Source organism: Pseudomonas sp. R84 (assembly GCF_009834515.1).
GTDB lineage: Bacteria > Pseudomonadota > Gammaproteobacteria > Pseudomonadales > Pseudomonadaceae > Aquipseudomonas.
Genome location: NZ_CP019426.1, coordinates 3,610,078 through 3,725,420, shown reverse-complemented (window position 1 = coordinate 3,725,420; position 115,343 = coordinate 3,610,078). Strand labels below are relative to the sequence as shown.

The window sequence follows — 115,343 nt, the reverse complement described above, 5'->3', positions numbered from 1 at the left end:
GACTGGCATCGGCCGGGAAGTCGGCTTTGATGATCTTGTACTGATCCAGCGCGACCCAGCGTGTGGTCTTGTCGACCAGCGTATGCGCGCTGAATTGCACGATCCCGTAGGTCGATTTGCCATCGGCAGCGGTGGCTTCGACGGCTGCGCGAGCATTGAGGGTGTAGCCGTCCCAGCTGTCGAGTTGCGGTTGGTACACCGTCAGTTTCGCCTTGCCGCTAGTGATGACTTGCGGCCAGGCCGGCTCGCTCGGAGCCTCGCTGGCTGGCGCCGCCCAGGCACTGCCGAATGTCAGCAGGCACAGCATCAACATCGCGAAGAACGAGCGCGGGTAAGACATTGTCAGCTCCATCGACAAAGCGGTTTCTGAAGAAATAACGGCGAAACCACGACCGTCGAAAAAGCATAGTCGCCCGCCATGGAAATACTCGGTGGATTCGCCGATTGGCGCAAAGTCGAATGTGGCAGGGTGTTGCGATGTGGTATTTCAAGGCACGACATTCTGAAAACAGTTCTGCGAGGCAGTCATGTTCAACGCCATTGTGATCGACAAAGACGACAGCGGTTACCGCGCCAACCTGCAGCAAGTCAACGAAGAGCAATTGCCCGAAGGCGATGTCACCGTGGCTGTTGCGTACAGCACGCTGAACTTCAAGGATGGTCTGGCGATTACCGGCAGTAGTCCGGTGGTGCGCAAGTTTCCGATGGTGCCGGGGATCGACCTGGCGGGCACCGTAGAAGCCAGTTCGCACCCCGACTATAAGGTGGGTGATCAGGTGGTGCTCAATGGCTGGGGTGTCGGTGAGAATCATTGGGGCGGTCTGGCGCAGAAGGCGCGGCTCAATGGCGACTGGCTGATTCCTTTGCCCAAAGCCTTTACCGCGGCGCAAGCCATGGCCATCGGTACGGCGGGCTATACGGCGATGCTGTGCATTCTGGCGCTTGAGCGTAATGGTGTGACGCCGGATCAGGGCGAAGTGCTGGTGACGGGCGCCAATGGCGGCGTCGGCAGTTTTGCCATCGCGCTGCTGAGCAAGCTTGGCTATCGCGTCGTCGCCTCCACTGGCCGGGTCTCCGAACATGAATATCTGAAGCAGTTGGGCGCTGCCGAAATCATCGACCGGGCAACGTTGTCAGCGCCCGGCAAACCGTTGGCGAAAGAGCGCTGGGCGGCGGTGATCGATTCGGTCGGTAGTCATACTTTGGCCAATGCCTGCGCCAGTACTCGCTCTGAAGGCACGGTCGCGGCATGTGGTCTGGCGCAAGGTATGGATTTCCCGGCTTCGGTCGCCCCGTTCATTCTGCGCGGCGTGACCCTGGCCGGTATCAACAGCGTCACCCAGCCCAAGGCGCGCCGTCTGAAGGCGTGGGATCGTCTGGCCAAGGATCTGGATTTCTCCTTGCTGGCCTTGATCAGCCATGAAATAGGCCTGACTGAAGCCATCGATGCAGCGCCAAAACTGCTCGCCGGGCAACTTCGCGGACGGGTTGTAGTTGACGTCAATCGCTGACTGCCGCCGACGGGGAGGGAGGTCCGCTCAAGACGTTGTCTCGCGCTCCAGCAACTGACGCTTGCGCTCGACGCCCCAGCGATAGCCCGAAAGATTGCCATCGCTGCGCACCACGCGGTGGCAAGGAATCGCCACCGCCAGACGGTTAGCCCCGCAAGCCTGGGCCACCGCGCGCATGGATGTCGGTGCGCCGATGCGCTGGGCAATCTCGGCGTAGCTGGCCGTCTGGCCCGCCGGGATCTCCCGCAGCGCCTGCCACACGCGTTCCTGAAACGCCGTGCCACGCACGTCCAGCGGCAGATCCAGGCCAATCTCCGGAGCTTCGATAAACCCCACCACCTTGGCGATCAGTTGCTCGAATCCGGTATCGGCGCCAATCAGGTTGGCTTTGCGGAACTGGTCCTGCAGATCGCACACCAATTGATGCGGATCGTCTCCCAACAGAATCGCGCACACACCACGCTCGCTTTGCGCCACCAGAATCGCTCCGAGCGAACATTGGCCGACGGCGAAGCGGATGTCGTTGTTCTTCCCGGCCGCGCGATAGTCGCCGGGTTTCATCCCCAACAAATGATCCGCTGATTCATAGAAACGGCTATTGGAATTGAAACCGGCTTCGTACAGCGCATCGGTTACCGAACCTCCGACCGCCAAGCGCTCACGGACTTTGCGCGAGCGATGGGCCGACGCGTAGCCCTTGGGCGTCAACCCCGTCGCGGCTTTGAATACGCGATGGAAATGAAACGGACTCAGGCCGGCGGTTTGCGCCAGTTCGTTGAGCGTCGGCAACGTCTCGGCGGATTCGATTTGGCGGCAGGCAATGGCGACGGTGGCGGCATGCTGCGCGGCCACATCACTCTGATCTTTGCTGGCACGCTTGCTCGGGCGATAGCCTGCGGCTTCGGCCTGTTCAGCCGTATCGAAAAACACCACGTTCTGTGGTTTCGGCAAACGTGAGAGGCTGCTCGGGCGGCAGTAAATGCCTGTGGTTTTCACCGCGTAGACAAATTGCCCGTCCGCCCGTGAATCTCGCGCAACCACTGCGGCCCAGCGTGGATCGTTTTCAATCTTGACGGGGGGCGAAAGCGTTTTCATGAGGGGTTATCCGTTGACCTGTTTGATTCAGGTTAACCAGCGTCGCAAGGCACAACACTCCGGGCCTTGCGGTCAAACTTTTGCAGGTTATCCGGCGACGCGAAAGGTCAGATTGATCCGCTGTTCACCCAGGCGTGGATGCCGACCCTGCTTGATCGGCAACACCCCGTGATAGCGCAAGCGATCAACGCCGCCCCAGATCACCATGTCGCCATGCAGCAAGGCAATGCGCTGGCTCTTGTCGCTGCGATTGAAGCCGCCGAACAGGAACATTGCCGGCAAGCCCAGTGACAGCGAAACGATCGGTGCGCTGTAGGCGTTTTCGTCTTTGTCCTGGTGTAATGACATCTTGGCACCGGGGACATAGCGGTTGATCAGGCAGGAATCGGCGTTGAAGTCAGCAAATCCGGCCTGTGCCGCTGCCGACTGCGCCAGCTCCGAGAATACGGCCGGCATCGCTGGCCATGGCAAATCACTGAGCGGGTCGACGCTGGAGTAACGATACCCGTGGCGATCGGTGATCCAGCCCAAGGCGCCGCAGCTGCGGGTGCCGACCGACATGCTGAAACCTCCCGGTGTGACCATGTGACGCAACGGCGCTGCGGCAAGAATCGCATCCAGCGCCGGGAGGAGCTGGTCGACCAGCGGCTGGGCAAAACCGTGCAGCACCCACGATTGCTCGCCAATCTGTTCGGTGCGGGGGCGTTGCTCGGGTTCATGATCGGCGAACAGATCGAAAGTGTTCGGGGGCATGGTGGTCAGGTGGCGTCGTGAAAGATGATGCCTAGGGTATGCCTTTTTCCACTGTGCAGGCGACTGACGCCGTGACGCATGGTCACCCGATAATCACCGCGTACACCTTTGACCGGGCGCTGGTTGACGGCAAAGATCACTGCGTCACCTTTCGTCAGGTCCAGCACGTGCGGGCGAGATTGCATGCGCGGGCGCTGCTCGGTGAGCACGAATTCTCCTCCAATAAAGTCTTGCCCGGGTTCTGACAGAAGAATCGCCACTTGCAGCGGAAAAACCGCTTCGCCGTACAGGTCCTGATGCAGGCAGTTGTAGTCCTGCGGACCGTACTGCAACAAGAGAGGGGTAGGGCGTAGTTGACCGGCGGCATGGCAGCGCTGAAGAAATTCGGCGTGGCTCGCCGGAAAGCGCTCGGCCAGGTTCATGCGTTCGTACCAGCGATTGGCCAGCGTAACCAGGCGCGGGTACAGCGCGCCGCGAAGGCGTTCTACCGCTGTCGGCAGGGGATAACGAAAGTACTTGTATTCGCCGCGACCGAAACCGTGGCGGGCCATGATGACCTGCGAGCGAAACGGTTCGGTCTGCGGATACAGCGCACTCAAGTGATCACAGGTTTCGGCCCGCAGCAGCGAACGGATGATCGCGTAGCCGTGCTGATCCAGTTGCTGCTCAAGACTTGCCCAGTCGAGCGAATCCAGCCGGGAAGGTGACATCGACATGCTGACTCCTTGACGCTTGGTCGAAGAAAGTCAGTCTAGGCAGGGCCTCGCGGCAGAACACTCCGCCGCTTGCGGTCGAATTCGCTGACGATGCTTACAGCGCTTTGCTGACGGCGATGTCGCTGATCACGTCGTCGCTCTGGCCGTGAAGGGCATCCAGAGCAGCCTTGGCTTCTTCTTCAGTGCCGTTTTCCAGTTGCGCAAAGTCGAAGCGGCGCTCGCCGTTGAGTTTGTACTTGATGACGTATTTGGTCGTTTGCGCCACGGTCATGCATTCCTTTCTGGTTGGACGGCGTGTCTCAGCTGAGTTTGGTGCTGGAACGACGGATGATCTTGATCGAGTGGGTCAGGGTCGGCTTGCGCGTGACGCTGATCGGCCGACGGTTGACGGTGTCGATGGTGATGTTCCAGAAACCGGTGCTCGGCGCGGTGATACGGGCCGGGAACGTGTCGAAGGCGCCGCCGTGATAGGTGTGACGGCCGCCGTTCTTGAAGCTGCGGAAGTTGGCGTCGTTCATCAGACGGATGTTGCACATTTGCGAGCATTGGATGACGACGATGTCGTCTTCATTAAGGTGTTCGCGCTGGTGAATGAATTTCATGGGCGCCTCCAGAAGGGCTTTTTCTACAAAATCAAAACGATAGCTTGTAATTGCGCGCAGTTTATCAGCCCGCACGGGTTATTATCTGGCCGTCGGGCGTTGGTTTGACAATTTTGAACAGATATTCGCAATCGGATGCGGGTTAAATGCAGAAGGCCCCGGAGAAAAACGGCATTTGTGCTGTCGGACGGTCTTTAACGGAGGTTTTGTATGAAGTGGGGTGTGGTGTGTCTGCCGTTGGTTCTGGCTGTGGGTGGTTGTGCGAGTGTTTCCGAAATCAATGAAACGCTGCCGACCGTGAGCGTAATCTCCGGTAAGAAACCCCATGAATATGCCCAATGCCTAGCCGAGAAGCTGGCGGACAGCCGCGGCGCGCTGCAAATGCAGCCACACAAGGACGGGGTTCGGGTCATCGTCCCGGGGAAATTTTCCACCGGCGCGGCAGCGGTATTTGATATCGAAGATCGCTCCGGCGGCAGCAGCATCAAGTTGCATGAGCGCATGTCGAATGTGCCAGTGCGTCCGCGTGACGTGCGAAACGCTGCCAATGCATGTATTTCCGGCTGATAGACTGATAGTCATCAGCACCGATGCCGTCGCAGTCATGCTGTGACGGCATTTTCATTTCTGGAGTCGCGATGAAGCGAGAGCAAGTACGGGAGCGCCACGTAGAGGGCCTGATCTCTGCCACCCATGTCATCCAGAACCCGGCGAATCCGGGGGAGTGGATCGTGTTTTTCAAGAAGAGCGCCGGACGCAGTTACTTCCTGGTCGACGAAAACGACGAAGTCGAGTCGTTCAACCGCCTCGACGATCTGATCGAAGTCGTACGCGGACTCGGGATCAAATTCGCCGAAATTCATATGTAAGGTCTATTTGCAGACCACGACAACGCTGCGGTTCTTGTAGTTGCCGACATCGACGCCCAGGGTTTTGTCGCTCTCTTTGGGCTGGGGCGTGCCGTCAGTGCCAACGATGCGGTAACCAGTGCCTGCGCAGGATGCATCGGCTTTTTCATAGCAGGTCGCCCAGGAGTTGGCTTCGCCGGAGCAATCGATCGACAGCCCCTGTTCGCCGTTGTTCAGGTACGTGGGTTGAGAGGTGGCACAGCCGGCCAGTGCCAATACCGCAATCAGTGGCAGGAATTTTTTCAAGGTCATGTGCATGGTCTTCAGCGAGGGGGACTAGACGCTCTGACAGCGCCGGTGTGAAAAGGTTATAGCGTTTGGCCACTTGTTTGTACGCTGGCACAAAAAAGCCCTGCACAAGGGCAGGGCTGGGGCGTGTCGGGGCTGATCAGTCCTGATCTTTGCCACGGCGCTTGGCCGATGCCGGAGTGTCGGTGAACACTGCCGCTACATCGGTCGCCATTTGCTCGCTGTCGAAAGGCCCGGCGATGTGCTCGCCATTGGTGGTGGTCAGGGTCCACTTGCCGTCTTTCTTGTCGATCACATACCCGTTGATGATTTTTACCGCGGCCATCTATCTGTCTCGTTCGCTGGTTCAAAGGCGCCATGATACCGGCAAATGCTCGCATTGGGGGGCGATGAGCGTATGGTGATTCAGTTTGCCGGCAGCTTTGAGCTACGCTCATCTGGCTGCGTCCGTATGCCGATGGAACTATCGGCAAGAATATTTCTCTATGTTGACATCGGTTAGCCAGTGCGGGGCATTGTAAGGTGCACGCCGCCTGATTAGACTGCGCCGAAACTCGTACACACAGCCCTTTCAAGGACTTATATGATCAAGAAATGCTTGTTCCCAGCAGCCGGTTACGGTACTCGCTTCCTGCCAGCGACTAAAGCCATGCCTAAAGAAATGCTGCCGGTGGTAAACAAGCCACTGATCCAGTACGGCGTTGAAGAAGCTCTGGATGCCGGCCTGACGGAAATCTCCATCGTCACCGGTCGTGGCAAGCGCGCTCTGGAAGACCACTTCGACATCAGCTACGAGCTGGAAAACCAGATCAAAGGCACCGACAAAGAGAAATACCTGGTCGGTATCCGCAAACTGCTCGACGAGTGCTCGTTCTCCTACACCCGTCAAACTGAAATGAAAGGTCTGGGTCACGCGATCCTGACCGGTCGCCCGCTGATCGGTGACGAACCCTTCGCCGTGGTACTGGCGGACGACCTGTGCGTTAACCTCGACGGCGACGGCGTACTGACCCAGATGGTCAAACTTTACAAGCAGTTCCGCTGCTCGATTATCGCCATCCAGGAAGTCGACCCGCAGGAAACCAGCAAGTACGGCGTGATCGCCGGCGAGATGATCCGCGACGACATCTACCGCGTTCACAGCATGGTCGAGAAACCAAAGCCGGAAGACGCGCCGTCGAACCTGGCCATCATCGGCCGTTACATCCTGACCCCGGACATCTTCGACCTGATCGAACAGACCGAGCCAGGCAAGGGCGGCGAAATCCAGATCACCGACGCCCTGATGAAACAAGCCCAGAACGGCTGCGTCATGGCCTACAAGTTCAAAGGCAAGCGTTTCGACTGCGGTGGTGCTGAAGGCTACATCGAAGCAACCAACTTCTGCTTCGAGAACTTCTACAAGACTGGCAAGGCTTACTAAGAGCGCTTGATTGGTTTGCAAGAAAAACCCGCTTCGGCGGGTTTTTTCATTTTACGCCCCCATATGACTGGCAGCGCTTGCCCAATGGGTGACTGCAGGTATGCTGATCCCCTGCCGAGGAGATAGAAATGGCCTACGATTTTGACCTTTATGTGATTGGTGCCGGTTCCGGCGGTGTGCGCGCTGCGCGTTTTGCGGCCGGGTTCGGCGCGAAAGTGGCGGTGGCGGAGAGCCGTTATCTGGGTGGAACCTGCGTCAACGTTGGCTGTGTGCCGAAAAAGTTGCTGGTGTACGGCGCGCATTTCGCCGAAGACTTCGAGCAGGCGTCCGGTTTTGGCTGGAGTCTGGGTGAAGCGAATTTCGATTGGGCGACGCTGATTGCCAACAAGGATCGCGAGATCAATCGCCTCAACGGCATTTATCGCAATCTGCTGGTCAACAGCGGCGTGACCTTGCATGAAGCGCACGCGAAGATTGTCGGCCCGCATGAGGTTGAGGTGAATGGCGAGCGCTTTACCGCGAAGAATATTCTGATTGCTACCGGTGGCTGGCCGCAGATTCCTGAGATTCCGGGGCGCGAGCACGCGATCGGTTCCAATGAGGCGTTCTTCCTGAAAGAGCTGCCAAAGCGTGTGCTGGTGGTTGGCGGCGGTTACATCGCGGTCGAATTCGCCGGAATTTTCCACGGCCTCGGTGCAAACACCACGCTGCTGTATCGCGGTGATCTGTTCCTGCGCGGCTTTGATGGTTCGGTGCGCAAGCATTTGCAGGAAGAGCTGACCAAGCGTGGTCTGGATCTGCAATTCAACGCCGATATTGCGCGCATCGATAAGCAGACGGACGGCAGCCTGAAAGCCACCCTCAAGGACGGTCGTGAGCTGGAAGCGGATTGCATTTTCTATGCAACCGGCCGGCGTCCGATGCTCGACAATCTGGGTCTGGAAAACACCGATGTGCAGCTCACCGACAAAGGCTTCATCAAGGTCGACGAGCAATATCAGACCAGCGAGCCGTCCATTCTCGCCCTGGGTGATGTCATCGGTCGCGTGCAGCTGACGCCTGTGGCTCTGGCAGAAGGTATGGCCGTAGCGCGGCGTCTGTTCAAGCCTGAGCAATACCGCCCAGTGGATTACAAGATGATCCCGACGGCGGTATTCAGCCTGCCGAACATCGGTACAGTCGGTTTGACCGAAGAAGAGGCACGCGAGGCTGGTCACGACGTGGTGATTTTCGAGAGCCGCTTCCGCCCGATGAAGCTGACATTGACCGAGTGTCAGGAAAAGACGCTGATGAAGCTGGTAGTCGACGGCAAGACCGACAAAGTCCTCGGCTGCCACATGGTCGGCCCGGACGCTGGCGAGATCGTTCAGGGTTTGGCGATTGCGTTGAAGGCTGGCGCAACCAAGCGCGACTTCGACGACACGATCGGGGTACACCCGACGGCCGCCGAAGAGTTTGTCACCATGCGTACGCCGGTCGGCGCTTAAGCGTCTTTCGGTTTGGCAGAGTCTGGCGCTGCCGCAACGGTAGCCGCCAGACGCTGGCTTTCTTCCAGGCTTGCCTGAGCCTTGTTCAATTCCTTTTCCAGTGATTGGTTGAGCAGCGTCTGCTCCTCAATGCTCTGTTTGAGTGTCTGGCTTTCCAGGGTGGCTACGCGCAAGCGTTCCTGGAGGAGGGTGCGCTCGCTGTCGACGCGGGTCGCTTGTTCGAGCAGTTGATCCTGACGCTGATTGCTCTGCTTGAGCTGATCCTGCATCAGGCTCAGTTCGCGCTGCGTGCCACGGTTTTCAGTGAGCAGGCGTTCGTTGTCGCGGTGCAGTTGCGTGATCTCGTCCTGACGAACCATCGCGCTTTGCTGCGCCTGACGCAACTCGGCCTGAATCTGCTGCACTTGCGCTTCGTGACGGCTCTGTTCCTGCTCGCGCTGCTCTTTGGTGGCGTTGCGGTAATGCTCCAGCGCATCACGGGCATGCAGGTGTTTTTCTTCCAGCGAGCGGATTTGCTCGTCCTTGTCCTGCAAACGCAATTCAAAATCGGCCAATGCCTGATTCAGTCCGGCATTACGAGTCTGTTCGGTTTGCAGCATCGAACGGGTGTTGCCAAGCGCTTCAGACTCACGCTCTAGCGCAGCCCCTTGAATGTCGTGATCGTGTTCGAGCTTTTCCAGGGCCTGGCGCGTTTGTTTCAGCTCCGACTCCAGTGCTTCGCGCTGTTCTTCAAACTGCTCGCGGGCTTGCTCGATAGGCTCTTGCGCCTGTTCTTTGAGGCGTTGGGCGAGGCGCGAGACGAGGGCGGTCAGCTCATCATCGATCGGCTCTGCCGAGGCTTCAACCGGCTGCGCGCCGTCATCCAGCTCTTTCAGATAGCGATGGATCGTGGTTTTTGAGCCGGTGTTGCCCATTTCAATGCGTACTGCATCGATGCTCGGGTGTTCGCCACGAGCGAGGATCGCGGTGCGCGCGATCTGCACCAGGGCTTTGGTAATGCCGCCACGGGCCATGTGAACTCCTACGGTTACGTACTGTGGTACATGCCACTAAAGTCCGCAGTGTACCATCCGAAAAATAAAGGTAAACCTTTGATAATAAAGACGCGGGATATACTGGTATTACCCAGTGTCAGACGGCAAAATGCGTTTCTGCATTCCTGTCTCAGTACGCCAGCGAGAAAACAGCCCATGAGCGATCTGGATCGCTATCTGCAAGCCGCCACCCGCGATAACACCCGCCGCAGCTATCGCGCGGCCATCGAGCATTTCGAAGTGAAGTGGGGTGGGTTTCTGCCAGCGACGGCTGATAGCGTCGCGCGTTATCTGGTGGCGCACGCCGAAGAGCTGTCGATTAATACGCTGAAGCTGCGTCTGTCGGCGCTGGCGCAGTGGCACAACAGTCAGGGTTTTGCCGATCCGACCAAGGCGCCGGTGGTGCGCAAGGTCTTCAAAGGGATTCGAGCGTTGCACCCGGCGCAGGAGAAACAGGCCGAGCCGCTGCAGTTACAGGATCTGCAGCGAGTGATCGATTGGCTCGAACATGAAGTGCAAACCGCGAGAGAACAGCAGGATCGGCCCTTACTCCTCAAGGCTTATCGTGATCGTGCACTGATTCTGCTGGGCTTCTGGCGCGGCTTTCGCAGTGATGAGTTGTGTCGCTTGCAAATCGAACACGTGCAGGCGCACGCAGGCAAAGGCATCACCTTGTATTTGCCGCGCAGCAAGGGCGATCGGGAAAACCTCGGCCAGACCTATCAAGCCCCGGCGCTGCTCAAGCTCTGCCCGGTGCAGGCCTACATCGACTGGATCACCGAAGCAGCCTTGGTGCGCGGCCCGGTTTTCCGCAGCATCGACCGCTGGGGCAATCTGAACGAGGAGGGGCTGCACGCCAACAGCATCATCCCGCTGCTGCGCCAGGCGTTGCAGCGCGCGGGCATTGCCGCCGAAAACTACACCAGCCACTCCCTGCGCCGAGGCTTCGCAACCTGGGCCCATCAAAGCGGCTGGGATCTGAAATCCCTGATGAGTTACGTTGGCTGGAAGGATATGAAGTCCGCAATGCGCTATGTTGAAGCCAGCCCATTCCAGGGGATGGCTCGGATTACGGATAAACCGGCTACGTCGTAGAGATCGTTTTCTTCTATTAATACAGTCAGCTAATAGCGAAAACAAATCAGCAGCATCAGGTTTGCCAATGAGCCATCCGTCGAGTGAGTGGGTAGGATTCACCCATCAACTTCATAACCCCTGACGGAGAGTCATCAATGCCTATCATCAACAGCCAAGTAAAACCGTTCAAAGCTACCGCGTTCAAAAACGGCGACTTCGTTCAAGTCTCGGACGCTGACCTGAAAGGCAAGTGGTCGGTCGTGTTCTTCTACCCAGCCGACTTCACCTTCGTTTGCCCAACCGAGCTGGAAGACCTGGCTGACAACTACGCTGCCTTCCAGAAACTGGGCGTAGAGATCTACAGCGTTTCCACCGACACCCACTTTGCTCACGCTGCCTGGCACAACACTTCGCCAGCCATCGGCAAAATCGAATACACCATGATCGGCGACCCGACCCACGCTATCTCCCGCAACTTCGACGTGCTGATCGAAGAAGTTGGTCTGGCTGACCGTGGCACCTTCGTGATCAACCCTGAAGGCCAGATCAAAATCGTTGAACTGAACGATGGCGGCGTTGGCCGTGACGCTTCCGAGCTGCTGCGCAAGATCAAGGCTGCTCAGTACGTGGCTGCTCACCCAGGCGAAGTTTGCCCAGCCAAGTGGAAAGAAGGCGAGGCCACTCTGGCGCCGTCCCTGGACCTGGTCGGCAAGATCTAAGTCTGTGACACGCAATTCAGGGCGGTACGCCGCACCTTCTTAAGTACGCTGCACCGCCCAATAAAAATGCCCGGGCGAGATTCGCTCGGGCTTTTTTTCGCCTCAAATAAAGGAAATCGCCCGTATGTTGGACGCCAATCTTAAAGCCCAGTTGAAATCGTACCTGGAACGGGTCACCCAGCCGATCGAGATCGTTGCCTCCCTCGACGACGGTGCGAAATCCCGTGAAATGCTGGAACTGCTGAAAGACGTTGCCAGTCTTTCGAGCCAAATTACGTTGATCGACAGCGGTAGCGATGCACGCAAGCCATCGTTCTCGATCAACCGCCCGGGCGCTGACATCAGTCTGCGTTTCGCCGGCATCCCGATGGGCCACGAGTTCACTTCGCTGGTGTTGGCCTTGCTGCAAGTCGGCGGCCACCCATCGAAAGCCAGTGTTGAAGTGATCGAGCAGATCCGTTCGCTCAAAGGCCAGTTCAGCTTCGAGACTTACTTCTCGCTGTCCTGCCAGAACTGCCCGGATGTGGTCCAGGCACTGAACCTGATGGCCGTGCTTAACCCGAACATCCGTCACGTCGCTATCGATGGTGCGTTGTTCCAGGACGAAGTCAACGATCGCAAGATCATGGCCGTGCCGAGCATCTACTTGAACGGTGAGAACTTCGGTCAGGGCCGCATGGGCCTGGAAGAGATTCTCGCCAAACTCGACACCGGCGCCATCGAGCGTCAGGCCGAGAAAATCAGCGCCAAGGACGCCTTTGATGTGCTCGTTGTCGGCGGTGGCCCGGCCGGTGCGTCAGCAGCGATTTACGCTGCACGTAAAGGCATTCGCACTGGCGTCGCCGCTGAACGCTTTGGCGGACAGGTGCTCGACACCATGGCCATCGAGAACTTCATTTCCGTACAGGAAACCGAAGGGCCGAAACTGGCCACGGCGCTGGAAGAACACGTCAAGCAGTACGACGTCGACATTATGAACCTGCAACGTGCCGATAAGCTGATCCCAGGTAAAAATGGCGAGCTGCATGAAGTCCGTTTCGCCAGCGGCGCGACCCTGAAAGCCAAAAGCGTGATTCTGGCGACCGGTGCGCGCTGGCGTGAAATGAACGTGCCGGGCGAGCAGGAATACCGCAACAAAGGCGTGGCGTACTGCCCGCACTGCGACGGTCCGCTGTTCAAAGGCAAGCGCGTGGCGGTGATCGGCGGCGGTAACTCCGGCGTTGAAGCAGCCATCGACCTGGCCGGGATCGTGTCGCACGTAACCCTGCTGGAGTTCGACGTACAACTGCGCGCTGACGCCGTCCTGCAGCGCAAACTGCACAGCCTGCCGAACGTTACCGTGATCACCAGTGCGCAAACCACTGAAGTCACCGGTAATGGTGAGAAGGTCAACGGCCTGCGTTACAAAGATCGCAACACTGATGAGTTGCGCACTGTGGAACTGGAAGGGATCTTCGTGCAGATCGGTTTGCTGCCGAACACTGATTGGCTGAAGGGCACCATCGAACTGTCGCCGCGTGGCGAGATCATTGTCGATAACCGTGGTGAAACGTCGATTCCGGGCATCTTCGCTGCCGGCGACGTGACGACTGTGCCGTACAAGCAGATCGTGATTGCGGTGGGCGAGGGTGCCAAGGCTTCGCTGAGTGCTTTTGATCACCTGATCCGCACTTCGGCCCCGGCATAACGGCCAGGCCAGAAATGAAAAAACCCGTGAGCGATCACGGGTTTTTTATTGCGCGTAAAAAGCGGCCCCTCACCCCAGCCCTCTCCCGAGGGAGAGGGAGCCGACCGAGGTGTCTGGCGTTGTCCGTCGACCTGAACGATCCAGTCGATTATGAATTCAGCGCCAATCGTTCAAGTCGACGTAATGCTCCAATATCCCCCAATCATTTCCCTCTCCCCCCGGGAGAGGGCTAGGTAGGGGCTTTTCAGCTTTTACAGTGGCGCTGGCTGGATGATCTCAACCCAGTAACCATCCGGATCCTTGATGAACGCAAGGCTCTTCATGCGCCCATCGGTCAAGCGCTTCTGGAAATCGCAGCCCAACTCTTCGAAGCGTGCACACGCCGCCACAATATCCGGCACCGAAATGCAGATATGGCCAAAACCACGCGGATCGGTATTGCCGTTGTGGTAAGCGAAATCCGCGTCGTTCTCGGTGCCATGGTTATGGGTCAGTTCGAGGATGCCCGGAATCGACTTCATCCACTCGGTGCGAGAAGCGGCGTCGGCCGGGATCTGTGCTTTGTCGACCAGTGCGAGGAAGTACAGGCTGAACTCGGCCTCGGCGAAGTCACGCTTCTCGACCAGCGAGAAACCCAGTACGCGGGTGTAGAAGTCCAGAGATTTGGTGATGTCTTTGACGCGCAACATGGTGTGGTTGAAGACGAAGTTGCGGGTTGCGCTGTCTGGGGTGGCGGTGACGCCTGGGAAAGTGTTGAGTTCGTGCAGGCTCATGGGCCCTCCAATAACTATGGGCGAGTGAATGGACGCAATGATACGCATGCCTGCCAGCATCGCCAAATGAAAGGGCAGACTTGCCCTGCGTGCAGACGGGCCTCAGACTTTACCGCTCAATCTGCGAGTGCGCCCGGCAATGATCCGACTGTTCAAATCCCTGTTTGTTTTTTCTGTGTTGTCGCTTGTGGCTGTCTGCGCATCGGCGGACGAACCGCGCATTACCTGGCCGGCCGGCTGGGAAGTCGAGGCACTGCCTGAGACAAGTGCACAGGTTTCCCGTCAGCGTGCGGTGAAGAATGACGCCGATGGCAATCAGGTCATGGTGATGGAATTGACCATGACTCAGGTTGAGAAGGACCATCAGGTCAATTTGCAGGGCGTGCTGCTGGAGATGCGCAAGTCGATACAGAAGGACTTCTTCCAGGGTGGCTATCAAAGTGTCTGCAACAAAGTGCATCCGGCCAAGCTGGGTACTTTGCCGGCACTGGAAACCACTTGCACGATCACCGAAAACGGTCGACATGTGTTGTCGCAAACCTTGGTGGCGGCGGTCGAGGCGGACAAGGCTTATGTTCTTTCCTACGCCGGACAAGCTGAGGTTTATAAGGCGAGCGCAGAAGAGATAGTGACGGTGAGAAACAGCTTGAAACTTTAATCCGCTGCACTCTTCACGGCGTAGGTTAGATACCCGAACGGATTAAGCACAAAGTTTAACGCTGACCCTGATCGTAACATCGCGCAGCAAAATGTTTAGCGGTCTGACTCAGCAACGTTACAGAAAACTCGTAACTTGTTCGATGAAATTCATTTCATTTGTTAGATATTGTCAATAAAAAAGCCCTGCATGATGCAGGGCTTTTTTGTTGGCAGGGATTAACCGCGCAACCAGGAATCAACGGTGGAAGCACCGTATTGTTCTTTCCAGGCTTTCAGGCCGCGGTGGTTGCCGCCTTTGGTTTCGATCAATTCACCGGTGTGCGGGTTCTGATAAACCTTGATCACGCGAGCGCGACGGGTTTTAGGTGCTGCAGAGGTCTGCAGACCGGATTTTGCCGGGTTCGGATCGAGGATGGCGATGATTTCTTTCAGGCCTTTGCCGTAGGTTTTCATCAGCCCCTGGAGCTTTTCTTCGAATTCGATTTCTTTCTTGAGCCCGGCATCGTTCTTCAGCGATTCCAGCTGCTTGAGCTGTTCCTGAAGGGCCTTTTCAGCTGCACGAAATTCAGCGAGTCTGGACAATATCTTTACTCCAATAGTGTGTTTGGCTGATACCAACCGCAAACAAAGCTAATAAGCCAAGAGCCTTGAAGCGACTCGGTGATAAATGGCTCACCTGCCAATCTTGCTCAGGGTGAAAAAATTGTAGTAGTTAATGCGCCAAGAGTAAATCCTGATGTTGTCTTCATGTAACAACAGCGGTCTTTTGTATCAATTTGGTGCGTCTGATCGGGACGCTCGTCTTAATCCGGCTTAGTTAATGGTGAGTTAATGCGCTGATGAAGTCCGCAGCAGGCATCGGTTTGCCGAACAGGTAGCCTTGCAGAAAGTTGACATGATGTGCCGTCAGATAATCGGCTTGCGCCTGAGTTTCGACACCTTCGGCAACAATACCCAAATCAAGCTTGGCCGACAGTTCGATAATCGTATCGAGAATGTGTCGGGACAGCGCATCGATGCCGATCATGGCGACGAAACTCTGATCTATCTTCAGGAAGTCGACGTTGAATTTGCGCAAGTAGCCGAGGCTTGAGTGACCGGTGCCGAAGTCGTCAATCGCGATTTTCACGCCCAGTGCATGCAGTTGCTCGAACAGTTGCCGGGTGATGTCAGTCGGCTCGATCAATTCACGCTCGGTCAACTCCAGCACCAGGCTGATGCTGTCGGGCACGAACGCGGCGAGAAACTCCCGGCAGTCCTCCACCAGTTCCAGGTCCTTGCAATGGCTAGCGGTGATATTGATGCCGATGTGAAATGGCGGGGCGAACGTTGATGATAGCGGTCCCAGCACTGCGGCGGTCTGTTGCATCAAGGCGCGAGTCATCGGCACGATCAACCCCGAATGTTCGGCGAATGGAATAAACAGATCTGGGCGCACCAGCCCTTCTTTGGGGTGAGTCCAGCGCATCAAGACTTCGGCTCCCGACCATTTCTTGCTGTCGCCGTGCACCACGGGCTGAAAGTAAGGAATGAACTCGCCGGCCTCAAGCGCGCGGAGCATTTCGTGGCTGGGTGACGTGGAGCGCTTCTGCAAAACATGGCCGATGGCACCCGATACCACGCCAAAAAAGATCAACAAACTAAACAATGGCGGATATTCATCGGCCATGTAGCGCCAGGTTTCGCCCTCGGGAAAACCGGCAGAAACGCTGAACGCATAGCGGGAAGATTCCAGGGTGTTTTGCGCTATCGGCAACGCGGGCAGGGCGCCAGTGTGGACTTTGCCGTCAGCCGACAGCCAGTTATCGCCCACTTGCAACACCAACAGCATGTGCCGTCCGATCAGACGCAAGATATTGCTTAGATGGTAACCATCCAGTGTCGTCAGAGCGCCGCCGCGACCTTCGCTGAGCCGATAGACCAACAGGGCGGTGTCGGGTGTCACCGGGTTGCCATTCATCAGCCACAATTTGCCCTGGTTGTAGTCACCCGCGTTGACGGCTTCCTTGAAGTCGCCAAACAGCGAGCTGCAATAGAGGTTGTCGTCCCACACCAGATTGGTCGAGCGTACAAATGGACGGCGGGTCACTTGCTCGCGCAGGGCGAGTTTGACGTTCTCACAAGTCTGGCCGGCCAGTGGCAGCAGTTCACGGGCTGCCTGGGCGGTGTTGTCGAGCATCAACTCGAACTGGCCCAACGCCTCTTCTGCAGTCTCTCGCGAACTTTGTTCCAGCGTGCGTTCAGCCTGCATGTAAAGGATCGCACTACCCAGCAGCACTGGAAGCAGACCGCTGAGCAGTGTCACAACGATGCGCGTGCGGCGCGTGCGGCGGGGTCTGACGGTTAACGGCATGGGCGCATCCTGTCGCGATGAATTGAGGCTCGCGAAGGCAGGCCGGATAACGGCGCGCAAATCACATCAGCCATGGGGGAGGATAGATGGCCGAAGGCGCTTGCGCCGCTCATCAGTGCTTCATTCGCGTTGCCAGCTCGATAAAGGCCAGCGTAGCGGGGGACGCCTGGCGCTGATCAAGGACAGCAAGGCCAAACTGACGCTGTACGGCCGGCAATAATGGCTTCTTCACATAGCGCGGCGTTGCCTCCTCCGGCAATGAGCCTTCGGCAACAATCGTAATGGCGTCACCACGGCTGACCGTGTCGAGGGTGCTGAGCAGTTGCGAGCAGCGATAGCGGATGTTTGGTTGTAAACGCGCGGCCATGAACAGCCGCGACACCAGTTCCGCAGAACCAGCCTCGGTCAGCACAAACGGCGCGTCGCACAACTCCTTGAGGCTCAACGCCGAGCGTGTTGCCAGCGGATGGCTGACTGGAAGCAGGGCAACCAGTTGGTCTTCGATCAAGGCAAAGGTGTCGAAGCGCTCCTCGGGCAGCACCACAAAACCGATGTCGATCCGTCGTTCTTCCAGCCATTGAATCACTTGTCGATCCGGCCCTTCATCGATGTGCACTTCGATGCCCGGATGCGCCCGTCGATATTGCCGCAGAATCCTGGGTAACAGTTTGATCGACGAGGTTGGCCCGAACGAGCCGATGCGCAGGGTGCCGGTTTTCATGCCGCGAGCATCGGCGGCTTCCTGGCGCAAGGTGTTGGCCAGCCCGAGCATGGCGCGGGCGCGCAGCAGTAATTGTTCTCCGATGTCACTGAGTTCCACTGAAGAAGAGTGCCGACGCAGCAACTCGACGCCGAGTTCCTGCTCCAACGACTTCATCGCGTGGGATACTGCCGACTGCGAAATCCCCAGCCGATGGGCCGCGAGAGTAAACCCGCGCAACTCGGCAACCAGCGAGAAGACTTCCAGTTGAGTGAGGGTCATGAGTGTTTGCTCATTTTACGATGACAAGAAATGAAGGGAATGATACGGCATTCCTAAAGTTCTTTGGTCTGGAGCCTCATGCGCAACGTCGAGCAACTGCACATAACATCGTCCGACATTGCGGTTTATCTGACACTGGCGGCGGTGACCATGATCTGGGGCGGGACCTTTGTCGCCGGGCGTTTTCTGGCCGGAGGTCTGAGCCCGATCCTCGCGGCCAGCCTGCGCTTCTTGCTCGCCAGTGCGGCGCTGCTCGGCTTCTTGTGGCTAGCGCGGATCCCCTTGGCGCGTCCGGCGCCAAGGCAATGGTTGCAACTGGCGTTGCTGGGGTTCTTCGGGATCTTCTTCTATAACCTGTGCTTTTTTTACGGCCTGCAATACATCAACGCGTCGCGGGCCTCGTTGATTGTCGCGTTGAACCCGGCGGTGATCGGTCTTGCCTCGTGGTGGCTGTTCAAAGAACGCTTGGGCCGGGTGAAAGTTGCTGGCATCGCGACCTGTATTGTTGGCGCCGGCCTGGTGATCGTCAGCCGTAATCCACAATTACTGGCTGCAACGCCTGACGCATGGATCGGTGATCTGTTGATCCTTGGCTGCGTGCTGGGTTGGGGTGTTTACTCGTTGTTTTCCCGTGAGCTGAATCAGACGCTGGGGCCGGTGCAGACCGTGACGTACTCGATCCTGATCGGCACGTTCATGTTGTGGGTTCTGGCGGCTGTGCGCGGCGAACTGAGCTGGGAGGCGCTGGATGATCTGGGGCTGCCGCAATGGCTGAGCCTGCTGTACCTCGGCATCCTCGGCTCGGCGCTCGCCTACATCGGTTACTACGACGGCATCCGTAAAATCGGCGCGACGCGCAGCGGGGTGTTTATCGCGCTGAACCCGTTGACGGCCGTAGTCTTCGGCGCTGTGTTGCTGGGCGAGCAACTGACATTGGCCATGTATGGGGGTGGCGTACTGATCCTGACGGGCATTTACCTCTGCAACAAACCCCTTGCACCGGGCGCCAGAAAGCGGATTTTATAGAGAGAGCAGACAAGCCTATTTACGCTGTGTAGAATCGGGTTACGCATACAATAATAATCGTCTTCTGGCAGCAGAAGCCTCGCCCGCAAGAGCCTTGGGTCGACAATGAAGATATTCGGGTTTCAACTGATCTACGGTGACTTCCTCGCCCGCAGTGTGCGTGGCATCTCCTGCGCGCCACCCACCGACCTCACATGACTGACAAATAACCCTGGTTAATTGATAAGAAATGATGAGGTGCCACCATGGCAGATTTATACGAAAACCCTATGGGCCTGATGGGCTTTGAATTCATCGAGCTCGCATCGCCGGTGCCGGGCACCCTGGAGCCGATCTTCGAGATCATGGGCTTCACCAAAGTCGCGACCCACCGCTCGAAGAACGTGCACCTGTACCGTCAGGGCGCGATCAACCTGATCCTCAACAACGAACCCAACAGCGTTGCTTCGTACTTCGCTGCCGAGCACGGCCCGTCCGTTTGCGGCATGGCGTTCCGCGTCAAGGATTCGCAGAAAGCCTACAACCGCGCACTCGAACTCGGCGCTCAGCCGATCCACATCGAAACCGGCCCGATGGAGCTGAACCTGCCGGCGATCAAAGGCATCGGCGGCGCGCCGCTGTACCTGATCGACCGTTTCGGCGAAGGCAGCTCGATCTATGACATCGACTTCGTGTTTATCGAAGGCGTTGACCGCAACCCGGTCGGTGCTGGCCTGAAGATCATCGACCACCTGACCCACAACGTGTATCGCGGTCGCATGGCTTACTGGGCGAACTTCTACGAGAAGCTGTTCAACTTCCGCGAGATCCGTTACTTCGACATCAAGGGCGAATACACCGGCCTGACTTCGAAAGCGATGACCGCACCGGACGGCATGATCCGCATCCCGCTGAACGAAGAATCGTCCAAAGGCGCGGGTCAGATCGAAGAGTTCCTGATGCAGTTCAACGGCGAGGGCATTCAGCACGTGGCGTTCCTCACCGACGACCTGATCAAGACCTGGGATCAGTTGAAGAAGATCGGCATGCGCTTCATGACCGCGCCGCCGGACACCTACTACGAAATGCTCGAAGGCCGTCTGCCTAACCACGGCGAACCGGTTGATCAGCTGCAATCGCGCGGCATCCTGCTCGACGGCGCCTCGGAACAGGGCGACAAGCGTCTGCTGCTGCAGATCTTCTCGGAAACCCTGATGGGCCCGGTGTTCTTCGAATTCATCCAGCGCAAGGGCGATGATGGTTTCGGTGAAGGTAACTTCAAGGCACTGTTCGAATCGATCGAGCGTGATCAGGTGCGTCGTGGTGTACTTGCCACTGAGTAATCGACCACTGAAATGAAAAATCCCGACCTGCAGCGATGCAGGGCCGGGATTTCTTTCAAGATCAAAAGATCGCAGCCTGCGGCAGCTCCTACAGGAAATACGCATTCCAAATGTAGGAGCTGCCGCAGGCTGCGATCTTTTGCTTTAAGGACGGCTTTGGCGCATCAAGTGTTTAAAGCCTTCAAACACCAGCACAATCACCGCCAGCCAGATCGGAATATACGTCAGCCATTCACCGGACTTGATGCTCTCACCGAGCAGCAACGCCACACCGAGCAGCAACACCGGCTCAACATAACTCAACAAGCCAAACAGGCTGAACGGCAGCAAGCGGCTGGCGATGATGTACACCACCAACGCCGACGCACTGATCAGGCCGAGCAAGGGGATCAGCCACATCAGCCCCGGGTACTGATCAAACACGCCAAAGCCTTGCTCGCCACCGTGCACAAACCACCAGGCGACGGGGAGCATCAGCGTCATGTCGACCCACAAGCCGCCAAGATTGTCAGTCTTCAGGTATTTGCGCAGCACGAAGTACAGCGGGTAGCCAACCACGACCACCAGTGTCGCCCAGGAAAATCCGCCGACCTGGTACAGCTCGTTCACAACACCCAGGGATGCGAAGAACACCGCGACTTTTTGCAGGTACGACAGGCTTTCGCCGTAGGCAATCCTTCCGGTCAGGACCATCGCCAGTGGCAGCAGGAAGTAACCCAGCGAAACATCGAGACTGTAGCCGTTGAGCGGCGCCCACATGAACAGCCACAGTTGCACACCGAGCAGGGCAGCCGAGACGATCAACCCGGCGACCAGTTTTGGCTTTGTCGCGACCACACGAACCAGTTCCAGCACCCGCCGCCATTCCCCGGACACCAGCATGAACACGGTCATGCATGGCACGGTCAGCAGCATCCGCCAGCCGAAAATCTCTACGCCACTCAACGGTGTGAGCAGCGAAGTGTAGTAATACATGACGGCAAACAGCACCGAAGCTGAAACCGATAGAGCGATACCTTTAGACAAACTGTCCTCGCGGGGGTTGATGGTCAAACGGGCGCGAAGGATACGTGGTTTTTGTGCTGAATATTGGCCGGATGCTCAATATTATTCACACGCATTCCTTGTGGGAGCTGCCGCAGGCTGCGATCTTTTGACCTTGACTTAAAAGTCGACGTCACTGCGCAACCTTCAACGGATTGCCGAAGCGCATCAGGTACATCTCGCCGAACTTGTAGGAGGCGTAATCGGTGATATGACCAATATCACGATAGACCGGCAAACCGTCGACGGTGGTCATACACGCGTCGTCTTTGCATTGCACGATTTTCGGGTCAATGACGATCAAACCGGGATATTCGGTCTTCAGGTCATTGAACAGTTGTTCCAGCACCGGCTCTTTTGCGCCAGACCATGGCGCCGTAGCGCAGAGGCTGCTTTGCTCGGCACTGCCCATCAAGCCGCGCAGCTTGACCTGTTGCAGCAGGCAGGTGTTGATCCCCGCAGGCATGGGCAACGTATTTTCCAGAAAAACCGGCGTCGCACCGGATTCGACAATGATATCGAGGGCCTTGCGGATCGCTGTGCCGAGGCGTTGTCTTGACAGTTCCGGGCTGCGCGGGTCATCGAGTTGGGTGACGATGTCATCGTCGAGATAGGCCTCCCAGAACTGACCCACGATCACATACCTGAAATGCCGCTTCGCGATCATGTCGTAATAGCGTTGAGCGGCGTTGTGGCATTTTTGATACAGCCCGTTCGTGTATTTATTCACGTCATAGAGGTAGATATCGGGCAAGGCCAGGCACGCCGGGTAGCCCTGTGTGAGCACGGCAAGATTGGCGTCTTTGGCCAGTGTTTCCACAAAGCCCCAGTAATGATTCGAAAACGAATCGCCCATCAGCAATATTTGCGGTGCAGCCTGTGTGGCGCCCGATATACAGCCAGGGTCGGCGCCATCGCTGACCCCCAGGCATCCCTCGCGACTGGCCGGAACAGACGCTTTCAAGCCGTTGAACACGTCGTTGTAGCCTTGGTTGAAGCGGTTCGGCCAGCCTTCTTGTCTGACGCTGGCAGCGTGGAGCAGAGACAGGCCGATCGCCGGCACGATCATCAGCACGACCAGGGTTTTGGTAAAGCCGAGCCGGGCCTTTCGAAAGCGGTTTTCGATCAGCACATAGCAGAGCCAGGCCGTGGCGAAAGTGCAGACGAAGTAAACAATCGTCATCGGCGGGGTGAGCGCGATGCCCATGTAACTCATCACTGCGAGGATCGGCCAGTGCCACAAGTACAAGGAGTACGAAAGCGTGCCAATAAACACCAAGGGTTTGAACGCCAGCAGTTTCGAGGTGACGCTCGCATCGCCAACACCCTTAAACAGTAAGGCCGCCGTAGCGAGGCACACGGCAATGGCGTGGTATCGCGGAAAGCCCGGCAGGATATCTTCCAGGGTGGCGCAGTAGATGATTGTCGCCAGCGAAAGCGCGCAGACCAGCGTGGCGCTCAGGCGATTGAGCCTGAACGTGTGCGTGCTGAAGATGACCGCACAGGAGCCAATCATCAATTCGAAGATTCGCGCAGTGAAGAAGTAGTAGTTCTTTTCAGGAGCCGAGTAAGACAGATACAGCGCGAGCGCCATGGCCGCCAGGGTCAAACCGAGCACCGCCGCTTTGAACAGGCTTTTCGCCAGATAACGGTTGAGCAACCAGAGGCCCAGTGGCAGCGCCAGATACCACTGCCATTCAATGGCCAGCGACCAGGTGTGCAAGAGCGGCAGACTGGCCGCATCGGGCGTGGCGTAACCCGTGGTTACTTTGGAAAAGTACTGGTTGGAGATGATTAACGAGGTGTATTTCTCGCTTTTGAGAAAGTCGACATAGTCATCGGGCAAGTAAAGCAACGTTGTGACTATCAGCGTTGCGCCCAGCAACGCAATAACGGCCGGTTGCAGACGCCAGATGCGCCGCGTGTAGAACCCCGAGAAAGTGAACGTGCCGTTGTTCAGCGACTTCATGATGATTGCGGTGGTCAAATAACCGGAGATCACGAAGAAGATATCGACGCCGATAAACCCGGACGGGAAGAACGTCAGGCCGCCGTGGAAAATCAGCACCAGCAACACCGCGATTGCGCGCAGGCCGTCGATATCCGCACGGTAATCAATCGAGGGTTTGCGATCCCCGACAGTTGCGGTTGCTGCCGGCTCAGGAAACTTATCGGCAAACAGTTTGAACAGCAGCCCGCGCAAAGGCTTCCTGGATACCTCAACGGGGCGATTGAGCATGTATTAAATCCTTGGTTATTTCTGAACGCTCAATCAAATCATCCGTTTGATCGCGCTTGCTTCAACGAAAAACAGCCGATTGTATCGGCTGTTGCTGAACAAGGGAAAATGCTTAAACCAATTGCGGTTTACGCCCCGACACAAAATGACTGACATCGTTGAATCCCGGCGTCGATGCATGGCCCGGCGTCACCAGAGAATCGATAAACGCCTCATCTGCTGCGGTGATCTTCACGGTCTGCGCCTTGGTGTATGCATCCCATTGCGCTTCAGTTCGCGGCCCGACAATCGCCGACGTCACCGCACTGTTGTTCAACACCCAGGCAATCGCAAACTCGACCATGCCGACGCCGCGCTGCTCGGTGTACTGCTGAATCTGCTGGGCGATGCGCAGCGATTCCACGCGCCACTCGGTTTCCAGAATGCGCTTGTCCTGACGCCCGGCACGGCTGTTGGCATCCGGTGTAGCGTCCGGCGCGTATTTGCCGCTGAGCACGCCACGGGCCAGCGGACTGTAAGGCACCACGCCCAGGCCATAGGTTTGCGCCGCGGTGATCTGCTCGGTCTCGGCCTGACGGTTGACGATGTTGTACAACGGCTGGCTGATCACCGGGCGATCAACGCCGAGTTTGTCGGCGATACGAATCACCTCGGCAATCCGCCAGCCGCGATAGTTCGACAGGCCCCAGTAGCGAATTTTTCCCTGGCGAATCAGATCACCAATCGCCGAAACGCTGACCTCCAGAGGCGTGTTGTGGTCTTCACGGTGCAGGTAATAGATGTCGAGATAGTCCGTGCCGAGCCGGGTCAGGCTGGCATCGATGCCATTGAAAATGTGTTTGCGGCTCAAACCGCTACGATTCGGCACACCGTCCACCGGGCCGAAACCGACCTTGGTTGCCAGCACCCACTCATGCCGATGTCGGGCAATCGCTTCACCGACGATCTCTTCGGAGCGACCGTTGGTGTAGACGTCAGCGGTGTCGATGAAATTGATCCCCTGATCCCAGGCCTTGTCGATGATACGCAGTGAATCCTCAGCGCTGGTCTGCTCGCCAAACATCATCGTACCGAGGGTGAGGGTGGACACCTGCAACCCCGAGTGCCCGAGTATGCGAAAGCTCATGCCGAAATCCTTTTGTCGGTGGGAAAGGGTTAATCAAATACCAGAAGCGTGCGATGCGGCAAAGTGAATATTGGCTCATCCGACGTTTCGGGAGGGCTGGGGTGAGGGGGAAAAGATCTACAGACCACCACAAAAACCAAGCCAGATACCCAACGAAAAACGACCCTGAAAAGGGCCGTTCTTTCTTTCATCAAAACCTTAAGCCCGCAACGTCCGCGTCATGCGCAACGCCAGCAGACTCCCGCCGACAATCACCGCCGCCAGCAGATACAACGCAGCATCGGTCGACCCCGTACTGTCCTTGACCCAACCCACCAGGTACGGGCTAAGGAACCCAGCCATCTGCCCCATCGAGTTGATCAACGCCAGACCACCGGCCGCGGCACCGGCGCTCAACATCGCCGTCGGCACCGGCCAGAACATCGGCAGGCCGGTCAGTGCGCCCATGGTGGCAATGGTCAGGCCGAGAATCGCAATCGCCGGATTGGCCGCGAAATTCACCGCGATCACCAGACCGATCGCGCCCATCAGCATCGGCACCACCAAATGCCAGCGGCGTTCCTTGCGCAAATCCGCCGACCGCCCGACCACCAGCATGAACACCGCCGCCAGCAGATACGGAATCGCACTCAGCCAACCGATCACCAGGTTATCGCTGAAACCGAGGTTCTTGATGATCGACGGCAACCAGAAGTTGATCGCGTACACGCCGCTCTGGATGCAGAAGTAAATCAGGCCGAACGCCCAGATCGCCGGGTTCTTGAACACCGCCAACAGCGAGTCGGAGGTGGTTTTTGGTTTGTTCGCCAAGTCTTCAGCTTGATCCGCCTCAAGCACCGCACGCTCATGCGGGCTCAGCCATTTGGCGTTGGCGAAGCTGTCGCTCAGGAGGAAATAGGCGAGGGCGCCGAGGATGACGGTAGGAATGCCTTGCAGCAGAAACATCCACTGCCAGCCGGCCAAACCACCTTGCCCTGCGGCGAAGTGATTGAGAATCCAGCCAGAGAACGGGCTGCCGAGCAGACCGGAAACCGGGATCGCCGACATGAACAGCGCCATGATCCGGCCACGGCGGAAGGTCGGGAACCATTGCGAGAGGTACAACACGACGCCCGGGAAGAACCCGGCTTCGGCCGCACCGGTGAACAGGCGCAGCGTGTAGAACTCGGTCGGGGTGGTGACGAACAGCAGGCAGGTCGACAGCGTGCCCCAAGTGATCATCATCACGGCAATCCAGCGCCGTGGGCCGAATCTGGTCAGGGCCAGGTTGCTCGGCACGCCGCAGAGCACGTAGCCGATGAAGAAGATACCGGCACCGAGGCCGTACACGGTTTCGCTGAATTTCAGTGCGTCGAGCATCTGCAGTTTGGCAAATCCAACGTTGACCCGGTCGAGGTAGTTGAACAGGTAGCAGATGAAAATGAAGGGGATCAAACGCAGGGTGATGCGTTTGTAGACGGCGTTTTTATCGTCATCGATGGTCTGGGTAGCTGCGGCGCTCTGCGACATAGCGGCTCTCTCTTTATTATGATTTTTTGCGATGCAAAGGGTAACGTTGATCGCCCCGAGAGTCTCGGTCACCTTTGGCCGGATTGTCTTTGTGCCTGAGCACAGGGTTTGCCGCCAGACCCTGTGCGGGTGAACAACCGACTGCCGCGTTTTTCAAGGATCTTGCCCATCATGTTTGAACTCGATCACGACCTCGCCCAGGACATCGTCGACCGGGCCATGGCCATTTTGCCCTACAACGTCAACGTCATGGACAGCCAGGGGCTGATCCTCGGCAGCGGCGAACCGGAGCGCATCAATACCCGTCACGAAGGCGCGCAACTGGTGCTGGCCAATGGTCGCGTGGTGGAGATCGATGCGCAGACCGCTGTGCATCTCAAAGGCGTGCAACCGGGTATCAATCTGCCGCTGTTGCTCGACCAACGCTTGATCGGCGTGCTCGGGATTACCGGCGAACCAGAGCAACTGCGTACGTACGCAGAACTGGTGCGCATGACCGCCGAGATGCTCGTCGGCCAGCGCAACCAACAGGCCGAACAGCAATGGCGGCGCCAGCGCTGTGATGACTTGCTGGCGTTGTTGTTGAGCGAGGCGGGGGACTCGCCGCGTCTGGTCGATGAAGCGCAACAACTCGGACTGAAACCGCAATTGACGCGGGTGCCGTATCTTTTTGAGCTGGGCCTTGAACATGGGCCGGGGCAAACCGTCGAGGCGCTGAGTGCCTGGCTGATGTCGCGTTATCCCGATAGCTGGTGTGTGAGTTCGGCGAAGTCATCGCTGCTGTGGTGTCGCCCGGCGACTCAGCACGTCGAGCATGACCGCTTGCTGGAAAAACTCGATGGTCTGGGCTGGAAGGTGCTGCGCATTGCCGTGGGCGGACAGGCTGATGGGCTCACCGGATTGCGCCGTTGTTATCGACGGGTCGGCGACTTGCTCGCCTATGGCCGGGAAGTGTTGCCGCACTCGCGGTTGCTGACGCTGAACCGCTATCGATTGCCGGTAATGCTGTGGCGGCATCGTAACGATGATGCGCTGGACGAACTGCTCAAACCCTTGCGCAAAGTGATCGCCAAGGACGCCAACGGGCAGTTGCTGGCGACGCTGCGCAGTTGGTGTGAGCACGATGGCCAGAGTCAGGCGTGTGCCGATGCATTGGGGATTCATCGCAACAGCCTGCGTTATCGGATGGAGCGGATTGCCGAGTTGAGCGGGGTTGATCCGCTCAGGCTGGATGGGATGTTGGCGCTGTATCTTGGGGTGCAGCTTCTTCCCCAGACTGATCCGAACTGATTGGGCGCCTTCAAAGACGCCATCGCGAGCAGGCTCACTCCTACATTTGGAATGCATTCCCCTGTAGGAGTGAGCCTGCTCGCGATGGCGGCGGTACATTCACCGCAGAGCCTTTTGTGAAAATGAACAATAAACGCCCCCGCCACTTGTGCAGCGGACAGGCGTCAATACGCAGGCCGACTGGCAGCATGTGGGGCATTGCAACCGGAGAATTCCCATGAAGATCGTTATCGCCCCCGACTCGTTCAAGGACAGCCTCAGTGCCCAAGGCGTCGCCGAAGCCATTGCCCTCGGCCTCGCTCAGGTGTGGCCGCAGGCAACGATGGTCAAATGCCCGATGGCTGACGGCGGCGAAGGCACGGTCGAATCGATCCTCGCCGCCTGCGAAGGCGAACTGCGCCGCACCCGCGTGCGCGGCCCGCTGGGCACAGCTGTCGACGCTGCATGGGGCTGGTTGCCGCACAACCACACCGCAATCATTGAAATGGCCGAGGCCAGCGGCTTGCAACTGGTGCCGCTGGGGCAACGCGATGCCTGCATCAGCAGCACTTTCGGCACCGGCGAACTGATTCGCGCAGCACTGGATGCCGGCGCGCAGCGGGTAATTCTGGCGATTGGCGGCAGTGCGACCAACGATGGCGGCGCAGGGGCGATGCAGGCGCTGGGCGTGAAGTTGCTTGATGCGCAGAGTCAATCGCTGGTACCTGGCGGCCTGGCGTTGGCGCAACTGGCAAAACTGGACCTGAGCGAACTCGACCCGCGTCTGGCACAGGTGCGCTTCGATATCGCCGCAGACGTCAACAACCCGCTGTGCGGCCCGCACGGTGCCTCGGCGATTTTCGGCCCGCAGAAAGGCGCATCGCCCGCGCAGGTGCAGCAACTCGATCAGGCGTTGGGGCACTTCGCCGAACTCTGCGCGCAAGCATTGGGCAAAGACGTACGTGACGAACCGGGTAGCGGCGCGGCGGGTGGTTTGGGGTTTGCCGCCAAGGCCTTTCTCGGCGCGCAATTTCAGGCCGGGGTTGAAGTGGTTGCCGAACTGGTCGGCCTCGCCGAAGCCGTTAAAGGCGCCGACCTGGTGATTACCGGGGAAGGGCGCTTCGATGCCCAGACCTTGCGCGGCAAGACACCGTTCGGTGTCGCACGGATTGCCAAACAGCACGCCGTGCCGGTGATCGTCATCGCCGGCACCTTGGGCGAGGGTTACCAGGAACTTTACGATCACGGCATCGATGCGGCCTTCGCCGTGACCAGTGGCCCGATGACGCTGGAGCAGGCCTGCGCCGAGGCTCCGCGTTTGTTGCGCGAACGCGCTACCGATATTGCCCGCGTCTGGCAGATGGCGAAACACAACGTGTGAAACAGGTCCACAGGGTGTTTCAATCTTGTAACACCCTGAAAAATAGTTACCCCTGACCCGCAATCTTCCTAAAGCCTGGCCGATACAGCTATCAGGCGCGCACATAACTTCCTAAAACAGTGACGCCGGACTGAGCCCGCCCCCCTCGGGCCAGTGATGACGCATGGACGCTCGTAGTTTCTATCTTCCGAGAGCTCAACTATGTCCCTGCGTAACCTGAACATCGCGCCCCGTGCCTTCCTCGGTTTTGCCTTTATCGCCCTGTTGGTGATCGTGCTCGGCGTGTTCGCCGTCAACCGCATGTCGATCATCCGTCAGGCGTCCGTCGAGATGGATTCGACGCAACTGCCCAGCGTGACGCAACTTGCCGTAGTGACAGAAAACGTCCTGCGTTTGCGCATTCTGTCGTTCCGCGTGCTGGTCAACCGCGAAGCGGCCGGGTTGCAGGAAGCGCAGACCCGCATCGGCGTCCTGGTCGACAAGGTTCGCGCCGCGCAGGCCAGTTACGCGGCACTGCCGGCTGGCCCGGAAGAACGGGCGTTGTACCAGAGCTTCGCGACCACGCTCGACAACTACCTGCAAGCGCAGAACCAGATGATGGAGCTGTCGCGTCAGGACAAGGTCGACGAGATGCGTGCCCTGATCAACACGCGGATCAAGGACGGCACCGACCAGATGGGCGAGCAGCTCAACAAACTGATCGCCATGAATGCTTCCGACGCCAAAGCAGCATCAGTTCAGGCGGGTCAATACTATGACAGCGCGATCACGGGGATCATTATCGTCGCCGTGTTCGCGGCTATTGCCACTGTGCTGCTGGCCTGGTTGCTTACCCGCAGCATCGTCACACCGCTGAACCGCGCCGTGCAGGCCGCGCAAACCATCGCTGACGGCAACCTCACCAAAGTCATCGAAGTCGACGGCAAGGATGAAGCGACGCAGTTGTTGCAGGCGCTGGCCACCATGCAAACCAACCTGCGTAAAACCATCGAGCAGATCGCCGGTTCTGCCACGCAACTGGGCGCTGCCGCCGAAGAACTCAGCGCGGTGACTGAAGAAGCCTCCCGTGGCTTGCAGCAGCAGAACAACGAAATCGAGCAAGCCGCCACCGCCGTCAACGAGATGACCGCCGCCGTCGAAGAAGTCGCGCGCAACGCCGTGTCGACCTCCGAAGCCTCGAACCAGTCGACCCACGCCGCCCGCGAAGGCCGCGATCAAGTGGTGAAAACCGTCGACGCGATCCAGACCATGACCCACGACGTGCAGAACACCGCGCACATGATCGAAGGCCTCGCCGCGCAGGGCCGCGACATCGGCAAAGTGCTCGACGTGATCCGCGCCATTGCCGAACAGACCAACTTGCTGGCACTCAACGCGGCCATTGAAGCCGCACGCGCCGGTGAGGCCGGACGGGGTTTCGCGGTGGTGGCGGACGAAGTGCGCGCACTGGCCCATCGCACCGCGCAGTCGACTCAGGAAATCGAAAAAATGGTCGCCGGCATTCAGAACGGCACCGGCGAAGCGGTCTCGTCGATGCAGCAAAGCAACCAGCGCACCCAGTCAACCCTGGAAATGGCTCGCGCGGCCGGCGTGGCGCTGGAGCAGATCACCCAGTCGATTCACCAGATCAACGAGCGCAACCTGGTCATCGCCAGCGCCTCGGAAGAGCAGGCGCAAGTCTCGCGCGAGGTCGACCGCAACCTGGTCAACATCCGCGATCTGGCCACGCAATCGGCTGCCGGGGCCAATCAGACCAGCGCCGCGACCCACGAATTGTCGCGTCTGGCGGTGGATTTGAATGCGATGGTGGCGCGTTTCGTGATTTGAGATACGGTGAAGGCTGGAGACCGCGCAATCAGGAGACGTACATGCGCTATTCAGCCTTGACCCAACGAATCGCCGGCGAGGGAGCAGCGGCCTGGCAGATTCACGACCGAGCGCTGGAGTTGCGCGCCGAGGGTGTCGATATCCTGCTGCTGAGCATCGGCGATCCGGATTTCGACACGCCTCTGCCAATTGTCCACGGCGCAATCGACAGCTTGTTGGCCGGCGATACCCATTATTCCGATGTGCGTGGCCGTTCGGCGCTGCGCACGCTGATTGCCGAACGCCATCGTCAGCGCAGCGGGCAAGCGGTGGATGCCGACCACGTGATCGTCATGCCCGGCGCGCAATGTGCGGTGTATTCGGTGGCGCAATGCTTGCTGGATCCGGGTGATGAAGTAATTGTTGCAGAACCGATGTATGTCACCTACGAAGGCGTGTTTGGCGCTTGCGGCGCGACGGTAGTGCCGGTGCCGGTGCGCCCGGAAAACGGCTTTCGTGTCGACCCGGTTGATGTCGCTGCGCGCATCACGCCGAAAACCCGCGCGATGCTGTTGAACAGTCCGAACAACCCCAGCGGCGCGAGTCTGTCACTGCTGATCTGGCAGGAGCTGGCGGCGCTGTGTGTGCGGCATGACTTGTGGCTGATCAGCGACGAGGTCTACAGCGATTTGCTGTACGAGGGGCAGCACGTCAGTCCGGCGAGTCTGCCGGGCATGGCTGAGCGCACGGCGACAATCAACAGCCTGTCGAAATCCCACGCCATGACCGGCTGGCGCATCGGCTGGATGATCGGGCCGACATCGCTGGCCGAGCACTTGGTCAATTTGTCGCTGAGCATGTTGTTCGGGTTGCCGGATTTTGTGCAGAAGGCTGCAGAGATTGCGTTGCACTCAGACCTGCCGGAAGTGACGCAGATGCGCGAGGAGTATCGCCTGCGCCGGGATCTGGTGTGTGAGCGTTTGCAGGGCTGCCCCGGGCTGTACCCGATTCGTCCGGATGGCGGCATGTTCGTGATGGTCGATGTTCGCCAGACCGGGCTGGGAGCCCAGGCGTTTGCCGAGCAATTGCTGGAAGGCTATGGGGTTTCGGTCCTCGCCGGTGAAGCGTTCGGGCCGAGTGCGGCGGGGCATATCCGCATTGGTTTGGTGTTGGATCGGGTGAAACTGGCGGATGCCTGTGCGCGGATTGCGCTTTGTGCGGCGCAGTTGTTACAGGCGCGCAGTGCCTGATGGTTTTGGGTTGCCTGTCCCGGCCTCTTCGCGAGCAGGCTCGCTCCCACATTGGATATGCATTCCCCTGTGGGAGCGAGCCTGCTCGCGAAGGCGGCATTACAGCCACCGATTAATTCAGCCCTGCCAAGCCGATGGATTCACCAGATTCTCCGGCCTCTCTCCCTTCAACGCAGCCAACAGATTCTCCACCGCACACCGCGCCATCGCCTCGCGCGTCTCATGCGTCGCCGAACCCATGTGCGGCGTCGCCACCACATTACTAAGCTGCAACAACGGCGAATCATGCTGCAACGGCTCGCGCTCAAACACATCTAGCCCCGCCGCACGAATCCGCTGATGACGCAGCGCCTCGATCATCGCCGCCTCATCCACCACTTTGCCCCGCGAGATATTGATGAAGATGCTTTCCGGGCGCATTAGCGCAAACTGCTCAGCGCCGATCAAACCTTCGGTCTGCGCCGTCAATGGCAAGGTCAGGCAAATGAAATCAGCCTGCTGGAGCAGATCTTCAAGGCTACGATATTGCGCATCGAATCGCGCTTCGACTGCCGGTTTACGCGACTGACTGTGATAGATCACCGGCATGCCAAAACCAAAATGCCCACGCTGCGCCAATGCTTCGCCGATGCGACCCATGCCAATAATTCCCAGCGTCTTGCCATGCACATCAGTGCCGAAATGCGCCGGGCCGATGTTGCGATTCCATTGGCCGCTGCGCACCATGTTCGCCAGTTCAACCACGCGCCGGGCAGCGGCGAGGATCAAGGCGAAACCAGTGTCGGCGGTGGTTTCGGTGAGTACGTCCGGGGTGTTGCTGAGCAGGATCTTGCGTTGGCTCAGGTAAGCGATGTCGTAGTTGTCGACACCTACCGAAACGCTAGCGATAGCTTCGAGTTGCGGTGCCAGATCAAGCAACGCCGCATCGAGTTTCAGGCTGGCGCCGAGCAAGCCGTGGGCACGGGGCAGGGCGTCGCGCAGTTGCATCAGACCGTCGGCGTCGAGGCTGTTGATCAGCGTGACTTCGCACTGTTCCTGCAGACGCGCCATCAGCGCGGGCGAAAGTTTCTTGTACAACACGACCTGTTTTTTCATGGCAAAAGTCTCTTCAGGAATGCGCCGGCACGGCAGGCGTGGCGACGACTTTGGCAACGACGCGATCACTGGCGCCGGGCTTGAGAAAAATCGTCAGCACCACCGACAGCAGCAACGCGCCGCTCATCAGCAGGTAGGAAGCGCCGGGCGAGCCGGTGGAGCTGTTCAGATAACCGACCAGATACGAACCGCCGAACGAACCGAGCGCGCCCATGCTGTTGATCAGCGCCATCGCACCGCCGGCAACGTTGGCCGGAAGAATCTCCGGAACGATGGCAAAGAACGGTCCGTAAGGCGCGTACATGCAGGCGCCGGCAATCACCAGCAGCGTGTACGACCACCAGAAATGTTCCGCGCCCAACGCGTAAGAACCGTAGAACGCAATGGATGCGATCAGCAGCGGCGGCCAGACAAAGCGTTTGCGTTTCTGCAACTTGTCCGAACCCCACGACACCAACAGCATGCCGATCACCGCCGCCAGATATGGCAGCGCCGACAGCCAACCGGCCTCTATCATGTCCATTTGCGCGCCGGCCTTGAGGATCGACGGTAGCCACAGCACGAAACCGTAAACGCCGATGCTCCAGCAGAAGAACTGCAGCGCCAGAATGATCACCTTCGGCGAACGGAAGGCCTCGGCGTAGTTCTTCACCGCTTTGATACCGACCTGTTCGGCGGCCAGTGCACTTTCCAGGTCCTGCTTTTCCTGGTCGTTGAGCCACTTGGCCTCGGACGGACGATCATCGGCCAGGCGCCACCAGATAAATGCCCAGAGCACCGCCGGCAGGCCTTCGATGATGAACATCCAGCGCCAGCTGAAATGCTGCACCAGATACCCCGAAACCACCGACATCCACAGCATGGTCACCGGGTTGCCGAGGATCAGAAACGTGTTGGCCCGCGAGCGTTCGGCACGGGTGAACCAGTGGCACAGATAGACCAGCATCGCCGGCATTACCGCCGCTTCAACCACGCCGAGCATGAAGCGGATGACGATCAGCCAATAGGCGTTGGAAACCACGCCGGTCAACGTCGCGAGACCGCCCCAGAGAATCAGGCTGACGAAAATCAGTTTCTTCACGCTGTGCTTTTGCGCGTAGATCGCACCCGGCACCTGGAAGAAAAAGTAACCGAGAAAGAACAGCGCGCCGAGCAGCGAAGACAGGCCCGGGGTGATCATCAGGTCTTCGGCCATGCCCGACGCGGCGGCGAAGCCGTAGTTGGCGCGATCGAGATACGCCAGGCTGTAGGTGATGAACACGATGGGCATGATGTACCACCAGCGGCGGGTGGCAAGGGTTGCGGTTTTCATGGGTCTTGCTCCTGAGCTTGTTGTTTTTGTCGCAGCAGGTTCAATTATTTGCAGTGACTAGGCGGGCCTCTTCGCGAGCAGGCTCGCTCCCACAGGGGAATGCATTCCAAATGTGGGAGCGAGCCTGCTCGCGAAGGCGGCCTCAAATTCAACCGATAACTCCAGGCGGGTCGGCAACCCTTCCATATCCCCGCGACTCTGCACCGCGCGACTGCCAATCCAGTTCGCCCGCTGCACCGCCTCGGCAATACTCTGATGTTCGAGCAGGGCACTGATCATCCCCACTGCAAAGCCGTCACCGGCACCGACCGTATCGACGACATTGGCCACCGGCACACCAGCAACAAATCCCGACGCCAGATGCGTTCGGTAATAAGCACCCTCCGGCCCGAGTTTGATCGCCACCGCCTCAGCGCCCTGATCGAGATAAAACGCGGCAATGTCTGCCGGATCGTCAAAACCAGTCAGCAAACGACCTTCACTCAGCCCCGGCAGCACCCAATGGGCAAGGGCGGCGAGGCGGTTGATTTCGGTGATCATTTCGCCCTCGCTGGCCCACAGGCTCGGGCGCAGATTGGGGTCGAACGACACGCTGCGCCCGGCATTGCGCATACGCGTCATCAGTTCGAAAGACATCTCCCGCGCCGAGGCCGACAACGCCGGAGGAATCCCAGTGGCGTGCAAATGGCGGGCGCTTAGCAGGCTGGCGTTGATCGACTGCGGCGACAGATGACTGGCCGCCGAACCGCGCCGGAAATACTCGACCTGCGGGTCGCTGCCATCGTCGTTGCGCGATTTGAACTGGAAACCGGTCGGGTGCTGTTTATCGACATCGACGTGGCTGCAATCCAGACCTTCCTTGATCAAGGTCTCGACCACAAAGCGCCCAAGCGAATCATTGCCAACCCGACTCAGCCAGGCGACGTTGAAACCCAGGCGCGATAGCCCGATCGCCACGTTGCTATCGGCCCCGGCAATGCGCTTGTGGAAGTGCTCGACCGCCGCCAGATCACCGGTCTGCTCAGCGACCAGCATCGCCATGGTTTCGCCGAACGAAAGAATATCGATCTCAGACATGAGCAGGCTCCAGACGGGATTGGCCGAGGCGGGCGAGGGCGGCGACGTGCTCGGTGGTCAGTTGCACCAGATCATCGCCCTGCAACGGATACTCGGCCGCGCGCATAACGCCTTGGGCCATGTGCCGCAACAGTTGTTCCCACAGATGCAGATCACTGACGGCCGGCGGCACCGCCACCAGTTTGCCGTCGGCGCGACGGGCCACGGCTTTGCAGTGCACATAACCGACATGGCGGCCAAGCAGGCGCGCAGCGCTGGTGGCGGACTGGTCCTGCCACTGCCAGTTGCCGATGTCGAAAGTCATTTTGATCGGCAGATTGTGCTGTTCAACAGCGGCGAAGAAGCGCTGAAACGGCTCGATGCGGCCGCCGTGCAAGGTCTGGTCGTTTTCCACCAGCAACTGCACCGGACTGTGTTTCAAACGTTCGGCCAGGGCTTGCAGGTCATTGGTGTCGGTGAAATAGCCCAGCGACACTTTCAGCCATTTCGACCCAAAGGCTTCGGCCTGTTGCAGGGCGGTGATCAGTTCTGGATTGGGTTGTGCCTGACCGGCGAGCCACAGCTCGGTCGGCGACGAATAGATGCTTTGCAGGCCCAGCGCCTGGGTGGCGTGCGCCAGTTGCGCCGGTTCTTCGCGGGTCAGCAACTCTTCGCGCCACTCGATGCGATTGGCCCCGGCCGCAGCCAGCACATCGATAAAAGAATCCTGCCCGCGCTGACGCACAAGCTCGGCGCCGTAGCTGGACAGGCTGATGGAAACGTCGGGTTTATTCATTGTTATCGACCTCTGAAACCGGTTTCATTTTTGTTCAAAAAAATATCAGGTGTTTCTGTGTTGTCCTTTCGGACGCCTTCGCGAGCAGGCTCGCTCCCACAATGGAATGCGATCAACCTGCGGGAGCGAGCCTGCTCGCGAAGGCGTCAGCTCAAACACCTGAAATCCCAATGGTCGACCCACGCTCAACCAGCATCGGCGCAAAATCCACCACCCGCGCCGCCTCGCCATCCCCACGCAAGCGCTTGAGCAAACACTCAAACGCCCGCGCACCAATCTCCTGCGTCGGCTGAGCCAGCGCTGTAATCCCGCTGCCCACCAACGGATACCAATCCAGATCATCCAGGGCAATCAGCCCGACATCCTCAAACAGCCGGCAGCCAATCTGGCGCAACGCAGTTGTCGCCGTCAGCGCTGCCACACCATTGGCGCAAAGCAACGCCTTCGGCCCGGCAGCGGGTGTGTTTAAAAAGGTTTGAAGTTGCGCGCTCAGATCATCGCCGGTTTCCAGCACCGCACCGGTCAATCCCGAGCACTGCGCGATCTGCGCCTGAAAACTGCTGACCCGCTCGATCCTTGAACTGGTGCCGTCATAGGGTTCAGTCACCAGTACCAGATCCCGATAACCACGCTGCTCCAGATGCGTGAGCGCCATCTCTACAGCCAGTGGGTTGTTGAGCCCGACCATGTCGCTGTCTAGCCCGTCGACCTTGCGATCCACCAGCACCATCGGCATCTCGCGGCGCAACTCGTGCAATTCGTCACGGTGATGGCCCAGGGTGTTCACGATCAGCCCTTCGATGTTGTACGAACGCAGCAGCGCCAGGTGCTGGCGTTCCTGCTCGTCATCGCGGTCGGTGTTGCACACCACCAGGCTGTAGCCGTGCGCACGGCAGGCGGTTTCCACCCCGTGCATCACGGCAATCGAATAAGGGTTACGGATATCGGCCACCAGCATGCCGATCAGGCGTGTGCGCCCGCGCTTCAGGCCGCGAGCCATTTGGTTGGGGCGGTAGCCAAGTTCGCTGATGGCCTGTTCGATGCGCAGGGCAATGGCGTCGGAGAGCAGGGCGCGATCATCGCCGATAAAGCGCGAGACACTGGCCTTGGAGACCCCGGCATGATTGGCGACGTCCAGCATGGTGATACGGGCGCGCTGGGCAATGGAAAAAGTGTTCAAGGCATCGTCTTCTTATTGTGTGAAACCGGTTTCAGACGATAGTGATTTGTTTAGTCGTGTCAAGTAGTAAGGCGCTAGGTACCGCGGAAAAATACTGACTTTTCCGACCAGCGGTCGCCTAACCTGTCAGATCTGACAGTAGGCAAGGAGTTGTATTAGGCGTCTAATTTTCTCAAAGGGTAACAATTCAAATCTTTGAAGCCTGTTCATAAAACAACGCGGGCACTTGCCATGAGCAGCATCAAATCAAATTTATTGCCTGCAAAATCAACCGTCTCTGCGGATAAAAATGTGCTGGCGGTGATTATTGAAGTCGATGGTGTGGATCCTGCTGACCCAGCAGGCTATATCCCTCTTGAAAAACTGACCAACGGCACCATTGCTCGAATACCAAGATGGAAAGAGTATTCCATCGATCCAGCCAGGCCTGATCATTTAGTTGTTTTTTTTGAACAGGATCGTATTACCACGAAAATTCATGACGCTTATTATGTTCCCGTTGCTATTGAAGAAATAGAAGTTGTCTTGAGCCCTGCACTGCTGAGCAAGGATGGAGTGGCCGAGATTTACTATGAATTGACTGACTTTGATGGAAATCCGGATCGCGCACCGCGTAGACAGCTGACGATTGATCATACCCAGGTACCGGTTCAGAAACTTGCCGAGGCGGAGTTTCTAGATGCCACGCTAAATGGGTATTGGAACCTTTCCAAAACTCAAATAAATAATGGTGGTGTTGTTTTCGTTCCCGCTCAGACAGTGAGCCGTCCTGTTGATGCGGGTGAATTAGAATGGCGGGTATATAATAGTCTGAATGCTAGTGGTGCCGAAGTGGCAGCTGCATTTGGTCGCTTTGAAAAAACTCTTAATGACAATGATATTAAAACTGGATTCGAAACACCGATCCCGTTCGCCCGGTATATACAGCCGCTGGGGGGGCTGGGCTCGGCTTTGGTTGTATATCGTTTTTTTAATAACGGACGGCTGGTCGGAGAGTCATCGCCAGCCTTGGTCAAGATTGATCTGCTCATTCCGGGCGCGTCAAAGTCGTCCCAGGACGACGGGGTGATAAGTAGTAGCGGTTTCTTGTCTCATAATGGAGTGTATGAAATGACTATCGAAGAAAAAGTTACGGGTGATGCTGAACGTGTGGAATTCGGAGGTGGTGTTCTCTCTCTACCGCCAGTTGTTAAGAATCTTACGGTGAATACGCGAATTAAAAAGGAAGATGCCGACAGAGGTTACATCGAAGTTGACCTTGATGGTCTGACGAACGCAGGCGGCGGTGGCACAGCGCAAATAGAAGTGATCCTGCCCGATGGTTCGGTGGTTGCAGGTGAAACCAAATCACTGGACGGTATCAATCAACCTTTAACGTTCAGAGTGCTTATCGCAAATATTGCTGAACGCACCACTCCGGAGGATCCCACTCCTTATAAGTTTCAATTCAAGATTTTTGACGCGGATGGTAACGATGACCATTCGAGTGCGCCGACCGATATTCAAGTACGGACTCGAGGGCCGTACGCGACCAAAACCCCTAATAGCAGGGGTACAGTGCCCGCTGTGAGTTTTACGAATGCTCCCGCCAGTAACGTACTGGATTCGGCGTGGTTCAATGCAAATCCGGGTGGTTTGCGTTGCAAGTTTCTCGATACGTATGCTTTCAAGCATGCGGATGATGTTAAAAATATATATATGGGGCCGAGATCCATTACTACCTCAGACACCCCAATCATTTCGGGTAAGCTGGATGCCAATGATGAACTGATTATTCCGGCCGACAAACTAAGAGCGTTTGGCACTACAGCACTTTGGGATGCCAATAACATTGTTGACCTGGCAGGATATCCTAGTGTTTTTTCGGCCGCGAGGCGTTTGCTGTCTGTAAGTTTGCCACCGCCTTTGGTGTTCTTTCCTCTTGAAGTGCCGGACGCGGGTACTGATTTAAGTACTACGTTGACACTTAAGCACTTCAATCCGGTGGTGCGGAATATCCGGGTAATCTTGCGACGGCCCACCAACGCAGTGGCGAACGCGGACATCGAAGTCAAGTTGGAAGGCGAAAGCCTGGGCAGCAAGAAGTTAGGTGCTACGGGTGGTCTGGAATTCGACTTGACCTATGATGTGTTCGATGCCGTTTACGGTGTGACCAAGGGCGAACTGCCTGCGAAGCTGACGTATACCTATAAGGATGGAAGTGCCCCCACGGAAGATTCAAATCAGGTGACTACGGTATACCTGAATGGTGATTATCCGCCGATCGGGTTAATTCCAGCTCCGGATCTTGTCAATGGAAACTTGCCACCGGTCGAAGTGACGGGTGTCACTGTTCAGCTGAACCATATTACGCCTGCGGATTTCAATGGGCTTGTCACATTTACCTTCAAATTATGGGAGTTGGACCTGGGCGAGCCACTGGAGCGCCAGGCAGTCGTGAGTTTTTATTACAATAATGAGTTTATGGGGGATGAGTTTATTGATGTTGGAGATCTCTCTACCTCCATTACTGTGCCTTTTGCCCGAGTCGCATTTCATGGTATCGGCACAAGGCCGGCTTACTGTGATATCAAATATCCGGATGTTGACGCTACCGTAGAACAGAAGACTCCGACTACGGTCAGGTTTGAAGCAACGGAGATTAATCTCCGTCCGCACATAGCTCGGGAGTTTAATGCGACAGATCCCGTTGTCAGTTGCCCTGCGCTTGATGTAGTAGCAGGTGCGCATCTCTGGCGAGTGGCGGTAGAGAAAGGGCAAGCAGCATTGCCTGCGGGTCAGGATATAACTGTTCATGTTCACGGCTATGAAGATGTAGGTCTGAGCACGCCGATTGGTGTGCCACATACGGAAACCAAACCGGCTGCGGTCGCAACGGCAGATACCGTTTTTGATGTGACTCTCACGTATCTGAAAACCCTGCAAGGGCCGATTACTCCGCCAGGCACTCCTGCCGACTACAACTACATACAGGTATGGTACTCAACGGTGATTGCAGGAACGACTTATGACTCACCGAAACGTCAATACAGAGTCAACGTACGTAACACCAGCAGCAAGTTCTGTGATGAACCGGCATAACCGATGACCTGATAACCCAACCTGGCTTTCTATTTGTTTAGCGAGTCAGGTTGTGGTTGTTCCTGCAGTGACGAAGCAATTTTCATCATCAAATAGAGACTTATCCTACATAAAGGGAGTAAGTGGCCCTGTAGTCTTCCGCAGCTCGAGAATGCCCTTAACTCAATGTAAGAGCCGTATTTATGCCCAATACCTCATATCTTTCCTATGGATTCGTCAAAGGATGTGCTTTGCCTGCACTGTCCTCAATGATGCTCTTCGGCGCTCCGGTCTACGGTGCCGTGGTTCCAGGTGGTAGCACTCACACAATTGACAACTCCTTGCCTTCTGAAAGCTGGACGTTACAGCCAGGCTCCACACTCATTTCCAATGGTGCAGATACACTGGCGGTAGTCGCCGACACGGCAACGTTCAACGCTACGGGTGCAAACATTGAGCGGCTCGAGGGCCAGCGTAACTCCACGTTCAATATCACAAATGCAGCTATAAGCCTTCTTGGAGGTGGCCGTGCCATCTCGATAAGCGATAGCGTTGCCAACCTTTCGAACACTCAAGTGACCAGCGACGATATCGGGCTGAACCTGATCAGAAATGTATCGGGGCAGATAGGTTCGAAAGTCTTTCTGACGAATGCAAGCTCCGTTTCCGCGCTAAACGGCGGCGCTCTCGCGACAGGCTTCAGCGAGATCAATCTTTCCAGTTCATCGATCACTGGCACCAGTGCAACGAGTTACGGGGCCCGAATCTCCAATGCCGATCTCAAGGCAGTGGACAGTCGGATTACCGGTGGGCTGAACGGTCTGCAGATAGGCCGGGAAATCAACGGGGCCAGAACCTCCACGGTGACACTGGACAGCACTACCGTTGAAGGCAAGTCCGGTTCCGCGATTGTTGTTGGCTTCCAGGACCGGAGCGGGATTACAGCAAATATCGATTTGCTCAATGGCAGCCGATTGATTGGGGCCAACGGCACGAGCCTTGAGGTCAATGACGGTGCCGCGGCCAACTTTTCGGCGGATCGTAGCGACCTTGTGGGTAATGTCGTCGTCGAGTCCGGTAGTTCGGCAGCCGTTACCTTGAAGAATGGCGCGACGCTGAACGGTAACTTGCAAAACGTCGCGCAGGTCAATCTCAACGCAGGGTCAATGACAGGCGATGTACTTGCAGACACTGGCAACCCTGCTTCGGTGCAACTGGCAAACGGTTCTTCGCTGAACGGCAATCTGCAAAACGTCGCGAATGTCAGCGTAGATGGCAGCACCCTTACCGGTGATGTGCACGCTTTGCCTGGGGCAGGGGCCGTCATCCAGTTAAGCAATCAGGCTGTTCTGCAAGGTGGGATTTTTGATTCTGCACGCGTCGCCATTAATAGCGGCGCGCAATGGACGATGTCGGCTGACAGCACCGTGCAGCAACTGGAATTGAGCAATGGTGTGGTGCGGATGGGCACCCATGATCAATACCTGCAATTGAACGTGGTGAATCTGTCCGGTAACGGCACCGTCGAAATGGGCACTGACCTGGTTACCGGGCAAACCGATTTCCTGAATGTCACCGGCAACGCCACTGGGCAACATCAACTGCAAATCGCTGCTACCGGCACGACGCCTGTCACGGCCGAAGCTGTGAAGGTCGGCAATATCGCTGCGGGCGATGCGAGTTTTTCGCTGGGAGGACGTGAGACGGTTGACGCGGGTACGTTCGTGTATCGGTTGGCCAAAGAAGGTCAGGGTCTGTACCTGAATCCGGACAAGGAAACCGTGAGTACTTCGAGTAACACCGCGCTGGCCTTGGCGGGCAGTGCTCGCAGTGTCCTGAATGCCGAGGCCACCATGCTCAGCGATCAGTTGGGTGACCGCAGTCTCAGTATCCGCCCTGAGGCCTCGATGCGCGCCATGGATGACAGCTCGGTGAAACTGAGCAAAAGCGTTTGGGTTCGCACTTACGGTAACCAGTACAACGTCGACAACGCGTATGGCGACGGTTACACCCAGAATCAGACCGGTATTACTGGTGGTGCCGACACGGTCGTCGATATTGCCGGGCGTGCATGGGTACTCGGTGGATTCGTCGGCACGAGTCGAACAGACATCGATCTGAAATACGGTTCCAGCGCCATTGTCGACAGTGTGAACGCGGGTATTTACGGCAGCACCTTCGATGTCGACAGCGGTGTGTTCGTCAATCTCATGGCCAAAGTCAATCAGTTCGATAACAAAGCCAAAGTGACCATGAGCGACGGCACCCGCACGAAGGGTGACTACAAGTCTCTGGGATTAAGTGGTTCTGCAGCAATCGGTAAACATATGCGTCTCAAGGATGATTATTTTGTCGAGCCGCAGGTGCAGGTATCGACGGGCGTTGCGCAAAGCGATGAATACAGGCTCGACAACGGCCTGCAAGTCAAAGCCGATACCATGCGGTCTGTTCAGGGCAAAGTGGGTGTTCGCGGCGGGCGCGTCATCACGCTGGATAATGGCAGTCTGCTGGAACCAAGCCTGTCGACCGCGTTCAATCACGAGTTCGTCAAATCCAACGAGGTCAAAGTCAACGACGACAGCTTCGATGATGATCGTGCCAGCAGCTCTGTGGAGTATGGCGCAGGTCTCAAGTGGACACCGGCTCAGCGTACATGGCAGGTTTCCGGCCAGGTCGGTGGCAGCAAAGGGACAACCGTGAGCCAGGACTGGAGCGGTAGCCTGCGAGTCAGCTACTTCTTCTGATCGGTTACCAGTGAATTGAAAATGCCCTGACAGTGTCAGGGCATTTTTTTGTTCGGAGCTTGTTCAGCCAAACAGTCCTGCGGCGATATTGATTGAAAATCCGAGTATCGCTGTGTTGAAAACAAACCCGATCAACGACTGCGCCAGCACGATTTTACGGATATCTCGCGTTGCCACCCCGACATCGGCAGTCTGCACTGCCACACCGATGGTGAACGAGAAGTACAAGAAGTCCCAGTAGTTGGGCGTGGTCAGCCCTTCGGCAAAGCGCAACGCCGGTTCCTTGCCGTCCCATGTGTAATACAACCTCGCATAGTGCACGCAGAAAATCACCCCGATCAGCAGCCACGAACCGATCACCGTCAGCGCGGTGAACCCGTAATGCATGAGCTTACGCGTGCTTTCCAGATCTTTGCTGCCCGCCAGTTCGAAGGTGATGGTTGCCAAACTGGCCAGCGCGGCAATGCACACCACAAACAGCACCAGCCCGGCATTTTCGTCTTCGACTTCAGCGATGCGTTTGACGTCCGGGGCCTTGGCGCGCACGGTCAGCCAGAACATCAGGATCAGGTAGGTCCAGACACCGGCGTTCCAGCCGATGAGGATTTTGCTGACGATGGAATCAGCGGGCGCTAACAGGCCAGTAGCGAGGCCGAACAGGGCAGCGGCGGACAGGCGAGGGTGGGTGCGGGCGAGGAAGCGCATGGGGACTCACGTTGGTGAATTGTCTCTGCACCATAGCGCACGCCACCTGGCTTTTGTAGGAGCTGCCGAAGGCTGCGATCTTTTGACTTTGCTTTTAGAAGATCAAAAGATCGCAGCCTTCGGCAGCTCCTACAGTTTGGGTCAGTGGGGTTTGGTGAATCGTTGGACGAGTTTGATGACGACGACGAAAAAGACAGGCACAAAGATCACCGCCAGCGTCGCAGTGATCATCCCGCCGATCACTCCGGTGCCGATTGCCTGTTGACTCGCCGAACTGGCACCGGTGGCGATGGCCAACGGCACCACACCGAGAATGAACGCCAAAGAAGTCATCACGATCGGCCGCAGGCGCAAACGCGCGGCCTGCAACGTCGCGTCGATCAGGTCGTGACCTTCGTCATACAGGCTCTTGGCGAACTCGATGATCAGGATCGCATTCTTCGCCGACAGACCGATGATGGTGATCAGCCCGACCTTGAAGAACACGTCGTTGGGCATGCCGCGCAACGTCACGGCCAACACCGCGCCGAGCACACCCAGCGGCACTACCAGCAACACCGAGGTCGGAATCGACCAGCTCTCGTACAGCGCCGCCAGACACAGGAACACCACCAGCAACGACAGCCCAAGCAGGATCGGCGCCTGGTTGCCGGACAAGCGTTCCTGCAACGACAGCCCTGTCCATTCCTGGCCCAGACCTTTCGGCCCCTGCGCCACCAGACGTTCGATTTCCGCCATGGCCTCACCGGTACTGTGCCCCGGTGACGGTTCGCCGGAAATCGCAATCGCCGGATAGCCGTTGTAACGGGTCAATTGCGCCGGGCCCTGAATCCAGTTGGCCTGCACGAACGCCGACAGCGGCACCATATGCCCCGCGTTGTTACGCACATGCATTTTCAGCAGATCGGCGACCTGGCTGCGTTGATCGCCTTCGGCTTGCACGACAACACGCTGCATGCGCCCCTGATTGGGGAAATCGTTGATGTAGCTGGAACCGACGGCGGTGGACAGCACATTGCCGATGTCTGCAAACGAGACGCCCAAGGCATTCGCCTGCTTGCGGTCGACCACCAATTGCACTTGCGGCGCTTCGGCCAGCGCGCTTTCGCGCACATTCATCAGCACCGGGCTTTTTTCGGCGGCAGCCAGCAACTCAGTACGCGCCTGCATCAAAATCGCATGGCCGAGGCCGCCGCGATCCTGCAAGCGGAACTCGAAACCGCTCGACGTGCCGAGGCCATCCACGGGCGGTGGCAGTACCGAGAATGCCATGGCGTCCTTGATCTCGCTCAGCGCAATGTTGGCGCGATCGGCAATCGAGCTGGCGGAGTCATCACTGCCGCGCTGCGACCAGTCCTTTAGCGTAGAAAACGCCAGCGCTGCGTTCTGGCCGCTGCCGGAGAAGCTGAAACCGAGAATCACCACACTGTCGCTGATCCCCGGCTCGCCGGCGTTATGCGCTTCGAACTGTTCCGCCACAGCCACCGTACGATTCTTGGTGGCGCCGGGCGGCAGCTGAATGTCAGTGATGGTGTAACCCTGATCTTCCACCGGGAGGAACGAGGAGGGCAGGCGCGCGAAGCACAGGCCCAGCCCGACCAGCAACACGACGTAAATCAGCAGATAACGGCCACTGCGTTTCAGCGCATAGCCGACCCAGCCCTGATAACGATCGGTCAGGCGCTCGAAGCGGCGGTTGAACCAGCCGAAGAACCCGGACTTTTCATGATGCTCACCTTTGGCAATCGGCTTGAGCAGCGTCGCGCAAAGTGCTGGTGTCAGGGTCAGGGCGAGGAACGCCGAAAACAGAATGGACGTGGCCATCGACAGCGAGAACTGCTGGTAAATCACCCCGACCGAACCTTGCATGAACGCCATCGGAATGAACACCGCCACCAGCACCAGCGTGATGCCGATGATCGCACCGGTAATCTGCGTCATGGCTTTGCGCGTGGCTTCCTTGGGCGACAGGCCTTCGGTGGCCATGATCCGTTCGACGTTCTCCACCACCACGATGGCGTCGTCCACCAGAATACCGATGGCCAGCACCATGCCGAACATGGTCAGCACGTTGATCGAGAAACCCAGCGCGAGCATGGTCGCGAACGTACCCATCAACGCCACCGGCACCACCAGTGTCGGGATCAGCGTGTAACGCACGTTCTGCAGAAACAGGAACATCACCGCGAACACCAGCAGCATCGCTTCGCCCAAGGTGTAAACCACTTTGGTGATCGAGACTTTGACGAACGGCGAAGTGTCGTACGGGATCTTGTATTCCACGCCCGCCGGGAAGTAGCGCGCCAGCTCATCCATCTTCGCCCGCACCAGCGTCGCGGTGTTCAGCGCGTTGGCCCCCGGCGACAGTTGCACGCCGACAGCGGTCGACGGCTTGCCGTTGAGACGCGTGCCGAACTGGTATTCCTGACTGCCGATTTCCACGCGTGCGACATCGCCGATGCGCACAGTTGAACCGTCGCGATTGGCCTTGAGCACGATGTCGGCGAACTCTTGCGGCGTCGACAACTGACCCTTCACCAGAATGGTCGCGGTGATTTCCTGACTGGACGGATTCGGCAGATCGCCGATGCTGCCGGCGGAGACCTGCGCGTTCTGCGCGACGATGGCTTCATTGACGTCAGCCGGAGTCAGGTTGAACGCGATCAGCTTCTGCGGATCGATCCAGATGCGCATGGCCCGCTCGGCGCCATACAACTGTGCCTTGCCGACGCCATCCAGACGCTTTATCTCGTTCATCACGTTACGCGCCAGATAATCGCTGAGCGCCACGTCATCGAGCTTGCCGTCACTGGACGTCAGGGTGATCAGCAAGAGGAAACCGGACGAGACTTTTTCGACCTGCAAACCTTGCTGGTTCACTGCTTGCGGCAGGCGCGACTCGACCACCTTAAGGCGGTTTTGCACGTCAACCTGCGCCAGTTCCGGGTTGGTGCCCGGCTGGAACGTGGCTTTGATCGTCGCGCTGCCGAGGCTGCTCTGCGACTCGAAGTACAGCAGGTGATCGGCGCCGTTGAGCTCTTCCTCGATCAGGCTGACCACGCTTTCATCGACGGTCTGCGCCGAAGCGCCGGGATACACGGCGTAGATTTCGATCTGCGGCGGGGCGACATCGGGGTATTGCGCCACCGGCAACTGCGGGATGGCCAGCGCACCGGCCAACAGGATGAACAGCGCGACGACCCAGGCAAACACCGGACGGTCGATAAAGAACTGCGGCATAGAAAAGCGTCCTGCTTACTGACCAGAGGTCTGGGCAAGTGGAAGAGGGGTGTCGTCGATCTGCACTTTTTCGCCGGGACGGGCGTGTTGCAGGCCTTCGATGACGATACGGTCGCCGGGCTTGAGGCCGCCGGTAACGATCCAGCGATTGTTCTGCACCGCGCCGAGTTGCACCGGTTGCTCGGCGACGCGCATTTGCTCATCAACGGTCAGCACCTGGGCAATACCGGCGCTGTCACGCTGCACGGCCCGTTGCGGCACGGTGATGCCGTTCTGGATGGTTGCCTGCTCCAGACGCACGCGGATGAAACTGCCCGGCAACAAATCGAGGTCCGGATTGGGGAATTCGCTGCGCAGGATGATCTGGCCGGTGCCCGGGTCGACGGTGATGTCGCTGAACAGCAGCTTGCCCGGCAACGGATACAGGCTGCCGTCATCCTGAATCAGCGTGGCTTTGACCTGATTCTGGCCGACTTCCTGCAACTGCCCGGAGCGAAACGCGCGGCGCAGTTCGTTGAGTTCACGGGTCGACTGGGTGAGGTCGGCGTGAATCGGATTGAGCTGCTGGATCAGTGCTAGTGGCGTGGTTTCGTTCTGGCCGACCAGTGCGCCTTCGGTCACCAGTGCACGACCGATACGGCCGGAAATCGGCGCGGTGACGGTGGCGTAACCGAGGTTCAGTTTCGCCCGTTCGACGGCAGCCTTGTTGGCCGCAACGTCAGCGGCGGTCTGCCGGGCGTTCGCACGGGCGTTGTCGTAGTCCTGGCCGCTGATGGCTTGGTCGTCGATCAACTGGGCGTAACGCTGCTCTTGCAGTTTCGCCTGGAACGCATTGGCTTCGGCCTTGCGCAGCGCGGCTTCGGCGCTGTCGAGGTCAGCCTTGAACGGCGCCGGGTCGATGCGGAACAGCACGTCGCCCTTTTTCACGTCGCTGCCTTCGCGGAAGGTGCGCTGCAACACCACACCGGCCACCCGTGCCCGTACTTCGGCGATGCGTGGCGCGGCGATGCGGCCGCTGAGTTCGCTGCTGATCGTCAGGGGATGCGCTTCGATCGTCTCGATACGCACCGTGGCCGGTGGCGCCTGATCCTCTGCCTTCGAGGATGAATCACAGGCGCTCAGTGTCAGCGCCATCGCGATCAGGCCGAGCCCGGCCAGCAGTTTGTTCGACATGTACAACCCCCAATATTGATGCCCGCATCCTACGGGCAGACGCCGAGATTAGCGGTGAAGCTTTGTAGGCGCTGTGTGAAATTGTGTAAGGGTTTTGCTCAGGGACGGGCGAGGGCGTATATCCTTCAGGTCTTGAAATTTATTGCGACAGATAAATAGCTTTCGCGAGCAGGCTCGCTCCCACAAGGAATCGCATTCCAAGTGTGGGAGCGAGCCTGCTCGCGAATGAGCCTTATCAGTCGCCACAGCACTTTCTGGATCACCCCATGCCCAACATCCTCCTGGTCGAAGACGACACCGCCCTCGCCGAACTGATCTCCAGCTACCTGGAGCGCAACGGTTATTCCGTCAGCGTGATCGGCCGTGGCGACCACGTGCGTGAACGAGCGCGGGTCAATCCGCCCGATCTGGTGATCCTCGACCTGATGCTGCCGGGCCTTGATGGCCTGCAAGTCTGCCGTTTATTGCGCGCCGATTCGGCGACACTGCCAATCCTGATGCTCACCGCCCGCGATGACAGCCACGATCAAGTGCTGGGCCTGGAAATGGGCGCCGACGATTACGTCACCAAACCGTGCGAGCCACGGGTGTTGCTGGCGCGGGTACGCACGCTGTTGCGCCGCAGCAGCCTCGGCGAACCGCTGACCGCCAATGACCGCATCCTCATGGGCAATCTGTGTATCGATCTGTCTGAACGCACCGTGACCTGGCGTGATCAACCGGTCGAACTGTCCAGCGGCGAATACAACCTGCTGGTGGTGCTGGCCCGACACGCCGGCGAAGTGTTGAGCCGCGACCAGATTCTGCAGCGCCTGCGCGGTATCGAATTCAACGGCACCGACCGCTCGGTGGACGTGGCGATTTCCAAGCTGCGCCGCAAGTTCGACGACCACGCCGGCGAGGCGCGCAAGATCAAGACCGTGTGGGGCAAGGGCTATCTGTTCAGCCGTTCCGAGTGGGAATGCTGAGCTGATGTTTCGCATCCTGTTTCGCCTTTATCTGGTTACGATCATCTCGTATAGCGCGGCGATTTACCTGGTGCCAGATCTGGTGGTCATGGCATTTCGCGAGCGCTTCGTCACCTACAACCTCGATTATTCGCGAGGCCTGCAATCGTTGATCACCCGCCAGTTTCATGCGGTGCCGCATGAGCAGTGGCCGGCGCTGGCGGCGTCGATGGACAAGGATTTCCAGCCGCTGCACATCGTCCTGGCGCGCATCGACGATGCCGATTTCACCGCTATCGAGCAGGAGCGCCTGCGTCGCGGTGAAAACGTTGTGCGTATCGGCGATTGGGGCTGGCGCACGCTGGCGGTAACGCCGCTGGACGACACCACCGCCGTGCAAATGGTTGTGCCGCCGGATCCGCTGGACGTCAATCTGTTGTACTGGAGCATCAACGTGCTGATCGGCGCGAGCCTGCTCGCCTGTCTGCTGATGTGGTTGCGCCCGCACTGGCGTGATCTGGAACGCCTCAAAGGCACCGCCGAACGCTTCGGCAAAGGTCATTTGAGCGAGCGTACGGAAATCGCCCCAAGCTCTAACATCGGCAGCCTCGCCAATGTCTTCGACACCATGGCCGGCGACATCGAAAACCTGCTCAACCAACAACGTGATCTGCTTAACGCCGTGTCCCATGAACTGCGCACGCCGTTGACGCGTCTGGACTTTGGCCTGGCGCTGGCGCTGTCCGATGACTTGCCGACCGCCAGCCGCGAGCGTTTGCTGGGGCTGGTCGCGCACATTCGCGAGCTGGATGAGCTGGTGCTGGAGTTGCTGTCTTACAGCCGTTTGCAGAACCCGGCGCAGTTGCCGGAACAGGTCGAGGTGTCGCTGGACGAGTTCATCGACAGCATTCTGGGCAGTGTCGATGAAGAGCTGGAATCACCGGAAATCGTCATCGATGTCTTGCTGCACGGCCAGCTCGAACGCTTCTCGCTCGATCCGCGCCTGACCGCGCGCGCGATCCAGAACCTGCTGCGCAACGCCATGCGCTATTGCGAGAAACGCATTCAGATTGGCGTGCAGGTCAATGCCGCAGGTTGTGAGATCTGGGTCGATGATGACGGCATCGGCATTCCCGATGACGAACGTGAGCGGATTTTCGAGCCGTTCTATCGACTGGATCGCAGTCGTGATCGGGCTACAGGTGGGTTTGGGCTTGGCCTGGCGATCAGCCGTCGGGCACTGGAAGCGCAGGGTGGGACGTTGACGGTTGAGTCTTCGCCGTTGGGTGGTGCGCGCTTCCGGTTGTGGCTGCCCACTACCGCCTGAGCTTCATGCCTCTACACATATACCTGTGGGAGCGAGCCTGCTCGCGAAGGCGCCGAATCAGTCGCCATCTTAGCGCTGGTTGTCCGCGATTTAGAGACGGCGCAGGCCTACAGCTTTCTTACACTTTCAGCAGTTGCGCGCGCAGCAGTTCCGCATGCTGCTCCAGCTCCGCCGACGAATTACGGCCAATCAACATCCACGCATGCTCACGTTCAGTCCAATACACCACATTCATCTCATGCCGACGCTCATGGGCCAGCGGCTGACTTCCGCTGTTCGAGCGGGTCACACACAGCGCCAGTGGCCCGTGTTTCGCATCCAGATAAACAATCTGTGCAATCGGCACGCCGTCGTACTCAAGCATTTGTGCCCGTTTGAATTCGGCACCCGGTAGCTTCAAAGTGGCTGGCGAAAGGCTCAGGCCAAGGCGTGCGTCAATCGTGCGCAGTTGCGCGCGTTGGGAGGCGTCGTCCGTGGCCAGATGATCAAGCGTCTGCGGCACGTACAGCGCCATGTAATCGCCCACCAGTGCGCGCCAGTTGTTCGATTGCGCGGCATGCCAACCGAGGAACAAGCGGTCAGCCAGCACACCACCGGCCACTAGCGCTGCGGCTGCGCCACCGATAAACCAGCGTCGGTTGAAGCCCGGACGCTGCGGTGAAGGAATCGCATCCAGCCGCGCTTGCAGGCGATCCAGCGGCGCCTGTTGCGCCAGTTCGTCATAGGCGTTCTTGTACGGCAGGTTGCTGCGGCTGAGCCATTGCACGCGCAGACTCAGCAGCGAATCTTCGGCAATCGCATCGTCGAGCTGATCGCGATATTCGCGTTCAAGTTCTCCGTCGAGGTAGGCGACCAGTTGCTCATCCGAAGGTGTGTTCATCAACGGTCTCCTTCGGTGGATTTCGGCACAGCCTGCAACGGCGGGTATTCGGCGAGTTTCAGCCGTGCGGTGGCCAGACGACTCATGACCGTGCCGATCGGCACTTGCAGGATCTCGGCGACTTCGCGGTAAGACAAGCCTTCGACATAGGCCAGATACACGGTTTCACGCTGGGTTTCCGGCAAGGCATCAACGCGACGAATCACCTGCGCGGCCATCACGTGAGTCTGCGCCGCATACTCCCCATCGAACGCCAGCTGCCCATCGGCATCGACCTGACCCGCACCCTGACGCACGCGTCGAGCGCGCACTTCATTGAGCCAGATCGAATGCAGAATGCTCAATAACCAGCGATCCATGCGCGTGCCGGCGGCGTATTGACCGGCGCGCTCCAGCGCTCGCACACACGTGGCCTGCACCAGATCCTCGGCCAAATGCCGATTGCGCGACAGCAGCAAACCGTAGCGCCACAATCGCGCCAGATGCTGTCCGAGTTCTGCTCTGAATGCCTGATCGTTGACGATGATGGCGGCCCTTATAAGTGCTCAGGTTTTCGATGAATCGTTGATGGCTTCGGCCAGATCCTGGTATTCCTCGCAGGACGTACCGCAAATCGATTGGATCTGCTGCAACTGTTCCTGCGCCAGATCGACGCGACCCTTGATCACATAGGCCTCGCCGAGGTATTCGCGCACTTGCGCATACTGCGGATCAAGCTTCACCGATTGCAGGTAATAACCGATGCCCTCATCAGTGCGCCCCAGTTTGCGCGTGGCATAACCGCGATAGTTGAGGGCCTTGGCGGTTTTCGGTTGCTTGAGCGTATCGAGCAGCGCCAGGGCTTCTTCGTAGCGACCGACCTTGGCGAGGCGATAGGCATAATCGGTACGGTCGGCATCTGAAAGTGCTTTGCTGACTTGCATCACGCACTTCTGCGTTTTGCTGTCCCAGACCTGGCCTTTCGGGCATTCGGGTTTCTGTACCGGAGCTTCTTCATCACCGTTGGCGAAGGCCAATTGGCTGGACATCGCGGCGGCCAGTAACAACGGGGCGGCGAACATAACGGAACGGATAGTCATGGGCAAGGCTCCACAGGGGGTTATGTTTCACTTTGAACACCACAGCGTGAATTTTTATTCATTGCTTTATCAGTGACTGTTCAAGTTCAGCGTAAATTCAAGCGCTATGCTCGGGAGCGTCTGCCGTCGATCCGATGTTTTGCCGTAAGGAGCGTTGCCATGACCGACCACGTCCATCACTCAGCCGCTGCCGGCTACAAAACCGCTGCCGACAGCTACGTCAAAGGGCGGCCGGACTATCCGCCGCAGGTTAGTCAGTGGTTGGCCGCGACGCTGGGTCTGGATGGGCACAAGACCGTGATCGATCTGGGCGCCGGCACCGGAAAATTCACCGGGCGTCTGGTAGCGACCGGTGCGCAAGTGATCGCGGTTGAGCCAGTGGCGCAAATGCTGGAAAAGCTCTCGGACGCCTGGCCTGAAGTCCTGGCCGTGAGCGGCACGGCGACTGACTTGCCGTTGCCCGACGCTTCCGTGGATGTGGTGATTTGCGCGCAAGCGTTTCACTGGTTCGCCAGCACCGAGGCACTGAGCGAAATCGCCCGGGTGCTTAAACCCGGTGGCAAGTTGGGGTTGATCTGGAACCTGCGCGACACCCAGGTCAGTTGGGTGCCGAAACTGGACGCCATCGTCAATGCGCTGGAAGGGGACACGCCGCGCTATTACACCGGCGCGTGGCGCACAGCGTTTCCGCACCCGGCATTCGCGCCGCTGCAGGTTGAACGGTTTCACCATGGCCATACCGGCTCACCGGAAGATGTGATCTTCAACCGCGTGCGCTCGACCAGTTTCATTGCCGCGCTGCCGGAGGCGCAGCGGGCGCAGGTTGATGAGCAGATTCGCGCGTTGATTGCCGCCGAGCCTGAGTTACGCGGCAGGGACGTGGTGACAGTGCCTTACGAAACCGCCGCGTTCGTCGCCGTGAAAAAGGGCTGAATCCCACGACACTCCGCTATCGCGAGCAGGCTCACTCCTACAGGGGTTTCAGGTGTTCATAGTATCTGGCTGCACTTTTCCACCGCCTTGCGTCGTTCGCGAACCCCACGCACCACCAGATACAACAACGGCCCAACCGAGACAAAAACCGCCGTCAACAACAAATACGGCAGCACCGACCAAACCGACTGCCCACGCGACCGCGCATCCTTGACCATCCAGATACCCGCCAGCGTGGCCAGCAGATACAGATCAATCACCACCTGCGCCGTATCGGGCCGCGACATCAGGCTGATGCCAAAATCGATCAACGACTGTTCAGCCTGGAGCATCACCGAAACGGTGTAACCGCTAAAAGCGAGCAAAGCCGTGAGGGGCAGGGCGATCGACATCATGCATTCCTTCCGTGGTGTGATGAGAGAGTCGCCAGACTAACGCCGCCGCGCAAAATTGGCCATTGACTCGCCAATAGCGCACAGGCTAATTTCCAGCCCATGACTTCGACTGTATCGCGCTGCCAGCCAATGATTATTACCGCCATTCCTCATTTGGCGGGCTAGCTCACGACTGCAGCACCCAACCCGCCCTAGAGGCGGGTTTTTACTTTCTGTCTCCGGGGTTTTGAAAAAATGTCAGGAGACGACCATGCCGCACAGCCCCGACCAGCAAACCCTGCTTGAACACTATGTGAAAAAGATCCTCGCCGCGCCGGTGTACGACCTTGCGGTGCGCACGCCTTTGCAAGCGGCGCCGGCGCTGTCGGAGGCGTTGGGCAACCGGATTCTGCTCAAGCGTGAAGACCTGCAACCGACGTTCTCCTTCAAGATCCGTGGCGCTTACAACAAACTGGTACAACTCAGTGAAGAACAGAAGGCGCGCGGAGTGATCACCGCCTCGGCCGGCAATCACGCGCAAGGCGTGGCGTTGGCAGCGCGCGAACTCGGGATTGCGGCGACCATCGTCATGCCAGCGACAACGCCGGAACTGAAAGTGCTGGGTGTGCGCAGTCGCGGCGCTGAAGCGTTGCTGCACGGCGAGAGTTTCCCGTTCGCGCTGGCCCATGCGCTGCAACTGGCGGAACAGACCGGGCGCACCTTCGTGTCACCGTTCGATGACCCGGAGGTAATCGCCGGGCAGGGCACCGTGGCGATGGAAATCCTCCGCCAACATCAAGGTTCGCTGGATGCGATTTTTATCCCGGTAGGTGGTGGCGGTCTGATCGCCGGCATCGCCGCCTACGTCAAATACCTGCGCCCGGAAGTGCGGATCATCGGCGTCGAATCCGAACATTCAGCGTGCCTGAAGGCTGCGCTCGAAGCTGATCAACGCGTCGTGCTGCCCACGGTGGGGACGTTCGCCGATGGCGTGGCGGTAGCGCAGATCGGCGCGTTCGGGTTTGAGGTGTGCCGCTTTTGCGTCGACGAAGTGATCACCGTCAGCAATGACGACCTCTGCGCAGCGATCAAGAACATCTACGACGATACCCGCTCGATCACCGAACCTTCCGGCGCCTTGGCCGTGGCCGGGATCAAGCAGTACGTAGCGCGAACCGGGGTGAGCGAGCAGACATTCGTGGCAATCGACTCGGGCGCCAATATCAACTTCGACAGTCTGCGCCATGTCGCCGAGCGCGCCGCAGTCTGCAGCGTCTCGGCGTGAAGCGGTTTACGGCAGTAACGGGCGCAGGAAGCTGCGCTCGTAGCTGACGATAAACTTCTTCTCGACCAGGCTGGCCACCAGTGCGGTGCTTTCCGGGTCAGTCATCGCGATGTGCCGGTAGCTTTCGTAATCCGCCAGCGACGGAAAACTGAACAGGCAATAAGCGATGTTGCTCGCGCCTTCGGACGGCAGGAAGTAGCCGTGATGCGTGCCGCCCAAGCGCTCGACGATGCCGAGCCAGGCCTTGGCGTAGGCCTCGAACTCGGGCAATTGGTATGGATCAATGACATATCGGACATGGCAGGTAATCAAACGACGCACTCCTTGTTCGGGTTATTCCTGCAGGGCTGTACCGACTTTGTCCGACGCCGACCAGATGCGATATCGCACTTCGACGTCCGACGGCGCATACACCACGACCGGCAATTTGCTGTTGTAACGCAGCATGAAACCGTCACCGACGACCGGCACGAACGCGCGTTTCTTCTGGCTGCCGGGCGGGCAGGCCATCATCGTGCTCATCGGCCCGATGACTTTTTCCAGTCGATAGAACGGATAACCCCAGCCTTCAAGATTCTTCTCATCGAGAACACCGCCCAAACGCTGGCGGTTGCAGTCCACTTCAAGGGTTTTGCCGGCGAGGATTTCCACCTGGAAGTTCTCTTCCTGCTCTTGCTTGGGCAAGTGAATGACCTGGCGAGTGAACCCGGCTTCAGCCTTCGGGAACGGCGCGACGTCTTCAAGCTTGGCGGCGTGGGCGAGGGTGGACAGGCTGGCGATGAACAAACCGGTGGTCGCGTAGACGCGTAAAGAACCCATGGAAGCCTCCGTGCGGGTGTAGGGTGGATGACGGGCATTCTTACCGTCATGGGCCGTGATTGCAAACCAGCGTCGAGTTGCAAATTGCAGTACCCGCCAAGGCCATTCTTGCAAATTGCAAGTAGCCAAATACTGGCACCGCCGCCAAGTGCTTGATTTCATGAGGGTGAAAATGAACCGATGAAAGGCACGCTTTATGCGTCTTTTCAGTGCGGCGCACCGGCCTTGGGCGCCTACACTCCAATGGGCATTTCGCAGTACCACCGCTTGTCGCACCAGGGAAACAGCGGGGACACACCCGTGCAGGGGCAGCAACGGTCAGCGTGAATACTTGATTGGCATCTCACAGTAAGGAGAGGGTTTCGCCATGTTTCTGTCTGCCTTGGAACTACGCAATATCATTGAAAGCAGTTTTCTGCCGAAACGCTGCCAGTGCACGCTGTCGCCGGACTTGTCGATGACCGTCAAGGTTTTCGGCGATCACCAGACCGATCAGGTCGATCTGCTGGTCAGTGGCATCGACGCCAGCCACCTCAATGGCTGTCGTGAAATCAACGAACTGATCGCCGGGCTGCGCTCGGATCTGAACCAGCAAACTGTGCAACATCACTACAGCCCACGCTCCAGAGTCGTTTAACGCACCGTTTCACCCAGTTCGACCGTCACGCGCCGGGCCTGCACAAAACCAAGGCCCAGCGCGAACTCGACCAGCACCGCGAGCAAAATCCCGGGGCCGGCATGACCGTTGAGCCATTCCGCAAAACCCAGCACCGCCAAGCCAAAACAACCGACGATAAACCCGTTGCTCAGCGCATTGCGCCCCAGCGACGGCGGTGCGTTGCGCACCAGATAAAACATCACCCCCAACGCCGCAAACAGCACCGCGCTGCGCCGCGCGACAAACCCCGCAGCGTCGGAATACTCGATGCTCCAGATCGCCAGCAGGCTCTCCGGGAAAACGCCCCAGGCCAACGCCAGCAAAAAACACAACGAACAAGTGAAGCCCGACAACGTGCGAAACGACAACTGCATGGCGAATCCTTGCGGCAGTGAGGAGGGCTCCGAGCATAACCGCCGAAACACCCCACGCCTACCGCAAACCCGCAAATCAGACGTTTCTGTCAGTTCTGGAAGTTGCACGCGTCAGACAATTTCCGGTAGCTGATTTCCTCAGGCTTACCGGCATTGTCGATGTACTTCATGTCGGCCGTGACCACCTTGCACAGTTGCGTTGGCGGCTCGGTCAACGACACCACTTTGGCCACATGCAGCGGCATGCCGTACTCATACGGCATGGCTTTGGACGTGGCAGAGGTGTCATTGGCCTGGGCCAGCCCGGCAAACGCGGTGCAGGCGAGGGCGGCAGTGAGTAATAAAGGACGAATGTTCATGAAAGGACTCCCGAGTGACGGTTCTAGAGTTCGGCGTGATTCACCCGAACCTGCCGCACTGGGCGACAGCCAGAATGGCTGAGGGCGTGCGGTTCAGTAGAGTTTTTGACCACGGCGTTAAGGGATGGTTAACCGAGCTGAACGCCGGCTGTCAGGGAGTGCGGCGGTTTTCTTTGGAAGGTTTGGCGAATTCCTACAAAGGCTGGTGCCTTGTCTGCTTTCGGCGGCTGGAGCGGGGCGGTTATTGTCGGTTGCCGCTGCAAAATCAGTGGTTCGGGTTTGGTCACCCGGGAATAATCGATTGCATATGTGCCATCATTTGCACCGCGGAGTTCTTTGACCGTGAAGTGCATAGCTGTGGCGGCCGTGTGCAGGACGCCTTCGGGCGAGCTGAGTTGATTGTTCTCGGTTGACCAAGCCTGTACACGGTCCGCCTCCCATCGTTTGGTCACGGTGTCGGCGGTTACTTTTGAAACAATCGAGTAATCAATATGCCAATAATCAAACTGCTACAAAACCGCTATCTCCCCCTCAGCAGCAATGTCACCGAAACCCCGACACTGCTCATCGACACCCAAGCCAACCCGAAAGACATCCTCGAAGCCGCCGTCCAGCGCATCCGCGCCGCCGCCGACTTGCTCGAAACCCTGCATTGCCTGTGCTTCAAACACGCCGACGTGCAAGACATTCCACACATCACCCATGCGCTTTACCTGCTGACGCAGGATGGCAATGATTTGCTGCAGGTCGCGCAGCAGCAGATGTTGAGTTGGAAGGCGCCGGTTTAACAAAACGCGAAAGCAGGGGAGTCTGTCTGGACTCCCCTTGGCCATGTGATTCATTCAGGTCTCAGTGTACGGAATCACCATTCACTCTCTTTGTACGTCGTCGGTAATCGGGAGACGCGAATTATCCTTCGTGTCTTATACAGGCTGAAGTTCATCAACCCATTCCCAATGTGACGACTCCAATAGCAAGTGCGTGAGCCGTCACGGCAAGAAATTTTCGCTTGGAGCATGTTCATACCGAAATCATGCAGTCCTTAGTTGAGCGCTGCCCGCGTGAGGAATCATCGCGAGTTGAACGTCGACATTGTTCTCTTTCTTTGCTAGCCAGCGTTGCAGGTTCTGGTCATGTTCAGGCGCCTGAGTGGCAGAACCGTAGATATCCTCAGGTGTGAGCTTGAGATAGCTCAGGGTATGAAGGCGCTGGCGGGAGGTGTCCAATCGACCGATTTCCGCCCGCAACACACTTGCTTGCTGCATGGCGGCTCGGCGATCCGATTGGAAAGGGCTATTCAACTCCGCCTCTTTGGTTTTCAAGCGTTCCTGCATTTCCTGCAGTTGGAAGTAGATCTGATCGTATTCAGTCTTTGTTACCACCGTTCCGCCGCCTTCCTGGGTCTGCTGCCAGCGGCGCAACGTTGCCCATGCGTTTGGAATGTAGGATGGCAGCATGTAGTGGTGAGGCATCTGGAATAGTTGCTGGATGAATAGAGCCCGGTCGGGCAAGTCACCGAACTTTTTCACTGCCCGGGTGCACGCGGCTTCCTCGATGGATTCGCAACCCGGGTTCCACAGCACCGAAGATTGCTCACGGCCTTTGAAGTGCACAGGCATAAAGTGATGCAGGTCGCCCTGATGCTCGTAAGCCGAACCACCTGTTCGACTTAAACCCAAGGCAAAAATCAACGCGCCCAGTGGCGCCGTGATAAAGCTGAGCACCACACCTGGGACCCAGATTCTCTTACGAGTGTTCATCCACGGTGCCGGTACGCTTGGGATCGGGTCGTTGTCGTTGACCATGCGGTGGTGCGCCAAGGCCGTTGCACCCTGAACAAAATCTGCGTCCCCTGCTCGGGGCGAACCATATGTATAAAGCAAAATGTCGTAATTTTTTGCGCTTTGCCTGAGCGCCTCTGCGAGTAATGTCGCAATGGCTCCTCCAAGGCTGTGGCCACAGATAATTACTTTTTGATCAACATGGAAACTGTCGAGGTAAGCTTGGACGAATTCCCTCATTGCTTGATAGGCCTGGTAAAAGCCTTGGTGAGCTTTGCCTACGCCAGGATTTACAGGAATTTGCTCCGCATCGGTATCTCGAACAAAGTCGACGAGTTCTAATGTTCCACGTATGGAAATAAGAACAACCTCGTCATGATGTGTCATGAACGCTTGGGTGTTAGTTCCACCATCAGCTTTACTGTCATCGAAGAAATGCCACTTTGCAGGGTGTTCCTGCTTGCCCCCCTGTTGCGGTTTGTTTTGTTCATACAAAGTCGGATCGAATGGCAAAATTTCGAAACGCTTGGAGTATGGGACGTCTTCATAAAGCGGATAGTACGCAGCAGACTGCTGCGCGTTAATCTTCCAAGACTCCTTATAACAAGCCATACCCTCTCCAAACATATTTCCTACGCTGGGCTCGAGGGGGAAACTCACCGTATCAGTAGGCTGCTCCGCCGGTGACTGTCCGAAGTCACAATAGCTCAATGCCGCAAACAATGAGAGTTGATACAAATTCAATGCACTAAACTTGTTGTCTCTCGAGAGCATTGGGCGGAAAGCCCGCAGCGGGCGCACTTCCAGAACTGTGAGTGTGTTCGGTACCAGGGCAACACCCCAAAGATCTGGTTGCTCCGGACCGAAACCGATGTCGCCCAGTACTTTTAGCAGATTCTGATTGGGAGGGTATTTGGCTTTTGACTCCGGAGGGAGATGCGAGCTTTTTTCAACGAGGTGGCGTACTTCGACATGAAAAAATTGATCCGCTTCAGATTTTGCTGGGTTGTTGTCAACTCTTTGGCCATCTTTACGGATGAATCGCGTTTTTTCGGCTCGAACCTGCAGCTCGCTGACTTTCAGCGGGTAGTTTGGCCGGCTCATCAACCAGTTATAGTCTTCTTCGCTACCGGTGTAAGGCTGATCCACGGTCAGCACGACAGGCCCTTCGTAGTGGTTTAGAACTTCACCAAAACCGGTGGCGTCTAGCGTACCTTCATATCGCTGTCCAACGCTGTCGGTGACCACATATTTAAGCCCGGCATAGGGCTTGCCATTCCCGGACTCGTCAACTAGCCGAAATCGAACTTTGGTGCCTCTGAGTGGGCAGGGCTCTTTGGCATCTTTTAGTAGTGGTTGTGCTGCTTTTTTGACCGTCATTGATGAATGTCCTTATTCCGTACACGTCGGGTAGATCGTGCAATCTCGCCCGTCCGGCATTTTGAAAGGTTTGAAATCGGTAGTGTTACCGCGACAGAACGCATAGGGATCTTCCAGACTCTTGCCCATGCAACGCTTCCATCCTTTCGGAAATTTCACCCAATTGTCACCTACGGCCGGCCTCTCATCATTGGACACAGTGAAGGTGACTCTCAATGTCTTCCCCACTAACTGCGGACGCTTCAAGGGCCCTTCGGCGATAGCACCATTTTTTTCTTCTTGCGTCGCCACCGGAGCGCATTTAAGGATTTTTGCGATAACGCGATTGGACCCGACAGTGCGGAATAGCCACTCGCACTCCCGTTGCAACTTAAGTGGAGACGGTGGATGAGTCCCATCAGTCGGGCCGTCCTCAAACTGGATTCCCGAATAGTCTTTGCCTACGTCTACCGGACCAGCAGCGTATTTGGCGTAAATCTCATAGTCGAGATTATCCAAAACCAGCGGACATCCGCCCTCCACACTTGTAAGGGCAACCTGAAAGTTCGCAGTTTGAGCTTTCTCACTGCGTTTCTGTTCGAAGAACTTGAAACCCGGATGTTCACGGCCTTTCTTCACTGGAACAGAACACGTCTCACCCATCCGAGGCACATATTGCGCTTCAACCAATATCTGAAACCCGGGGGGAAGCTCAGTCACTAAAGTAAAACTGTCTTGCTGAGCAACCGAACAGCCAGTAGCCCCAATCGCACCCAACCCGATCATGATGCTGCGAACAAACCCATTGGAAATATTGCGATGACGCATTTGATTGTCCTTTGACTCGGGCGATCGTTTCGAGCGAGCGACACCCAAAGTTTCGATATTAATTCAGTGCGTAGTCGTCGCTGTGTTTAGCAAAAAACCGTTCACACCGCTCAAAATGCTTCTCCGGCGTTTCTCCAGGTAAGGGCTGCCAAGCCAGGTCCTCGGCATTCCTGGGGTCGAGGCGCAGGGTCAACATGAACTCCCGCTGCTCTGGCGTGTTCCATTGCCAGGCCTGGAGCAGGTCCATCTGCTCTTCCAGCCATTCGAGGATCGGGCGGGTTTCTGAGAGTTTTGCGGCGGTTTCGGCGTGATACACCAGCAACCAGCGCTTGAGGTTCGCACGCAAGATTTCGCGGGTTCGCTCTGGCGGCGTAGGGGCTTGAAGCCATGGTGCCGGGTTAGGTACGGCATACATGCCTGGTTTGCCGTTATCCGCACTTCTCCACTGATTCTCCTCCCAATACAGCACACTGCTGATCGGACCCAGCAGCAGCGGCCATTCGATTTCCTTCATGTTGCCCAGGCAGCGGGCCAGAACCCGGTTGTCTTGAAAACGGAACAGCGAGCGCTCGCCGTCTTCGTCGATGACCATGCGAGCGATCCAGTGCTGGGTCAGGCTGTCGAGATCAGCCTTGTCCATGCTGCCGATCCAGCCCCAGTTGCGCTGTGGGTCATCGAGTAGTTTGCGGAACGCATCGTTGCCCGGGTTCTGTAATTCGGTCAGCCATGGACTGATGGCGGCGAACTGCGCGTATTCGGTACGGCGGTAAAGTTGTACCGAGCGTTGCATGACGCCGGCGCTATACAGCGAGGTGACCGGATTGGGTTCGGCGAGGCTGTCCAGTGCCAGAATCAGCACGCGATTGAGTCTGGCCTGTTCGCCTAGCCAGTTGTTGAGTGCTTCGCTCATGCTGTAGCTCCCAGATCGCATTTGCCTTCGCGGCAGGCTTCGCAGATCGGGCAACGTATGTCGCCGGCAGCGCGAGCGGCTTTGGCCAAGGCCATCTGTGCGGCGGCCGGGACGAGCAGGGCACCTGCTTTGTCTTTCGCTGCGGCCCACGGTATGACAGGTTCCAGAATCCCGATCCCGGTTCCCACCCCAGGCGCACCACCGGTATTCACCTTCACCTCAGCCCCGCTGATGGTCACACCACCGGCATCCACCTTCACAAAGCTCCCGCCCGCCTTGGCGGTCAGCTCCATGCCGCCCTCGATCACCACTTTCTCACCCGCGTGATAGTGAATCTCTGTCCCGGCCTCGACAAACTGCGCCGTACCTACTTTCACATGCTGAGTCACGCCCACGGTCAGGTGATCATCCGCGCGCATCTCACTGATACGATCCAGATGCGTAATCCGGTGCTCTTCAACCTTGAACTCACTCAGCGTATTGGCTTCAACGGTGTCGTGCCGTTCATTCCCGACACGAATCTTCTGATCGTGCTCAATGTTTTCGTCCCAGTCGCGTTGGGCGTGGATGTAGATCTGCTCGACGCCTTTCTTGTCTTCGATACGGAACTCGTTGTAGCCCTTGCCGCCCGGTGAGCTCAGGGTTTTGAAGGTGCTGCGGGTCTTGTTTGCCGGCAGGTCGTAGGGGACGACGTTTTCCTTGTGGTACAGGCAACCGGTGACCAGCGGCTGGTCGGGATCGCCTTCGAGGAAGGTAACGAGGACTTCCATGCCGATGCGCGGGATGGCGATGCCGCCGTACGCTGCGCCGGCCCAGCCGCTGGCGACGCGCATCCAGCAGGTGGTTTTGTCGTTGGACTGACCGTCGCGGTCCCAGTGGAATTGCACTTTGATGCGGCCGTACTGGTCGCAGTGGATTTCTTCGCCGGCCGGGCCGGTGACGACCGCGGTCTGGCTGCCGAGGACTTTTGGTTTCGGGTGTTCAAGGGCAGGGCGGTAGTGCGCATCCCACGGGGTGGCGAGGAAGCTGTTGCGGTAGCCCTGGTGGAAATCGCTTTTGTTCTCGGTGACGTCGCTGGTGACGTTTTCGCCGAGCACTTGCGGTTGTTTGCCTTCGTGGAAGACTTCCAGCAGCAGCCACAGCTCATTCCATTCGGCGCGCGGGTGTTCGGCGAGCGTGAGGAAATGGCCGCTGGTCAGCGTCGGTTCGTCACCTTTGCCTTCGGCGAGTTTGTAGTCGCTGCGATGGCGTTCGAGGGCGCGGGTGGAAAGGAACTTGCCGCGCTCGCGGGTGGTGAAGCGGCCGGGGTAGTCGTAGTCTTCGAGGTCCGGGGCAAAGGTGCTTTTCGCCGTGCCTTCGGGGAGGATCTGCGGTTTTTCGAAGTCGTAGTCGCGGCGGCTGACGCGGGTGGTGCGGGTTTCCAGACGCAGGTTGAAACGCTTGATCACCGGTTTGTCGGCGGCCATGCCGGAGTCTTGCTGGTAGCTCACCGGTTTCAGCTTACGGAACACGGTCTGGTCGTCGCCGAACACCAGTTTGTGGCCGCTGCTGCTGTGCTGGAAGTGGAAGTGAATGCCTTCTTCCTCGCACAGGCGCTGGATGAAATGCAGGTCGGATTCGTCGTACTGCACGCAGTACTCGCGTTCCGGGTATTCGGCGTTGAGCTGGAAGCTGTAGGCGTCGGCGAGGATGCCGCGATCTTCCAGGACCTGGGCGATGATTTTCGGCACGGTCAGTTGCTGGAAGATCTGCTGATCGTGGTTGTGCCGCAGGTAGGCCAGTTGTGGCACCAGGCTGAGGCTGTAACGGGTCAGGGTCTTGCCGGAGTCGCCTTGCTCGATGCGATAGACCAGACCGTGGATCTTGCCTTCGCCGGTCGGGCCGAAAGTCAGGACGCCGGGCTTGTGCAACAGCTCTTCGAGTTTCAGGTCGGGGCGCGCGCTGACGAGTTCAAGGTCGAAACGGAACGGTTGGTTGAGGGCTTCGCGACCGGTGAAGCTGAGGACTTGCAGGTCGGCGTTGGCGCCTTCAAGCGTGAGGGTAATGTGGGTTGCGTTGGCGTCCAGCATGCCTTGAATTCCGTCCGTTGAATAAGCAGGTGACGGATGATGGAGGATTCAGCGGCCTCGTTCAAGGCACAAAAGCCGTAGGTCTGGCAGGTTTGCGGTATAGGGAAAACCCTTAGATGAGGTGTTTGACCCAGTAAAACCGGGCGTTTGCTGCGAATTGGCGTTGATTGCCGGCAACTTTTTCCACGACCGGGGTTGAAGAATCCTCAGTCAGATTCAGACTAAAGTCGCCTGTAGCACGTCAAAGCCATCTGCCATCATTGCTGCTCACCCCTGCGTGTCCACTTTCTCCTGGTTCAATCTGATCCGGGACGGGAGCTATTTTTCTGGCTTGTTGCGCGCTTGCGCAAACGCTGCATTGTTGGAGTTTTTCATGCGTCCCCCATTTCCCCTCATCACCCCGCGCCAGTCGTTTGGCTTCGGAGCCGTTGTGCTGTGCGCAGGTTTTACTGCACAGGTTCAGGCCAGCGGATTTTTTGAAGACGCCACGGCGAAAATCGAGTCGCGCACGGTGTACTTCAACCGCGATTTCCGTGATGGGCACACCACGAACGATCAGGGCGCGTCCAAGCGTGAAGAGTCGGCACAGGGTTTTATTCTCAACCTGCAATCGGGCTACACCGAAGGAACGGTGGGTTTTGGTATCGATGCGCTGGGCATGCTCGGCTTTCAACTCGATTCCAGCCCGGACCGCAGCAACAGCGGCTTGTTGCCATCGAGCGGCAACGACCCGCGCGGCTCGAAAGGTCAGTACGCGAAAATGGGCCTGACCGCTAAGGTCAAGGTCTCGGACACGGTGCTGAAGTACGGCGCGCTGTTGCCGGATCTGCCTCTGTTGAAATACAACGACGGCCGTTTGCTGCCGACGATGTTCAACGGCGCCATGCTCACCTCTAAAGAGGTGAAAGACCTGACCTTCATGGCCGCGCGCCTGGACAAGTACACCGCGCGCGATTCCACCGATTCGCAAGACATCCGCGTGCACTGCAAGAACAAGCGCTACGCCTGCAACACCACTGCCGATCATTTCGACATGTACGGCTTCGACTACAAGATCAACGATCGCCTGACCGCGCAGTATCACTACGCTGAACTGGAAGACATTTATCGTCAGCACTTTGTCGGGCTGTTGGGTAATCAACCGTTAGCTGGCGGTGTGCTTAAAGCGGATCTGCGCGTGCTGAAAAGTGCCGACAGCGGTGATGCCAAGGCCGGTTCCATCGATAACCGGGCGTTGAGCGGCATGTTGTCGTATGCGCACAGCGGCCACACGTTCAGCGCCGGTTGGCAGCGCATGAACGGCGACAACTCGATGCCGTACCTCGATGGCAGCAATCCGTATCTGGTCAACTATGTGCAGGTCAACGACTTCGCCGCTGCGCAGGAACGCTCGTGGCAGTTGCGTTATGACTATGACTTCAAGGCCATTGGCATTAATGGTTTGAGCTTTCTGACCCGCTATGTGAACGGTGATCACATCAAGGTGTTGGGCAGTGATCAGGAAGGCAAGGAGTGGGAGCGCGATAGCGAGTTGAAGTATGTGATTCAGACGGGCACGTTCAAGGATGTGAGTCTGCGTTTGAGGAATGCTACGTATCGCACCAATTATGAGAAGTTTGCCCGGGATGTGGATGAGACCCGGTTGATTGTGAGTTATAGCTTCTCCGTCCTGTAACGGCTCCCAATGTAGGAGCTGCCGCAGGCTGCGATCTTTTGACGTTGATTTTAAAAAACCAAGATCAAAAGATCGCAGCCTTCGGCAGCTCCTACACGGGATCCCGGAGCTTTTACAGCCAATGCCAGAACCGGCTCCAGAACCCGCGATTCAAATCTTCCTTGCACCCGGCATATTGCCGCGCATACACATCCGAACGGTTCTGCACTTTGCGCGCCGTTGGCATCAGCCAGGCTTTGCTCGCGTAGGTCTTGTTGCGGAATCCGCCCCAGCCTTCGTGGTAGTTGAGGTACTGGTTATAGGCGTCGTACTTGTACACGCCATTGATCGAATAGGTCTTGTCCATGTACCAGCCGACAAAGTCGATGGCGTCGTCGAAGTCTTCGCGATCGGCTCCGCTGCGGCCGGTGCTTTTCTGGTAGTCGGCCCAGACTTCATCTTTGGCTTGCGCATAACCCGAGGCGGTCGAAACGCGGCCCCACGGGATCACCCAGAGCAAGTATTTGCGCGGAGTCTTGGCGTCGTAGCGGTAGCCGGATTCCTGATACATGATCGCGAAGGGCACCTGAATCGGCACGCCCCAGCGTTTTTGCGTGACTTGCGCAGCGTCGTACCAGTCGCTTTTTTCGCGGAAGATTTCGCAAATGTCTTCCGGCGAGCGGGGCGGCGAGGTGCCGCACCCGCTCAGTAGCGTTGCCAGTGTCAGTAGTCCAAGCGTCTGCCTGTAATTCAAAAGCCGTTATCCCGTCGTGCGCAAAAAGGCCGACAGTCTACGCGCTCAGCTCAATTGATGACGATAGGGCAGATCCGGGCCAGTCTTGCTGCAGGTCAGTGCGGCGGCTTGTACGGCGAACTTGAGCATGGCGTCGATCTGCTCGCGAGCGAGTTGCTGCACGCCTTCGACCGAATCCAGACCGTGCTCGGTCAGCCAGGTGATCAGCGCGGCCTGGAAGGTGTCACCGGCGCCAACGGTATCGGCGATCTTCACTGAGGCCGCCGGCACCGACCAGTTGCCATGCTGGCGGCTGAACACACTGGCGCCGTCGCCGCCCCGGGTGAGGAAAACGATCTGGCAGCGATGTTCGAGCCAGCCTTCGATCACCCGTTGCGGGTCCTGTTCGGGGTAGAGCAGGCTCAGGTCTTCGTCGCTGACCTTGATCAGGTCGGCGAGTGGTACCAGCGTCGCGATGCGCTCGCGCCACAGGTCGATATTCGGCTCGGGATTAAGGCGCACGTTGGGGTCGAGGGTGATCAGGCGTTTGCCGCTTTCGCGCTGTACCAGCGTCAGCAAGGTGTCGCCGATCGGCTGCACCACCAGCGAGAATGAGCCAATGTGCAAGCCGCGCACCTCAGCGCTCAGCTCTGGCAGATGCGCAAGACTCAGTTGCCGATCGGCACAGCCTTCACCGCGAAAGCTGTAATGCGGGGAGCCATTGGCACCGACGGCGACCATGGCCAGCGTGGTCGGCGCGGCGAAATCCACCAGATAGTCCGGGCGCACACCTTCATCCTGCAGCACTCGCTGCAAGCGGCGGCCGAGGTAGTCGGTGGACAGCCCGCCGAACAAGGCCGAGTCCACGCCCAGACGGCGCAAACCGACGGCGACGTTGAACGGCGAACCGCCGGCAATCGCGTTGAAATTCACTTTCGAGGCCAGACCGCTGGCGTCGTCTTCACTGAAAAAATCAAACAGGGCTTCGCCACACACCAAATACATAATTGTTTGCTCTTTATAGGGTTGCGACATGCTGTTGATAGCGTTCATAGGCATGCTGGAACGCCGCGACGTTGGCGGCGATCGGCAGGGTTTCACTGCTTGAATCGAGTTTCACGCAGCGCTGGCACAGATCGGCGAGGGTGTCTTCGTGGCCGTTCGACCAGGATTTGCACCACGCCGCTTGAATCGCTGCGCCGAGGGCGGCGGCTTCGCTTTGTTCGGTGCAGATCACCGGGGTGTTCATGATGTCGGCGACGATCTGCCGCCACACCGCGCTTTTCGAGCCGCCGCCGATCAGGCAAATGCTGCGGCTTTGTAAACCATTCTGGCGGAGCAAATCCAGTCCGTAACGTAGACCGAAGGTGGTGCCTTCGACGGCGGCGCGGCACAGATTGGCCTGGGTCAGGTTATCCAGCGTCAAGCCGTGCAGGCTGCCGGTGGCGTGGGGCAGGGCGGGCACCCGTTCACCGTTGAGGAATGGCAGCATGCTCACGCCGTCGGCGCCGATGGGAGCCTGGGCGACGAGGTCGTTGAACTGCTGCAGATCGAGGTCGAACAACTCGCGAATCGCGCCGGTGGCGTTGGTCAGGTTCATCGTGCAGATCAGCGGCAACCAACCGCCACTGGACGAGCAGAACGTCGCGACCGAGGCGTCCGGGCTGACTTTCGGCACCTCGGAATAGGCGTACACCGTGCCAGAGGAACCAAGGCTCATGGTGATCGCGCCGGGCTGGATATTGCCGGTGCCGATGGCGCCCATCATGTTGTCGCCGCCACCGCTTGATACCAATGCGTCGGGGTTGATGCCGAGGTGTTCGGCGATGGCCGGGAGGAGGGTGCCGACGCTTTGGTGCGCATCGATCAGCTCAGGTAGCGCCGCTTGCAGGCGTCCGCTGGCGTCGATGTCGCGCAGCAGTTGCAAGTCCCATTGGCGAGTGCGCACGTTGAAATAGCCGGTGCCGGAAGCGTCACCGTATTCGCTGCAGGCGCGGCCGGTGAGCCAGAAGTTCAGGTAGTCGTGCGGCAGCAGAATGCGTGCGATGCGTGAGAACACCACGGGGTGTTGTTCTTTGGTCCAGAGCAGTTTCGACACCGTGTAGCCCGGCGCGATGACCACGCCGAGGCGTTCCAGCGAGCCTTTTTCACCGCCCAGATGAGTGAGCAGACGGTCGTTTTCGGCGCTGGTTTCGGTGTCGCACCAGAGCTTGGCCGGGCGCAGCACTTCACCTTGGTCGTCGAGCAGGACCAGGCCGTGTTGCTGGCCGGAGACGCCGATGCCGAGGATCGCCTGGCCGTCGACATTCGCCGCCAGCAATGCCTGGCGGGTAGCGAGGGCGAAGGCTTCGAGCCATTGCTGGGTGTCTTGCTCGCGGCGGCCGTTGGCGCCGCTGATCATTGTGTGTGCGGCGGCGCCTTGGCCGAGGACTTGGCCGCTGATGGCGTCGAGGATGATGGCTTTGGTGCCTTGGGTGCCGCAGTCGATGCCTAGGAACAGTTGTTGTGTTGTCATGTGTGAACCACTCGGGTGTGGTGAAGATCAAGAGCTTACCCCCTCACCCCAGCCCTCTCCCCCAAGGGGGCGAGGGGGAAAGGGAGCCGATCGGGGGGCTGTTCAAAAGCTGAGTTCGACTCCGGTTCTCTCAACCGGGGCTGTTCAAAAGCTGAGTTTGACTCCGGACTTTCAGGTCGATGTATTCCGCAAGAACGCCTCGGTCAGTCCCCTCTCCCTCCGGGAGAGGGCTAGGGTGAGGGGCTTTTCAATCCAGAATCCGCTGCAAAGTCCGCGTCACACCTTCTTCGCGCAAACTGTTGCAGCACCACTCAAACGCCGCGACAAACTCCGCCGAACGCGGAATCACCGTGCCAAAAATCTCCTCAACCGCCAACAACCGCTGCGTGATTAAAGCATCATCCGCCACCAACGCCTGACAAAACGCCGCGCGCGGATCCGGGATCGAATAGGTATCACCATTCTCATCGACCCCCTTCAAATACAACGCCCACGCAGCGACCACCAGAGCCGCACGCTTGGTCTCCTGCCCATCGGCAATCAAGCGATTGATCGTCGGAATAGTGAACTTGGGAAACTTCGACGAGCCGTCCGAACACACCCGCTCCAATTGATCGGCAATCGCTTGATTGGAAAAGCGCGCCACCAGCGTATTTTTGTAATCCGTCAGATCAATGCCCGGCACCGGCGCCAGTTGCGGGGTCACGTCCAGATCCATGTAAGCACGCATGTAACGCACGAACAGCGGGTCGTTCATGGTCTCGTGCACAAACCGGTAGCCCTTCAAAAAGCCCAGATAGGTCAGCGCCAAGTGGCTGCCGTTGAGCAGTTTGATTTTCATCTCTTCATAGGGCGAAACATCGTCGGTGAACTGCACGCCAACCTTTTCCCAGGCCGGGCGACCATTGACGAATTTGTCTTCCAGCACCCATTGCACGAACGGCTCGCAGACCACCGGCCAGGCATCGTCGACGCCGTGTTTGTCGGCCAGTTGCAGGCGATGCGCGGTGCTGGTCATTGGGGTGATGCGGTCGACCATGGCATTGGGGAAACTGACGTTGGCGTCGATCCAGCTGCACAGGTTGCTGTTACGCAGTGTGGCAAACGCCAGCAGCGCCTTGCGCGTCACGGCGCCGTTGTGCGGCAGGTTATCGCAAGACATCACGGTAAACGCCGGAATGCCCGTCGCCCGGCGTTTTTCCAAGGCTGCACATAAAAAACCGAACACGGTTTTCGGTGACTCGGGATGGGCCAGATCGTGTTGGATCTGCGGCAGGTGCGCCATGAACTCGCCGTTGCTGTCGTCGATGCAATAACCACCCTCGGTGATGGTCAGCGAGACGATGCGGATTTGCGGATCGGCGAGCTTGTCGATCAACGCCTGAGCGCCGTCCTCGGCCAGCAGCATGTCGCGAATCGCACCGATCACGCGGACTTCGGTGTCGTCGCTGTCACCGAGTTCGAACAGCGTGAACAGGTAATCCTGCTCCTTGAGATCGTCGCGGGCGCGGCGGTCCTCAGTGCGCAGGCCGACGCCGCAAATCGCCCAGTCGAGGGCTTCGCCGGTGTTCATCAGCGCATCGGTGTAATACGCCTGATGTGCGCGATGAAAGCCGCCGACGCCGATGTGGGCGATGCCTTGGCGCGTGTCGTTGAGGCTGTAGGCCGGCAGTTGCACTTCGCTGGCCAGACGATGGAGATTTTGTTGATTGAGTTTCATCGGGAGTTCTCGAAATCAGGCCGCAGCGCGCAGCGGACGGGTCAACGCGATACCTTCGGCATCGAATAAATGGCACTGAGCCGCGTCCAGGTGCAGGCTCAATTGTTCGCCGTAACGGCTGGCCAGATCACCGCGCACGCGCATGGTCAGGGCTTCGCCGGCGTTGGTGGTGACGTGGCAGAAGGTGTCGCTGCCCAGGCGTTCGCTGACGTCAGCGGTGACTTGCAGGGTGCAGTCGCCCGGTTGTGCGAGTTCCAGATGTTCCGGGCGAATGCCGAGGGTCACGGCGCTGCCGACACTCAAATTGGCGGTGTTGAAGGGCAGGGTGATGCGCGTACCAGCGTCCAGCGAGACTTCGCAGCTCTGGCCGTCGACGCGGGCAATCTTGCCTTTGAGGAAGCCCATTTTCGGCGTGCCGAGGAACCCGGCGACGAAGAGGTTCGCCGGGTTGTGATACAGGTCCAGCGGCGAGCCGACCTGTTCGATCTTGCCGCCATTGAGTACCACGACTTTATCGGCCATGGTCATCGCTTCGACCTGATCGTGGGTCACGTAGATCATCGTCGCTTGCAGGTCTTTGTGCAGACGCAGCAGCTCAAGGCGCATCTGCACGCGCAGCGCGGCGTCGAGGTTGGACAACGGTTCGTCGAAGAGGAAGATTTTCGGATTGCGCACGATGGCGCGACCAATCGCCACGCGTTGACGCTGGCCACCGGAGAGTTGTTTTGGCTTGCGCTCAAGCATCGGCCCGAGTTCGAGAATGCGCGCCGCTTCACCGACTTTCTTCTCGACTTCGGCTTTCGGTACGCCTGCGAGGTCGAGGGCGAACGACATGTTATTTTTCACGGTCATGTGCGGGTACAGCGCGTAGGTCTGGAACACCATCGCCAGATCGCGCTTGGCCGGGCTGACTTCGGTGATGTCGCGGCCATCGAGTTCGATGGTGCCGTCGCTGACTTCTTCCAGACCGGCGATCAGCCGCAGCAGGGTGGATTTGCCGCAGCCCGACGGGCCGACGAAGACCACGAATTCCTTGTCGTTCACCTCAAGGTCGATGCCTTTGATGATGGAGAAACCTTCGAAGCCTTTTTGCAGATTCTTGATTTTCAGGTTAGCCATGAGGATGGGCCTCCGCAATTTATTATTCAGTTGAATCGAACGCGTTTTTGTAGGAGCGAGCCTGCTCGCGATAGCGGAGTGTCATTCAACAATGATGGCGACTGACACGGCCTCATCGCGAGCAGGCTCACTCCTACAGGGGGATGTGTCGGGTTCGGGATCTTCATTTCACGGCACCGAAGGAGAGGCCGCGCACCAGTTGCTTCTGGCTGATCCAGCCGAAGATCAGGATCGGCGCACACGCCAGGGTCGAGACTGCCGACAACTTGGCCCAGAACAAGCCTTCCGGACTTGAATACGAGGCGATCAACGCGGTCAGTGGCGCGGCTTTCGACGAGGTCAGGTTCAGCGACCAGAACGCCTCGTTCCAGCACAGAATCAGCGAAAGCAGCACGGTCGAGGCGAGGCCGCCCTTGGCAATCGGCAACAGCACGCGGACCATTTCCTGCCACAGCGTGGCGCCGTCGAGGCGGGCGGCTTCGAGGATGTCTTTGGGGATGTCCTTGAAGTAGGTGTAAACCATCCAGACCACGATCGGCAGGTTGATCAGCGTGTAGATCACGATCAGCGCGATGCGTGTATCGAGCAGGCCGAAACTCTTCGCCAGCAGGTAGATCGGCATCAGCACGCCCACCGGCGGCAGCATCTTGGTCGAGAGCATCCACAGCAGCGTGCCTTTGGTGCGCTGGGTTTCGTAGAACGCCATCGAGTAAGCGGCGGGCACCGCGATCAGCAGGCACAACGCGGTGGCGCTAAAGGAAATCACCACCGAGTTCCAGGCGAAACTGAAGTAGTCGCTGCGCTCATTGATGTGCAGGTAGTTCTCCAGCGTCGGCGTGAAGATGAACTGCGGCGGCGTGGCGAACGCGTCGATTTCGGTTTTGAAACTGGTCATCACCATCCACAAGATCGGGAAGAAAATCACGATCGCGATGGCCCAGGCCAGGGTGCCGAGCAGCAGGCTTTGCAGCCGGCGGGATTGTTGAAGAGTCATGGCAGGCCTCAGGCTTTGTCAGTCAGGTTTTTGCCGATCATCCGCACCAGAATGATCGCGGCGATGTTGGCGATGACCACGGCAATCAAGCCGCCCGCCGAGGCCATGCCGACGTCGAACTGCACCAGCGCCTGGTTGTAGATCAGGTAGGCGAGGTTGGTCGAGGCGTAGCCGGGGCCGCCGTTGGTGGTGGTGAAAATCTCGGCGAACACCGACAGCAGGAAGATCGTTTCGATCATCACCACCACAGCAATCGGCCGCGCCAGATGCGGCAGGGTCAGGTGCCAGAAGATCGCGATCGGCCCGGCACCGTCGAGGCGCGCGGCTTCTTTTTGTTCCTGGTCGAGGGACTGCATCGCGGTCATCAGGATCAGGATGGCGAAGGGCAGCCACTGCCACGAAACAATGATGATGATCGACAGCAGCGGGTAGTGCGCCAGCCAGTCCACCGGTTGCGCGCCGAACAGTTTCCAGACGTAGGCGAGAATCCCCGAGACCGGATGGAAGATCAGGTTCTTCCAGATCAGCGCACCGACCGTGGGCATGATGAAGAACGGCGAGATCAGCATGACCCGGACGATGCCGCGACCAAGGAATTCACTGGCCTCCAGCAATGCACTGATCAATACGCCCAACACCACACTAATCAGCAAAACGCTACCGACCAGCAACAGCGTGTTGGTGGCACCGGGCATGAAGCCCGAGTCGGTCAGAAAGTAGGTGAAGTTCTCAAGCCCGACGAACTCGTTTTCGCCGGGGTAGAGCAGGTTGTAGCGGATCATCGAGAAGTAGATGGTCATGCCCAGCGGCACGATCATCCACAGCAGCAACAGGGCCACCGAAGGGCTGACCAGAAACCAGCCGGGATTGCGTACGCGGACCTTGCGCGCAGGTGGCGACAGGTCGAGGTGGGCTTTGGCAGTTGAAGTATTCATGGCGATCACAACCGAGTCATACAGACCTATGAAGATCTAATGTAGGAGTGAGCCTGCTCGCGATAGCGGTTTTCCATCCAACACCGTCGGTGACTGATACACCGCTATCGCGAGCAGGCTCACTCCTACAAAAGGCAGGAGCGAGCTGTTGCGGTTACTTGGGATAACCGGCGCGCTTCATCTCGCGTTCAGTGGTTTGCTGCGCGGCGGTCAGAGCTTGATCCACCGTGGTCTGGCCGATCAGCGCTGCCGAGAACAGCTTGCCAACCTGGGTGCCCACGGCCTGGAACTCAGGAATGGTCACCAGTTGAATGCCAATGTACGGCACCGGTTTCAGCGTCGGTTTGCTCGGGTCAGCCGCTTTCAACGATTCCAGCGTGACCTTGGCGAACGGCGCGGCGCTCATGTAAGCGTCGCTGTAGGTCGAGGCGCGGGTGCCCGGCGGAACGTTGGCGATGCCGTCAGTTTTGGCCACCAACTCACCGTATTCCTTGGAAGTTGCCCAGGCGCTGAACTCTTTCGCTGCATCCTTGGCTTTGGAACTGGTCGGAATCGCCAGCGCCCAGGAGTACAGCCAGGCCGAACCTTTGTCAGTCACTTGATGCGGGGCGAAGGTGAAGCCGACGTGATCGGCGACTTTGCTTTGAGTTTTGTCGGTAACGAACGAACCGGCGACGCTGGCATCGACCCACATTGCGCATTTGCCGCTGTTGAACAGTGCGAGGTTTTCGTTGAAACCGTTGCTGGAAGCGCCCGGCGGGCCAGATTTCTTCATGGTGTCGACGTAGAAGTTCAGCGCGTTTTTCCACTCAGGGCCGCTGAATTCCGGTTTCCACTGCTCATCGAACCAGCGCGCGCCATAGGCGTTGGCGACGGTGGTGATCAGCGCCATGTTCTCGCCCCAACCGGCCTTGCCGCGCAGGCAGATGCCGTACTGCTCTTTGTCTTTATTGGTGAGTTTTTCGGCGAAGCCGGCGATCTGTTCCCAGGTCGGACGCTCGGGCATGGTCAGCCCGGCATCCTTGAACAGGTCGGTGCGGTAATAGGTGATCGAGCTTTCCGCGTAGAACGGCAAGGCGTACAGCGAACCCTTGACTGACAGGCCTTCACGCACCGACGGGAACACGTCGTCGAGGGCGTAACTGGCCGGCAGATCCTTCATCGGTTCCAGCCAGCCTTTGGCGCCCCACAGTGCCGCTTCGTACATGCCGATGGTCAACACGTCGAACTGCCCGCCCTGAGTGGCGATGTCGGTGGTCAGGCGTTGGCGCAGGACGTTTTCTTCCAGCACGACCCAATTGAGTTTGATGTCCGGATGCTCGGTCTCGAAGGTTTTCGAGAGCTTTTGCATGCGGATCATGTCGCTGTTGTTGACGGTGGCGATGGTCAGGGTCTGGGCGCCAAGGCTGACGCTGCTGAGGGTCATGCAGGTGAGGGCAAGCAGAGCTTTTGCAGTCGGTTGCATCGTGCACTCCTTTTCTGCACCCAGCGGGTTACAGAAGGACAGTTATTGTTTTTGTGTCTTCCTGTGCAGGAAGAATGTGCGCTGATTACAGCCTTCAATTGCAGGACTGACAAATCATCCCTAGCACTTTTGTCGATACTTTTTTGCACTGGGCTTTGACGTGGTGAATGCAGAGAAGGGCTTTTCAGCGCCGAGGTGCTATCGAATGCGTACAGGTTTTTGATGCCGACACAGCCCCTTGTAGGAGTGAGCCTGCTCGCGATAGCGGAATGTCAGCCAGCATTTTTGCAAGCTGTCCCACCGCTATCGCGAGCAGGCTCACTCCTACAGGGGAATTGGGTTGTCAGTGGTGGTTCTGTTCAGTCAGGCGCTGCACCGCGAGCCGGCGGTAATGCGACGGCGTCATACCTTTGAGCTGCTGAAAGCGCCGATTGAAATTGGAAATATTGTTGAAGCCGGATTCGAAACACACCTCGGTCACCGGTTTGTCACCATCAGCCAGCAGCTCGCAGGATTTGCTGATGCGCAGGCGATTGACGAACTCGATGAAATTGCGCCCCGTGGCCTGCTTGAATACACGACTGAAATAAGTCGGCGTCATGCCCAGATGGTCGGCGACTTCTTCCAGCGAAATATCCCGGGCGTAGTGGCTGAAGATGTAATCGACCGCCCGGTTGGTGCGATCGATGTTGTGCTCATCGGCGAGTTGCGGGGTGGTGGCGCCGGACAACAACTGGAAATCATCGCTGGCGGCAAGCAACTCCATCAGGATGAAAAAGTGCCCGAGGCGGGTGATGCCCTTGCTGTCGGCGATTCGCTGCATGAGCGTCATGGCCTGGCGGATGGTACGCTTGCAGCGAAACTCGATGCCGTACTGCGCACGTTCCAGCAGGGGCGCCAGGGTTTTCAGTTCGGCAAACACCTGATGGCCACTCTCGAACAGCTCGTCGGTGAAGTTGACCAGCATGTCGCGCTTCTCAACGACCTCGTCCTCGGCCACCTGGCTGATCCAGTTGTGCGGCAAGTTAGGGCCGGTGAGAAACAGGGTTTCGGGGTAAAAATTGCCGATGTAGTCGCCGATGAACACCTTGCCGGAGCTGGCGACGATCAGGTGCAGCTCGTATTCCTTGTGGAAATGCCAGCGCACCAGCGGGCATGGAAAACCGTGCTGGCGGTAGATGATGGACAACCCGTTATGGTCATCCATCAACTCGTATGAAGGGTCGGTCACGCGGGCGGTTCGGGTCATGGCGGGGCGCTTTTTTTGTTCTCGCCGCCGATCATGCCTCTTTCCGGTCCGTTTGTGCCAGTAGGTAAAGTTGGCCGATCAGGCGTTACGCTGACGCACCTTGTTCAGGTTGGCTGCGCGGCAAAACTCGACAATGCGCGATTCTTCGATGAAATCAACATTGATGATATTGCACTGTTGCGCCCAGTCACTTTTCGCAGGGTCAAACCAGACGTCAAGATCGCTATGAATATCCACCGGCCCGCCGGCGATACTGTAGCTGGTTGCTGATAAAGACCAAGGGGCCCAGACGCTGAAAGAATTCTCCAGTACGTTGCCGATGAACTGTTGTAACTCTTTCGCAGTGGTAATGTCTTTTCCGGACCATTGGTGATTGATCGAATCGATAAAGACACCGCTGTGAAGAGCCTGATGAGAGCGCGCCGCAACCAAAACCCGCTGCATGGGGCTGATGCGTTTTAGTTGTTCCAGACTAAGCGAGCGGTTGCCTCTCGGTATCAGTCGTTCACCCAGAAAACGAATGATTATTTCGTTGAAGTATTTGAAGTCGAAGTTGCTGCCTGCCAAATCATGGAAGTCGACAATGATGAACTCGTCAGGGTTTTTAGCGAGAAAATCGTTGATGTCGGTTACCAGATGTCCTAGCGTCCGGGAGTTGCGGTGTCCACCGTGATGCATGGGGAATTTACCGAGACCCTCGGCGTTTTGATCGTAGGTCAAACGTATGTCGAGAACTCTGGAACCGTTTCGAAGCTGGCTGTAGAACGTATCGTGCTGACACGCCAGCCAGTGGCGCGGCGGGCCGAAAAAAGGGTAAGAGGCTTTCCAGTCAGTGCCAGCGTTGTGTGTGCCCGGCAAGGTCAGTTCGAAAAGCGACAGGGTATCGATAGCGGGTGTCGCCGTCATCCATTGATGATTGCTGTATTGAGTGTTCATTGTTTTACCTGCATTAACTTGTTTAGAGGCGCGCTACCGTCATGATTTAGATAAGTAGCGCTTGCAGGTTTTTATAAGGGCAGGCGTTGTATGTTGGCAATATTAAAATTGATGCTGGTTGTTTTTGTTATTTTGATATTGATTTAATGTTGGTTCGGCTGTTGTTTTTTTATAGAGGTTTATCTTTTGTGGTATGACGATTCTTTGCTTCGATCCATTGCGACATATATTGAGTGCTTTTATGTGAGTGATGGCGAAGCATGCTGCCCGTAAAGTTATTGGCTCTGAGTTCCTGCAAGTTTAGTTGGCAATAACGCAGTTTCTCTATCAGCGCCAAACCATGTACTGACTGTGGGTAGCGTTGTTTCAATAGCGTATATCCTGCCAGACGGGCTTCCTGCCAACGCGCCTCGTTCTGGTAAAGCGCAACGGCATTGTTGGCGAATTCGATTGCACTGCTCGTGACACAGCCTGGCCAGGTCTGATCGCCGTGCATGCCCTCGGCGCCAACCGGTGTGGTGACGCTAGGCGTGCCGCACAGCATGGCATCGACCAGTTTGCCCTTGATCCCGGCCCCAAAGCGCAGCGGCGCCAAACAGACGCGGGCGGCAGACATGACCTGCAATGCATCTTCGGCCCAGTTCATGATGTGGAAACCGTCGCTGGCGTTATGCAGCGCGGTGGCTTTTGGCGGCGTATAAGCGCCGTAGATGTGCAGTTGTGCCTGGGGCAATTGCTGGCGAATCAGCGGCCAGATCGTGGTTTTCATCCATAGCACGGCATCCCAGTTGGGCGCATGACGGAAGTTGCCGATGCTCAGGAAGTTCGCCCGATCTGCAAAGTTTGCAGAGGTGGCCGCAGGCGGGTCGATCATTAACGGGCACCAGTGCAGCAACTGTCGAGGCAAACCGAACTGTTCGATCAACAGCTGGATTTCCACTTCGGAGATCATCAGGTTCAGATCGCAGCGATACAGCGCAGCGATTTCGCGTTTGGCCAGATCGGTCTCGGCCATCAGCCCGAATTCGTCGCGCAGGTCTGGAGCAAATACATCACTGAAATCATTCTGGTCCGGATTGACCTTGAGACGAGACTTCAGACGCTGATGACGCGCATGTCGCAGGCTTTGCAGGTCCGACGTTTCCAGCACTCGCAGGGCCTGAGGGCAGTATTTTTCCACCCGCCAGCCGAACTGCTCCTCCATCATGAACTGGTCGAACAAAACGATGTCCGGCGCCAGTTCGCTGATGAAGTGATCAAAGCTGCTGTTGTTGAGTTCGATGGCGACTTCGCGGATGCCGAGTGCGGCAAGATCCGCCTTGTGCTCGCCTGGGCCGGCCGGGCTGCTGAAGGTGATGTCCCAACCCTGTTGCAGGAATGTTTCGAGGATCTGCATGACGTGCCCGCTCGCCGCTGAGGAGCGTGGTTCTGGCCAGACGTAACCGATGACCAGGACTTTGGTAGCGACGGGTTGAATCATGGACAACATTCCTTCACGACAAACGAGGGGTAAAAAAGGGCGCAATTAAACCACAGGGGTAAGGCATGCGCCCGATTGTCAAAAATACCCTTCAATACCGCAGCTCGGCATTATGCGTAAACCGGCTTTAGAAATGCGGGGTCGCCAGATTCAGCAGGAGCGGCCCGTTCAGAAATTCCCCTGCTTCTTTACTGTCTATGGCATGCCGGAGGGTGGCAAGGTTAAACACAAAGGTGGCCCGATGGGTCCGGCTCTGATCGATCAGCGCGACCGCCACTGCATAGGATTCAGCATTGATCAATGCTGGGTGGTCCTGTACGAATTTCGGCCAGCTGTTGATATTCGCCTTGAACTCTTTGAAGCCATCAGGTACCGCAAAAGCGTTGTGAGGGTTGTACAGATTACCCGGGTTTGCTCGGTGAGGATTTCGAGCGAAGTCCATCAAGCCTACCGCATCGTATTCTGCCGGGATGACACCGGCGTGGACTTCTCCGTAGTAGAAATCAAGCGTGCCTGGCGTACCGTGAGACATTTCGTGGACAAGCACATCGCCCATCCGGGCATCGTCGTACCTGGCCACTCGGTACCATTCATCCAGTTGATCAGGATAGATCGCAAGGAACTTTGTCGCGTTGTCATCCAGGTGTGTACCCGCTTCAACACTGGCTTTCCAGTTTCCATAGGTCGTGGTTTTTAACGCGGCGAGTGTATCGTTGCCACGTTGACGAAAAGACATATGGCGTGGGCTCAGCAATTCGAGATCCCTGCGCATCGCCCGCAAATTCTTTCTCACGTAGTTGATGGCTTCGTCCGAATCCGTACCAAAAACGTACTTGAAAACAGACCTGACGTCGTCATTTTCGATCTGCGACAGTAGTTGGAGTGTGTTGTCCAGTTTGCCCTGAGCAAGGGGCGTGGCTCTTTTCAAGTAGGCTTTTGTGTAACTCCACGGCGTTGTTCGTTTGAATAGCCTGAAGAATGAAAACTTCTCTCGCGGCCTGATGTTGTTCAGAGCCGGCCCCCAGGCCTCGCCCCGTAAGTTCAGCGCAAACCATTCATCATTGTGTCGTGTCGCCCAGACCTGAACGAGGTCATCGGACGCTTGCGCAGGTCGCCAGTCGGCGAGGCGAATCGTGTCTCGATCAATCGTCGCGGCCAAGTGGCGTTGAGGGGGAGTGCCCGACCATTTACGGGCATCGGACAGCACATTTTCCAGCTCGGCGAAACCTTTGTTGAATCCCTTGCGCAACAGTTTCCCCCCCTTGAACAGCAGGTCGGGTACGCCGTCCAGTGGGTTGAATACATTATTGACCAGCCCCAGACCCACTTTGGCCAGTGCGCTGGCTTTGGTGGCAACGGTCATGGTTTTGGCGACGATGCTGACAACCTGAGCAACGGCACCGACGACCAGCAAAATAGTCATCGCCGCTTCCAGCGCACACGCCCCAGCCCCTTGAACTTGTCGCTCGACATCGTCCGAACTCAAGTCTTCGATACAGGATTTGAACGGCACCACGAAATTAAGAAAGGTGTCCAGTTCCGCTTCCCGTTTGGCGCGAACAGCCTCCAGGCGAGTCTGCCCCCAACATTCTCTGACCAATTCATCAAAGGTAGCGATCGGTCGGTGCTTGAGTACGAAATTCGTCAACGAGTCGAATTCGGTCGAGTAGAAACTCTGGTAATAACCTTTGATTTCTTCGGGGGGCGCAGATGCCGGCAACTGCCCGATCTTATCGATCACGCCCGAACTGACGTCAACGAGGCCGGGCGGTACGCCATGGGTATAACACTCGATATTCGTCGGCAGTGGATGCACTGTCGCTGGCAGCGAGTAGCCTGTAGCGTCGCTGCGTACGCTGGTACTCAGCAGGTTTTCTTTTTCAATCAGCGCGGCCAACTGTGGGTTTTCGCGACAGGTGCCGTGCAGAGTAAAAAGTTCGTAACAGGTCATCCGGCCTTCGAACTCGGAACAAAGGACCACACCATAGCGACCCTTTGACTCTTCTATTTCTTTATGACTTTCCGTCGGTTTGCGTGAGGTGGCACCCAGGACTGAGTAAAGGGTCGACGATAGGGGATTGGTTGACACGCCGGCGGGCGTCTGGAGTTTGGCAACGGAGGGTCTGAGACTGAAAATCGTCACCTTGCCTTTCAGCAAGCGCGTTCTGTCTGCAATAGGCATTGCGCAAAACGCCTGCTTCAAGTGCGTGCCCATTGCCTTCATGTGCGTCAGGTAATCGCGATTGAACTGTCGATGAAACTCCCCGTCTGGCGCAATCAGATTCGGCAGCATGCGAGGGAACGCGGTGTAGATGCTTTCTCCTTTCTTCACGTCCCATTCCTGGGTCGCCAGGTCATTGGACATGTGCAGTTCTACCGGCGATAGATAAACCCGCTCGCCATAGGCATCTGCCCACACCGCATTTTTCTTCTGATACATGACGTCATGTTCCAGATAGCTGCAGCCTTTGGCGACCTGCTTGAGGATGTCCAGTGAAATACTTCTGCGGGTAGGCAATGGGCGGGTCAGAGTTTCGGCCGTCTCGGCGAGTGTTCCGGCAAACCGGGCGTAAGCAACGGACGCTTTTTCCAGGGCGCTCGGGATCGATTTCGCTACGTCATCCGCAGTGATGATTTTGTTGAGTACCGCCCAATCAATTACCGCGTCGCCTGCCGCCAGTGCGTCGAGTGTTTTGCCGAATCCTGAAACCGGACCCTGCTTCGATAGTGCTTGCAAACGGGTATAGGTCATCGAGCGTGTCGACCCCGGCGCGATGGTTTCCTGCACTGCGACGATTCGGCAGAATTCGACCCACTGCGGGGTCCCCAACGCCAGGGTTGTCGGCAGATCTTTCACCAGAAATTCCGGCGCGGCCTCCGCGAGCAACAAGTGAGCGGCCAACGCTGCATTTTTTTCGCTGATCCGGTGATGCTGGATGAGGTGCTGTTCGAATGCTGTCTGAACGTCGGCGAAAGATTTCTCAATATGCTCGACGGCGTATAAATCGAAACCTGCCACCCGATTACGCGGCTCTGACTCACCGATGCGAGGATGAAGATCGAGCAGCAGGGAAGTCAGCATCAACTGCTTGAGTGATTCATCTGATTGTGGCTGATTTTCTCGCGCACCATACCAGTCCAGATCGCGCACATAGGCCTTGGCCCATTCAAGAGCAATGGGACTGGAAACCAGTCGTTCAAGAACAGGCTCAGCTTCCGAGCGTTTGAACGGTGTCGCCTGCCCGCCAAAGATGCTGTGCGACAGGTGCTCCAGTAGCGACTGCCCCTTCAAGTAACTCGTGATGAGTCTACGGAATTCGTTACGTTGATCCGCAGAAAGCGTGACCGCGTTGTCGACTCCAGACTTGATCATTTCCCAATAGTTACCAAACAATGGTGCCACTGGAGGCGGTAGCTCCATGAATACTGTTAGCCTGGAACATTCAGCGGCGGTTTGGGGGATCAGAAAATCATGAAATTTCAGCCATTGTCCCAGCTCGATTTGTTCAGCCAGGGAAATACTGCCTCCGGCTAGCTCCGCCATTTCAACAAGTGTCAAAAAGTCATCTTTGAGGTTGGGGGCAAGTTTAAATGCGTTGGCAAACTCCAGGGGGTTTCCCGAGTGAGTTGCATGTATTTCACCTTTTGCCGTCACTGCAAAATGTGAGTCCTCAGGAAGTTTCAACGTAGCGGTGAGTTTTTTGAAAGCCTCCTGCTCACACAGCCTCTGCAGCATTTTTCGGCCAGGTTGCAACGCGCGCTCAAGCGTTGAGCCGGATTCGAGTGTAAGGGTTGCGCCTGCCAGAGAAATAGCTTGCGAGGGGCTGGCCTTGTCTTGGCGCTGTTTTAATTTGTATATGACTTCCAAGCGTTCGGCGTGGTCGAGTTGAGTGTGGCGAACGGGATTCAAGAAATCTTCGTGAGTTGCCCGGTTTATGTTGGTGATGTTCATGAGAAATCCATTTGTCTGATGTGCTGGATATACTCATTTGTTATTTGTTGCGCATCAAGTGTTGCTATGTAAGTGCATTATTCAGCTATTAATAAAGTTGGGTGTTATGCGGGGTGGAGGCGGGCAGTGATGCCCCTTCGTCATTGTTTGAAGAGGCACGATGAAAGAATATTAATTATTTCTGCAGAATGCTTTTTACTTTGTCGCGTAACTTATCAATTGAAAACGGCTTGCCGATGACATGCATATCTTTAGGCACTTCAATGGATTCGGCATAACCGCTGGCAAACAGAATCGGCAGGGTGGGGCGCAGTTTGCGTGCTTCGGTCGCCAGCTCACGGCCGTCCATGCCCGGCAGGCCGACATCGGTCATCATCAGATCAATCTGCTGAGTTGAGTCTTTAAGCTTTTCCAGTGCCTGTTCGCTGCCATCCGCTTCGAGCACCGCGAACTCCAACTCCTCCAGCACATCGACAATCAGCATGCGCACGATGTTGTCGTCTTCTACGACAAGGATGATGGAGGCGGGGGTAGACATAATAAGGCTCTCAAAAGTCAGTTCAGGGTCGCCGGTCGATCAAAAGTGCCGGGCTTCTTCATGAGTAAGTGGCGCAGTGCCACAAGTTCCCCGCCCGACGCAAAAAAAGCATAGCCGCAGATGGGGGCGCAAGGATAACTGTTCAGAGGCGCGAACATGCCGGTGAGTGTAGGAATTTGCGGCGAAAGGTGTGAGAAAAATGGATCCACACCGCCGTTTTGGGGCAAACTCCCTGTTTTTCAACAGTTCGACAAGGCTGCCCCATGTCCTCTCCGTCTACGGTTGATGAGCAACGGTTTCGCAAACTCCTGAGCCGCAACATCAGTCTGCCCTTGGGCGTCGGTGTGCTCAGCGCCGTGTTCTTCGTATCGCTGATTACTTACCTGCTGTCGGTGATCCAATGGGTGGAGCACACCGACCGGGTGATCAATAACGCCAATGAAGCGGTGAAGCTCACCGTGGACCTGGAAACCGGCATGCGTGGTTTTCTGCTGAGCGGTGATGAGCACTTCCTCGACCCGTACGAAACGGCCAAGCCGCGCATTACCGTGGCGCTCGATACGTTGCTCGAACTGACGGCCGATAACCCGGTGCAAACCGATCGTCTGCGCCGCCTGCAGGCGTTGCAGACCGAGTGGGCCAATTACGCGCAATCGATGATCGATCTGCAGCGATCCAGCGGCGATTACCGGGGCGCGGTCAAGGCCGGTCGCGGCAAGCGCCTGACCGACGAGATCCGCAAGCAATTCGAAGACGTCATCGAAACCGAACAGGTCCTGCGCACGACGCGCAATGAAGAGGTGCGCCGCACCACGATCTGGAGCATCAGCCTCTACCTCGTGTTCATCGCGGGTATCAGTGGTTTGCTGGCTTATATTGGCCGACGTGATCTGGTCAACCTTTCGACCAACTACAGCGCCAACCTGGCCGCACAGCAAGCCAGTGCCGTGCGTCTGGAGCAACAGGCGTGGTTGCGCAATGGTCAGACCGAACTGGCCGAGCAGGTGCTGGGGCAACTGACGCTGAATCTGTTGGGGCGCAACATTTTGCAATTTTGCGCGCAATACCTCGGCACCGCCGTCGCTGCGCTGTATGTGCGTGAAGAACATGGCGGCCTCAAGCGTGTGGCCACTTACGGGTTCTCCCGCGAGCAGGAAGAGCAAGACCAGTCGATCTACAGCGGCGAAGGCATCGTCGGTCAGGTGGCGCAACAGGCGCGGCTGATTCGTCTGGACTCCGTGCCGTCGGACTACTTCAAAGTCAGCTCAGGGCTGGGCGAAGGTTTGCCGCACAGCGTGCTGGTGGTGCCCACCAGTGATGACGATCGGGTCAATGGCGTGATCGAACTGGGTTTCCTGCGTCCGCTCAATGATCGCGATATCGAACTGCTGGAGCTGATTGCCGGCAACATCGGCACCTCCATCGAAGCTGCGCGCTACCGTCAACGCTTGCAGGAAGTGCTGGCCGAAACCCAACAGCTCAACGAAGAGTTGCAGGTGCAGCAGGAAGAGCTGAAAACCGCCAACGAAGAACTGGAAGAACAATCACGGATTCTAAAGGAATCCCAGGCGCATCTGGAAACCCAGCAAGTCGAACTGGAGCAGACCAACGAGCAACTTGCCGAACAGGCGCAGACCCTGGCCGAGCAGCGCGACGCCATGGACCTGAAGAACACCGAACTCAATCAGGCCCAGGTCCAGCTCGAAGAACGCGCCGAAGAGTTGCAGCGCTCGAGCAAGTACAAGTCCGAATTCCTCGCCAACATGTCCCACGAACTGCGCACGCCGCTGAACAGTTCGCTGATTCTGGCCAAGTTGCTGGCGGAGAATCCGCAGGACAACCTCAGCGCCGAGCAGGTCAAGTTTGCCGAGTCGATTTACTCGGCCGGTAATGATCTGCTCAACCTGATCAACGACATTCTGGACATCTCCAAAGTCGAGGCGGGCAAGCTCGAAGTGATTCCCGAGAACACCAGCGTCGCGCGTCTGGCCGAAGGCCTGCGCAATGTGTTCGAGCCCTTGGCGGCAGACAAACAGCTGACCTTCAGTGTCGATTTGCAACCCGGCACGCCGGCGATGTTGTTCACCGACCGTCAGCGTCTGGAACAGGTGATCAAGAACCTGCTGTCCAACGCTGTGAAGTTCACCGAAAAGGGCACCGTCAGTTTGACGATCGCTGGCCAGCCTGATGATCGGATTGCGTTCATCGTGCGCGATTCGGGTATCGGCATTGCCGCCGATCAGCAGGAAAGCATTTTCGAAGCGTTCCGCCAGGCTGACGGCACCACCAACCGCAAATACGGCGGCACGGGGCTGGGGCTGTCGATTTCGCGAGATCTGGCGACCCTGCTCGGCGGTTCGATCAGCGTCAGCAGCGCGCCGGGGCAGGGCAGTGTGTTCACGTTGGTGCTGCCGCAGCAGTACGACGAATCCAGTGAAGTCTCGTCCGCGCCGTTGACCTTCACCCCGCCGACGCAGTCCATAACACCGAGTATCGCGCCTGCCGTCGCGGTTTCGCCATTGGCGCCGGTGCACATTCCGCGCTTCGCCGACGACCGCGACAAGGCACCGTTCGCCACGCGCTGCATTCTGGTGGTGGAAGACGAGCCGAACTTTGCGCACATCCTCTACGATCTGGCGCATGAACTCGGTTATCAGTGCCTGGTAGCCCACGGTGCGGACGAAGGTTACGACCTGGCGAAAGAGTTCGTGCCTGACGCGATCCTGCTTGATATGCGCCTGCCCGATCACTCTGGCCTCACCGTGTTGCAGCGCCTGAAAGAACACGCCGAAACCCGCCATATTCCAGTGCATGTGATTTCCGTCGAAGACCGTGTCGAAGCGGCCATGCACATGGGCGCGATCGGTTACGCGGTCAAGCCGACCACTCGCGAAGAGCTCAAGGACGTGTTCGCCCGCCTCGAAGCCAAGCTGACCCAGAAGGTCAAACGTGTGCTGTTGGTCGAGGACGACGATTTGCAGCGCGAAAGCATTGCGCGGCTAATCGGCGACGAAGACATCGAAATCACCGCTGTCGGCCTCGCGCAAGATGCTTTGGAGCTGTTGCGCACGACGATCTACGACTGCATGGTTATCGATTTGAAGCTGCCGGACATGCTCGGCAATGACCTGCTCAAGCGCATGTCGACCGAGGACATATGCTCGTTCCCGCCAGTGATTGTCTATACCGGGCGCAACCTGACCCGCGATGAAGAAGCCGAACTGCGCAAGTATTCGCGCTCGATCATCATCAAGGGTGCACGTTCGCCAGAACGTCTGCTGGACGAGGTCACACTCTTTCTGCACAAAGTCGAATCACAGTTGTCCCATGAACGGCAGAAGATGCTCAAGACTGCGCGCAGCCGCGACAAGGTCTTCGAGGGTCGCAAAGTGCTGTTGGTGGACGACGATGTGCGCAACATTTTCGCCCTGACCAGCGCGCTGGAGACCAAAGGTGCAGTCGTGGTGATCGGCCGGAACGGCCGTGAGGCGATTGAAAGACTCAATGAAGTCGAGGACATCGATCTGGTGTTGATGGACGTGATGATGCCGGAAATGGACGGTTTCGAAGCCACCATTGAAATCCGCAAGGATCCGCGCTGGCGCAAGCTGCCGATCATCGCGGTAACGGCCAAGGCCATGAAGGACGATCAGGAGCGCTGCCTGCAGGCGGGCGCCAATGATTACCTGGCCAAGCCCATCGATTTGGATCGGCTGTTCTCGTTGATTCGCGTGTGGTTACCGAAGATGGAACGCATTTAGTGGAACGCAGTACACCAGCCGAACGAAACAGTGAAATCGAACTGCGCTTGTTGATTGAGGCGATTTATCTCAAGTACAGCTACGATTTTCGCGATTATTCCGGTGCTTCAATCAAGCGCCGGGTACAGCACGCGCTGAGCCAGTTCGAGTGCGCGACGATTTCGGCATTGCAGGAAAAGGTTCTGCACGATCCGACGGCCTTCATGCAGCTGCTGCAATTGCTGACGATCCCGGTCAGCGAGATGTTTCGCGACCCTTCGCACTTCCTCGCGATCCGCAGGGAAGTGGTGCCGTTGCTGCGCACCTATCCGTCGATCAAGATCTGGATCGCCGGGTGCAGCACGGGCGAGGAGGTCTATTCGATGGCGATTTTGTTGCGCGAAGAAGGCCTGCTCGATCGCACGATCATCTATGCCACTGATATCAACCCGCGTTCGCTGGACAAGGCCAAGCAGGGGATTTTCTCGATGGAGAATGTTCGCGCGTACACGGCCAACTATCAGCAGGCCGGCGGTCAGCGATCGTTTGCCGACTACTACACGGCAGCGTACGGTTACGCGATTTTCGACAAGAGTCTGTGCGAGAACGTGACCTTCGCCGACCACAGTCTGGCGACGGACAGCGTGTTCTCCGAAACCCAATTGATTTCCTGCCGCAACGTGCTGATCTACTTCAACAAGAAGCTGCAGGATCGGGCGTTTGGCTTGTTCCATGAATCGCTTTGCCATCGCGGCTTTCTGGTGCTCGGCAGCAAAGAGACGCTGGATTTTTCCAGTTACGCCAGCCAGTTCGAAGCATTGGTGAAACAAGAACGGATCTACCGCAAAACATGAACGAGGCCGTGGCTTTACCTCGCGTCGAGGCGATAGTGGTCGGTGCTTCCGCCGGTGGCGTTGAGGCCTTGCTCGCGCTGCTCGGGCCGCTGCGCCAAGGCTTCGTGCTGCCGATCATTGTTGTGCTGCACCTGCCTGAAGAGCGCCGCAGCCAGTTGGCTGAGGTGTTCGCCCGGCGCCTGATGCTGCCGGTCGAAGAGGCGACGGACAAGCAGGACATCACCCCCGGCACGGTTTATTTCGCCACACCGGGTTATCACCTTTCGGTGGAGCAGGATCGCAGCCTGTCGCTGAGTCTTGAGGACCGCGTGCATTATTCCCGGCCTTCGATCGACTACCTGTTTGAGTCGGCCGCCGACGCGTACGGTTCATCACTGGCCGCTGTCCTGCTCACCGGCGCCAATCACGATGGCGCGCGCGGGCTGGCGCAGGTCAAACGCTGTGGCGGATTGACCATTGTCCAGGATCCCGAAGAGGCGCAAGTCGCCACCATGCCCCAGGCTGCACTGAACATTCAGCAGCCGGATCATGTCCTACCCATTCACGGCATCGGCCGTCTGCTTGTCGAGCTGGAACGAATCGCATGCTGAGTAATATCCAAGCCAAACTGCTGATCGTCGACGATCTGCCGGAGAACCTGCTGGCACTCGAAGCGCTGATCAAGCGTGAAGACCGTACCGTCTATAAAGCGTTGTCGGCGGATGAGGCGCTGTCGTTGCTGCTGCAACACGAGTTCGCCATGGCCATCCTCGACGTGCAGATGCCGGGCATGAACGGCTTCGAACTCGCCGAGTTGATGCGCGGCACCGAGAAAACCAAGAACATCCCGATCATTTTCGTCAGCGCCGCCGGCCGTGAACTCAATTATGCGTTCAAGGGTTACGAGAGCGGGGCGGTGGACTTTCTGCACAAACCGCTGGATATCCATGCGGTGAAGAGCAAGGTCAATGTCTTCGTCGATCTGTACCGCCAGAGCAAGGCGATGAAGCAACAGCTCGAAGCGCTGGAACAGGCTCGACGCGAGCAGGAAGCGCTGCTGCAACAGCTGCAAAGCACCCAGCTGGAGCTGGAGCAGGCGGTGCGTATGCGTGATGACTTCATGTCCATCGTCGCTCACGAAGTGCGTACGCCGCTAAACGGCCTGATTCTCGAAACCCAGTTGCGCAAGATGCACCTGGCTCGGGACAACGCAGCGGCATTCACCCTGGACAAGATGCACGCCATGGTCGACCGCGATGAACGGCAGATCAAAAGCCTGATCCGCCTGATCGAAGACATGCTCGACGTGTCGCGCATTCGCACCGGCAAACTGTCGATCCGCCCGAGCCGTTTCGATCTGGTGCAATTGGTCAGCAACCTGCTGCAAAACTTCGCGCAACAGATTGAAGCTGCCGAAACTGAAGTGTCGTTTACCGCGCCAGCGCCGGTGGAAGGCAATTGGGACGAGTTCCGTATCGAGCAGGTGGTGACCAATTTGCTCACCAATGCCCTGCGCTATGGCGGTCGCAGCCCGATTCAGGTGCGCGTTTACCGTGAAGGCGATGAGGCGCGGGTCGAGGTGCAGGATCGCGGCATTGGCATCAGCCAGGAGAACCAGAAGCGTATTTTCCAACAGTTCGAACGGGTTTCCGCCAAGACGGTAGTGGCCGGGCTCGGGCTGGGTCTGTTCATTTCCGAACAGATCATCGCCGCCCATGGCGGCTCCATCGTCGTCGAGAGTGAAATCAACGAAGGCGCCCTGTTTCGCGTTTGTCTGCCAATTCAGGAAAACGGCACATCCGACGCAACCTCTGATTGACCGTACGGTCGTATCAGCAGCTATTGACCGAACAAAGGCTTCCCATGAGCGTAGATGCACAAGATGTAGTACTCGTCGTCGAGGACGAACCGGTTATCTTGATGGTCCTGACGGATTACTTGTCGGGGCAGGGGTATCGCGTGTTGCAGGCGGAAAACGGCGAGCAGGCGTTCGAGATTCTAGCGAGCAAGCCGCATCTGGACATGTTGATCACCGATTTCCGCTTGCCGGGCGGGATCTCCGGCGTGCAGATCGCTGAACCGGCGGTCAAATTGCGCCCGGACCTGAAGGTAATTTTCATCAGCGGTTACCCGCAGGAAATCCGCGAAACCGGCAGCCCGATCACGCGCAAGGCGCCGATCCTGGAAAAGCCGTTCGACCTGGATGTGTTGCAGGAAAAAATTCAGGAATTGCTCGCCTGAAGCCCTGTAGGAGCTGCCGAAGGCTGCGATCTTTTGATTTTGATGATCAAGAACAAGATCAAAAGATCGCAGCCTGCGGCAGCTCCTACAGTTTCAGCGTTTCAGCGTTTCAGCTTTTGATCATCTCCCGCACCTTGGCGGTCAACAGGTCAAAAGTGAACGGTTTGGTGATCATCTGCATCCCCGAATCGAGGAACCCGCCACGCACTGCTGCGTGTTCGGCGTAGCCGGTGATGAACAAAACCTTCAGCCCCGGCCGAAACTGACGGCCGACTTCTGCCAGTTGCCGCCCGTTCATGCCCGGCAGTCCGACGTCGCTGATCAGCAGGTCGATGCGTTGCGTCGAGTTCAGAATCGGCACGGCGCTGTCGGCATCCCAGGCTTCGACGAAGGCATAACCCAACTCCCCAAGTACCGCGCAGACCAACACGCGCACGGCCGGGTCGTCTTCAACGATCAGCACGGTTTCGCCATCCAGCGCATCCGGGGCTTGTTGAATAGCGGAGTCCGGACTGGACAGTTCTTCGCCGCGAAAACGCGGCAGATAAAGCCGGACCGTGGTGCCTTCATCAATTTCGCTGTCGATCGAGACATGTCCGCGTGACTGCTTGCTGAACCCGTAAATCATCGACAGGCCCAGCCCGGTGCCCTGGCCAATCGGCTTGGTTGTGAAAAAAGGATCGAATGCACGGTTGATGACACTTTGCGGCATGCCGCTGCCGTTGTCGGTCACACTGAGCATCACGTAATCACCGGGTTCAAGGTTGCTGTAGGCCTCGGTGAATTCGCGCTTGAGCACCTGATTGCTGGTCTCGACCACCAATTTTCCGCCGTCGGGCATGGCGTCGCGGGCATTGATCACCAGGTTGAGCAGGGCACTTTCCAGTTGATTGGGGTCGGCCTCGGCCACCCATAGCTTGTCGTTGAGGCGCATGTCCAGCTGAATGCTTTCGTTGAGGCTGCGTTGCAGCAGCTCACCCATGGACAGCACCAGGGTGTTCATCTGCACGGCTTTTGAATCGAGCGATTGTCGGCGTGAAAACGCCAGCAGGCGGTGGGTCAGACTGGCGGCACGGTTGGCCGAGGTCACGCCCAGATCGATCAGGCTGTCGAGGTCGTCCAGACGCCCACGGGCCAAGCGCCGGCGCAGCAACTCAAGGCTGCCGATAATACCGGTGAGCATGTTGTTGAAGTCGTGGGCGATGCCGCCGGTGAGTTGGCCGACCGCTTCCATTTTCTGTGACTGGCGCAGCGCTTCTTCATTGTGGCGCAGCTGTGCGGTGCGCTCCTCGACCTGTTGCTCAAGGGTTTCCAGCGTCGATTGCAGGCGCCGTTCGCTTTCACTCAGGTCAATCAGCCGATCGCGGGCCTCGTACTGTCGTCGTCGGCCGCGCAATGCGGCAGAAACCATACTGACCAGTGTTGCCGGATGAAACGGACGCTCAAGAAATGTCACGTTGCCCAGCAGATCGCTAAGGCGTGAGGAGGGGCCTTGTTCCTGGCCGCCGTGATGGGTCAACAGCACAATAGGCAGATCCGACCAGGCCGGCTGCTGCTCCAGATGCAGGAACAAAGCTTCCAGTTCCGGCCCGCGCAAGGCTTCGGCGGCGACCAGCAACAAACCGGCGCCCTGCTCGAGCTCCGTGCACAGCGAACCCAGACCGGGCGTGACGACTCCGCCGTAGCCGGCCTCTTTGAGGATCATCAGCGCAATCTGGCTGTCGCGACCCACGGGCGCCAGAATCAGCGCCCGTTCGGCCAGCGGCACCTGGACCGTCACAAGTGCTCTTCCTGCAGCAACGGATTACTCGCGCCGAGGTAGGTGGGGACGCCGCGTAGTACGCCCTGAAAGGCTTCCAGCGGTTCACCGATGGTCATGCCTTGCGTGGAAATGCGGTATTCACGAATGGTCGATTCGTGGCTGCCGGTGCGTTTCTTGATGATCGAGATCGCGCGGCGGACTTTGCCCAGTGCTTCGAAGTAGCGCAACAGAATCACCGTGTCAGCCAGATAAGTAATGTCGACCGGCGCTTGCATGTCGCCGACCAGACCATGCTGGGCAACTGTCATGAAGGTCGCCGCGCCTTTGCGGTTGAGGTACAGCAGCAGCTCGTGCATGTGCAGCACCAGCGCGTTTTCTTCTGGCATTGCCGCCTGATAGCCGTTGATGCTGTCGATAACCACGGTTTTGATTTGACCTTCATCGACGCAGCGGCGTACGCGATGAGAGAACTCACCCGGCGACAGTTCCGCGGCGTCGACCTGTTCGATCAACAAATTGCCGGTGGCTTGCAGCGCCTTGAGGTCGATGCCGATGTTTTTCATCCGTTCGAACAGCAGGCCGAGTTCTTCATCGAAGATAAACAGCGCGGCTTTTTCCCCGCGTAATACGGCAGCGGCGGCGAAGATCATCGAAATCAGCGACTTACCGGTACCGGCAGGGCCGAGAATCAGCGTACTGGAGCCGGTTTCGATGCCGCCGCCGAGCAGAGCGTCCATTTCCGGAATGCCGCTGGTCAACTGCAAGCGCGCATACTCGCCGCGGTGTTCAGCCGCCACCAGCCGCGGGAACACATGCACGCCATCGCCCATGATGGTGAAGTCGTGAAAACCACCGCGATACTTCTGGCCACGGTACTTGACCACCCGCACGCGTCGCCGCTCGGCGCCGTAGTTGGGTGTCAGTTCTTCAAGACGAATCACCCCGTGGGCCACGCTGTGCACGGTTTTGTCGAGGGACTCGGTGGTCAGGTCATCGAGCAGCAACACGGTCGCGTTGTAGCGCACGAAGTAATGCTTGATCGCCAGAATCTGCCGGCGATAACGCAAAGAGCTCTGCGCCAGCAAGCGGATCTCCGACAGGCTGTCGAGCACCACACGCGTAGGTTTGAAGCGTTCGACTGCTTCGAAAATCTGCTTGGTGGCTTCGCCCAGTTCCAGGTCGGAGGAATACAGCAGGCTCTGCTGGTGTTCAGCATTGAGCAGGCTTTCCGGGGGTGTCAGCTCGAAGATCTTGATGTTGTCATCCAGCGTCCAGCCATGGGACAACGCCCCTTGCCTTAGTTCGCGCTCGGTTTCCGAGAGCGTGATGTACAACGAGCGTTCGCCGGCTTTCGCGCCGGCCAGGAGAAAATGCAAAGCGACCGTGGTTTTGCCGGTACCGGGTTCACCCTCCAGCAAAAAAACATGACCGCGAGACAGACCACCGGCGAGGATGTCATCCAGACCCACAATGCCGGTAGCGGCTTTGGCACTGATCAACTCGTTAGAAGTAGACAAAAAATGCCCTCTCATGACTAGGGGAAGCGAGGCCGTCGGGAGAATCGAGCGGCCTGATTAACTTGACCCTTTGGCGTGATGGCAGTTCCGAAATTCCTTGCGAGATGTGTCGATCGAGCTGTCGAAAGTGGCTCAGAGACCCTGCTGCAAGGCCGGATCATCCGGGTTGAGCTGTTCCAGCTGCGCCAACAGAATCTGCACGTTCTGCAATTGCCCGCTTTCTTTCCAGTAATTGATCAGCAAAACCCGCGCCTTGCGGTCAGCGGGGTGGCGCTGAACGATTTCCTGCAACTGGTTTTGCGCCGCTTCCAGTTCTTCGGCGCTGTGCAGGGTGGTCGCGAGGTCGTAGCGGTAATCCTTGTTATCGGGTTCCAGCTCAACGGCTTTGGACAAACCGAGCAGAGCGTATTCGCGCTGATCGTGGTGCAACAGCCAAAGACCCAAGGCATGTTGCAGGTAGGCAGAATCAGGTTGCGCTTTGAGCTGTTTGACCAGCAGTTGCCGAGCGGCGTCGGTTTGGCCCTGGCGGTCGAGGACATCGATCTGCATCACCAGCGCCTGCAGATTGCCGGGCTCCAGGCGCAGCGTATTGTCGAGCGCGACCTGCGCCTCTTTGAGTTCTGCGTTGTGGATATGCAGCCGGGCCAGTTGCGCATAGTTGGCAGCGCTTTCCGGCAGCGCCTTGAGCGTTTGTTCCCAGCCGTCGATCGCTTGTTGTAGTGGCGCGAAGTAAAGGCCCAGTTCATCGGGGGTCAAACCGAGGAGGGCGTTGATCGCGGCAAAGCGCACGGTTTGATCTTCATCTTCGAGCATCGGCCCGAGCAACAGGCTGCGTTGCCCGCCCGGCACCAGTCCCACCACGCTTTTGATTGCCGCCAGCCGCACGGCGGGGGCTTCGTTCTGCAGGTCGGTGTCGGCCAGTTTCAACGCTTGCGGGCTGGGGTAATTGGCCAGCTCACCGTGCAGCCACACGCGACGTTTCACCGATATGTCCGGGCGGCCCAGTTGCTGATACAACTGACGCGCTGCGCCCGGTTGACCCTTACGGGCAGCATCGAGCGCTTCGCTATAACCGTGCTTGATTGCATCGGGTATGACCGGGACGGTGCTGCGCACCGACAACCAGGCTACGACGACGATAAGCACAAGGCCCAGGCTGATAAGCAGGTAGCGGCGAGACTGAGGCATGCAGGTTTCCGAAACAGGCGTTCTTGAGCAGAGCGGCAAGCTTCGGTCAGCGCGGGCCACGAGTCAAACCCTGTGCATGCGAATCGCCCTACAAGCTGCGTCGACTCAGTTACCCGTCAGGCTTTCGATGCAGTGTCTACGCTTGCAGAAGTCGTTTCGATGAGTGTGCCCATGCAAGCCCTGTTCAATTATTTCCGAGCCGTGATCCACCCCGGTCAGGCTGCACTGCTGTTTGCCCTGCGAACCATTGCGGCGGGCTTGCTGACGCTGTACCTGGCGTTCTTGTTCGATCTCGATCAGCCGAAGTGGTCGATCATGGCAGTGGTCATTGTCAGCCAGCCGTTGGCCGGGATGGCGCTGGCACGCAGCTTCGGTCAGGTGATCGGCACGACCCTCGGGGCGGCGGTGGCGGTATTGATCATGGCGATCTTTCCTCAGGCACCGCTGCCATTCATTACCACTCTGGCCCTGTGGCTGGCGCTGTGCACGGCGGGCGGTACGTTGCTGCGCTACACCAGTTCGCAAGCCTTTGTGCTCAGTGGTTACACCGCCGTGGTGGTGGCGTTGCTGGCGATTCCGGATCAGGACGGCACCTTTTTATTGGCCGTCACCCGCGTTACCGAAACCTTGCTGGCCGTGGCCTGCGTGTGTGTGGTCAGCCTGTTGACGGCACGCCCGCAAGCGGTGGCCAAGGGGTATTTCGCCAAGGTCGATCAAGTCATCAAACTGGCCGCCAGTCACGCTGCGGCGGTGCTTCGCACGGAAGAAAGCGAGGCCGATTTCCAGCGCCGGCAAATGCAATTGCTCGGCGAGATCAGTGCCCTCGAAGGCCTGCGCCGGCACTTGTATTTCGATGCGCCACGGTTGCGCAGCGCCAACCATCTGGTACTGCTGTTGGGCAACCAGCTGATGTTGTTGACCTCGCGATTGACCGCGCTACGCCATCAGCGCGAACTGCTCACCGAGCGCTGGGAGGGTGATCTGCCGCTGGAGATCCAGCGACTGCGTGCGGACGAACTGGCGCTTCTCGATCAGTTGGCGGAGCAGGGGCGATCGCTGCCCGAGCCCACACGCCAGCAATTCATCAAGCTGCAGCAACAGTTCGAGGCGTTGGCGTATCAAGCCGAGCAGTTGACCGAAGACATGAGCGCCACCTTGCGCTCGCTGGCCTGGGCGTTGCGCTGGGAGCAGGCACGGCTGTTGCAGCAACTCGAGCAGATTCTCGAGTTGAGTGATGCCATTCAGGAGGGGCGCGAGGCCAGTTGTCTCTATCGTGGCCAGGTCAGCCCTCTGCATCTGGACTTCACTTTGGCGTCGATGAATGCGATCCGCGCCTTCACTGCGTTGCTGGTGGCCGGGTTGATCTGGATCGAAACCGCGTGGGACGGTGCGCGAGGCGGAATGATTCTGGTGGGAATCCTCTGCTCGCTCATGGCTACTTTCCCGCGTCCACTGATAGCCGCGCAGAGTTATGCGCGAGGCTTGGGGCTGGCGCTGGTGGTCTCGGCGTTCTATCAATTCATGCTGGTGCCGGCGATCAGTGATTTCGAGCTGTTGGCGTTGTTGCTGGCACCGCTGCTGTATGTGATCGCAATCGGTCTGGCCAGTCCGGCGACGGCGGGTATCGGTATGGGGTTGGGGTTGTCGAGTTTTCTGATGCTCGGCCCGCAGAATGTCGGTACCGGACAGAACACGGCGATTCAATGGTTCGAATTTGCCGGCGCCTATGTCAGTGCAGCCATGCTTGCCCTGATCGTTTACGCGTGGATTTTCCCGTTTCGCCCGGCGTGGCGCCTTCGCCGTTTGTATAACGAAGCGCGCGAGCAGGTGTATGCACTGAGCAAAACCCCGGCGACCGATGAACAACAGTTTGCCTTTGAAAGCCGCATGGTCGATCGCCTGACCAGCATGCTCGGCCTGCTGCCAGCGGTGAACAACCGGGCCATGCAGCAACTCTATGAAATCAGCCTGGCGTGCGTGGCACTGGGTGTGGCCATGCACCAACTGCGTCAGCAGGCGCACAACAATGCGCTGCTGACAGATGCCTTTACTCAGCGTCTGGTATCGGCCGTGCGCAAGACCGGGCGCTTTGTCGCCGGGCGACAGGATGTGCAATTGGCGCCACTGCTGACCACGCTGCACACACTGGGCGATGAACTGGATGAACTGCACGTCGCCAGTCATGAGCATGTCTGGTCGCTGTTTCGCATGCGTGTGGCCCTGCTGATCGTCGTGTCATTCCTGCAGCGCCACGGTGATGCTATCCAGCGTTCTGTTCCGGAAGGAGAAGCAGCCCTTGCCCATTGATTTCGAAATTGGCGGCGTCTACCTGCCGCCCATTGCCCAGGCGTTACTGTTGGCCATACCGATTTTCATGTTGCTGGACTGGGGTTTGCGGCGACTTGGCGTACTGCGTCTGGTCTGGCATGAGGCGCTGTTCGAAGGCGCTTTGTATGCCTGCGTCTGTGCCACGCTGATTTTGCTGATGGGAGCCTGATGCCTTGAAAGTGTTATTCACGCGATTGATCACGTTGGCAGTGGTGCTGTTGGCGATCGTGCTCGGCTGGTTTGCCTGGGAGCATTACACCCGCGCGCCGTGGACTCGCGATGCCCGGGTCAGAGCCGATGTGGTGACGCTGTCGGCGGATGTCTCGGGGCGCATTGTCAGTCTGGCCGTGCAGGACAACCAGCATGTCGACAAGGGGCAATTGTTGATGGAGATCGACCCGGCGCGCTACCGCCTCGCGGTGGAACACTCGCGGCGTTCGGTGGAAGTGTCGAAGGCAACGCTGGGTCAGTCGCAAGCGGCCATCGTTGCCAGTGAAGCCTTGCTCAAGCAGAGGCAAAGCGAAGAACGCCGGCGGCGTACACTCAAGCAGGGTTTTGCGATCTCCGGAGAAGAGTGGGAAAAATCCAGTACCGATGTCGCGGTGGCCCAAGCGGATCTTCTACGCAATCAGGCCAATCTCGGTCTGGCCGAGGCGAACGTGCAGTTGGCGATTGCCGCGCTGACCCAGGCCGAACTGGACTTGCAGCGCACCCGCGTCGAGTCCCCAGTGAGCGGTTATGTCACCAACCTGCTGACCCGTGAAGGTGACTACGCGGTGAGCGGCGGCGCTTTATTGGCACTGGTCGACAGTGATTCGTTCTACATCAGTGGTTATTTCGAAGAAACCAAACTGCCGCGAATTACAGAGGGCGATCGGGTGCGGGTGCAATTGATGAGCGGAGAGACCTTCGGCGGCAGGGTGCAGAGCATCGCCTTCGCCATCGCCGACCGGGAGAACGCGCCGGGCAGCCGGTTACTGGCCAACATCAACCCGAGTTACACGTGGGTAAAACTGGCACAGCGGGTGCCGGTGCGGATCGACATTGATGGCGACTATGCCGGCAAGAACCGCCTGCGTGCTGGCACCACAGCGACCGTCACCGTGCTGGAAAACTGATCCCTGTAGGAGCTGCCGCAGGCTGCGATCTTTTGATCTGCTCTTTTAAAGCAAAGTCAAAAGATCGCAGCCTGCGGCAGCTCCTACAGAAGAGGGTGTGATTTTCGAGGCATAAAAAAACCCCGCGACCGAATGATACGCGGGGCAAAAAATTTGGTTGGTTGCGGCCAACCAAAGGAGCTCTTTAACAATCGATTACTTGCTGGCAACAGTCTCCGGTTGCCAGCCGCCGCCAAGGGCCTTGTAGATCGCGACAATGCCGCGATACAGGTCGACTTCAGCCTGGGCCTGACTGTCTTCGGCGTTCAACCGTTCGCGCTGCGCGTCGAGCAGCACGAGGAAGTCTGTCGTGCCTTCGCGATAGCGAATTTCAGCCAGGTCGGCAGCCTTGCGGCTCGATTCGCTCTGACGAATCAGCGAGATCAGGCGTTGCTGACGCTTGCCGTAATCGCTGAAGGCGTTTTCCGACTCTTCCAGGGCCAGCAGCACTTGTTGCTCGTAAGTCGCCAGTGCGCCTTCGGCTTCAGCATCGGCGCCACGCAAACGGGCGCGCACGCTGCCAAGGTCGAACGCTGCCCACGTAATGCTCGGGCCGAGTGCCCAGGCGTTGGCCGCCGAGGAACCGATCTGCGAGCCACGCCCGGCCGTCCAGCCGAGGAAGCCGCTAAGGCTGACCCGTGGGAACAGATCGGCTTTCGCCACGCCGATACGTGCCGTGGCCGAGGCCAGTTGGCGTTCGGCGCTGAGAATGTCCGGACGACGCTGCAGCAGTTCGCCCGGGTCACCGATCGGCAAGGCTTTGGCAATCGCTGGCAGGTCTTTTGGACTCAGATCGACAGTCAGCTTGTCCGGACGCTCGCCCAAGAGGGTAGCAATACGGTTTTTCTGCCGAACCTGTTCTGCCTGCAATTGCGGCACGCTGGCTTCGACCGAAGCCAGACGTGCATCGGCACGTTCGACGTCGAGCTGATCGCCCACGCCGGCGTCACGCAGGCTGATGGTGATCTTGCGCGACTCCTGCTGGTTGTTCAGGTTGGCCACGGCAATCTTTTCGCGCAGTTGTGCACCGCGCAGTTGACCGTAAGCGTCGACCAGTTCGGCAATCATAGTGACTTGCAGTTGGTACAGATCGGCTTCGGCTGCCTGCTGGTCGGCGTCGCTGGCTTCCAGATTGCGCTGGATGCGCCCGAACAGGTCTAGCTCCCAAGCCATGTCCAGACCGAGGTCATAGCGTTCGCTATTGACCCGATCGGTGGTCTGGCCAGGGATTTGCCCCTTGGCCAGATCACTGCTGGCGCGGCTGGTGATGGTCGGCATCGCATCGTTGCTGGCGTCGTCGCGGATCGCCCGGGCGGCTTTCCAGCGGGCGAACGCCACGCGCAGTTCACGGTTGCCTTGCAGCGATTGGGTCACCAACTGGTTGAGGGTCGGATCGTCGAATTGCTGCCACCAGATGCCTTCGAATTTCGAACGGTCGAAGTTCTTTTGCCCGGCGGCGCCGTCGGTGGCGGCCGTGATATTGGCCGCCTCCGTGGCTGGGGTCTTGTAGTCGGGGCCGACAGCGCAGGCGCTGAGAGCCAGCACCAGCAGACTCGGCAGGAAGACTTTCAGACTCATTGTTGCGCCTCCAGTTTCAGAGCTTTGGCCGCTTTGCGGGCTTCGCCGCGTTCAACAAAGTTACGGATCAGTACGTAGAACACTGGGGTCAGCAACAGACCGAAGAAGGTCACCCCGAGCATCCCGGAGAACACCGCCACACCCATGGCGTGACGCATCTCGGCACCGGCACCGCTGGAGAACACCAGTGGCACCACACCCATGATGAACGCGAAGGAGGTCATCAGGATCGGCCGCAGACGCAGACGGCAAGCTTCGAGTACCGCAGCGAGCGGGTCGAGGCCTTCTTCCTGTTTGTCCTTGGCGAACTCGACGATCAGAATCGCGTTCTTACAGGCAAGTCCCACCAGTACGATCAGACCGATCTGGGTGAAGATGTTGTTGTCACCGCCCGAGATGATCACACCGGTGATGGCCGACAGCAGGGTCATCGGTACGATCAGGATCACCGCCAATGGCAGGCTCCAGCTTTCGTATTGAGCGGCCAGTACCAGGAACGCCAGCAATACGCAGAGCGGGAATACGAACAGCGCGGTGTTGCCGGACAGAATCTGCTGGTAGGTCAGGTCGGTCCACTCGTAGGTCATGCCGTTCGGCAGTTCATCCTTCAGCAGTTTCTCGATGGCTTTTTCCGCCTGGCCGGAGCTGTAGCCCGGGGCAGCCGCACCGTTGATTTCTGCGGTGATGAAGCCGTTGTAGTGCATCACGCGATCCGGGCCCGAGGTGTCGCTGACCTTGATGAAGGTCGCCAGCGGGATCATTTCGCCTTTGTTGTTACGTACTTTCAGCTGGCCGATCTGGTCGGATTCGAGGCGGAACTGTTGTTCGGCCTGAACGTTGACCTGATAGGTGCGCCCGAAGCGGTTGAAGTCGTTGGCATACAGCGACCCCAGGTAGATCTGCAGGGTGTCGAAGATGTCGCTGACGGCCACGCCGTGGGTCTTGGCTTTTTCACGGTCGATGGCGGCATCGACCTGAGGCACGTTCACTGTGTAGCTGGTGAACAGGCCCGCCAGTTCCGGAACGCTGTGGCTCTTGTTGATGATGTTCATGGTTTCTTTGTACAGCTCGTCGTAGCCCAGGTTGCCCCGGTCTTCGATTTGCAGACGGAAACCACCAATGGTGCCCAGACCTTGTACCGGCGGTGGCGGGAAGATCGCCATGTACGCCTCTTGAATGTTCGCGTACTGGCCGTTCAAGGCCCCGGCAATTGCACCGGCGGACATGCTCGGGTCTTTACGTTCGTCGAACGGTTTCAGGGTCACGAAGACGATGCCGGCGTTCGGACTGTTGGTGAAGCCGTTGATCGACAGGCCCGGGAACGCTACGGCGCTTTCCACGCCTGGCTGTTTCAGCGCCATGTCGGACATGCGCTTGATGACTTCTTCGGTGCGATCCAGGCTCGAAGCGTCCGGCAGTTGCGCGAAGGCCACCAGGTATTGCTTGTCCTGGCCCGGTACGAAGCCGGTCGGCGTGCTGGAGAAACCGAAGAAGGTCAGCACCATCAGGCCTGCGTACAACAGCAGGGCGATGCCGCTGCTGCGGATAACCCGGCGCACGGTGCCGACGTAACCATGGCTGGCACGATCGAAGAAGCGGTTGAACGGACGGAACAGCCAGCCACCGAAGATCTTGTCGAGCACTTTGGAGAAGCGGTCTTTCGGCGCGTCGTGGCTCTTCAGCAATACCGCGGCCAATGCTGGCGACAGGGTCAGCGAGTTGAACGCCGAGATCACCGTCGAGATCGCGATGGTCAGTGCAAACTGTTTGTAGAACTGCCCGGTGAGGCCGGAGATGAACGCCGCCGGAATGAACACCGCACACAGCACCAGAGCCGTGGCAACGATCGGACCGGTCACTTCACGCATGGCCCGCTTGGTGGCTTCGACCGGATTCAATCCGAGCTCGATATTGCGCTCGACGTTTTCCACCACCACGATGGCGTCGTCCACCACGATACCGATGGCCAGTACCAGACCGAATAGCGAGAGCGCGTTCAGCGAGAAGCCGAACAGGTGCATCACCGCAAACGTACCGATCAACGATACCGGCACCGCCACCAACGGAATGATCGAGGCGCGCCAGGTTTGCAGGAACAGGATCACCACCAGTACCACGAGGATCAGTGCTTCGAAGAGGGTGTGAACCACCGCTTCAATCGAACCGCGCACGAAGATTGTCGGGTCATAGACGATGCTGTAATCCATGCCTTGCGGGAAGCCTTTCTTCAGCTCGTCCATCTTTCCGCGAACTTCGTTCGAGATGTCGATGGCATTGGAGCCTGGACGCTGAAAGATCGGGATGGCTACGGCTGGTTGGTTGTCCAGCAACGAGCGCAGGGCGTATTGGCTGGAACCGAGTTCAACGCGAGCGATGTCTTTGAGGCGAGTGATTTCACCATTGTCGCCTGCGCGAATGATGATGTTCTCGAACTCTTCCTCGCTGACCAGTCGGCCCTGAGTGTTGACCGACAGCTGGAAGCTTTGGGCATTCGGGGCAGGGGGCGCGCCCAATTGACCGGCCGCGACCTGACGGTTCTGCTCACGAATAGCAGTGACCACGTCGGTCGCGGTCAGATTGCGCGAAGCGGTCTTGTTCGGATCGAGCCAGACCCGCAGCGAGTAATCGCCCATACCAAACAACTGCACATCACCGACACCGTTCAGACGAGCGAGCTCATCCTTGATGTTGAGGATCGCGTAGTTGGACAGGTAGAGCATGTCGTAGCGCTTGTCCGGCGAGGTCAAGTGCACAACCATGGTCAGATCGGGCGAAGCCTTGTCGACGGTGATACCGATGCGCGTCACTTCCTCGGGAAGTTTCGGCTCGGTACGGGTTACCCGGTTTTGCACCTGCACTTGCGCGTTGTCCAGGTCAGTGCCCAGGGCGAAGGTGATGGTCAGGGTGATCTTGCCGTCGGCGGTCGATTGCGAGGACATGTACAGCATGTTCTCGACGCCGGTGATGGCCTGCTCCAGCGGAGCCGCCACGGTTTCACCGATGACTTTAGGGTTGGCGCCCGGGAAGTTGGCACGTACCACCACGGTCGGTGGCACGACTTCCGGGTATTCGCTGATCGGCAGCTGGAACAGCGAGATCGCACCGGCGATCAGGATCAACAGCGAGAGCACTGCTGCGAAGATCGGCCGTGAAATGAAGAATTGGGAAAAATTCATCGGAGTTGTCGTCCCTTAACCGCGTGGGGTCGTAGCAGCCAGCTTCACAACCGAACCGGACGCACCTTTGGCAGGGGCGACTTTGGGCAGGTTGCTGGCTTCCAGCGCTTGACGTTGTTGAGCGAGTGCCGCGATGGTCTGTTCGCTGGCCATTGGCACCACTTCAGGCGTGACCGGTGAGCCAGGACGAACCCGTTGCAGACCCTTGACGATGATCGTGTCGTCCTTGTTCAGGCCATTACGGACGATGCGCAGGCCTTCGATTTTCGGACCCAGTTCGACGGCGCGGTACGCGGTTTTGTTGTCCGCATCCATGACCAGTACGAACTTCTTGCCGAGGTCGGTACCGACCGCTTCGTCGTTGATCAACATGGCGTTGTAGGTGCCGCTGCCAACCAGCTTCAAGCGTGCGTAGAGGCCCGGGGTGTAGGTGCCGTCGCTGTTGTCGAACACCGCGCGACCACGGATGGTGCCGGTTTTCGGGTTGACCTGGTTGTCGACGAAGTTCATCTGGCCGAGGTGTGGGTTGCCGTCTTCGTTGGACAGGCCCATGTACACCGGAGTGGTGGCACCGCGCTGACCGTTACGAGCGAGTTGGGTGTATTTGAGGAATACACGCTCATCGGCGTCGAAGTAGGCATAAACGCGGTCGGTGGAAACTACGCTGGTCAGCGGCGTAGTGTCGGCGGTCACCAGGTTGCCGGCGGTGATTTCGGCACGGCTGACGCGGCCGCTGATCGGTGCGGTGACGCGGGTGAAGCTGAGGTTCAGTTTGGCCAGGTCCAGTTGCGCTTGCAGGGCACCGACGGCAGCGCGGGCTTCTTGAGCGGCGCTGGTGCGCGAGTCGGCCAGTTCGGCGGAAATGGCGTTGCTGGCACGCAGACGTTCGCCACGACCGGCTTCGTTTTCACTGCGGGTGGCGTTGGCGCGGGACTGGGCGACCAAGGCTTCGAGGCGGCGCACCTCAGCCTGGAACGGACGCGGGTCGATCTGGAACAGCAGGTCGCCTTTCTTGACGAGTGCGCCTTCAGTGAAAGCGACGTCGTCGATCTGGCCGGAGACCCGTGGACGGATTTCAACGGTTTCCGGCGCCTCGAGGCGCCCGGTGAATTCGTCCCACTCGTTGACCGGTTGTTCCAGCACCTTGGCAACGCTGACTTTCGCAGCAGGCATGGTGGCGGCAGTCTCGGGAGTCTTGCCGCAGGCGCTCATCACCAGTACGGCCAACATGGCCAACGGGAAGCGCAAATGTTTGAGTGACTGTTCCATGGATGCATCCGCCAATGTATTGAAGATGGGCGGATGATGCTCGGCGGGGTGTGATGGCACGAATCGAATGAAGCAAAGGTAACTATCATTCGGAATGATATAAGACCCGAACGAGCCCTCTAGCATGCACCTTTCGTTAGGTGGCTATCAATCTCTCTCAGGACAATTCAGTGTTGCCCGACGTGTAAAAGTCAGGAGCGAGGCTGCGCGGCGGGGATTATGCGGGGATTAAAAATGCCGAACCCGCCATGGCGGCGGGTTCGACAATGCGGTCAGAGTTTCGGCAACTGGCCGATGCGTCCGATCATTTCAGTCACGATCTGCAGATCCAGCTGGAATTGCTCCACAGTCTTGAATTCGCCGTCAGTGTGACCGGTGTATTTCACGTTTGGCATGGCCAGACCGAATTGCACGCCATTCGGCAGTTCATGCACCGAGGTAGCGCCGGCGGAGGTGCCGAACTCGTGTTTCATGCCGAGGTTTTCAGTCGATACCGCCAGCAGCGCCTTGACCCACTCACCCTCAGGATTACGGTACATCGGCTCGGCGATCGAATAATCGAAGGTTACGGCTACGTGGCTTTTCTTGTCCCACGCCGCCAGTTTATCGGCGATTTCAGCCTTGAGCTTCTCCGGCGACTTGCCCTTCGGCACGCGCAGGTTGACCGCGAGTTTGAAGGCTTTGTCATCCATGCCGACGTAGGTCAGCGACGTTGTCAGCGGCCCCATGAAGGCATCGGAGAAACCGACATTCAGCTTGTTGCCCAGGTAATCCAGCCCCCAGTTGTCGGCGGCATAACGCGCGGCATCGGTGATGTGGTTGTGCTTGAACGCGACTTTGCCATCAAGGCTATTGATAAAGACCAGCATCCGCGCGACCGGGTTGACCCCGGATTCTGGCTCGGAGGAGTGCGCAGATACGCCAGTCACGGTCAGTTTGACGTCTTTGCCGTCGACCTTGGCGCTGACCTGGAAATCGCCGCCATTGCGCTTGGCAAACTCATCACCGGCCTTTTGCAGACTGGCAGCCAGTTCAGCAGGTTTGTCGGTGATCAGGGTGGCGACCGACGCCGAAGGAATCTGGTTGGTCGCCAGGCCACCGGTCATCGAGACGATTTCGGCACCTTCGCCTTCGCCTTTGCGCTTGGCAAAGTTGGCCATGACGGTGCCGTAGCCTTTCTCGGCAATCACCACCGGGTAGCCACCATCCAGCGCGAGGTTGTAGTTCGGTGTCGGATTGCGTTCGAAGTAGTAAGGGATCGCGTCGCCCGTGGTTTCTTCGGTGGTGTCGACCAGCAGCTTGAAGTTGCGCACCAGCGGCAGCTTTTCTTCCTTGATGACTTTCATGGCATAGAGCGTAACCACGATGCCGTTCTTGTCATCCTCGGTGCCGCGACCATACATGCGATCGCCGATCAAGGTGATCTTGAACGGGTCGAGGCGGGTGCCATCCTTGAGCACCCAGTTTTCCGGCGTCACCGGCACCACGTCGGCATGCGCATGAATGCCAACCACTTCATCGCCGCTGCCGTCGAGAGAGATCTCGTACACGCGGTTGTCGATGTTGCGGAATTTCAGATTGAACGACTCGGCAAGGCTCTGAATCTTCGCCGCGATCTTGGTGAATTCCGGGTTGTCGTGCTGTTCGACGCCATCCTTGCGAAAGGTCGGGATCTCGACCAGTTCGCGCAGGGTTTCGGTAGCGGCGGCGCTGTATTTCGCTCGCGTGTAGAGACCCAGCAGACGATAGATTTCGTTCTGCTGCTCGGCGCTCAATGCCTTGTTGTCGAGGTAAGCACCAATGGCCGGGTCGATGTCGGCGGTTTTCGCCAGATCGCTTTTCCCCAGATTACCGAGGAATTGGCGGAAATCAGTGGCTTTGTCTGCGCTATAAGTCTTGAGGATTTCAGCGCTCTGCTGCGGAGTGATATTGGCTTGTGCGGGCGCCGCGAACACGGCAAGACCGGCCAGCATCAAGGTGGTGGCAGCCAGTTTTTTGAAAGGGACATTCATTACGAAGGGCATTCCTTTGCAGGGCAGTGAGTTAGGCGTGTCTCAAGGTTGAGACATATACACTTACAAACTAACACCGTGCCAGAGCCTTGCGGGAGTCCTGAAAGGGGATCTGTCGCACAAAAATGCAAAAGAGGCGCAGAAATGAAAAAGCTCGGGGAAGGTTTCCGGGCTTTTTTATGGGGGCTCACCTGACGACCAGCGCTTCTCCAAATCCTTGCGCCAGGTTCAGCAAAGCGCGGCTATCTGAAGATATGTTCAATCATGATCCTGGAGGGGATGAATAACGTATTCGTGTAATAGGCCTCATACCCATAGGCGGTTATGCGAACTTTGCACGGGATTGAAGCTTGCGACGTCAGCAACGGTTTGATGGCTTCGTAGTCATTCAAGTCGCGTTGCGTACCATCCGGATTGGTGTAGTAGAAGATCAGGTCGGAGGAAAACTTGTAATTGGGCCTGGCTTGACCGCTTGCGTTCACTCGCCCTTCGGCTTTTACCGCGATTGAATGCTCGGATGAGAACTCCATGTCGCGATTGAGAGAGCAGATCAGGGTAGGGTTGAGCTGGTTGGAGTTTTCGTAGTCATTGAAAGCGTTCTGCAAATCCACAGTGGAGTTGAAGTGTGCCGTGAACAGATTGGCGGGGCCGAGCTCAAACGATGATAGCGTGAGGTCGGTGGGCGGAATGCTGGCCGTTTTTACGCAGCCGGTGCAGAGTAGAACGCCCAGGTATATGACCGCGCGGAAGCTGTTCATTGGCCGAAAATACCGTTGATTGAGTCAAAAATCAGATCGCAGGTGGACTTCGTCCCTTGCACAGGTTCTATAAACATCCAGTCAGCAGAAGCATGGTGCTTATCAATGGTCTTGTTGATGGTCGGATCTGCCTCGATATTCGAAGTGACGTTTCGAGTGAGTTTGGTTCTATCATGAGCTGGCGTTCATGTAAGCACTTTTCTGATAACTCACTGGATGCTGTCCTAATGAGAGACCTGCCGCCTACCGCGACCTTGCGCGCATTTGAAGCTGCCACCCGGCACTTGACCTTTACGTCGGCCGCACAAGAGCTGCATGTAACTCAAAGCGCGGTCAGTCATCAGCTCAAGCATCTTGAGGCCCTTTGGGGAGTGCAGTTGTTTGAACGTGGCAAGGCGTTACGTCTCACGGCAGCGGGGGCTGCGCTGGCGCCCATCGTACGCGAGTTTTTCATCAGCCTGGAGGCGACTTTGGGGGACTTGCGCGAGCAAAAAGGCAGAGTTCGACTCGGCGTCAGCACCACCTATTCCTTCGCGCTCAAATGGTTGCTGCCGCGCTTGCCGCGTCTCGCTCGTCAGCACCCCGAGCTGCTGGTCTCGCTGGACACCACGGATAAAATCATCCACTTCTCTCACGGCCAGGCGGATGTTGCGATCAGACTTGGCAAGGGCGATTACCCCGGTCTGCATTCTGAGTTCCTGTTTGGGGAACAGGTATTTCCTGTGGTCAGCCCGGAATTGTTGCGGCGCGTAGGAACTCCGCAGAGCCCCGCAGAACTGTTGCATTTCCCGCTACTCACGCGCGATGGTGCTGAATTGGTGCCTAAATGGGAGGTATGGTTTCAAGCCGTCGGGCTGGCCTATTTGCCGCTCAAGGAGAGTGTCAGATTTGGCGATACCAACATGACGGTCGAGGCCGCCTTGCTCGGCCAGGGCGTTGCATTGGTGCGCAGCGGGCATGTCGAGAACGAAATCAGCGATGGCCGTTTGGTGCGGTTGTTTGATGTGCCATTCCCATCACCGCTGGCGTACTACTTCGTCTGCCCCAAGGGCATCGAAGCGCAACCGCATATCGCCAGCTTTCGCCAATGGTTGGTCAGTGAGGCGCTGAAGTCCAACGACCGGATGGGTGAGTCATGAGTATACGTTCATGCTGTGATGAGGAAGCTTCGCTTTAGTCCCGTTGCCGCATTGCCTAAAGTGGCGCATGCCTATTCATATCATCTTCCTCGTGCTTTTCGCCGCGCTCCTGCATGCCAGCTGGAATGCGCTGCTGCGTAGCGGCGCCGATCGGCTGTGGTCGATGACAGTGATGTGCATTGCCATCGCCATCACCAGTGTCGTCGCCGCAGCGTTCATGGTGCCCCCCGCGATTGAGAGCTGGGGCTACGCGGTGCTTTCAGGGTTGCTGCATGTCGGCTACAACCTGTTTCTGGTGCGCAGTTACCGGGTCGGCGACCTGGGGCAGATCTATCCGATTTCGCGTGGATCATCGCCGGTGTTGATCACTCTGGGGGCCGCCGTGTTTGCCGGAGAAAGCATCACGCCTGACGTGTTACTCGGTATTGCGCTGGTGTCAGGCGGGATTATGTCGCTGGCTTTCAGAGGGCGCAGTCTGTCGGTTCCCAGCCTGCCTTATGCGCTGGGAACGGGCGGCTTTATCGCGGCCTACAGCGTGGTTGACGGCATCGGCGCCAGGATCTCCGGCTCGCCGCTAGCCTACACGGTGTGGATGTGTGCCCTGTGGGGCGTACTGATGCCAATGGTCTATATCGGCCTGCGCGATACCCGCAGCTTGTTCTCCGTCCGGCCCGGAACAGTGACCGCGCTGGTCGGCGGGCTGGTCTCTTTGCTCGCCTATGCAATGGTCATCTACGCCATGAACGAAGCGCCCCTGGGCGCGGTATCCGCATTGCGCGAAACCAGCGTGCTGTTTGCGGCGTTGATCGGCTATGTGTTTCTCGGCGAGAAGCTCACCGCGCGCCGGATACTGGCATGCGTAGTGATCGCCAGCGGCACTCTCATCATCGGCTGATACAGCCAACGGCTCAGGAGTTAAGTTTCATGGTCAACGTATCGCAGGCACCGCTGATTCTGATTACGGGCGGAAGTCGTGGAGTGGGGGCAGCCACCGCGCGGCTCGCTGCCGAAAGAGGTTATGACGTGGCGATCAGCTACGTTGCCAACGAGTCCGCAGCGCTGGCCGTGGCTGCGGATGTGGAAGCGTTGGGGCGCAGGGCGTTGGCGATGCGGGCCGACAGTGCGGACCCCCAGCAGGTGGCCGATTTGTTCGCGGCCATCGACCGCACGTTCGGACGCATCGACGTTCTGGTCAATAACGCCGGGATGCTGGCGCCGCAGTCACGCCTGGAGGACCTCGGCTTCGAGCGGATGCAGCGCATCTTTGCGGTCAACGCCATTGGGCCAATTCTCTGTGCCCAACAGGCGGTGAAGCGTATGTCTTACCGCCACAACGGCCCGGGCGGCGTGGTGATCAATGTGTCTTCGGCCTCGGCGCGCCTTGGTAGCCCCAATGAATATGTCGACTATGCGGCGTCAAAGGGAGCCTTGGAGACGTTCACCATTGGCTTTGCAAAAGAGGTGGCTCGGGAAGGCATACGCGTCAACTGTATTCGCCCCGGACATATCTATACCGAAATGCATGCCAGTGGCGGTGAGCCGGGGCGGGTCGATCGTGTCAAGGATTCGATCCCGATGGGGCGGGGCGGACAGCCTGAGGAAGTAGCTCGCGCGATTCTATGGTTGGCGAGCGCGGAGGCATCCTTCGTTACCGGTACATTCCTCGATGTAACGGGGGGCAAATGAGTCAGTGGCACGGATCATCCACTACCTGCGTTCGGCTTGCCTCACCTTACGACTCAATCCGGGCGTTTTGCCCGTTATGCGCTTGAATGCACGACTGAAAGCGGCCTGGGAGGTATAGCCCAAACGCTGCGCTACCTCTTCAATCGGTAGCCTTTCGAGAGTCAGCCACTGGCTTGCAAGCCGCATGCGCAGTTCAGTGACATAGCGTAGCGGGGCCATGCCAATCGTCGCCTGGAAACGGTCCGCGAAGACCGAGCGTGAGGTGTTGCAGTGCTCTGCCAACTGCGCGACAGTCCAGTCGCGGCCCGGTTGTTGATGGAGCGCAAGCAGTGCACCGGCCAAGCGGGGATCGCGCAAGGCGGCGACCAGGCCAGAAGCATTGCCGCAGGCGCACTCGACCCAGCCGCGAACGACCATGGCCGCCACCACGTCGGCCAACCGCGCGAGGATACCGGCGAAGCCGACACGAGCGGCGCTTACCTCGCGTTCCATGGTAGTCAGGATCGGCACTAGTCCGGGGTAACGCTGGCCGCCGGCATCAATCAGCATCAGGCCCGGCATCAGCCGGCCAAGGCCATGGATACTGCCCAGCTCAAACTCCATACAACCACTGAACAGAATAGTGCTCGGAGTGGCGCCGGCATCGGTTCCGGTATTCACCGCGCTGACGGTTTCACCCAAGGGCGCACCGTCTAGACGATCGATGTCCTGGACAGGCGCGCCCTGATGAGAAAACAGTTGATGGGCTGCGCCATGGGATATGAACACGGCGTTGCCGGCAGACAGCGCGTAGGTGCTGCCGTCCTCCATTCGCAGTACCGCATTGCCGACGGCCACGAAGTGGAACCAGGCATGCCCAGGTTTTTCCGCGAAGCCCAAACCAAAGGCAGGACCCGCCTGGATACGCCGGTATTCAACACCACGCAGGCGCATGCCGCGCAACAGCTCGTTGATGAGGTCCGAGGAAAGAGCAAACTGATCTGCAGGCATCGTTCAGGTGTTTTGGTCAAAAAGTAGAGACTTTGGATCATAGATCATCCCGATTTCGGCGCCTAGACTTCGGCTCTTAATGAAGATTGGGAGATCCGTGCAATGACTGACTGTGTATGTAACACCGTATCCGACCGCCATTGCGGCGTCGGCGCGGACGTAGAACCTGCAACCCCGGCGTGGATGGCAGTATTTTCGTTGGCAATGGGTGTGTTCGGATTACTGACCGCTGAGTACCTTCCGGCCAGTTTGTTGACGCTGATGGCTACTGACCTGGGAGTGTCCGAAGCGCTGGCTGGCCAGGCGGTAACGGTAACTGCCGTGGTGGCGCTGTTCGCCGGCTTGTTGGTGCCAGGTCTGACCCGTGGTATCGACCGACGCTGGGTGTTGTTGGGTTTTTCGACGTTGATGGTCGCCTCCAATCTGTTGGTCGCCGTTTCCTCCAGCTTCGCGGTGCTGTTGTTGATGCGTATCTTGCTGGGCATTGCCCTTGGCGGGTTCTGGAGCATGGCGGCGGCGGTAGCGATGCGCTTGGTGCCGAGTGCCTTGTTGCCCCGGGCGCTGTCGATCATTTTCAGCGGCATCGCCATCGGCACGGTCGTTGCGGTGCCGCTGGGCAGCTATCTGGGTGGGCTGTATGGCTGGCGCAGCGCGTTCTTCGCCGCGGCGGCGGTAGGCATGGTGACCCTGGCTTTCCAGGCGTTCACTCTCCCGCGTCTTGCGCCGCGCCGGCCGGCACGCCTGCGCACTGTGCTCGAGGTGTTGCAGCGCCCAGGCATCGCCATGGGGATGTTCGGTTGTGTGCTGGTGCACAGCGGGCACTTCGCGATGTTTACCTATGTTCGGCCATTCCTTGAAGGGACTACCGGCATCGGCGCGCAAGGGCTGTCCCTGATGCTGCTGGGGTTCGGTGTGGCGAACTTCGTCGGCACGCTGTTGGCCGGCCGGCTGCTGGAGCGCCACCCGCTGGCCACTCTGGTGCTGATGCCCGCGCTGGTCGGCGTTGCAGCACTGGCGTTGGTGCTGTTGCCGGCCTCGGTGCCGGGACAGGCGCTACTGCTGGCGGTCTGGGGCATGGCCTTTGGTGGTGTGCCGGTGGCGTGGTCGAACTGGGTCGCCAGCGCGGTACCTGATCAGGCGGAAAGCGCCGGAGGCATGGTAGTGGCCTCTGTGCAGTCAGCCATCGCCACTGGCGCCGCCGCTGGCGGTGCAATGTTCAGCCTCAGTGGCAGCGCAGGCGTATTCGTAGCGGCAGCCGTGCTGATGCTGCTGGCCGCGTTGCTGATTGCCCTGCGTGTCCGGGTCACTTCTGCTCATGGCGTTCGCCAGTCCAAGCCCGCGCTGCACCTTTGATCCGGTTTGCCAAACCGCCTAAATCCGTCCGTAACCAGGGACGCAGCCGTGCTATCGAGCTGCAAGCGGGGCGAACCGATCCTGTTCTGCTACTGAACTCCCACGCCGCTAATGGGCCAATTGGATTGGGTCTAACTGGCGCAGAAGCCGGATCCCGAAATCTGGCAGGGTTGGGTCAGTGAAGCAGCGGCCAGGAAAATCGATGCGACGTTATGGAAGGTTTTCAATGGCAGGGAAGCCTTTCTTTAATCGCAGATAGATTGCCCTGAGTTTGCCGATGTTCGCCGTTCTAAAGTGCGCTGCGTCGCGGTCGATAACTCAGAGTACGCATGGGCTCTATCTCCTCATAACAACACATGCGACGTTCACTTCTAGCGTTTCCCCTTGCCAAAACTATAAATATCCGCAGGTGAAGTCATGAATATCAAGCAGAAGCTGACCTGGGCGTTCGCAGCTATCGCGTGCGTCCCGGTCATCTTGGTCGCCGTTTTGGTAGTGCTGAATTTGCGAGAGGGGGCCCTGGCCAATTTTCTCGACAGCAGCGGTCGTGAGATCCGCCAGATCGACAATGGGATGAAGCAGTTTTTCGACGGCATAAGCCAAAACGTCGACTATGTAGCCAAGGACCCGCGCGTTGTCGCGGCCAAAGACCTCAAGAGCTACGCGGGTGCCGAAGCCGCGCAAATTCCACTTACTCAGGCCAACAAAGAGCTGCTGGCGATATTTGACCAGTTCGCCAAAAGTCATCCGAGTACTGCTTACCTGTCCCTGGGTCTGAGTGACGGCGGCTACGCCAGTTGGCCGGACGACACCAAGCTGAACAACTACGATCCGCGCGTCCGTCCCTGGTATAAAGCGGCCATCGCCACGCCAGGCGCCACTGTGCGCACGGGGGCCTACTATTGGGCGCCGGACGATGTGACGCTGATCGGCACTGTGCGTACTGTCGCCGACGCCGCCGGGAATATCCTGGGAGTGGTTGGTCTGGACGTGTCGCTCAAGCAACTCACCGAGCTGGTGCGCAACATCAAGCTGGGCGATAGCGGCTACCTGATGCTGGTGGAAGACAACGGTAACGTGCTGGTAGACCCCAGCGACGCGAAGCACAACTTCAAACCTCTGGCCGACCTGGGGCCCAACTACGCCGAACTAGCCAAGGGAGGCGACGGCGTGACCCAAATCGAGATTGATGGCGTGGCGTACATGGCCAACGTGGTCAGCTCCAAAGGCCTGGGCTGGCGCTTTATCGGCCTGATCAAACGTGATGAAGTGATGGCCGACGTCACCCGCCTGACCTGGTTGATCGCCGCCATTGCCGCGGCATTGGCGTTGGTGTTCGCGATAGTAGGCGCCAGCTTTGCCAGCGTCATCGTGCGTCCGATTCGCGGCGTGGCCGACGGCCTGCAAGAAATCGCCGAAGGAGAAGGCGACCTGACGCGCCAACTCCAGGTGCAGGGCAAGGACGAAACCGCCAGCCTGGCGGGCTGGTTCAACCAGTTCCTGGGCATGATCGCACAATTGGTGCAGCGCATCGGCAACGCCTCATCTGACCTGCAGACCGCCGCCGCCGAGACTAGCGACGTGGCCAACAATATGAACCAGGCTGCAGGTCGCCAGCGTGAGGCCGTGGAGTTGGTGAGCACCGCATTCAACGAAATGGTCGCTACTGCCAACGAAGTTGCACGTTCGTGCAGTGCTGCCGCGACGAGTGCCGACGAAGGCTACCGCGACGTACATGACGGCCAGCAGCACATCGGCGAAGCCACCGGCAGCGTGCTCAAGCTCAGCGAAGACCTGCAGAAGTCGACCCAGACCATGCAGTTGCTGGAGCAGGACAGCCAGAACATCAACACCATTCTCGACACCATCCGCTCGATTGCCGAGCAGACCAACTTGCTGGCGCTCAACGCGGCGATTGAAGCGGCGCGCGCCGGTGACCAAGGCCGAGGTTTCGCCGTAGTCGCCGACGAAGTCCGCGCCCTGGCTCGCAGGACAGCCGACTCCACCGGCGAGATCGACAGCTTGCTGGGCAATCTCGCCCGCCGCACTCAGGAGGTAACGCAGCAGATGCAAGGCAGCCTGCAAGTGTCCCACGCCAGCGTGGAACGCATTCAGCAGGCGCGTGACAGCTTCGACAAGATCCGTGGCTCGGTGGACTCGATCCGCGACCAGAATACCCAGATCGCCACAGCCGCTGAGGAGCAGCACCAAGTGGCCGAAGAGATCAATCGCCACATCGCGCAGATCCATGCCGATGCCCAACTGGTCGAAGGCTTTGCTCAGTCGTCACAGGCTGGCTCGGGTCGATTGATAGACATTTCCGGTCAGCTCAAAGGCCTGGTGGGTCGTTTCAAATATTAGTATCCCGACCCAAATGAAAACGGTGAGCACTCACCGTTTTCATTCGGCCGACATACGCAGTTTTATTGCTTCCACTGTTCCACTGAAAGCCTCAGGCCGGTCTATCGAATAGCGGAGAATACCCCTAGAGACTATCCGGATCCCCAAAAAACATTTTGACTAGGCTCTAGGAAGGCGTTTTCAGGTCGATAATGCTGTTATTTGCCCCCCCTTTTGCCCCCAATCGCATTGAGTGTGCGAGTGATCTTGAATGGTGACCTGCGACTGACTCCAGTATGGCAGTACCTGGTATTCGGTGCACGCAAGCTAAAGCGGCGCTCCCGAGCAACGCAATCAGCGTGAGCGAGGATCTTTATTTGATCCGAAACACACTGGTTTTATGCTTGCCTCTCATTCAGCCCTGATTGTTTCGTGAAATATTTCTGCATAAAGCCGAGCGACGGTCGGTGTGAGGTTGTGTACTGAAGGAATCAGAAAATTTGAGTTGGGGGCGAGTCGTTTTGCGTAGATGACTTCGTAAACCCTGCGAACGATTCCTGGCTCTGTTTCCTCTTGGTCGAAGCCAGGCATTATTCCTACGGCTTTGTAACCCGCATGCTCCAGTGCTTGTTGCATATACGG

General features: G+C 58.2%; 97 protein-coding genes and 2 pseudogenes (2 of these 99 only partly in view). 39 read left to right on the top strand and 60 right to left on the bottom strand.

Annotated features, from left to right (window positions below):
- Window positions 1-340, bottom strand: partial view of an autotransporter gene (locus PspR84_RS16400; protein ID WP_160058180.1) — the 5' end (the start) only. 2,099 nt of this gene lie to the left of the window's left edge; only the first 340 of its 2,439 coding nucleotides appear in the window; it begins with the start codon at window positions 338-340; its stop codon lies off the left edge, out of view.
- A gap of 187 nt (window positions 341-527) precedes the next feature.
- On the opposite strand from PspR84_RS16400, the gene PspR84_RS16395 reads away from it, so the two are divergent.
- Window positions 528-1,511, top strand: a complete 984-nt coding sequence (locus PspR84_RS16395; RefSeq protein WP_160058178.1) for an MDR family oxidoreductase — start codon at window positions 528-530, stop codon at window positions 1,509-1,511.
- A 27-nt stretch (window positions 1,512-1,538) separates the two neighbouring features.
- Here the strand turns inward: PspR84_RS16395 and ada are convergent, their stop codons facing one another.
- The 5 genes from ada to PspR84_RS16370 all read right to left on the bottom strand — a co-directional run bounded on the left by ada (window position 1,539) and on the right by PspR84_RS16370 (window position 4,677).
- Window positions 1,539-2,606 (bottom strand): bifunctional DNA-binding transcriptional regulator/O6-methylguanine-DNA methyltransferase Ada, encoded by a 1,068-nt coding sequence (gene ada, locus PspR84_RS16390; protein WP_160058176.1) that lies wholly within the window; start codon window positions 2,604-2,606, stop codon window positions 1,539-1,541.
- An 87-nt stretch (window positions 2,607-2,693) separates the two neighbouring features.
- Complete coding sequence (gene alkB / locus PspR84_RS16385; RefSeq protein WP_160058174.1) at window positions 2,694-3,359, bottom strand: DNA oxidative demethylase AlkB; 666 nt, start codon at window positions 3,357-3,359, stop codon at window positions 2,694-2,696.
- Between the two features lie 5 nt (window positions 3,360-3,364).
- Window positions 3,365-4,075, bottom strand: a complete 711-nt coding sequence (locus PspR84_RS16380; protein WP_160058172.1) for a 2OG-Fe(II) oxygenase — start codon at window positions 4,073-4,075, stop codon at window positions 3,365-3,367.
- Window positions 4,076-4,169: 94 nt separating this feature from the next.
- Window positions 4,170-4,346, bottom strand: a complete 177-nt coding sequence (locus PspR84_RS16375) for a hypothetical protein (protein ID WP_160058170.1) — start codon at window positions 4,344-4,346, stop codon at window positions 4,170-4,172.
- 28 nt (window positions 4,347-4,374) lie between these two features.
- Window positions 4,375-4,677, bottom strand: a complete 303-nt coding sequence (locus PspR84_RS16370) for a DUF1883 domain-containing protein (RefSeq protein WP_016984992.1) — start codon at window positions 4,675-4,677, stop codon at window positions 4,375-4,377.
- Window positions 4,678-4,887: 210 nt separating this feature from the next.
- On the opposite strand from PspR84_RS16370, the gene PspR84_RS16365 reads away from it, so the two are divergent.
- On the top strand, window positions 4,888-5,244 hold the full coding sequence (locus PspR84_RS16365) for a hypothetical protein (RefSeq protein WP_095120936.1): 357 nt from the start codon (window positions 4,888-4,890) through the stop codon (window positions 5,242-5,244).
- 71 nt (window positions 5,245-5,315) lie between these two features.
- Window positions 5,316-5,546, top strand: coding sequence for a hypothetical protein (locus tag PspR84_RS16360; RefSeq protein WP_007912247.1), 231 nt, complete (start codon window positions 5,316-5,318; stop codon window positions 5,544-5,546).
- Between the two features lie 3 nt (window positions 5,547-5,549).
- Here the strand turns inward: PspR84_RS16360 and PspR84_RS16355 are convergent, their stop codons facing one another.
- Entirely contained in the window at window positions 5,550-5,837 is a 288-nt protein-coding gene (locus PspR84_RS16355; RefSeq protein WP_064117930.1) for a hypothetical protein, read from the bottom strand.
- 136 nt (window positions 5,838-5,973) lie between these two features.
- Window positions 5,974-6,159, bottom strand: coding sequence for a hypothetical protein (locus tag PspR84_RS16350; RefSeq protein WP_160058168.1), 186 nt, complete (start codon window positions 6,157-6,159; stop codon window positions 5,974-5,976).
- Window positions 6,160-6,417: 258 nt separating this feature from the next.
- Between PspR84_RS16350 and galU the strand changes: the two genes are divergently transcribed.
- Together galU and gorA are read left to right on the top strand one after the other, a co-directional pair.
- The gene (gene galU / locus PspR84_RS16345; protein WP_053120371.1) at window positions 6,418-7,257 is read left to right on the top strand and encodes a UTP--glucose-1-phosphate uridylyltransferase GalU; all 840 of its coding nucleotides are present in this window, start codon (window positions 6,418-6,420) and stop codon (window positions 7,255-7,257) included.
- A 128-nt stretch (window positions 7,258-7,385) separates the two neighbouring features.
- Window positions 7,386-8,744, top strand: a complete 1,359-nt coding sequence (gorA, locus tag PspR84_RS16340) for a glutathione-disulfide reductase (RefSeq protein ID WP_160058166.1) — start codon at window positions 7,386-7,388, stop codon at window positions 8,742-8,744.
- Here the strand turns inward: gorA and PspR84_RS16335 are convergent.
- A complete protein-coding gene (locus PspR84_RS16335) occupies window positions 8,741-9,757 on the bottom strand; it encodes a DNA-binding protein (protein ID WP_160058164.1) in 1,017 nt (338 codons plus the stop codon). The two genes, gorA and PspR84_RS16335, sit on opposite strands and share 4 nt — an antisense overlap.
- 177 nt (window positions 9,758-9,934) lie before the next feature.
- On the opposite strand from PspR84_RS16335, the gene PspR84_RS16330 reads away from it, so the two are divergent.
- The 3 genes from PspR84_RS16330 (at window position 9,935) to ahpF (ending at window position 13,261) form a co-directional block, all read left to right on the top strand.
- Window positions 9,935-10,873 (top strand): site-specific integrase, encoded by a 939-nt coding sequence (locus PspR84_RS16330; protein ID WP_160058162.1) that lies wholly within the window; start codon window positions 9,935-9,937, stop codon window positions 10,871-10,873.
- A gap of 137 nt (window positions 10,874-11,010) precedes the next feature.
- Window positions 11,011-11,574, top strand: a complete 564-nt coding sequence (gene ahpC, locus PspR84_RS16325; protein WP_007912224.1) for an alkyl hydroperoxide reductase subunit C — start codon at window positions 11,011-11,013, stop codon at window positions 11,572-11,574.
- Between the two features lie 124 nt (window positions 11,575-11,698).
- Window positions 11,699-13,261: an alkyl hydroperoxide reductase subunit F gene (gene ahpF, locus PspR84_RS16320; protein WP_160058160.1), complete on the top strand. Its 1,563-nt coding sequence runs from the start codon at window positions 11,699-11,701 to the stop codon at window positions 13,259-13,261.
- A gap of 251 nt (window positions 13,262-13,512) precedes the next feature.
- Here the strand turns inward: ahpF and gloA are convergent, their stop codons facing one another.
- The gene (gloA, locus tag PspR84_RS16315) at window positions 13,513-14,034 is read right to left on the bottom strand and encodes a lactoylglutathione lyase (protein ID WP_160058158.1); all 522 of its coding nucleotides are present in this window, start codon (window positions 14,032-14,034) and stop codon (window positions 13,513-13,515) included.
- Window positions 14,035-14,173: 139 nt separating this feature from the next.
- Between gloA and PspR84_RS16310 the strand changes: the two genes are divergently transcribed.
- Window positions 14,174-14,692: a DUF4946 domain-containing protein gene (locus PspR84_RS16310; RefSeq protein ID WP_160058156.1), complete on the top strand. Its 519-nt coding sequence runs from the start codon at window positions 14,174-14,176 to the stop codon at window positions 14,690-14,692.
- Between the two features lie 218 nt (window positions 14,693-14,910).
- Here the strand turns inward: PspR84_RS16310 and PspR84_RS16305 are convergent, their stop codons facing one another.
- The 3 genes from PspR84_RS16305 to PspR84_RS16295 all read right to left on the bottom strand — a co-directional run bounded on the left by PspR84_RS16305 (window position 14,911) and on the right by PspR84_RS16295 (window position 18,029).
- Window positions 14,911-15,276, bottom strand: coding sequence for a histone-like nucleoid-structuring protein, MvaT/MvaU family (locus PspR84_RS16305; protein ID WP_160058154.1), 366 nt, complete (start codon window positions 15,274-15,276; stop codon window positions 14,911-14,913).
- Window positions 15,277-15,511: 235 nt separating this feature from the next.
- On the bottom strand, window positions 15,512-17,047 hold the full coding sequence (locus PspR84_RS16300) for a cyclic diguanylate phosphodiesterase (protein WP_160058152.1): 1,536 nt from the start codon (window positions 17,045-17,047) through the stop codon (window positions 15,512-15,514).
- A 112-nt stretch (window positions 17,048-17,159) separates the two neighbouring features.
- Window positions 17,160-18,029, bottom strand: coding sequence for a LysR family transcriptional regulator (locus PspR84_RS16295; protein WP_160058150.1), 870 nt, complete (start codon window positions 18,027-18,029; stop codon window positions 17,160-17,162).
- A gap of 78 nt (window positions 18,030-18,107) precedes the next feature.
- Here PspR84_RS16295 and PspR84_RS16290 point away from each other — a divergent pair, with 78 nt between their 5' ends.
- Together PspR84_RS16290 and hppD are read left to right on the top strand one after the other, a co-directional pair.
- Window positions 18,108-19,055: a DMT family transporter gene (locus tag PspR84_RS16290; RefSeq protein ID WP_160058148.1), complete on the top strand. Its 948-nt coding sequence runs from the start codon at window positions 18,108-18,110 to the stop codon at window positions 19,053-19,055.
- A 245-nt stretch (window positions 19,056-19,300) separates the two neighbouring features.
- Entirely contained in the window at window positions 19,301-20,377 is a 1,077-nt protein-coding gene (hppD, locus tag PspR84_RS16285; protein WP_007912211.1) for a 4-hydroxyphenylpyruvate dioxygenase, read from the top strand.
- A gap of 144 nt (window positions 20,378-20,521) precedes the next feature.
- Here the strand turns inward: hppD and rarD are convergent, their stop codons facing one another.
- The 4 genes from rarD to PspR84_RS16265 form a co-directional block, all read right to left on the bottom strand.
- Window positions 20,522-21,403, bottom strand: a complete 882-nt coding sequence (gene rarD / locus PspR84_RS16280) for an EamA family transporter RarD (RefSeq protein WP_160058146.1) — start codon at window positions 21,401-21,403, stop codon at window positions 20,522-20,524.
- Window positions 21,404-21,554: 151 nt separating this feature from the next.
- The gene (locus tag PspR84_RS16275; protein ID WP_160058144.1) at window positions 21,555-23,660 is read right to left on the bottom strand and encodes an acyltransferase family protein; all 2,106 of its coding nucleotides are present in this window, start codon (window positions 23,658-23,660) and stop codon (window positions 21,555-21,557) included.
- Between the two features lie 112 nt (window positions 23,661-23,772).
- Window positions 23,773-24,786: an aldo/keto reductase gene (locus PspR84_RS16270; protein WP_160058142.1), complete on the bottom strand. Its 1,014-nt coding sequence runs from the start codon at window positions 24,784-24,786 to the stop codon at window positions 23,773-23,775.
- A gap of 198 nt (window positions 24,787-24,984) precedes the next feature.
- Entirely contained in the window at window positions 24,985-26,295 is a 1,311-nt protein-coding gene (locus PspR84_RS16265; RefSeq protein ID WP_160058141.1) for an MFS transporter, read from the bottom strand.
- 171 nt (window positions 26,296-26,466) lie between these two features.
- Between PspR84_RS16265 and PspR84_RS16260 the strand changes: the two genes are divergently transcribed.
- From PspR84_RS16260 to PspR84_RS16245, 4 genes are all read left to right on the top strand, one after another.
- Window positions 26,467-27,585 (top strand): sugar diacid recognition domain-containing protein, encoded by a 1,119-nt coding sequence (locus PspR84_RS16260; protein WP_160058139.1) that lies wholly within the window; start codon window positions 26,467-26,469, stop codon window positions 27,583-27,585.
- 217 nt (window positions 27,586-27,802) lie between these two features.
- Window positions 27,803-28,945 carry a glycerate kinase gene (locus PspR84_RS16255; RefSeq protein ID WP_160058137.1) on the top strand — a complete coding sequence of 381 codons (1,143 nt, stop codon included), beginning with the start codon at window positions 27,803-27,805 and terminating at the stop codon, window positions 28,943-28,945.
- 201 nt (window positions 28,946-29,146) lie between these two features.
- A complete protein-coding gene (locus PspR84_RS16250; protein WP_160058135.1) occupies window positions 29,147-30,772 on the top strand; it encodes a methyl-accepting chemotaxis protein in 1,626 nt (541 codons plus the stop codon).
- 41 nt (window positions 30,773-30,813) lie between these two features.
- Window positions 30,814-32,001, top strand: coding sequence for an aminotransferase class I/II-fold pyridoxal phosphate-dependent enzyme (locus PspR84_RS16245; protein WP_160058133.1), 1,188 nt, complete (start codon window positions 30,814-30,816; stop codon window positions 31,999-32,001).
- A 117-nt stretch (window positions 32,002-32,118) separates the two neighbouring features.
- On the opposite strand, the gene PspR84_RS16240 is transcribed toward PspR84_RS16245, so the two are convergent.
- The 5 genes from PspR84_RS16240 to PspR84_RS16220 all read right to left on the bottom strand — a co-directional run bounded on the left by PspR84_RS16240 (window position 32,119) and on the right by PspR84_RS16220 (window position 37,440).
- A complete protein-coding gene (locus PspR84_RS16240; RefSeq protein ID WP_160058131.1) occupies window positions 32,119-33,096 on the bottom strand; it encodes a D-glycerate dehydrogenase in 978 nt (325 codons plus the stop codon).
- Between the two features lie 13 nt (window positions 33,097-33,109).
- Entirely contained in the window at window positions 33,110-34,408 is a 1,299-nt protein-coding gene (locus PspR84_RS16235; RefSeq protein ID WP_160058129.1) for an MFS transporter, read from the bottom strand.
- Between the two features lie 57 nt (window positions 34,409-34,465).
- A complete protein-coding gene (locus PspR84_RS16230; protein WP_160058128.1) occupies window positions 34,466-35,485 on the bottom strand; it encodes a sugar kinase in 1,020 nt (339 codons plus the stop codon).
- A complete protein-coding gene (locus PspR84_RS16225) occupies window positions 35,478-36,260 on the bottom strand; it encodes a TIM barrel protein (protein ID WP_160058126.1) in 783 nt (260 codons plus the stop codon). Before PspR84_RS16225 ends, PspR84_RS16230 begins: the two co-directional genes overlap by 8 nt.
- Window positions 36,261-36,411: 151 nt before the next feature.
- Complete coding sequence (locus PspR84_RS16220) at window positions 36,412-37,440, bottom strand: LacI family DNA-binding transcriptional regulator (RefSeq protein WP_160058124.1); 1,029 nt, start codon at window positions 37,438-37,440, stop codon at window positions 36,412-36,414.
- A gap of 231 nt (window positions 37,441-37,671) precedes the next feature.
- On the opposite strand from PspR84_RS16220, the gene PspR84_RS16210 reads away from it, so the two are divergent.
- Both PspR84_RS16210 and PspR84_RS16205 read left to right on the top strand, forming a co-directional pair.
- Window positions 37,672-40,521 (top strand): Ig-like domain repeat protein, encoded by a 2,850-nt coding sequence (locus PspR84_RS16210; RefSeq protein ID WP_238785127.1) that lies wholly within the window; start codon window positions 37,672-37,674, stop codon window positions 40,519-40,521.
- Window positions 40,522-40,703: 182 nt separating this feature from the next.
- Entirely contained in the window at window positions 40,704-43,244 is a 2,541-nt protein-coding gene (locus tag PspR84_RS16205; protein WP_238785120.1) for an autotransporter outer membrane beta-barrel domain-containing protein, read from the top strand.
- 63 nt (window positions 43,245-43,307) lie between these two features.
- On the opposite strand, the gene PspR84_RS16200 is transcribed toward PspR84_RS16205, so the two are convergent.
- The 3 genes from PspR84_RS16200 to PspR84_RS16190 form a co-directional block, all read right to left on the bottom strand.
- Window positions 43,308-43,949 carry a DUF1345 domain-containing protein gene (locus PspR84_RS16200; protein WP_160058122.1) on the bottom strand — a complete coding sequence of 214 codons (642 nt, stop codon included), beginning with the start codon at window positions 43,947-43,949 and terminating at the stop codon, window positions 43,308-43,310.
- Between the two features lie 141 nt (window positions 43,950-44,090).
- Window positions 44,091-47,189 (bottom strand): efflux RND transporter permease subunit, encoded by a 3,099-nt coding sequence (locus PspR84_RS16195; protein ID WP_160058120.1) that lies wholly within the window; start codon window positions 47,187-47,189, stop codon window positions 44,091-44,093.
- 15 nt (window positions 47,190-47,204) lie between these two features.
- Window positions 47,205-48,362, bottom strand: a complete 1,158-nt coding sequence (locus PspR84_RS16190) for an efflux RND transporter periplasmic adaptor subunit (protein WP_160058118.1) — start codon at window positions 48,360-48,362, stop codon at window positions 47,205-47,207.
- 266 nt (window positions 48,363-48,628) lie between these two features.
- On the opposite strand from PspR84_RS16190, the gene PspR84_RS16185 reads away from it, so the two are divergent.
- Both PspR84_RS16185 and PspR84_RS16180 read left to right on the top strand, forming a co-directional pair.
- Window positions 48,629-49,330, top strand: coding sequence for a response regulator transcription factor (locus PspR84_RS16185; RefSeq protein WP_007912171.1), 702 nt, complete (start codon window positions 48,629-48,631; stop codon window positions 49,328-49,330).
- A 4-nt stretch (window positions 49,331-49,334) separates the two neighbouring features.
- Window positions 49,335-50,636, top strand: a complete 1,302-nt coding sequence (locus tag PspR84_RS16180; protein ID WP_160058117.1) for an ATP-binding protein — start codon at window positions 49,335-49,337, stop codon at window positions 50,634-50,636.
- A 118-nt stretch (window positions 50,637-50,754) separates the two neighbouring features.
- Here the strand turns inward: PspR84_RS16180 and PspR84_RS16175 are convergent, their stop codons facing one another.
- The 3 genes from PspR84_RS16175 to PspR84_RS16165 all read right to left on the bottom strand — a co-directional run bounded on the left by PspR84_RS16175 (window position 50,755) and on the right by PspR84_RS16165 (window position 52,595).
- Window positions 50,755-51,516, bottom strand: coding sequence for a transcriptional regulator (locus PspR84_RS16175; protein WP_160058115.1), 762 nt, complete (start codon window positions 51,514-51,516; stop codon window positions 50,755-50,757).
- Window positions 51,516-51,989, bottom strand: a complete 474-nt coding sequence (locus tag PspR84_RS16170) for a sigma-70 family RNA polymerase sigma factor (RefSeq protein WP_238785118.1) — start codon at window positions 51,987-51,989, stop codon at window positions 51,516-51,518. The genes PspR84_RS16175 and PspR84_RS16170 overlap by 1 nt, the downstream gene beginning before the upstream one ends.
- Window positions 51,990-52,061: 72 nt before the next feature.
- The gene (locus tag PspR84_RS16165) at window positions 52,062-52,595 is read right to left on the bottom strand and encodes a tetratricopeptide repeat protein (protein WP_160058113.1); all 534 of its coding nucleotides are present in this window, start codon (window positions 52,593-52,595) and stop codon (window positions 52,062-52,064) included.
- 159 nt (window positions 52,596-52,754) lie between these two features.
- Between PspR84_RS16165 and PspR84_RS16160 the strand changes: the two genes are divergently transcribed.
- Complete coding sequence (locus tag PspR84_RS16160; protein ID WP_160058111.1) at window positions 52,755-53,528, top strand: class I SAM-dependent methyltransferase; 774 nt, start codon at window positions 52,755-52,757, stop codon at window positions 53,526-53,528.
- A 56-nt stretch (window positions 53,529-53,584) separates the two neighbouring features.
- Here PspR84_RS16160 and PspR84_RS16155 read toward each other — a convergent pair whose 3' ends face one another.
- Complete coding sequence (locus tag PspR84_RS16155; RefSeq protein ID WP_160058109.1) at window positions 53,585-53,923, bottom strand: DUF2834 domain-containing protein; 339 nt, start codon at window positions 53,921-53,923, stop codon at window positions 53,585-53,587.
- Between the two features lie 250 nt (window positions 53,924-54,173).
- Here PspR84_RS16155 and ilvA point away from each other — a divergent pair.
- Window positions 54,174-55,169 (top strand): annotated as a pseudogene (gene ilvA, locus PspR84_RS16150) (threonine ammonia-lyase, biosynthetic); the annotation flags it as partial.
- A gap of 24 nt (window positions 55,170-55,193) precedes the next feature.
- On the opposite strand, the gene PspR84_RS16145 reads toward ilvA, so the two are convergent.
- On the bottom strand, window positions 55,194-55,499 hold the full coding sequence (locus PspR84_RS16145) for an NIPSNAP family protein (protein WP_064362707.1): 306 nt from the start codon (window positions 55,497-55,499) through the stop codon (window positions 55,194-55,196).
- 21 nt (window positions 55,500-55,520) lie between these two features.
- Window positions 55,521-56,006, bottom strand: coding sequence for a serine protease inhibitor ecotin (gene eco, locus PspR84_RS16140; protein ID WP_007912158.1), 486 nt, complete (start codon window positions 56,004-56,006; stop codon window positions 55,521-55,523).
- Between the two features lie 367 nt (window positions 56,007-56,373).
- Between eco and PspR84_RS16135 the strand changes: the two genes are divergently transcribed.
- Window positions 56,374-56,643: a DUF1652 domain-containing protein gene (locus PspR84_RS16135; protein WP_007912157.1), complete on the top strand. Its 270-nt coding sequence runs from the start codon at window positions 56,374-56,376 to the stop codon at window positions 56,641-56,643.
- On the opposite strand, the gene PspR84_RS16130 is transcribed toward PspR84_RS16135, so the two are convergent.
- Window positions 56,640-57,038, bottom strand: coding sequence for a hypothetical protein (locus tag PspR84_RS16130; protein ID WP_160058105.1), 399 nt, complete (start codon window positions 57,036-57,038; stop codon window positions 56,640-56,642). The two genes, PspR84_RS16135 and PspR84_RS16130, sit on opposite strands and share 4 nt — an antisense overlap.
- An 89-nt stretch (window positions 57,039-57,127) precedes the next feature.
- Complete coding sequence (locus PspR84_RS16125; RefSeq protein WP_160058103.1) at window positions 57,128-57,397, bottom strand: DUF2790 domain-containing protein; 270 nt, start codon at window positions 57,395-57,397, stop codon at window positions 57,128-57,130.
- 14 nt (window positions 57,398-57,411) lie between these two features.
- On the opposite strand from PspR84_RS16125, the gene PspR84_RS16120 reads away from it, so the two are divergent.
- Together PspR84_RS16120 and PspR84_RS16115 are read left to right on the top strand one after the other, a co-directional pair.
- Entirely contained in the window at window positions 57,412-57,810 is a 399-nt protein-coding gene (locus tag PspR84_RS16120) for a hypothetical protein (protein WP_160058101.1), read from the top strand.
- 78 nt (window positions 57,811-57,888) lie between these two features.
- A complete protein-coding gene (locus tag PspR84_RS16115) occupies window positions 57,889-58,185 on the top strand; it encodes a hypothetical protein (RefSeq protein WP_007912147.1) in 297 nt (98 codons plus the stop codon).
- Window positions 58,186-58,428: 243 nt separating this feature from the next.
- Here the strand turns inward: PspR84_RS16115 and PspR84_RS16110 are convergent, their stop codons facing one another.
- The 4 genes from PspR84_RS16110 to PspR84_RS16095 are packed head-to-tail and all read right to left on the bottom strand — an operon-like array spanning window position 58,429 to window position 64,344.
- Window positions 58,429-60,558: a lipase family protein gene (locus PspR84_RS16110; RefSeq protein WP_160058099.1), complete on the bottom strand. Its 2,130-nt coding sequence runs from the start codon at window positions 60,556-60,558 to the stop codon at window positions 58,429-58,431.
- Between the two features lie 12 nt (window positions 60,559-60,570).
- Window positions 60,571-61,365, bottom strand: a complete 795-nt coding sequence (locus PspR84_RS16105; protein ID WP_160058097.1) for a hypothetical protein — start codon at window positions 61,363-61,365, stop codon at window positions 60,571-60,573.
- Between the two features lie 58 nt (window positions 61,366-61,423).
- Window positions 61,424-62,275 (bottom strand): DUF4123 domain-containing protein, encoded by an 852-nt coding sequence (locus tag PspR84_RS16100; protein WP_160058095.1) that lies wholly within the window; start codon window positions 62,273-62,275, stop codon window positions 61,424-61,426.
- Entirely contained in the window at window positions 62,272-64,344 is a 2,073-nt protein-coding gene (locus tag PspR84_RS16095) for a type VI secretion system tip protein VgrG (RefSeq protein ID WP_160058093.1), read from the bottom strand. The genes PspR84_RS16100 and PspR84_RS16095 overlap by 4 nt, the downstream gene beginning before the upstream one ends.
- A gap of 373 nt (window positions 64,345-64,717) precedes the next feature.
- Between PspR84_RS16095 and PspR84_RS16090 the strand changes: the two genes are divergently transcribed.
- A complete protein-coding gene (locus tag PspR84_RS16090) occupies window positions 64,718-66,019 on the top strand; it encodes an OprD family porin (protein WP_160058091.1) in 1,302 nt (433 codons plus the stop codon).
- 112 nt (window positions 66,020-66,131) lie between these two features.
- On the opposite strand, the gene PspR84_RS16085 is transcribed toward PspR84_RS16090, so the two are convergent.
- From PspR84_RS16085 to PspR84_RS16025, 13 genes are all read right to left on the bottom strand, one after another.
- The gene (locus tag PspR84_RS16085) at window positions 66,132-66,752 is read right to left on the bottom strand and encodes a hypothetical protein (RefSeq protein ID WP_007912129.1); all 621 of its coding nucleotides are present in this window, start codon (window positions 66,750-66,752) and stop codon (window positions 66,132-66,134) included.
- 45 nt (window positions 66,753-66,797) lie between these two features.
- The gene (locus PspR84_RS16080) at window positions 66,798-67,736 is read right to left on the bottom strand and encodes a carbohydrate kinase (RefSeq protein WP_160058089.1); all 939 of its coding nucleotides are present in this window, start codon (window positions 67,734-67,736) and stop codon (window positions 66,798-66,800) included.
- 13 nt (window positions 67,737-67,749) lie between these two features.
- Complete coding sequence (gene xylB, locus PspR84_RS16075) at window positions 67,750-69,246, bottom strand: xylulokinase (RefSeq protein ID WP_160058087.1); 1,497 nt, start codon at window positions 69,244-69,246, stop codon at window positions 67,750-67,752.
- A gap of 247 nt (window positions 69,247-69,493) precedes the next feature.
- Complete coding sequence (locus tag PspR84_RS16070; protein ID WP_160058066.1) at window positions 69,494-70,966, bottom strand: mannitol dehydrogenase family protein; 1,473 nt, start codon at window positions 70,964-70,966, stop codon at window positions 69,494-69,496.
- Between the two features lie 15 nt (window positions 70,967-70,981).
- A complete protein-coding gene (gene ugpC / locus PspR84_RS16065) occupies window positions 70,982-72,085 on the bottom strand; it encodes a sn-glycerol-3-phosphate ABC transporter ATP-binding protein UgpC (RefSeq protein WP_160058064.1) in 1,104 nt (367 codons plus the stop codon).
- Window positions 72,086-72,248: 163 nt separating this feature from the next.
- Window positions 72,249-73,079 carry a carbohydrate ABC transporter permease gene (locus PspR84_RS16060; protein ID WP_095120887.1) on the bottom strand — a complete coding sequence of 277 codons (831 nt, stop codon included), beginning with the start codon at window positions 73,077-73,079 and terminating at the stop codon, window positions 72,249-72,251.
- A gap of 8 nt (window positions 73,080-73,087) precedes the next feature.
- Window positions 73,088-74,014, bottom strand: a complete 927-nt coding sequence (locus tag PspR84_RS16055) for a sugar ABC transporter permease (protein WP_160058062.1) — start codon at window positions 74,012-74,014, stop codon at window positions 73,088-73,090.
- A 154-nt stretch (window positions 74,015-74,168) separates the two neighbouring features.
- Window positions 74,169-75,479, bottom strand: coding sequence for a sugar ABC transporter substrate-binding protein (locus PspR84_RS16050; RefSeq protein WP_160058060.1), 1,311 nt, complete (start codon window positions 75,477-75,479; stop codon window positions 74,169-74,171).
- A 343-nt stretch (window positions 75,480-75,822) separates the two neighbouring features.
- Window positions 75,823-76,728, bottom strand: a complete 906-nt coding sequence (locus PspR84_RS16045) for an AraC family transcriptional regulator (protein ID WP_160058058.1) — start codon at window positions 76,726-76,728, stop codon at window positions 75,823-75,825.
- 78 nt (window positions 76,729-76,806) lie between these two features.
- Entirely contained in the window at window positions 76,807-77,664 is an 858-nt protein-coding gene (locus PspR84_RS16040; RefSeq protein WP_160058057.1) for a phosphatidylinositol-specific phospholipase C domain-containing protein, read from the bottom strand.
- Between the two features lie 169 nt (window positions 77,665-77,833).
- On the bottom strand, window positions 77,834-79,144 hold the full coding sequence (locus PspR84_RS16035; RefSeq protein WP_160058055.1) for a glycosyltransferase: 1,311 nt from the start codon (window positions 79,142-79,144) through the stop codon (window positions 77,834-77,836).
- Window positions 79,145-79,271: 127 nt separating this feature from the next.
- Complete coding sequence (locus tag PspR84_RS16030; protein WP_238785116.1) at window positions 79,272-83,096, bottom strand: hypothetical protein; 3,825 nt, start codon at window positions 83,094-83,096, stop codon at window positions 79,272-79,274.
- 175 nt (window positions 83,097-83,271) lie between these two features.
- Window positions 83,272-83,634, bottom strand: coding sequence for a response regulator (locus PspR84_RS16025; protein WP_160058053.1), 363 nt, complete (start codon window positions 83,632-83,634; stop codon window positions 83,272-83,274).
- A gap of 263 nt (window positions 83,635-83,897) precedes the next feature.
- On the opposite strand from PspR84_RS16025, the gene PspR84_RS16020 reads away from it, so the two are divergent.
- From PspR84_RS16020 to PspR84_RS16000, 5 genes are read left to right on the top strand one after another with little or no spacing between them, the layout of a single operon-like run.
- Window positions 83,898-87,395, top strand: a complete 3,498-nt coding sequence (locus tag PspR84_RS16020; RefSeq protein ID WP_160058051.1) for a response regulator — start codon at window positions 83,898-83,900, stop codon at window positions 87,393-87,395.
- A complete protein-coding gene (locus PspR84_RS16015; RefSeq protein ID WP_160058049.1) occupies window positions 87,395-88,228 on the top strand; it encodes a protein-glutamate O-methyltransferase CheR in 834 nt (277 codons plus the stop codon). The genes PspR84_RS16020 and PspR84_RS16015 overlap by 1 nt, the downstream gene beginning before the upstream one ends.
- Complete coding sequence (locus PspR84_RS16010) at window positions 88,225-88,818, top strand: chemotaxis protein CheB (RefSeq protein ID WP_160058048.1); 594 nt, start codon at window positions 88,225-88,227, stop codon at window positions 88,816-88,818. Before PspR84_RS16015 ends, PspR84_RS16010 begins: the two co-directional genes overlap by 4 nt.
- A complete protein-coding gene (locus tag PspR84_RS16005; RefSeq protein WP_160058047.1) occupies window positions 88,812-90,026 on the top strand; it encodes a hybrid sensor histidine kinase/response regulator in 1,215 nt (404 codons plus the stop codon). The genes PspR84_RS16010 and PspR84_RS16005 overlap by 7 nt, the downstream gene beginning before the upstream one ends.
- 44 nt (window positions 90,027-90,070) lie before the next feature.
- The gene (locus PspR84_RS16000) at window positions 90,071-90,448 is read left to right on the top strand and encodes a response regulator (RefSeq protein WP_003225116.1); all 378 of its coding nucleotides are present in this window, start codon (window positions 90,071-90,073) and stop codon (window positions 90,446-90,448) included.
- A gap of 109 nt (window positions 90,449-90,557) precedes the next feature.
- Here PspR84_RS16000 and PspR84_RS15995 read toward each other — a convergent pair whose 3' ends face one another.
- From PspR84_RS15995 to PspR84_RS15985, 3 genes are all read right to left on the bottom strand, one after another.
- A complete protein-coding gene (locus PspR84_RS15995; protein WP_160058046.1) occupies window positions 90,558-92,228 on the bottom strand; it encodes an ATP-binding protein in 1,671 nt (556 codons plus the stop codon).
- Complete coding sequence (locus PspR84_RS15990; RefSeq protein WP_150652742.1) at window positions 92,225-93,727, bottom strand: ATPase domain-containing protein; 1,503 nt, start codon at window positions 93,725-93,727, stop codon at window positions 92,225-92,227. The genes PspR84_RS15995 and PspR84_RS15990 overlap by 4 nt, the downstream gene beginning before the upstream one ends.
- Window positions 93,728-93,859: 132 nt before the next feature.
- Entirely contained in the window at window positions 93,860-94,915 is a 1,056-nt protein-coding gene (locus tag PspR84_RS15985; RefSeq protein ID WP_160058045.1) for a tetratricopeptide repeat protein, read from the bottom strand.
- Between the two features lie 171 nt (window positions 94,916-95,086).
- On the opposite strand from PspR84_RS15985, the gene PspR84_RS15980 reads away from it, so the two are divergent.
- From PspR84_RS15980 to PspR84_RS15970, 3 genes are read left to right on the top strand one after another with little or no spacing between them, the layout of a single operon-like run.
- On the top strand, window positions 95,087-97,222 hold the full coding sequence (locus PspR84_RS15980) for an FUSC family protein (protein ID WP_160058044.1): 2,136 nt from the start codon (window positions 95,087-95,089) through the stop codon (window positions 97,220-97,222).
- Entirely contained in the window at window positions 97,212-97,412 is a 201-nt protein-coding gene (locus PspR84_RS15975) for a DUF1656 domain-containing protein (protein WP_007914938.1), read from the top strand. Before PspR84_RS15980 ends, PspR84_RS15975 begins: the two co-directional genes overlap by 11 nt.
- A 4-nt stretch (window positions 97,413-97,416) precedes the next feature.
- Entirely contained in the window at window positions 97,417-98,361 is a 945-nt protein-coding gene (locus PspR84_RS15970; protein ID WP_160058043.1) for an HlyD family secretion protein, read from the top strand.
- A 195-nt stretch (window positions 98,362-98,556) separates the two neighbouring features.
- On the opposite strand, the gene PspR84_RS15965 is transcribed toward PspR84_RS15970, so the two are convergent.
- From PspR84_RS15965 to PspR84_RS15945, 5 genes are all read right to left on the bottom strand, one after another.
- A complete protein-coding gene (locus PspR84_RS15965) occupies window positions 98,557-99,978 on the bottom strand; it encodes an efflux transporter outer membrane subunit (RefSeq protein ID WP_160058042.1) in 1,422 nt (473 codons plus the stop codon).
- Entirely contained in the window at window positions 99,975-103,154 is a 3,180-nt protein-coding gene (locus PspR84_RS15960) for an efflux RND transporter permease subunit (RefSeq protein ID WP_160058041.1), read from the bottom strand. The genes PspR84_RS15965 and PspR84_RS15960 overlap by 4 nt, the downstream gene beginning before the upstream one ends.
- A gap of 15 nt (window positions 103,155-103,169) precedes the next feature.
- A complete protein-coding gene (gene mexE, locus PspR84_RS15955; protein ID WP_077573018.1) occupies window positions 103,170-104,423 on the bottom strand; it encodes a multidrug efflux RND transporter periplasmic adaptor subunit MexE in 1,254 nt (417 codons plus the stop codon).
- Window positions 104,424-104,695: 272 nt separating this feature from the next.
- Window positions 104,696-106,435 (bottom strand): dipeptidase, encoded by a 1,740-nt coding sequence (locus PspR84_RS15950; RefSeq protein ID WP_160058040.1) that lies wholly within the window; start codon window positions 106,433-106,435, stop codon window positions 104,696-104,698.
- 242 nt (window positions 106,436-106,677) lie between these two features.
- On the bottom strand, window positions 106,678-107,193 hold the full coding sequence (locus tag PspR84_RS15945; protein ID WP_160058039.1) for a hypothetical protein: 516 nt from the start codon (window positions 107,191-107,193) through the stop codon (window positions 106,678-106,680).
- A 227-nt stretch (window positions 107,194-107,420) separates the two neighbouring features.
- On the opposite strand from PspR84_RS15945, the gene gcvA reads away from it, so the two are divergent.
- The 3 genes from gcvA to PspR84_RS15930 all read left to right on the top strand — a co-directional run bounded on the left by gcvA (window position 107,421) and on the right by PspR84_RS15930 (window position 110,018).
- Window positions 107,421-108,332, top strand: coding sequence for a transcriptional regulator GcvA (gcvA, locus tag PspR84_RS15940; protein WP_160060100.1), 912 nt, complete (start codon window positions 107,421-107,423; stop codon window positions 108,330-108,332).
- A 67-nt stretch (window positions 108,333-108,399) separates the two neighbouring features.
- The gene (locus tag PspR84_RS15935) at window positions 108,400-109,227 is read left to right on the top strand and encodes a DMT family transporter (protein ID WP_160058038.1); all 828 of its coding nucleotides are present in this window, start codon (window positions 108,400-108,402) and stop codon (window positions 109,225-109,227) included.
- A 29-nt stretch (window positions 109,228-109,256) separates the two neighbouring features.
- Window positions 109,257-110,018: an SDR family oxidoreductase gene (locus tag PspR84_RS15930; protein WP_160058036.1), complete on the top strand. Its 762-nt coding sequence runs from the start codon at window positions 109,257-109,259 to the stop codon at window positions 110,016-110,018.
- A gap of 21 nt (window positions 110,019-110,039) precedes the next feature.
- Here PspR84_RS15930 and PspR84_RS15925 read toward each other — a convergent pair whose 3' ends face one another.
- Entirely contained in the window at window positions 110,040-111,008 is a 969-nt protein-coding gene (locus PspR84_RS15925) for an AraC family transcriptional regulator (protein ID WP_160058034.1), read from the bottom strand.
- A 102-nt stretch (window positions 111,009-111,110) separates the two neighbouring features.
- Between PspR84_RS15925 and PspR84_RS15920 the strand changes: the two genes are divergently transcribed.
- The 3 genes and pseudogenes from PspR84_RS15920 (at window position 111,111) to PspR84_RS15910 (ending at window position 114,722) form a co-directional block, all read left to right on the top strand.
- Window positions 111,111-112,361 carry an MFS transporter gene (locus tag PspR84_RS15920; RefSeq protein WP_160058032.1) on the top strand — a complete coding sequence of 417 codons (1,251 nt, stop codon included), beginning with the start codon at window positions 111,111-111,113 and terminating at the stop codon, window positions 112,359-112,361.
- 24 nt (window positions 112,362-112,385) lie between these two features.
- Window positions 112,386-112,610: pseudogene (locus tag PspR84_RS29670) on the top strand (hypothetical protein); the annotation flags it as partial.
- A gap of 168 nt (window positions 112,611-112,778) precedes the next feature.
- Window positions 112,779-114,722 carry a methyl-accepting chemotaxis protein gene (locus PspR84_RS15910; RefSeq protein ID WP_160058030.1) on the top strand — a complete coding sequence of 648 codons (1,944 nt, stop codon included), beginning with the start codon at window positions 112,779-112,781 and terminating at the stop codon, window positions 114,720-114,722.
- Between the two features lie 390 nt (window positions 114,723-115,112).
- On the opposite strand, the gene PspR84_RS15905 is transcribed toward PspR84_RS15910, so the two are convergent.
- Window positions 115,113-115,343, bottom strand: partial view of a hypothetical protein gene (locus PspR84_RS15905; RefSeq protein ID WP_065873175.1) — the 3' portion only. 411 nt of this gene lie beyond the right edge of the window; the window shows 231 of its 642 coding nt (coding positions 412-642); the start codon falls outside the window, past its right edge; it ends in the stop codon at window positions 115,113-115,115.

Bases quoted from the DNA above. Each gene is read 5' to 3' on its own strand.
- PspR84_RS16395 (WP_160058178.1), top strand. From the start codon at position 528: ATGTTCAACGCCATTGTGATCGACAAAGACGACAGCGGTTACCGCGCC.
- ada (WP_160058176.1), bottom strand. From the start codon at position 2,606: ATGAAAACGCTTTCGCCCCCCGTCAAGATTGAAAACGATCCACGCTGG.
- alkB (WP_160058174.1), bottom strand. From the start codon at position 3,359: ATGCCCCCGAACACTTTCGATCTGTTCGCCGATCATGAACCCGAGCAA.
- PspR84_RS16380 (WP_160058172.1), bottom strand. From the start codon at position 4,075: ATGTCGATGTCACCTTCCCGGCTGGATTCGCTCGACTGGGCAAGTCTT.
- PspR84_RS16375 (WP_160058170.1), bottom strand. From the start codon at position 4,346: ATGACCGTGGCGCAAACGACCAAATACGTCATCAAGTACAAACTCAAC.
- PspR84_RS16370 (WP_016984992.1), bottom strand. From the start codon at position 4,677: ATGAAATTCATTCACCAGCGCGAACACCTTAATGAAGACGACATCGTC.
- PspR84_RS16365 (WP_095120936.1), top strand. From the start codon at position 4,888: ATGAAGTGGGGTGTGGTGTGTCTGCCGTTGGTTCTGGCTGTGGGTGGT.
- PspR84_RS16360 (WP_007912247.1), top strand. From the start codon at position 5,316: ATGAAGCGAGAGCAAGTACGGGAGCGCCACGTAGAGGGCCTGATCTCT.
- PspR84_RS16355 (WP_064117930.1), bottom strand. From the start codon at position 5,837: ATGACCTTGAAAAAATTCCTGCCACTGATTGCGGTATTGGCACTGGCC.
- PspR84_RS16350 (WP_160058168.1), bottom strand. From the start codon at position 6,159: ATGGCCGCGGTAAAAATCATCAACGGGTATGTGATCGACAAGAAAGAC.
- galU (WP_053120371.1), top strand. From the start codon at position 6,418: ATGATCAAGAAATGCTTGTTCCCAGCAGCCGGTTACGGTACTCGCTTC.
- gorA (WP_160058166.1), top strand. From the start codon at position 7,386: ATGGCCTACGATTTTGACCTTTATGTGATTGGTGCCGGTTCCGGCGGT.
- PspR84_RS16335 (WP_160058164.1), bottom strand. From the start codon at position 9,757: ATGGCCCGTGGCGGCATTACCAAAGCCCTGGTGCAGATCGCGCGCACC.
- PspR84_RS16330 (WP_160058162.1), top strand. From the start codon at position 9,935: ATGAGCGATCTGGATCGCTATCTGCAAGCCGCCACCCGCGATAACACC.
- ahpC (WP_007912224.1), top strand. From the start codon at position 11,011: ATGCCTATCATCAACAGCCAAGTAAAACCGTTCAAAGCTACCGCGTTC.
- ahpF (WP_160058160.1), top strand. From the start codon at position 11,699: ATGTTGGACGCCAATCTTAAAGCCCAGTTGAAATCGTACCTGGAACGG.
- gloA (WP_160058158.1), bottom strand. From the start codon at position 14,034: ATGAGCCTGCACGAACTCAACACTTTCCCAGGCGTCACCGCCACCCCA.
- PspR84_RS16310 (WP_160058156.1), top strand. From the start codon at position 14,174: ATGATCCGACTGTTCAAATCCCTGTTTGTTTTTTCTGTGTTGTCGCTT.
- PspR84_RS16300 (WP_160058152.1), bottom strand. From the start codon at position 17,047: ATGCCGTTAACCGTCAGACCCCGCCGCACGCGCCGCACGCGCATCGTT.
- PspR84_RS16295 (WP_160058150.1), bottom strand. From the start codon at position 18,029: ATGACCCTCACTCAACTGGAAGTCTTCTCGCTGGTTGCCGAGTTGCGC.
- PspR84_RS16290 (WP_160058148.1), top strand. From the start codon at position 18,108: ATGCGCAACGTCGAGCAACTGCACATAACATCGTCCGACATTGCGGTT.
- hppD (WP_007912211.1), top strand. From the start codon at position 19,301: ATGGCAGATTTATACGAAAACCCTATGGGCCTGATGGGCTTTGAATTC.
- PspR84_RS16275 (WP_160058144.1), bottom strand. From the start codon at position 23,660: ATGCTCAATCGCCCCGTTGAGGTATCCAGGAAGCCTTTGCGCGGGCTG.
- PspR84_RS16270 (WP_160058142.1), bottom strand. From the start codon at position 24,786: ATGAGCTTTCGCATACTCGGGCACTCGGGGTTGCAGGTGTCCACCCTC.
- PspR84_RS16265 (WP_160058141.1), bottom strand. From the start codon at position 26,295: ATGTCGCAGAGCGCCGCAGCTACCCAGACCATCGATGACGATAAAAAC.
- PspR84_RS16260 (WP_160058139.1), top strand. From the start codon at position 26,467: ATGTTTGAACTCGATCACGACCTCGCCCAGGACATCGTCGACCGGGCC.
- PspR84_RS16255 (WP_160058137.1), top strand. From the start codon at position 27,803: ATGAAGATCGTTATCGCCCCCGACTCGTTCAAGGACAGCCTCAGTGCC.
- PspR84_RS16250 (WP_160058135.1), top strand. From the start codon at position 29,147: ATGTCCCTGCGTAACCTGAACATCGCGCCCCGTGCCTTCCTCGGTTTT.
- PspR84_RS16245 (WP_160058133.1), top strand. From the start codon at position 30,814: ATGCGCTATTCAGCCTTGACCCAACGAATCGCCGGCGAGGGAGCAGCG.
- PspR84_RS16240 (WP_160058131.1), bottom strand. From the start codon at position 33,096: ATGAAAAAACAGGTCGTGTTGTACAAGAAACTTTCGCCCGCGCTGATG.
- PspR84_RS16235 (WP_160058129.1), bottom strand. From the start codon at position 34,408: ATGAAAACCGCAACCCTTGCCACCCGCCGCTGGTGGTACATCATGCCC.
- PspR84_RS16230 (WP_160058128.1), bottom strand. From the start codon at position 35,485: ATGTCTGAGATCGATATTCTTTCGTTCGGCGAAACCATGGCGATGCTG.
- PspR84_RS16225 (WP_160058126.1), bottom strand. From the start codon at position 36,260: ATGAATAAACCCGACGTTTCCATCAGCCTGTCCAGCTACGGCGCCGAG.
- PspR84_RS16210 (WP_238785127.1), top strand. From the start codon at position 37,672: ATGAGCAGCATCAAATCAAATTTATTGCCTGCAAAATCAACCGTCTCT.
- PspR84_RS16205 (WP_238785120.1), top strand. From the start codon at position 40,704: ATGCCCAATACCTCATATCTTTCCTATGGATTCGTCAAAGGATGTGCT.
- PspR84_RS16200 (WP_160058122.1), bottom strand. From the start codon at position 43,949: ATGCGCTTCCTCGCCCGCACCCACCCTCGCCTGTCCGCCGCTGCCCTG.
- PspR84_RS16195 (WP_160058120.1), bottom strand. From the start codon at position 47,189: ATGCCGCAGTTCTTTATCGACCGTCCGGTGTTTGCCTGGGTCGTCGCG.
- PspR84_RS16190 (WP_160058118.1), bottom strand. From the start codon at position 48,362: ATGTCGAACAAACTGCTGGCCGGGCTCGGCCTGATCGCGATGGCGCTG.
- PspR84_RS16185 (WP_007912171.1), top strand. From the start codon at position 48,629: ATGCCCAACATCCTCCTGGTCGAAGACGACACCGCCCTCGCCGAACTG.
- PspR84_RS16180 (WP_160058117.1), top strand. From the start codon at position 49,335: ATGTTTCGCATCCTGTTTCGCCTTTATCTGGTTACGATCATCTCGTAT.
- PspR84_RS16175 (WP_160058115.1), bottom strand. From the start codon at position 51,516: ATGAACACACCTTCGGATGAGCAACTGGTCGCCTACCTCGACGGAGAA.
- PspR84_RS16165 (WP_160058113.1), bottom strand. From the start codon at position 52,595: ATGACTATCCGTTCCGTTATGTTCGCCGCCCCGTTGTTACTGGCCGCC.
- PspR84_RS16160 (WP_160058111.1), top strand. From the start codon at position 52,755: ATGACCGACCACGTCCATCACTCAGCCGCTGCCGGCTACAAAACCGCT.
- PspR84_RS16155 (WP_160058109.1), bottom strand. From the start codon at position 53,923: ATGATGTCGATCGCCCTGCCCCTCACGGCTTTGCTCGCTTTTAGCGGT.
- eco (WP_007912158.1), bottom strand. From the start codon at position 56,006: ATGGGTTCTTTACGCGTCTACGCGACCACCGGTTTGTTCATCGCCAGC.
- PspR84_RS16135 (WP_007912157.1), top strand. From the start codon at position 56,374: ATGTTTCTGTCTGCCTTGGAACTACGCAATATCATTGAAAGCAGTTTT.
- PspR84_RS16130 (WP_160058105.1), bottom strand. From the start codon at position 57,038: ATGCAGTTGTCGTTTCGCACGTTGTCGGGCTTCACTTGTTCGTTGTGT.
- PspR84_RS16125 (WP_160058103.1), bottom strand. From the start codon at position 57,397: ATGAACATTCGTCCTTTATTACTCACTGCCGCCCTCGCCTGCACCGCG.
- PspR84_RS16115 (WP_007912147.1), top strand. From the start codon at position 57,889: ATGCCAATAATCAAACTGCTACAAAACCGCTATCTCCCCCTCAGCAGC.
- PspR84_RS16110 (WP_160058099.1), bottom strand. From the start codon at position 60,558: ATGACGGTCAAAAAAGCAGCACAACCACTACTAAAAGATGCCAAAGAG.
- PspR84_RS16105 (WP_160058097.1), bottom strand. From the start codon at position 61,365: ATGCGTCATCGCAATATTTCCAATGGGTTTGTTCGCAGCATCATGATC.
- PspR84_RS16100 (WP_160058095.1), bottom strand. From the start codon at position 62,275: ATGAGCGAAGCACTCAACAACTGGCTAGGCGAACAGGCCAGACTCAAT.
- PspR84_RS16095 (WP_160058093.1), bottom strand. From the start codon at position 64,344: ATGCTGGACGCCAACGCAACCCACATTACCCTCACGCTTGAAGGCGCC.
- PspR84_RS16090 (WP_160058091.1), top strand. From the start codon at position 64,718: ATGCGTCCCCCATTTCCCCTCATCACCCCGCGCCAGTCGTTTGGCTTC.
- PspR84_RS16080 (WP_160058089.1), bottom strand. From the start codon at position 67,736: ATGTATTTGGTGTGTGGCGAAGCCCTGTTTGATTTTTTCAGTGAAGAC.
- xylB (WP_160058087.1), bottom strand. From the start codon at position 69,246: ATGACAACACAACAACTGTTCCTAGGCATCGACTGCGGCACCCAAGGC.
- PspR84_RS16070 (WP_160058066.1), bottom strand. From the start codon at position 70,966: ATGAAACTCAATCAACAAAATCTCCATCGTCTGGCCAGCGAAGTGCAA.
- ugpC (WP_160058064.1), bottom strand. From the start codon at position 72,085: ATGGCTAACCTGAAAATCAAGAATCTGCAAAAAGGCTTCGAAGGTTTC.
- PspR84_RS16060 (WP_095120887.1), bottom strand. From the start codon at position 73,079: ATGACTCTTCAACAATCCCGCCGGCTGCAAAGCCTGCTGCTCGGCACC.
- PspR84_RS16055 (WP_160058062.1), bottom strand. From the start codon at position 74,014: ATGAATACTTCAACTGCCAAAGCCCACCTCGACCTGTCGCCACCTGCG.
- PspR84_RS16050 (WP_160058060.1), bottom strand. From the start codon at position 75,479: ATGCAACCGACTGCAAAAGCTCTGCTTGCCCTCACCTGCATGACCCTC.
- PspR84_RS16045 (WP_160058058.1), bottom strand. From the start codon at position 76,728: ATGACCCGAACCGCCCGCGTGACCGACCCTTCATACGAGTTGATGGAT.
- PspR84_RS16040 (WP_160058057.1), bottom strand. From the start codon at position 77,664: ATGAACACTCAATACAGCAATCATCAATGGATGACGGCGACACCCGCT.
- PspR84_RS16035 (WP_160058055.1), bottom strand. From the start codon at position 79,144: ATGATTCAACCCGTCGCTACCAAAGTCCTGGTCATCGGTTACGTCTGG.
- PspR84_RS16030 (WP_238785116.1), bottom strand. From the start codon at position 83,096: ATGAACATCACCAACATAAACCGGGCAACTCACGAAGATTTCTTGAAT.
- PspR84_RS16025 (WP_160058053.1), bottom strand. From the start codon at position 83,634: ATGTCTACCCCCGCCTCCATCATCCTTGTCGTAGAAGACGACAACATC.
- PspR84_RS16020 (WP_160058051.1), top strand. From the start codon at position 83,898: ATGTCCTCTCCGTCTACGGTTGATGAGCAACGGTTTCGCAAACTCCTG.
- PspR84_RS16010 (WP_160058048.1), top strand. From the start codon at position 88,225: ATGAACGAGGCCGTGGCTTTACCTCGCGTCGAGGCGATAGTGGTCGGT.
- PspR84_RS16005 (WP_160058047.1), top strand. From the start codon at position 88,812: ATGCTGAGTAATATCCAAGCCAAACTGCTGATCGTCGACGATCTGCCG.
- PspR84_RS16000 (WP_003225116.1), top strand. From the start codon at position 90,071: ATGAGCGTAGATGCACAAGATGTAGTACTCGTCGTCGAGGACGAACCG.
- PspR84_RS15985 (WP_160058045.1), bottom strand. From the start codon at position 94,915: ATGCCTCAGTCTCGCCGCTACCTGCTTATCAGCCTGGGCCTTGTGCTT.
- PspR84_RS15980 (WP_160058044.1), top strand. From the start codon at position 95,087: ATGCAAGCCCTGTTCAATTATTTCCGAGCCGTGATCCACCCCGGTCAG.
- PspR84_RS15965 (WP_160058042.1), bottom strand. From the start codon at position 99,978: ATGAGTCTGAAAGTCTTCCTGCCGAGTCTGCTGGTGCTGGCTCTCAGC.
- PspR84_RS15960 (WP_160058041.1), bottom strand. From the start codon at position 103,154: ATGAATTTTTCCCAATTCTTCATTTCACGGCCGATCTTCGCAGCAGTG.
- mexE (WP_077573018.1), bottom strand. From the start codon at position 104,423: ATGGAACAGTCACTCAAACATTTGCGCTTCCCGTTGGCCATGTTGGCC.
- PspR84_RS15950 (WP_160058040.1), bottom strand. From the start codon at position 106,435: ATGAATGTCCCTTTCAAAAAACTGGCTGCCACCACCTTGATGCTGGCC.
- PspR84_RS15945 (WP_160058039.1), bottom strand. From the start codon at position 107,193: ATGAACAGCTTCCGCGCGGTCATATACCTGGGCGTTCTACTCTGCACC.
- gcvA (WP_160060100.1), top strand. From the start codon at position 107,421: ATGAGAGACCTGCCGCCTACCGCGACCTTGCGCGCATTTGAAGCTGCC.
- PspR84_RS15935 (WP_160058038.1), top strand. From the start codon at position 108,400: ATGCCTATTCATATCATCTTCCTCGTGCTTTTCGCCGCGCTCCTGCAT.
- PspR84_RS15930 (WP_160058036.1), top strand. From the start codon at position 109,257: ATGGTCAACGTATCGCAGGCACCGCTGATTCTGATTACGGGCGGAAGT.
- PspR84_RS15925 (WP_160058034.1), bottom strand. From the start codon at position 111,008: ATGCCTGCAGATCAGTTTGCTCTTTCCTCGGACCTCATCAACGAGCTG.
- PspR84_RS15920 (WP_160058032.1), top strand. From the start codon at position 111,111: ATGACTGACTGTGTATGTAACACCGTATCCGACCGCCATTGCGGCGTC.
- PspR84_RS15910 (WP_160058030.1), top strand. From the start codon at position 112,779: ATGAATATCAAGCAGAAGCTGACCTGGGCGTTCGCAGCTATCGCGTGC.